135 protein-coding genes, 1 tRNA gene and 4 pseudogenes (2 of these 140 running past the window's edge) are annotated in these 107,370 nt (G+C 60.8%); 59 read left to right on the forward strand and 81 right to left on the reverse strand.

The features are described from left to right. The 3 genes in view from KW568_RS17445 to KW568_RS17455 are tightly spaced (at most 17 nt apart) and all read left to right on the forward strand, a layout consistent with a single transcriptional unit that may run on beyond the window. Positions 1-511 carry the 3' portion of a sensor domain-containing diguanylate cyclase gene (locus tag KW568_RS17445; RefSeq protein WP_004575407.1) on the forward strand. 353 nt of this gene lie to the left of the window's left edge, so 511 of the gene's 864 nt are visible here — the last part of the coding sequence; the start codon falls outside the window, past its left edge; its stop codon occupies positions 509-511. A 17-nt stretch (positions 512-528) separates the two neighbouring features. Beyond that, positions 529-1,881, forward strand: coding sequence for a chromate efflux transporter (chrA, locus tag KW568_RS17450; protein ID WP_003250794.1), 1,353 nt, complete (start codon positions 529-531; stop codon positions 1,879-1,881). 11 nt (positions 1,882-1,892) lie between these two features. After that, a complete protein-coding gene (locus KW568_RS17455) occupies positions 1,893-2,561 on the forward strand; it encodes a bifunctional 2-polyprenyl-6-hydroxyphenol methylase/3-demethylubiquinol 3-O-methyltransferase UbiG (RefSeq protein ID WP_004575406.1) in 669 nt (222 codons plus the stop codon). Between the two features lie 68 nt (positions 2,562-2,629). Here the strand turns inward: KW568_RS17455 and quiC are convergent, their stop codons facing one another. Continuing rightward, entirely contained in the window at positions 2,630-4,537 is a 1,908-nt protein-coding gene (quiC, locus tag KW568_RS17460; RefSeq protein ID WP_004575405.1) for a 3-dehydroshikimate dehydratase QuiC, read from the reverse strand. Between the two features lie 289 nt (positions 4,538-4,826). Here quiC and KW568_RS17465 point away from each other — a divergent pair, with 289 nt between their 5' ends. Continuing rightward, complete coding sequence (locus KW568_RS17465; protein ID WP_003250787.1) at positions 4,827-6,200, forward strand: MFS transporter; 1,374 nt, start codon at positions 4,827-4,829, stop codon at positions 6,198-6,200. A 113-nt stretch (positions 6,201-6,313) separates the two neighbouring features. Here the strand turns inward: KW568_RS17465 and KW568_RS17470 are convergent, their stop codons facing one another. The 5 genes from KW568_RS17470 to KW568_RS17490 form a co-directional block, all read right to left on the reverse strand. Next, positions 6,314-7,726: a DOPA decarboxylase gene (locus tag KW568_RS17470; protein ID WP_003250785.1), complete on the reverse strand. Its 1,413-nt coding sequence runs from the start codon at positions 7,724-7,726 to the stop codon at positions 6,314-6,316. A gap of 149 nt (positions 7,727-7,875) precedes the next feature. Next, positions 7,876-8,820: a LysR family transcriptional regulator gene (locus tag KW568_RS17475; protein ID WP_003250783.1), complete on the reverse strand. Its 945-nt coding sequence runs from the start codon at positions 8,818-8,820 to the stop codon at positions 7,876-7,878. Between the two features lie 137 nt (positions 8,821-8,957). After that, positions 8,958-9,671 carry a YebC/PmpR family DNA-binding transcriptional regulator gene (locus KW568_RS17480; protein ID WP_004575404.1) on the reverse strand — a complete coding sequence of 238 codons (714 nt, stop codon included), beginning with the start codon at positions 9,669-9,671 and terminating at the stop codon, positions 8,958-8,960. Positions 9,672-9,768: 97 nt separating this feature from the next. Further along, complete coding sequence (locus KW568_RS17485) at positions 9,769-11,160, reverse strand: FAD-dependent oxidoreductase (RefSeq protein WP_004575403.1); 1,392 nt, start codon at positions 11,158-11,160, stop codon at positions 9,769-9,771. A gap of 14 nt (positions 11,161-11,174) precedes the next feature. Beyond that, positions 11,175-12,491, reverse strand: coding sequence for an MFS transporter (locus KW568_RS17490; protein ID WP_004575402.1), 1,317 nt, complete (start codon positions 12,489-12,491; stop codon positions 11,175-11,177). Positions 12,492-12,734: 243 nt separating this feature from the next. Between KW568_RS17490 and KW568_RS17495 the strand changes: the two genes are divergently transcribed. Together KW568_RS17495 and KW568_RS17500 are read left to right on the forward strand one after the other, a co-directional pair. Next, positions 12,735-13,604 (forward strand): LysR substrate-binding domain-containing protein, encoded by an 870-nt coding sequence (locus KW568_RS17495; RefSeq protein WP_003250776.1) that lies wholly within the window; start codon positions 12,735-12,737, stop codon positions 13,602-13,604. A gap of 56 nt (positions 13,605-13,660) precedes the next feature. Further along, the gene (locus tag KW568_RS17500) at positions 13,661-14,032 is read left to right on the forward strand and encodes a DUF2784 domain-containing protein (protein WP_003250774.1); all 372 of its coding nucleotides are present in this window, start codon (positions 13,661-13,663) and stop codon (positions 14,030-14,032) included. Here KW568_RS17500 and tam read toward each other — a convergent pair. Next, positions 14,022-14,798 (reverse strand): trans-aconitate 2-methyltransferase, encoded by a 777-nt coding sequence (gene tam, locus KW568_RS17505; protein WP_003250773.1) that lies wholly within the window; start codon positions 14,796-14,798, stop codon positions 14,022-14,024. The genes KW568_RS17500 and tam overlap by 11 nt on opposite strands. A 114-nt stretch (positions 14,799-14,912) precedes the next feature. Between tam and KW568_RS17510 the strand changes: the two genes are divergently transcribed. Next, positions 14,913-15,092 (forward strand): hypothetical protein, encoded by a 180-nt coding sequence (locus tag KW568_RS17510; protein WP_004575401.1) that lies wholly within the window; start codon positions 14,913-14,915, stop codon positions 15,090-15,092. Between the two features lie 3 nt (positions 15,093-15,095). Here the strand turns inward: KW568_RS17510 and KW568_RS17515 are convergent, their stop codons facing one another. Then, complete coding sequence (locus KW568_RS17515; RefSeq protein WP_004575400.1) at positions 15,096-16,508, reverse strand: amino acid permease; 1,413 nt, start codon at positions 16,506-16,508, stop codon at positions 15,096-15,098. Positions 16,509-16,833: 325 nt separating this feature from the next. On the opposite strand from KW568_RS17515, the gene KW568_RS17520 reads away from it, so the two are divergent. Then, complete coding sequence (locus KW568_RS17520; protein WP_003250769.1) at positions 16,834-18,258, forward strand: PLP-dependent aminotransferase family protein; 1,425 nt, start codon at positions 16,834-16,836, stop codon at positions 18,256-18,258. Positions 18,259-19,030: 772 nt separating this feature from the next. Continuing rightward, positions 19,031-19,306 carry a hypothetical protein gene (locus KW568_RS17525; protein ID WP_004575399.1) on the forward strand — a complete coding sequence of 92 codons (276 nt, stop codon included), beginning with the start codon at positions 19,031-19,033 and terminating at the stop codon, positions 19,304-19,306. Between the two features lie 8 nt (positions 19,307-19,314). On the opposite strand, the pseudogene KW568_RS17530 reads toward KW568_RS17525, so the two are convergent. Further along, positions 19,315-19,557 (reverse strand): annotated as a pseudogene (locus KW568_RS17530) (Zn-dependent hydrolase); the annotation flags it as partial. A 93-nt stretch (positions 19,558-19,650) separates the two neighbouring features. Here KW568_RS17530 and KW568_RS17535 point away from each other — a divergent pair. Beyond that, positions 19,651-20,205: a WYL domain-containing protein gene (locus KW568_RS17535; RefSeq protein WP_004575397.1), complete on the forward strand. Its 555-nt coding sequence runs from the start codon at positions 19,651-19,653 to the stop codon at positions 20,203-20,205. Between the two features lie 11 nt (positions 20,206-20,216). Here the strand turns inward: KW568_RS17535 and KW568_RS17540 are convergent, their stop codons facing one another. From KW568_RS17540 to KW568_RS17555, 4 genes are all read right to left on the reverse strand, one after another. Next, the gene (locus tag KW568_RS17540) at positions 20,217-20,993 is read right to left on the reverse strand and encodes an SDR family oxidoreductase (RefSeq protein WP_004575396.1); all 777 of its coding nucleotides are present in this window, start codon (positions 20,991-20,993) and stop codon (positions 20,217-20,219) included. Between the two features lie 166 nt (positions 20,994-21,159). Beyond that, a complete protein-coding gene (locus KW568_RS17545; protein ID WP_003250758.1) occupies positions 21,160-22,086 on the reverse strand; it encodes a LysR family transcriptional regulator in 927 nt (308 codons plus the stop codon). Positions 22,087-22,212: 126 nt separating this feature from the next. Beyond that, positions 22,213-22,935, reverse strand: coding sequence for a hypothetical protein (locus KW568_RS17550; RefSeq protein WP_004575395.1), 723 nt, complete (start codon positions 22,933-22,935; stop codon positions 22,213-22,215). A 79-nt stretch (positions 22,936-23,014) separates the two neighbouring features. Continuing rightward, positions 23,015-23,317, reverse strand: a complete 303-nt coding sequence (locus tag KW568_RS17555) for a DUF3077 domain-containing protein (RefSeq protein ID WP_003250754.1) — start codon at positions 23,315-23,317, stop codon at positions 23,015-23,017. 198 nt (positions 23,318-23,515) lie between these two features. Here KW568_RS17555 and KW568_RS17560 point away from each other — a divergent pair, with 198 nt between their 5' ends. Beyond that, positions 23,516-24,139, forward strand: a complete 624-nt coding sequence (locus KW568_RS17560) for a glutathione S-transferase family protein (protein ID WP_003250753.1) — start codon at positions 23,516-23,518, stop codon at positions 24,137-24,139. Positions 24,140-24,192: 53 nt separating this feature from the next. Here KW568_RS17560 and KW568_RS17565 read toward each other — a convergent pair whose 3' ends face one another. After that, entirely contained in the window at positions 24,193-25,362 is a 1,170-nt protein-coding gene (locus KW568_RS17565; RefSeq protein ID WP_004575394.1) for an MFS transporter, read from the reverse strand. Between the two features lie 94 nt (positions 25,363-25,456). Here KW568_RS17565 and KW568_RS17570 point away from each other — a divergent pair, with 94 nt between their 5' ends. Together KW568_RS17570 and KW568_RS17575 are read left to right on the forward strand one after the other, a co-directional pair. Continuing rightward, entirely contained in the window at positions 25,457-26,356 is a 900-nt protein-coding gene (locus KW568_RS17570) for a LysR substrate-binding domain-containing protein (RefSeq protein ID WP_004575393.1), read from the forward strand. Positions 26,357-26,515: 159 nt separating this feature from the next. Then, positions 26,516-27,511, forward strand: a complete 996-nt coding sequence (locus KW568_RS17575; protein ID WP_004575392.1) for a D-2-hydroxyacid dehydrogenase family protein — start codon at positions 26,516-26,518, stop codon at positions 27,509-27,511. A 7-nt stretch (positions 27,512-27,518) separates the two neighbouring features. Here KW568_RS17575 and KW568_RS17580 read toward each other — a convergent pair whose 3' ends face one another. Next, positions 27,519-28,004 carry a hypothetical protein gene (locus tag KW568_RS17580; RefSeq protein WP_004575391.1) on the reverse strand — a complete coding sequence of 162 codons (486 nt, stop codon included), beginning with the start codon at positions 28,002-28,004 and terminating at the stop codon, positions 27,519-27,521. Positions 28,005-28,146: 142 nt separating this feature from the next. Here KW568_RS17580 and KW568_RS17585 point away from each other — a divergent pair, with 142 nt between their 5' ends. Beyond that, a complete protein-coding gene (locus KW568_RS17585; RefSeq protein ID WP_004575390.1) occupies positions 28,147-29,142 on the forward strand; it encodes a 5'-nucleotidase in 996 nt (331 codons plus the stop codon). Between the two features lie 114 nt (positions 29,143-29,256). Here KW568_RS17585 and KW568_RS17590 read toward each other — a convergent pair whose 3' ends face one another. Further along, positions 29,257-29,415, reverse strand: a complete 159-nt coding sequence (locus KW568_RS17590; RefSeq protein WP_004575389.1) for a hypothetical protein — start codon at positions 29,413-29,415, stop codon at positions 29,257-29,259. Between the two features lie 223 nt (positions 29,416-29,638). On the opposite strand from KW568_RS17590, the gene KW568_RS17595 reads away from it, so the two are divergent. Both KW568_RS17595 and KW568_RS17600 read left to right on the forward strand, forming a co-directional pair. Next, positions 29,639-30,916: a bifunctional O-acetylhomoserine aminocarboxypropyltransferase/cysteine synthase gene (locus KW568_RS17595; protein ID WP_004575388.1), complete on the forward strand. Its 1,278-nt coding sequence runs from the start codon at positions 29,639-29,641 to the stop codon at positions 30,914-30,916. A gap of 64 nt (positions 30,917-30,980) precedes the next feature. After that, positions 30,981-31,745: a hypothetical protein gene (locus KW568_RS17600; RefSeq protein WP_003250736.1), complete on the forward strand. Its 765-nt coding sequence runs from the start codon at positions 30,981-30,983 to the stop codon at positions 31,743-31,745. A gap of 81 nt (positions 31,746-31,826) precedes the next feature. Here KW568_RS17600 and KW568_RS17605 read toward each other — a convergent pair whose 3' ends face one another. Next, on the reverse strand, positions 31,827-32,312 hold the full coding sequence (locus tag KW568_RS17605; RefSeq protein WP_004575387.1) for an anti-virulence regulator CigR family protein: 486 nt from the start codon (positions 32,310-32,312) through the stop codon (positions 31,827-31,829). A gap of 146 nt (positions 32,313-32,458) precedes the next feature. On the opposite strand from KW568_RS17605, the gene KW568_RS17610 reads away from it, so the two are divergent. Further along, entirely contained in the window at positions 32,459-33,622 is a 1,164-nt protein-coding gene (locus KW568_RS17610; RefSeq protein ID WP_004575386.1) for an AAA family ATPase, read from the forward strand. Positions 33,623-33,650: 28 nt separating this feature from the next. Here KW568_RS17610 and KW568_RS17615 read toward each other — a convergent pair whose 3' ends face one another. Continuing rightward, the gene (locus KW568_RS17615) at positions 33,651-34,307 is read right to left on the reverse strand and encodes an HD domain-containing protein (RefSeq protein WP_004575385.1); all 657 of its coding nucleotides are present in this window, start codon (positions 34,305-34,307) and stop codon (positions 33,651-33,653) included. Positions 34,308-34,559: 252 nt separating this feature from the next. On the opposite strand from KW568_RS17615, the gene KW568_RS17620 reads away from it, so the two are divergent. Then, positions 34,560-36,971 (forward strand): TonB-dependent siderophore receptor, encoded by a 2,412-nt coding sequence (locus tag KW568_RS17620; RefSeq protein WP_004575384.1) that lies wholly within the window; start codon positions 34,560-34,562, stop codon positions 36,969-36,971. Positions 36,972-37,010: 39 nt separating this feature from the next. On the opposite strand, the gene glsB is transcribed toward KW568_RS17620, so the two are convergent. Further along, positions 37,011-37,919 carry a glutaminase B gene (glsB, locus tag KW568_RS17625; RefSeq protein WP_004575383.1) on the reverse strand — a complete coding sequence of 303 codons (909 nt, stop codon included), beginning with the start codon at positions 37,917-37,919 and terminating at the stop codon, positions 37,011-37,013. Positions 37,920-38,310: 391 nt separating this feature from the next. On the opposite strand from glsB, the gene KW568_RS17630 reads away from it, so the two are divergent. From KW568_RS17630 to KW568_RS17640, 3 genes are all read left to right on the forward strand, one after another. Further along, the gene (locus tag KW568_RS17630) at positions 38,311-39,660 is read left to right on the forward strand and encodes an aromatic acid/H+ symport family MFS transporter (protein WP_003250723.1); all 1,350 of its coding nucleotides are present in this window, start codon (positions 38,311-38,313) and stop codon (positions 39,658-39,660) included. A 21-nt stretch (positions 39,661-39,681) separates the two neighbouring features. Then, positions 39,682-40,944, forward strand: coding sequence for a gallate dioxygenase (locus KW568_RS17635; protein ID WP_004575382.1), 1,263 nt, complete (start codon positions 39,682-39,684; stop codon positions 40,942-40,944). Positions 40,945-41,075: 131 nt separating this feature from the next. Further along, entirely contained in the window at positions 41,076-42,323 is a 1,248-nt protein-coding gene (locus KW568_RS17640) for an OprD family porin (RefSeq protein ID WP_004575381.1), read from the forward strand. Between the two features lie 14 nt (positions 42,324-42,337). Here the strand turns inward: KW568_RS17640 and KW568_RS17645 are convergent, their stop codons facing one another. Further along, the gene (locus KW568_RS17645; protein ID WP_004575380.1) at positions 42,338-43,531 is read right to left on the reverse strand and encodes a LysR family transcriptional regulator; all 1,194 of its coding nucleotides are present in this window, start codon (positions 43,529-43,531) and stop codon (positions 42,338-42,340) included. Between the two features lie 117 nt (positions 43,532-43,648). Between KW568_RS17645 and galB the strand changes: the two genes are divergently transcribed. From galB to KW568_RS17660, 3 genes are read left to right on the forward strand one after another with little or no spacing between them, the layout of a single operon-like run. Next, positions 43,649-44,425 carry a 4-oxalmesaconate hydratase gene (gene galB, locus KW568_RS17650; protein ID WP_103518093.1) on the forward strand — a complete coding sequence of 259 codons (777 nt, stop codon included), beginning with the start codon at positions 43,649-43,651 and terminating at the stop codon, positions 44,423-44,425. Then, positions 44,422-45,138 carry a 4-carboxy-4-hydroxy-2-oxoadipate aldolase/oxaloacetate decarboxylase gene (locus KW568_RS17655; RefSeq protein ID WP_004575378.1) on the forward strand — a complete coding sequence of 239 codons (717 nt, stop codon included), beginning with the start codon at positions 44,422-44,424 and terminating at the stop codon, positions 45,136-45,138. Before galB ends, KW568_RS17655 begins: the two co-directional genes overlap by 4 nt. Before the next feature lie 2 nt (positions 45,139-45,140). Then, positions 45,141-46,226: a 4-oxalomesaconate tautomerase gene (locus tag KW568_RS17660; protein ID WP_004575377.1), complete on the forward strand. Its 1,086-nt coding sequence runs from the start codon at positions 45,141-45,143 to the stop codon at positions 46,224-46,226. A 23-nt stretch (positions 46,227-46,249) separates the two neighbouring features. Here KW568_RS17660 and KW568_RS17665 read toward each other — a convergent pair whose 3' ends face one another. The 4 genes from KW568_RS17665 to KW568_RS17680 form a co-directional block, all read right to left on the reverse strand. Next, positions 46,250-46,708: a DUF3429 domain-containing protein gene (locus KW568_RS17665; RefSeq protein WP_004575376.1), complete on the reverse strand. Its 459-nt coding sequence runs from the start codon at positions 46,706-46,708 to the stop codon at positions 46,250-46,252. Positions 46,709-46,743: 35 nt separating this feature from the next. Then, positions 46,744-47,304: a GTP cyclohydrolase I FolE gene (folE, locus tag KW568_RS17670; protein WP_004575375.1), complete on the reverse strand. Its 561-nt coding sequence runs from the start codon at positions 47,302-47,304 to the stop codon at positions 46,744-46,746. After that, entirely contained in the window at positions 47,289-47,702 is a 414-nt protein-coding gene (locus KW568_RS17675) for a thiol-disulfide oxidoreductase DCC family protein (protein ID WP_012052868.1), read from the reverse strand. Before KW568_RS17675 ends, folE begins: the two co-directional genes overlap by 16 nt. A 148-nt stretch (positions 47,703-47,850) precedes the next feature. Further along, complete coding sequence (locus tag KW568_RS17680) at positions 47,851-48,567, reverse strand: hypothetical protein (RefSeq protein WP_004575373.1); 717 nt, start codon at positions 48,565-48,567, stop codon at positions 47,851-47,853. Between the two features lie 176 nt (positions 48,568-48,743). On the opposite strand from KW568_RS17680, the gene KW568_RS17685 reads away from it, so the two are divergent. The 3 genes from KW568_RS17685 (at position 48,744) to KW568_RS17695 (ending at position 50,095) form a co-directional block, all read left to right on the forward strand. Further along, on the forward strand, positions 48,744-48,962 hold the full coding sequence (locus KW568_RS17685) for a hypothetical protein (RefSeq protein ID WP_004575372.1): 219 nt from the start codon (positions 48,744-48,746) through the stop codon (positions 48,960-48,962). Positions 48,963-49,437: 475 nt separating this feature from the next. Next, positions 49,438-49,680 (forward strand): hypothetical protein, encoded by a 243-nt coding sequence (locus KW568_RS17690; RefSeq protein ID WP_004575371.1) that lies wholly within the window; start codon positions 49,438-49,440, stop codon positions 49,678-49,680. Positions 49,681-49,831: 151 nt separating this feature from the next. Then, a complete protein-coding gene (locus tag KW568_RS17695) occupies positions 49,832-50,095 on the forward strand; it encodes a DUF3077 domain-containing protein (protein ID WP_003250694.1) in 264 nt (87 codons plus the stop codon). Positions 50,096-50,155: 60 nt separating this feature from the next. Here the strand turns inward: KW568_RS17695 and KW568_RS17700 are convergent, their stop codons facing one another. From KW568_RS17700 to KW568_RS17715, 4 genes and pseudogenes are all read right to left on the reverse strand, one after another. Further along, positions 50,156-50,710, reverse strand: coding sequence for a GNAT family N-acetyltransferase (locus KW568_RS17700; protein WP_080634906.1), 555 nt, complete (start codon positions 50,708-50,710; stop codon positions 50,156-50,158). Positions 50,711-50,777: 67 nt separating this feature from the next. Further along, a pseudogene (locus tag KW568_RS17705) lies at positions 50,778-51,122 on the reverse strand (HNH endonuclease); the annotation flags it as partial. Positions 51,123-51,235: 113 nt separating this feature from the next. Then, positions 51,236-51,952, reverse strand: coding sequence for an SDR family oxidoreductase (locus KW568_RS17710; protein WP_004574252.1), 717 nt, complete (start codon positions 51,950-51,952; stop codon positions 51,236-51,238). Between the two features lie 45 nt (positions 51,953-51,997). Then, positions 51,998-52,483 (reverse strand): DUF2165 domain-containing protein, encoded by a 486-nt coding sequence (locus tag KW568_RS17715; protein ID WP_003250687.1) that lies wholly within the window; start codon positions 52,481-52,483, stop codon positions 51,998-52,000. A gap of 367 nt (positions 52,484-52,850) precedes the next feature. Between KW568_RS17715 and KW568_RS17720 the strand changes: the two genes are divergently transcribed. Beyond that, on the forward strand, positions 52,851-53,888 hold the full coding sequence (locus tag KW568_RS17720) for a sensor domain-containing diguanylate cyclase (RefSeq protein ID WP_003250683.1): 1,038 nt from the start codon (positions 52,851-52,853) through the stop codon (positions 53,886-53,888). Positions 53,889-54,481: 593 nt separating this feature from the next. On the opposite strand, the gene KW568_RS17725 is transcribed toward KW568_RS17720, so the two are convergent. From KW568_RS17725 to KW568_RS17735, 3 genes are all read right to left on the reverse strand, one after another. Beyond that, positions 54,482-54,781 carry a hypothetical protein gene (locus KW568_RS17725; protein WP_259536542.1) on the reverse strand — a complete coding sequence of 100 codons (300 nt, stop codon included), beginning with the start codon at positions 54,779-54,781 and terminating at the stop codon, positions 54,482-54,484. Further along, a complete protein-coding gene (locus tag KW568_RS17730) occupies positions 54,778-55,071 on the reverse strand; it encodes a hypothetical protein (protein WP_012052974.1) in 294 nt (97 codons plus the stop codon). The genes KW568_RS17725 and KW568_RS17730 overlap by 4 nt, the downstream gene beginning before the upstream one ends. A 73-nt stretch (positions 55,072-55,144) precedes the next feature. Further along, on the reverse strand, positions 55,145-55,369 hold the full coding sequence (locus KW568_RS17735) for a hypothetical protein (protein ID WP_259536543.1): 225 nt from the start codon (positions 55,367-55,369) through the stop codon (positions 55,145-55,147). Positions 55,370-55,684: 315 nt separating this feature from the next. Between KW568_RS17735 and ghoS the strand changes: the two genes are divergently transcribed. The 3 genes from ghoS to KW568_RS17750 all read left to right on the forward strand — a co-directional run bounded on the left by ghoS (position 55,685) and on the right by KW568_RS17750 (position 57,608). Continuing rightward, complete coding sequence (ghoS, locus tag KW568_RS17740) at positions 55,685-55,972, forward strand: type V toxin-antitoxin system endoribonuclease antitoxin GhoS (RefSeq protein ID WP_259536544.1); 288 nt, start codon at positions 55,685-55,687, stop codon at positions 55,970-55,972. A 277-nt stretch (positions 55,973-56,249) separates the two neighbouring features. Beyond that, entirely contained in the window at positions 56,250-56,831 is a 582-nt protein-coding gene (locus tag KW568_RS17745) for a hypothetical protein (RefSeq protein ID WP_259536545.1), read from the forward strand. A gap of 237 nt (positions 56,832-57,068) precedes the next feature. Further along, complete coding sequence (locus tag KW568_RS17750; RefSeq protein ID WP_259536546.1) at positions 57,069-57,608, forward strand: YkgJ family cysteine cluster protein; 540 nt, start codon at positions 57,069-57,071, stop codon at positions 57,606-57,608. A 340-nt stretch (positions 57,609-57,948) separates the two neighbouring features. Here the strand turns inward: KW568_RS17750 and KW568_RS17755 are convergent, their stop codons facing one another. From KW568_RS17755 to KW568_RS17790, 8 genes are all read right to left on the reverse strand, one after another. Continuing rightward, positions 57,949-58,311, reverse strand: a complete 363-nt coding sequence (locus KW568_RS17755) for a hypothetical protein (protein WP_409077977.1) — start codon at positions 58,309-58,311, stop codon at positions 57,949-57,951. Further along, positions 58,308-58,739, reverse strand: a complete 432-nt coding sequence (locus KW568_RS17760) for a lysozyme (protein WP_259536547.1) — start codon at positions 58,737-58,739, stop codon at positions 58,308-58,310. Before KW568_RS17760 ends, KW568_RS17755 begins: the two co-directional genes overlap by 4 nt. A gap of 73 nt (positions 58,740-58,812) precedes the next feature. Next, on the reverse strand, positions 58,813-59,124 hold the full coding sequence (locus KW568_RS17765; protein WP_259536548.1) for a hypothetical protein: 312 nt from the start codon (positions 59,122-59,124) through the stop codon (positions 58,813-58,815). Then, complete coding sequence (locus KW568_RS17770; protein WP_259536549.1) at positions 59,121-60,944, reverse strand: hypothetical protein; 1,824 nt, start codon at positions 60,942-60,944, stop codon at positions 59,121-59,123. Before KW568_RS17770 ends, KW568_RS17765 begins: the two co-directional genes overlap by 4 nt. Before the next feature lie 56 nt (positions 60,945-61,000). After that, positions 61,001-64,054 (reverse strand): host specificity factor TipJ family phage tail protein, encoded by a 3,054-nt coding sequence (locus tag KW568_RS17775; protein WP_259536550.1) that lies wholly within the window; start codon positions 64,052-64,054, stop codon positions 61,001-61,003. Continuing rightward, positions 64,023-64,427 carry a hypothetical protein gene (locus KW568_RS17780; RefSeq protein WP_259536551.1) on the reverse strand — a complete coding sequence of 135 codons (405 nt, stop codon included), beginning with the start codon at positions 64,425-64,427 and terminating at the stop codon, positions 64,023-64,025. Before KW568_RS17780 ends, KW568_RS17775 begins: the two co-directional genes overlap by 32 nt. A gap of 2 nt (positions 64,428-64,429) precedes the next feature. Next, the gene (locus tag KW568_RS17785) at positions 64,430-64,909 is read right to left on the reverse strand and encodes a DUF1833 family protein (RefSeq protein WP_100773992.1); all 480 of its coding nucleotides are present in this window, start codon (positions 64,907-64,909) and stop codon (positions 64,430-64,432) included. Next, positions 64,906-65,358, reverse strand: a complete 453-nt coding sequence (locus KW568_RS17790) for a transposase (protein WP_100773993.1) — start codon at positions 65,356-65,358, stop codon at positions 64,906-64,908. Before KW568_RS17790 ends, KW568_RS17785 begins: the two co-directional genes overlap by 4 nt. Before the next feature lie 108 nt (positions 65,359-65,466). On the opposite strand from KW568_RS17790, the gene KW568_RS17795 reads away from it, so the two are divergent. Continuing rightward, positions 65,467-65,721: a hypothetical protein gene (locus KW568_RS17795; RefSeq protein ID WP_259536552.1), complete on the forward strand. Its 255-nt coding sequence runs from the start codon at positions 65,467-65,469 to the stop codon at positions 65,719-65,721. On the opposite strand, the gene KW568_RS17800 is transcribed toward KW568_RS17795, so the two are convergent. The 37 genes and pseudogenes from KW568_RS17800 to KW568_RS17975 form a co-directional block, all read right to left on the reverse strand. Then, positions 65,718-65,909 (reverse strand): hypothetical protein, encoded by a 192-nt coding sequence (locus KW568_RS17800; RefSeq protein WP_259536553.1) that lies wholly within the window; start codon positions 65,907-65,909, stop codon positions 65,718-65,720. The two genes, KW568_RS17795 and KW568_RS17800, sit on opposite strands and share 4 nt — an antisense overlap. Before the next feature lie 30 nt (positions 65,910-65,939). Further along, positions 65,940-69,734 carry a tape measure protein gene (locus KW568_RS17805; protein WP_259536554.1) on the reverse strand — a complete coding sequence of 1,265 codons (3,795 nt, stop codon included), beginning with the start codon at positions 69,732-69,734 and terminating at the stop codon, positions 65,940-65,942. Positions 69,735-69,791: 57 nt separating this feature from the next. After that, positions 69,792-70,178, reverse strand: a complete 387-nt coding sequence (locus tag KW568_RS17810) for a hypothetical protein (RefSeq protein ID WP_054830724.1) — start codon at positions 70,176-70,178, stop codon at positions 69,792-69,794. Between the two features lie 55 nt (positions 70,179-70,233). Then, the gene (locus KW568_RS17815) at positions 70,234-70,518 is read right to left on the reverse strand and encodes a hypothetical protein (protein ID WP_054830723.1); all 285 of its coding nucleotides are present in this window, start codon (positions 70,516-70,518) and stop codon (positions 70,234-70,236) included. A 417-nt stretch (positions 70,519-70,935) separates the two neighbouring features. Next, on the reverse strand, positions 70,936-71,259 hold the full coding sequence (locus tag KW568_RS17820; RefSeq protein WP_060489611.1) for a hypothetical protein: 324 nt from the start codon (positions 71,257-71,259) through the stop codon (positions 70,936-70,938). Between the two features lie 14 nt (positions 71,260-71,273). Beyond that, positions 71,274-71,483 carry a hypothetical protein gene (locus tag KW568_RS17825; protein ID WP_082423981.1) on the reverse strand — a complete coding sequence of 70 codons (210 nt, stop codon included), beginning with the start codon at positions 71,481-71,483 and terminating at the stop codon, positions 71,274-71,276. 308 nt (positions 71,484-71,791) lie between these two features. Then, positions 71,792-72,046 carry an Ig-like domain-containing protein gene (locus KW568_RS17830; RefSeq protein ID WP_259536555.1) on the reverse strand — a complete coding sequence of 85 codons (255 nt, stop codon included), beginning with the start codon at positions 72,044-72,046 and terminating at the stop codon, positions 71,792-71,794. A gap of 16 nt (positions 72,047-72,062) precedes the next feature. Continuing rightward, a pseudogene (locus tag KW568_RS30975) lies at positions 72,063-72,452 on the reverse strand (hypothetical protein); the annotation flags it as partial. Positions 72,453-72,491: 39 nt separating this feature from the next. After that, the gene (locus tag KW568_RS17835; RefSeq protein WP_098090762.1) at positions 72,492-73,097 is read right to left on the reverse strand and encodes a hypothetical protein; all 606 of its coding nucleotides are present in this window, start codon (positions 73,095-73,097) and stop codon (positions 72,492-72,494) included. A 49-nt stretch (positions 73,098-73,146) separates the two neighbouring features. Then, positions 73,147-74,094 carry a major capsid protein gene (locus KW568_RS17840; protein ID WP_098090765.1) on the reverse strand — a complete coding sequence of 316 codons (948 nt, stop codon included), beginning with the start codon at positions 74,092-74,094 and terminating at the stop codon, positions 73,147-73,149. 10 nt (positions 74,095-74,104) lie between these two features. Then, complete coding sequence (locus KW568_RS17845; protein WP_259536556.1) at positions 74,105-74,824, reverse strand: hypothetical protein; 720 nt, start codon at positions 74,822-74,824, stop codon at positions 74,105-74,107. A gap of 116 nt (positions 74,825-74,940) precedes the next feature. Further along, a complete protein-coding gene (locus KW568_RS17850) occupies positions 74,941-75,120 on the reverse strand; it encodes a hypothetical protein (RefSeq protein WP_259536557.1) in 180 nt (59 codons plus the stop codon). 53 nt (positions 75,121-75,173) lie between these two features. Beyond that, the gene (locus tag KW568_RS17855; RefSeq protein WP_259536558.1) at positions 75,174-76,217 is read right to left on the reverse strand and encodes a phage minor head protein; all 1,044 of its coding nucleotides are present in this window, start codon (positions 76,215-76,217) and stop codon (positions 75,174-75,176) included. Further along, complete coding sequence (locus tag KW568_RS17860; RefSeq protein WP_259536559.1) at positions 76,218-77,636, reverse strand: DUF4055 domain-containing protein; 1,419 nt, start codon at positions 77,634-77,636, stop codon at positions 76,218-76,220. Positions 77,637-77,644: 8 nt separating this feature from the next. Next, positions 77,645-79,132, reverse strand: a complete 1,488-nt coding sequence (locus tag KW568_RS17865) for a terminase (RefSeq protein ID WP_259536560.1) — start codon at positions 79,130-79,132, stop codon at positions 77,645-77,647. A 2-nt stretch (positions 79,133-79,134) separates the two neighbouring features. Further along, positions 79,135-79,734, reverse strand: coding sequence for a hypothetical protein (locus KW568_RS17870; protein WP_259536561.1), 600 nt, complete (start codon positions 79,732-79,734; stop codon positions 79,135-79,137). A 9-nt stretch (positions 79,735-79,743) separates the two neighbouring features. Further along, positions 79,744-80,178 (reverse strand): proteasome subunit beta, encoded by a 435-nt coding sequence (locus KW568_RS17875; protein ID WP_259536562.1) that lies wholly within the window; start codon positions 80,176-80,178, stop codon positions 79,744-79,746. Continuing rightward, on the reverse strand, positions 80,175-80,414 hold the full coding sequence (locus KW568_RS17880) for a hypothetical protein (protein WP_096010278.1): 240 nt from the start codon (positions 80,412-80,414) through the stop codon (positions 80,175-80,177). The genes KW568_RS17875 and KW568_RS17880 overlap by 4 nt, the downstream gene beginning before the upstream one ends. A 46-nt stretch (positions 80,415-80,460) precedes the next feature. Further along, the gene (locus tag KW568_RS17885; RefSeq protein WP_259536563.1) at positions 80,461-80,691 is read right to left on the reverse strand and encodes a hypothetical protein; all 231 of its coding nucleotides are present in this window, start codon (positions 80,689-80,691) and stop codon (positions 80,461-80,463) included. A gap of 57 nt (positions 80,692-80,748) precedes the next feature. Next, positions 80,749-81,081, reverse strand: a complete 333-nt coding sequence (locus tag KW568_RS17890) for a phage holin, lambda family (protein WP_054830717.1) — start codon at positions 81,079-81,081, stop codon at positions 80,749-80,751. A 93-nt stretch (positions 81,082-81,174) separates the two neighbouring features. Next, positions 81,175-81,251: transfer RNA gene (locus tag KW568_RS17895), tRNA-Gly, on the reverse strand. Positions 81,252-81,802: 551 nt separating this feature from the next. After that, the gene (locus tag KW568_RS17900; RefSeq protein ID WP_259536564.1) at positions 81,803-82,492 is read right to left on the reverse strand and encodes a hypothetical protein; all 690 of its coding nucleotides are present in this window, start codon (positions 82,490-82,492) and stop codon (positions 81,803-81,805) included. Next, positions 82,489-82,611 (reverse strand): hypothetical protein, encoded by a 123-nt coding sequence (locus tag KW568_RS17905; protein WP_259536565.1) that lies wholly within the window; start codon positions 82,609-82,611, stop codon positions 82,489-82,491. The genes KW568_RS17900 and KW568_RS17905 overlap by 4 nt, the downstream gene beginning before the upstream one ends. Further along, positions 82,608-83,213: a recombination protein NinG gene (locus tag KW568_RS17910; RefSeq protein ID WP_259536566.1), complete on the reverse strand. Its 606-nt coding sequence runs from the start codon at positions 83,211-83,213 to the stop codon at positions 82,608-82,610. Before KW568_RS17910 ends, KW568_RS17905 begins: the two co-directional genes overlap by 4 nt. After that, complete coding sequence (locus KW568_RS17915) at positions 83,213-83,461, reverse strand: hypothetical protein (protein ID WP_039615284.1); 249 nt, start codon at positions 83,459-83,461, stop codon at positions 83,213-83,215. Before KW568_RS17915 ends, KW568_RS17910 begins: the two co-directional genes overlap by 1 nt. Next, positions 83,458-83,928: a hypothetical protein gene (locus KW568_RS17920; protein WP_259536567.1), complete on the reverse strand. Its 471-nt coding sequence runs from the start codon at positions 83,926-83,928 to the stop codon at positions 83,458-83,460. Before KW568_RS17920 ends, KW568_RS17915 begins: the two co-directional genes overlap by 4 nt. Next, complete coding sequence (locus KW568_RS17925; RefSeq protein WP_259536568.1) at positions 83,925-84,146, reverse strand: hypothetical protein; 222 nt, start codon at positions 84,144-84,146, stop codon at positions 83,925-83,927. Before KW568_RS17925 ends, KW568_RS17920 begins: the two co-directional genes overlap by 4 nt. Further along, entirely contained in the window at positions 84,143-84,445 is a 303-nt protein-coding gene (locus tag KW568_RS17930; protein WP_259536569.1) for a hypothetical protein, read from the reverse strand. Before KW568_RS17930 ends, KW568_RS17925 begins: the two co-directional genes overlap by 4 nt. Then, the gene (locus KW568_RS17935; protein WP_259536570.1) at positions 84,445-84,687 is read right to left on the reverse strand and encodes a hypothetical protein; all 243 of its coding nucleotides are present in this window, start codon (positions 84,685-84,687) and stop codon (positions 84,445-84,447) included. Before KW568_RS17935 ends, KW568_RS17930 begins: the two co-directional genes overlap by 1 nt. Further along, the gene (locus tag KW568_RS17940; RefSeq protein WP_259536571.1) at positions 84,687-85,055 is read right to left on the reverse strand and encodes a hypothetical protein; all 369 of its coding nucleotides are present in this window, start codon (positions 85,053-85,055) and stop codon (positions 84,687-84,689) included. The genes KW568_RS17935 and KW568_RS17940 overlap by 1 nt, the downstream gene beginning before the upstream one ends. After that, a complete protein-coding gene (locus KW568_RS17945) occupies positions 85,055-85,249 on the reverse strand; it encodes a hypothetical protein (protein WP_028699424.1) in 195 nt (64 codons plus the stop codon). Before KW568_RS17945 ends, KW568_RS17940 begins: the two co-directional genes overlap by 1 nt. After that, positions 85,249-86,010 carry a replication protein P gene (locus KW568_RS17950; protein WP_259536572.1) on the reverse strand — a complete coding sequence of 254 codons (762 nt, stop codon included), beginning with the start codon at positions 86,008-86,010 and terminating at the stop codon, positions 85,249-85,251. Before KW568_RS17950 ends, KW568_RS17945 begins: the two co-directional genes overlap by 1 nt. Continuing rightward, positions 86,007-86,786 (reverse strand): Pyocin large subunit-like protein, encoded by a 780-nt coding sequence (locus tag KW568_RS17955; protein ID WP_259536573.1) that lies wholly within the window; start codon positions 86,784-86,786, stop codon positions 86,007-86,009. The genes KW568_RS17950 and KW568_RS17955 overlap by 4 nt, the downstream gene beginning before the upstream one ends. After that, complete coding sequence (locus KW568_RS17960; protein WP_409077978.1) at positions 86,786-87,607, reverse strand: Rha family transcriptional regulator; 822 nt, start codon at positions 87,605-87,607, stop codon at positions 86,786-86,788. The genes KW568_RS17955 and KW568_RS17960 overlap by 1 nt, the downstream gene beginning before the upstream one ends. 92 nt (positions 87,608-87,699) lie before the next feature. Continuing rightward, positions 87,700-87,879 carry a hypothetical protein gene (locus tag KW568_RS17965; RefSeq protein ID WP_084850610.1) on the reverse strand — a complete coding sequence of 60 codons (180 nt, stop codon included), beginning with the start codon at positions 87,877-87,879 and terminating at the stop codon, positions 87,700-87,702. An 18-nt stretch (positions 87,880-87,897) separates the two neighbouring features. After that, entirely contained in the window at positions 87,898-88,086 is a 189-nt protein-coding gene (locus KW568_RS17970; RefSeq protein WP_004573832.1) for a hypothetical protein, read from the reverse strand. A 30-nt stretch (positions 88,087-88,116) separates the two neighbouring features. Next, the gene (locus KW568_RS17975) at positions 88,117-88,332 is read right to left on the reverse strand and encodes a helix-turn-helix transcriptional regulator (protein WP_004573831.1); all 216 of its coding nucleotides are present in this window, start codon (positions 88,330-88,332) and stop codon (positions 88,117-88,119) included. Positions 88,333-88,435: 103 nt separating this feature from the next. Between KW568_RS17975 and KW568_RS17980 the strand changes: the two genes are divergently transcribed. Genes KW568_RS17980 through KW568_RS17990 form a run of 3 tightly spaced genes read left to right on the forward strand, consistent with a single transcriptional unit; the run spans position 88,436 to position 92,113 of the window. Next, positions 88,436-89,242 carry an XRE family transcriptional regulator gene (locus tag KW568_RS17980; protein WP_259536575.1) on the forward strand — a complete coding sequence of 269 codons (807 nt, stop codon included), beginning with the start codon at positions 88,436-88,438 and terminating at the stop codon, positions 89,240-89,242. Positions 89,243-89,278: 36 nt separating this feature from the next. Beyond that, entirely contained in the window at positions 89,279-91,096 is a 1,818-nt protein-coding gene (locus KW568_RS17985; RefSeq protein WP_259536576.1) for an ATP-dependent endonuclease, read from the forward strand. Continuing rightward, a complete protein-coding gene (locus tag KW568_RS17990) occupies positions 91,097-92,113 on the forward strand; it encodes a DNA cytosine methyltransferase (protein ID WP_082423985.1) in 1,017 nt (338 codons plus the stop codon). A 42-nt stretch (positions 92,114-92,155) separates the two neighbouring features. Here KW568_RS17990 and KW568_RS17995 read toward each other — a convergent pair. The 4 genes and pseudogenes from KW568_RS17995 to KW568_RS18010 form a co-directional block, all read right to left on the reverse strand. Then, positions 92,156-92,377: pseudogene (locus KW568_RS17995) on the reverse strand (DUF1654 domain-containing protein); the annotation flags it as partial. Positions 92,378-92,423: 46 nt separating this feature from the next. After that, positions 92,424-93,956, reverse strand: a complete 1,533-nt coding sequence (locus KW568_RS18000) for an IS66-like element ISPpu13 family transposase (RefSeq protein WP_029885958.1) — start codon at positions 93,954-93,956, stop codon at positions 92,424-92,426. An 18-nt stretch (positions 93,957-93,974) separates the two neighbouring features. Next, positions 93,975-94,334, reverse strand: coding sequence for an IS66 family insertion sequence element accessory protein TnpB (gene tnpB, locus KW568_RS18005; protein WP_010954006.1), 360 nt, complete (start codon positions 94,332-94,334; stop codon positions 93,975-93,977). 44 nt (positions 94,335-94,378) lie between these two features. Next, on the reverse strand, positions 94,379-94,531 hold the full coding sequence (locus KW568_RS18010; RefSeq protein ID WP_310796052.1) for a hypothetical protein: 153 nt from the start codon (positions 94,529-94,531) through the stop codon (positions 94,379-94,381). Between the two features lie 735 nt (positions 94,532-95,266). On the opposite strand from KW568_RS18010, the gene KW568_RS18015 reads away from it, so the two are divergent. From KW568_RS18015 to KW568_RS18085, 16 genes are all read left to right on the forward strand, one after another. Beyond that, positions 95,267-95,431: a hypothetical protein gene (locus KW568_RS18015; protein ID WP_259536577.1), complete on the forward strand. Its 165-nt coding sequence runs from the start codon at positions 95,267-95,269 to the stop codon at positions 95,429-95,431. 187 nt (positions 95,432-95,618) lie between these two features. After that, on the forward strand, positions 95,619-95,981 hold the full coding sequence (locus KW568_RS18020) for a hypothetical protein (RefSeq protein WP_259536578.1): 363 nt from the start codon (positions 95,619-95,621) through the stop codon (positions 95,979-95,981). Further along, the gene (locus tag KW568_RS31175; protein WP_409077979.1) at positions 95,978-96,211 is read left to right on the forward strand and encodes a DUF551 domain-containing protein; all 234 of its coding nucleotides are present in this window, start codon (positions 95,978-95,980) and stop codon (positions 96,209-96,211) included. The genes KW568_RS18020 and KW568_RS31175 overlap by 4 nt, the downstream gene beginning before the upstream one ends. Positions 96,212-96,231: 20 nt before the next feature. Continuing rightward, positions 96,232-96,555 (forward strand): hypothetical protein, encoded by a 324-nt coding sequence (locus KW568_RS18025; RefSeq protein WP_259536579.1) that lies wholly within the window; start codon positions 96,232-96,234, stop codon positions 96,553-96,555. Next, positions 96,552-96,788, forward strand: coding sequence for a hypothetical protein (locus KW568_RS18030; RefSeq protein ID WP_259536580.1), 237 nt, complete (start codon positions 96,552-96,554; stop codon positions 96,786-96,788). Before KW568_RS18025 ends, KW568_RS18030 begins: the two co-directional genes overlap by 4 nt. Beyond that, entirely contained in the window at positions 96,785-97,006 is a 222-nt protein-coding gene (locus KW568_RS18035; protein WP_196172363.1) for a hypothetical protein, read from the forward strand. The genes KW568_RS18030 and KW568_RS18035 overlap by 4 nt, the downstream gene beginning before the upstream one ends. After that, the gene (locus tag KW568_RS18040; RefSeq protein ID WP_259536581.1) at positions 97,003-97,269 is read left to right on the forward strand and encodes a hypothetical protein; all 267 of its coding nucleotides are present in this window, start codon (positions 97,003-97,005) and stop codon (positions 97,267-97,269) included. Before KW568_RS18035 ends, KW568_RS18040 begins: the two co-directional genes overlap by 4 nt. A 122-nt stretch (positions 97,270-97,391) precedes the next feature. Then, on the forward strand, positions 97,392-97,697 hold the full coding sequence (locus KW568_RS18045) for a hypothetical protein (RefSeq protein WP_028697931.1): 306 nt from the start codon (positions 97,392-97,394) through the stop codon (positions 97,695-97,697). 187 nt (positions 97,698-97,884) lie between these two features. Next, entirely contained in the window at positions 97,885-99,009 is a 1,125-nt protein-coding gene (locus tag KW568_RS18050) for a hypothetical protein (protein WP_259536582.1), read from the forward strand. 7 nt (positions 99,010-99,016) lie between these two features. Beyond that, positions 99,017-99,961 (forward strand): recombinase RecT, encoded by a 945-nt coding sequence (locus KW568_RS18055; protein WP_103444655.1) that lies wholly within the window; start codon positions 99,017-99,019, stop codon positions 99,959-99,961. Beyond that, a complete protein-coding gene (locus KW568_RS18060) occupies positions 99,948-100,577 on the forward strand; it encodes a lambda exonuclease family protein (RefSeq protein WP_103444656.1) in 630 nt (209 codons plus the stop codon). Before KW568_RS18055 ends, KW568_RS18060 begins: the two co-directional genes overlap by 14 nt. After that, a complete protein-coding gene (locus KW568_RS18065; protein ID WP_259536583.1) occupies positions 100,574-101,086 on the forward strand; it encodes a hypothetical protein in 513 nt (170 codons plus the stop codon). The genes KW568_RS18060 and KW568_RS18065 overlap by 4 nt, the downstream gene beginning before the upstream one ends. A 249-nt stretch (positions 101,087-101,335) precedes the next feature. Next, positions 101,336-101,887 (forward strand): hypothetical protein, encoded by a 552-nt coding sequence (locus KW568_RS18070; protein WP_029885840.1) that lies wholly within the window; start codon positions 101,336-101,338, stop codon positions 101,885-101,887. A gap of 365 nt (positions 101,888-102,252) precedes the next feature. Beyond that, positions 102,253-102,678, forward strand: coding sequence for a hypothetical protein (locus tag KW568_RS18075; protein ID WP_060489023.1), 426 nt, complete (start codon positions 102,253-102,255; stop codon positions 102,676-102,678). A gap of 83 nt (positions 102,679-102,761) precedes the next feature. Then, a complete protein-coding gene (locus KW568_RS18080; protein ID WP_016711325.1) occupies positions 102,762-103,112 on the forward strand; it encodes a hypothetical protein in 351 nt (116 codons plus the stop codon). Positions 103,113-103,130: 18 nt separating this feature from the next. After that, the gene (locus KW568_RS18085) at positions 103,131-104,054 is read left to right on the forward strand and encodes a DNA cytosine methyltransferase (protein WP_121757583.1); all 924 of its coding nucleotides are present in this window, start codon (positions 103,131-103,133) and stop codon (positions 104,052-104,054) included. Between the two features lie 47 nt (positions 104,055-104,101). Here KW568_RS18085 and KW568_RS18090 read toward each other — a convergent pair whose 3' ends face one another. Continuing rightward, positions 104,102-104,401 (reverse strand): hypothetical protein, encoded by a 300-nt coding sequence (locus KW568_RS18090; RefSeq protein WP_049274152.1) that lies wholly within the window; start codon positions 104,399-104,401, stop codon positions 104,102-104,104. 181 nt (positions 104,402-104,582) lie between these two features. Here KW568_RS18090 and KW568_RS18095 point away from each other — a divergent pair, with 181 nt between their 5' ends. The 8 genes in view from KW568_RS18095 to KW568_RS18130 are tightly spaced (at most 56 nt apart) and all read left to right on the forward strand, a layout consistent with a single transcriptional unit that may run on beyond the window. Further along, the gene (locus tag KW568_RS18095) at positions 104,583-105,107 is read left to right on the forward strand and encodes a hypothetical protein (RefSeq protein WP_259536584.1); all 525 of its coding nucleotides are present in this window, start codon (positions 104,583-104,585) and stop codon (positions 105,105-105,107) included. Then, the gene (locus KW568_RS18100; RefSeq protein ID WP_259536585.1) at positions 105,104-105,370 is read left to right on the forward strand and encodes a hypothetical protein; all 267 of its coding nucleotides are present in this window, start codon (positions 105,104-105,106) and stop codon (positions 105,368-105,370) included. Before KW568_RS18095 ends, KW568_RS18100 begins: the two co-directional genes overlap by 4 nt. Continuing rightward, entirely contained in the window at positions 105,367-105,579 is a 213-nt protein-coding gene (locus KW568_RS18105) for a hypothetical protein (protein WP_232858632.1), read from the forward strand. Before KW568_RS18100 ends, KW568_RS18105 begins: the two co-directional genes overlap by 4 nt. Continuing rightward, on the forward strand, positions 105,576-105,971 hold the full coding sequence (locus KW568_RS18110; RefSeq protein ID WP_232858773.1) for a phage protein NinX family protein: 396 nt from the start codon (positions 105,576-105,578) through the stop codon (positions 105,969-105,971). The genes KW568_RS18105 and KW568_RS18110 overlap by 4 nt, the downstream gene beginning before the upstream one ends. 46 nt (positions 105,972-106,017) lie before the next feature. Then, the gene (locus KW568_RS18115) at positions 106,018-106,341 is read left to right on the forward strand and encodes a hypothetical protein (RefSeq protein WP_232858630.1); all 324 of its coding nucleotides are present in this window, start codon (positions 106,018-106,020) and stop codon (positions 106,339-106,341) included. Positions 106,342-106,397: 56 nt separating this feature from the next. Beyond that, positions 106,398-106,721 (forward strand): hypothetical protein, encoded by a 324-nt coding sequence (locus tag KW568_RS18120; RefSeq protein WP_201212938.1) that lies wholly within the window; start codon positions 106,398-106,400, stop codon positions 106,719-106,721. A 37-nt stretch (positions 106,722-106,758) separates the two neighbouring features. After that, entirely contained in the window at positions 106,759-107,160 is a 402-nt protein-coding gene (locus KW568_RS18125; RefSeq protein WP_232858629.1) for a hypothetical protein, read from the forward strand. Then, on the forward strand, positions 107,082-107,370 hold the 5' end (the start) of the coding sequence (locus KW568_RS18130; RefSeq protein WP_259538915.1) for a tyrosine-type recombinase/integrase. Its footprint extends 839 nt past the window's final position; the window shows 289 of its 1,128 coding nt (coding positions 1-289); its start codon is at positions 107,082-107,084; the stop codon falls past the right edge of the window. Before KW568_RS18125 ends, KW568_RS18130 begins: the two co-directional genes overlap by 79 nt.

The following is a 107,370-nucleotide window of genomic DNA, read 5'->3' on the forward strand; positions in this document are numbered from 1 at the left end:
CAAGGCCGAAGACGAACTGCGCTTCCTCGCCCATCATGACCCTCTGACCCGGCTGGCCAACCGCGCCATGTTCAATGAACGGCTGGACACTGCCCTGGCCGCGGCCCGGCGTCACAACCGCAGGCTGGCCTTGCTGTTCCTCGATATCAATGACTTCAAGCAGATCAACGACAACCACGGCCACAGCGTGGGTGACCGGGTCCTGTGCACACTGGCCCGCCGCCTGGAAAGCTGCGTAGGGGCGGCTGGCACGGTAGCGCGGATGGGCGGTGACGAATTCACCGTGCTATTGCCCGATTGCCCGTCGCCGGAGGCCATTGCCACGCACGTACAGCACATTCTCGCGGTCATGGCCGAACCGCTCGACGCCGAGTTTGCTGGCATCGATGCACCGTCCTGCAGTATTGGCGTGGCCCGCTTTCCCGAAGACGGCAACGATGCCGACATGTTACTGCGCCATGCTGACGGGCACATGTACCGAATCAAGCGCCAACGCGCTGCGACTGGCTGAAAGCAAGGGCACACCGCATGGCTGAACACCTGCAAGCAACTGCCGGGCAAACACCCGCCTCTGTCGGCCTGGGCCAGGCATTGCTGTTCTGGCTGAAGCTGGGTTTCGTCAGTTTCGGCGGCCCGGCCGGGCAGATTGCGATCATGCATCAGGAGCTGGTGGAGCGGCGCCGCTGGATCAGTGAACGGCGTTTCCTGCATGCCCTCAACTACTGCATGTTGCTGCCCGGGCCCGAGGCCCAGCAACTGGCCACCTACATCGGCTGGCTGATGCACCGCACCTGGGGCGGGGTGATGGCCGGCGCTCTGTTCGTGCTCCCGTCGCTGTTCATCCTGATCGGCCTGTCGTGGGTGTACCTGACCTGGAGCGAAGTACCGGTGGTCGCCGGGATTTTCGAAGGGATCAAGCCGGCCGTGACCGCCATCGTCGTGCATGCCGCCCACCGCATTGGCACGCGGGCGCTGAAGAACGGCTGGTTATGGGCCATTGCCGCGGCCTCGTTCGTGGCCATTTTCGCGCTTGACGTCCCCTTCCCGCTGATCGTGCTGGCGGCCGCACTGCTGGGTTATGTCGGTGGCCGGCTGCTGCCGGCACAGTTCGCGCCCGGTGGTGGCCACAGCGCAGCCAGGGCCCGCCAGCGCCCGGCGCTGATTGACGACGATACCCCGATACCCGCGCACGCCCGCTTCAGCTGGGGCCGCCTGGTGACCTTGCTGCTGGCAGTTGCAGCGCTTTGGCTTCTGCCCATGGGCCTGCTGATGGCGGCCTTTGGCTGGCACGGCACACTGACGCAAATGGGCTGGTTCTTCACCAAGGCGGCGCTGCTGACTTTCGGCGGTGCCTATGCGGTGCTGCCCTATGTCTATCAAGGGGCTGTCGGCCACTATGGCTGGCTGTCGCCCACGCAGATGATCGATGGCCTGGCGCTGGGCGAGACCACGCCCGGGCCGCTGATCATGGTGGTGGCCTTTGTCGGTTTCGTCGGCGGCTACCTGCAGCCGATGTTCGGCGCCCACCAGGCGTTCCTCGCGGGCGCAGTGGCAGCGAGCCTGGTGACCTGGTTCACCTTCCTGCCCTCGTTCCTGTTCATCCTCGCCGGAGGCCCGCTGGTGGAGTCGACCCACAACGAACTGAAGTTCACCGCCCCACTGACCGGGATCACTGCGGCGGTGGTGGGGGTAATCCTCAACCTTGCGCTGTTCTTCGGCTACCACGTGCTGTGGCCGGCCGGGTTCGATGGCGCGTTCCACTGGTCCTCGGCGGTGATAGCGCTCGCGGCGGCTGTGGCGCTGTTCCGCTACAAGCGCGGGGTGATACACGTGTTGATCGGCTGCGCCGTTGCCGGGCTTGCCCTTCACCTTTTCCGCTGATGGAGCCGATCATGCGCAACCCTGAAGACGCCTTGCTCGACAGTTGGCACCAGAACGCCCAGGCCTGGATCGACGCCGTACGCCATGGCGCCATCGAAAGCCGTCGCCAGGTCACTGACCAGGCCATCCTGCTGGCCATCCTCGGCCGCCAGCCCGAACGGGTGCTCGACCTGGGCTGCGGTGAGGGCTGGCTGCTGCGCGCGCTGGCCGGCCGGGGTATCGAGGCCGTGGGCGTCGACGGCGACAGTACCCTGGTGGATGCAGCGCAGGCTGCGGGCGCGGGTGAGGTGCACCTGGCCAGCTATGCGCAGCTGGCTGAGGCGAAGGTGCATGTTGGCAAGGACTATGACGTGATCTGCGCCAACTTCGCGCTGTTGCATCAGGACATCATTGAACTGTTGTCGGCCATGCGTACTTTGCTGGTGCCAGGCGGTGCACTGGTGATCCAGACCCTGCACCCGTGGAGCGTGGCCGGCGGGGCTTATCAGGATGGCTGGCGAGAGGAGTCTTTTGCCGGGTTTGCCGGGGATTGGCAACCGATGCCTTGGTATTTCCGCACCCTGGCCAGCTGGCTGAATGCGCTGGACATGGCGGGGTTGCGACTGGTCAGTCTGCAGGAACCGCAGCACCCGCAGAGCGCGGTGCCGCAGTCGTTGTTGATGGTGGCTGAGCGTCACTGAATCGGGCCGTAACGATCCTGTGGAAGCAGGGTTCACCCCGCTCCCACAAGACAGGCCGGTGCAGGCGACTACAGCACCGGCTTGCGCGCCGCGCCGCTTCGGGCCTTGGCCATGGCTGCCAGGCGAACCGCAACGTTGGCAGCGCCGTAACCGGCGTACCCCGCCTTGCGCTGGATGATCTCGAAGAAGAAACGCTCCTCGAACGGCTCGGTATAGACGTGGAACAGCTCGCCACCTTGAGCGTCACGGTCGTACAGCACGTTGTAGTACGCCAGTTCGCTGAGGAACTCGTCGTCGAAATCGAAACGCGCCGCCAGGTCGTCGTAGTAGTTCAGCGGGATTTCCAGCAGCGGTACCCCTGCCAGCTTGGCCCGCGCCACTTCGCGGAAGATGTCGTCACAATCGAAAGCGATGTGATGCACACCCGAACCACGGTAGCTTGACAGCGCATGGGCGATGGCGGTGTTGCGGTTTTCCGAGATGTTCAGCGGCAGGCGCAAGGTGCCGCACTGGCTGCGCAGGGCGCGGCTCTTGACCAGGCCATACGGGTCGGGCAGCACCACTTCGTCGTCGGCGGCGAAGTCGAACAAGCTCTTGTAGAACAGCACCCAGCTGTCCAGCGACTCGGCCGGCAAGGCCAGGGCCATGTGGTCGATGCGGCGCAAGCCGCCGGTCGCGGCTGCGTTGTTGTCCAGGCTGAAGTCGGTGTCGTACAGGGTGTGGCCGGCAGTGCCCTGCTCTACCAGGTACAGCAAGCTGCCATCGGGCGCACGCACCGCCGGCACTTCGCATTCGTTGGGGCCGACCAGGCCGCGGAACGGCTGGCCACGGAAGGCGGTGGCCCGCTTCAGGGCCGCTTGCTGGTCCTTGACCCGCAGCGCAGTGGCGCACAGCGACGGGCCATGGGCCTCGAAGAAGTTGTGGCCAAAGGAATACGGTTCGGCGTTCAGCACAATGTTGATATCACCCTGGCGCAGCAGTTGCACTTCTTTGCTGCGGTGCTTGCCGGCTTCGGCAAAGCCCAGGCGCTTCAGCCAGTTGCCCAGGCGCGCGCCGACGGCTTCGTCGACCGCGAACTCCAGGAACTCCACGCCGTCATAAGCGCTGGCCGGCGGCGGGGAGAACAGCACGCCAGGTTCGATCGGCGTGTTTTCCTGCTCCAGGCGCAAGCGGGTCTGCTCTTCGAGGTACAGCAGCGAACGCAAGCCGTCGGCGGCATTCTGCCGGGTCGGTGCGGCGCGGAAGCCGTCGTTGAAGATTTCCAGCGACAGCGGGCCACGGTAACCCGTGGCGAGGATCGGCGCGAGGAAACCGGCCATGTCCATTTCGCCCTGCCCCGGGAAGCAGCGAAAGTGGCGGCTCCACTCCAGCACATCCATGGCCAGGATCGGCGCATCGGCCATTTGCACGAAGAAAATCTTGTCGCCGGGGATGTCGCGGATCGCGCTGGGGTCACCTTTGAGCGACAAGGTGTGGAAGCTGTCGAGGATCACCCCGAGTGCCGGGTGGTCGGCCTGGCGCACCAGGTTCCACACTTGCTGGTAAGTGTTGACGTGGCGGCCCCAGGCCAGCGCTTCGTAACCAATGCGCAGGCCACGCTTGCCGGCATGTTCGCCCAGCAGGCGCAGGTCGTCGACCAACAGTTGCTCGTCACCCAGGGCATCGGCCTGGACGTTGCTGCACACCAGCACCAGGTCGGTACCCAGCTCCTGCATCAGGTCGAACTTGCGTTCGGCGCGGTCGAGGTTTTTCTGCAGGCGGTCACGGCGGCAGCCTTCAAAGTCGCGGAAAGGCTGGAACAAGGTGATGGCAATGCCCAGGTCGGCGCACATCTGGCGCACCTGGCGCGGGCTGCCAGCGTAATAGAGCAGATCGTTCTCGAAGATCTCGACGCCGTCAAAACCGGCGGCGGCGATGGCTTCGAGCTTTTCCGGCAGAGTGCCGCTCAAGGACACGGTAGCGATCGAACGCTGCATGGCGGGAGTTCCTTGTTGTTGGAAGAATACGGTGCCATTCGGGCAAACAACCCCTGTTACAGTTTATGGCACGATCGATTATTCGCAGGTAAAGTCGTCGCTTCAATCTCTTTGTACGGAATGGTTAGTTTTGCGTTCGATTATCGCACAAAACCCGTTTTAGCGAATTGCTAGACCGCGGGCCCGTGGTCAACATGGACCACAGACGCAGGCACACCGACCGTTGCCTCCTGCCTTGGCATAACCTCTGGCGGAACCTGCGCAAACAACAATAACAACGGAGACAACGATGGCTCACTCCAGCTCGCAAGCAAAGAAAGCGACCGCCAGTGGATGGATAGGCTCGGCACTCGAGTACTACGACTTCTTCATCTACGCCCAGGCCGCTGCGCTGATTTTCCCGCAGATTTTCTTCCCTAACACCGACCCGAAAATGGCCATTATTGCCTCGTTGGCCACCTATGGCGTGGGCTACCTGGCACGCCCGATCGGCGCCTTCGTACTGGGCCACTGGGGTGACACCCGCGGTCGCAAGAACGTACTGCTGCTGTGCATGTTCCTGATGGGCCTGTCGACCATGGCTGTCGGCCTGCTACCCACCTACCACGACATCGGCTACCTCGCACCGGCCTTGCTGGTGGTGTTGCGCCTGATCCAGGGCTTTGCCGTGGCCGGGGAAATTTCCGGTGCCAGCTCGATGATCATGGAGCACGCGCCGTTTGGCCGAAGAGGCTACTACGCCAGCTTCACCCTGCAAGGTGTGCAAGCGGGCCAGGTACTGGCGGCGGCGGTATTCCTGCCACTGGCGTACTTCATGCCCAGCGAAGCCTTTACCGAGTGGGGCTGGCGCATTCCGTTCCTGATGAGCGCCATCGTGCTGATTGCCGGCTTCATCATCCGTAAGGAAGTGCACGAAACCCCGGCGTTCGTTCAAGAAGAGAAACAGGACAAGGTTGTCAAGTCGCCCATCAGCGAAGCCTTCCGCCACAGCTGGAAGCACATGGTGCTGGTAATGTTCATGGCCCTGATGAACGTGATCCCGGTCGTGGCCACCATCTTCGGCGCGGCCTACGCGGTGCAGCCGGCGTATGGCATCGGCTTCGACAAGAGCGTGTACCTGTGGATTCCGGTGGTCGGCAACATCGTTGCGGTGCTGGTGATCCCGTTCGTGGGCAACCTGTCTGACAAGATCGGCCGTCGCCCGACCATGATCGCTGGCTGCCTGGGCTCTGGCCTGCTGGCCTTCGTCTACCTGTATGCGATCAGCATCCAGAACGTGCCAATGGCGTTCGCCGCCTCGATCGTCATGTGGGGCATGGTCTACCAGGGTTACAACGCGGTGTTCCCAAGCTTCTACCCAGAGCTGTTCCACACCCGCTACCGCGTTACGGCCATGGCCATCGCGCAGAACATCGGCACCATGCTGACCGCCATGCTGCCCGCGCTGTTCGCAATGGTTGCCCCACCTGGCTCGGACAACATTCCGCTGGTAGTCGGTGGGCTGGCCTTCTTCATCACCGGCGTGTGCGCCCTGGCGGCCTATATTGCCCCGGAAACCCACCGCCTGGCGATGGACGACCTGGGCAACCCAGACGCCAAGCCGATGGAAAAGGCTGCCTATGAAGCCAGCCGTAAAGGTAGCTTTCAGGCGGTGAGCCACTGATAGATTGCAGGGGCTGCCTTGCAGCCCCTTCGCGGGCAAGCCCGCTCACACAGGTACCGTACAGGCTTCAGCCCTGATGCGATCCTTTGAGAGCGGGCTTGCCCGCGAAGGCTTCAGCCCTTGATCACGTCCTGCAGACGTGCCCACAGCCGCTGCACATCCCCCCGCTCGGTCGGCAGCGCACCAATCGAAACCCGCACCATCCACCGCCCGTCCAGTGTAGCCGGCGTCACATAAGCATCGCCGGATGCATTCAACCGCTCGGCCCAACCCTTGGTATGCGCATCCAGCGCCTCCCCTTCAAGCCCCGCCGGTCGATGGCGAATGCACAAGGTCTGCAGCTGTACTGGCGCCAGCACTTCCCACTCCGCCGCCGCCTCGACCTGCCCCGCCAGCCACTGGGCATTATCCAGGTCACGCCGCAGCCGCGCCTGCAATGCATCGACACCCTCGCTGCGCAACATGAACCACAGCTTCAACGCACGGAACCGACGGCCCAGCGGAATGCCCCAGTCGCGCAGGTTCTTCACCTCGCCATCCACCGCCGACTGCAGGTAGCTGGGATTGGTGCTCATCACCCGGATCAGGTGCTGCGGATCGCGCACGTAGTAGATCGAGCAATCGAAGGCCACACCCAGCCATTTGTGCGCGTTGACCACCACCGAATCGGCCAGCTCGATGCCGTCCCACATCCAGCGGCACTCGGGCAGGATCATCGCCGAGCCGGCCATGGCCGAATCAACGTGCAACCACAGCCCATTGGCCTGGGCGATTTCGCCCACCGCGCGCAGCGGGTCGAGGGCAGTGGTCGTCGTGGTGCCGGTGGTGGCAACCACGGCGCAGGGCTGGTTGCCGGCAGCCAGGTCCTGTTCGATCGCCGCCTGCAGTGCTTCTGGGCGAAGGGCGTAGCGGTCGTCGGTGGGGATCAGGCGGATATTGTCGCGGCCAAAACCTGCCAGCAGTGCAGCCTTGTCCACCGAGCTGTGGGCGTGGGCGCTGACATACACGATCAAAGGCTTGGGCTCGGCCTGCAGGCCACCACGTACCAAGGCGTAGTCAGTGGCGCGTTCACGGGCACTGATCAGCGCCACCAGGGTGCTGGTCGAGGCAGTGTCCTGGATCACCCCACTCCACTGGCCAGACAGGCCAAGCAACTGGCGCAGCCAGTCGAGGGTGGTTTCTTCCAGTTCGCTCAGGGCCGGGCTGGATTGCCAGGACAGGCCCAGCACGCCCAGACCGGTACTGAGGAAGTCCCCCAGCACCGAGGACAGGGTGCCATTGGAAGGGAAATAGCCATAGAAATCCGGGTGCTGCCAATGGGACAGGCCGGGCATGACCAGGTTATTGACGTCGTCGAGAATGGCCGCGAAAGGTTCGCCTTGTTGAGGGGCAGTTGCGGGCAAGGCGGCCTTGAGATAGCCAGGTTCGACCTGGGCCATGACCGGGCGTTCGCCCACGGTCTGGCGGTAGTCGGCAATCAGGTCGATCAGTTGGTGGCCGTACTGGCGGAATTGTTCGGGGGTCACGCTAGCTCTCCTGGAGTTATCCATTGCCTGTGCTGGCCCTTTCGCGGGTAAACCCGCGCCTACAGCCGCGAAGAAGCCGCACAATCAACACAATGCCCCAGTCTAGGCACCTATCCCCAACCGAATAACCCCCGCTTCACGCATAGCTGCTATGGCAAACCCGCATGCCCACCCTGCACCCCGAACTGCGACTGACGCCACAGCTCGAACACCCGGTTGCGCAACCAGCGGTGCTCGGCCGAAGCCTGCAGGCGCTGGTGCCACACCACCCAATAGCGCTGGCTGTGGTCAATGAAGCCCAGTGGCCGCCAGGCCAGGTGATGTAAACGGCACAACTGCCGGGCAATATGCTCGGGGACCGTGGCCACTGCCTGACTGTTGGCAATCACTTGTACCGTGGCGCAGAAGAACGGCACTTCCAGGCTGACCCGCCGCTGCAGGCCCTGTGCACGCAAGTGCCGGTCGATGAAGCTGTCCTTGTCGCCACCGCCCGAAATGCGCACATGCTTGTACGCCAGGTAGTCGGCCTGGCTGAGCGCGGCCTGCGCGGCCAACGGATGATCCTGGCGCATCAGGCATACCGCGCGGTCCTCACCCAACAGCCGTCCGTGCAGGTTGGGCGGCGACTCGTCGAACAAGGTGGTCGCCAGGTCGATTTCTCCGCTGGCCAGCAAGGCGTATTGGCCGGCCTGCCAGGTGCGGTACTCCAGCGACACACCTGGCGCTTCGCGCTCCAGCGCCGCCACCAGCAGCGGCAGCATGTGCTCGGCCACATAGTCCGAAGCGGCCAGGCAGAACCGCCGCTCGCAACGCGCCGGGTCGAAGATGGCGGGCTGGCGCAGCGCGTGCAGTTCTTCGAGCACCTGGCGCAAAGGCTCGACCAGGGCTTCGGCGTGTTCGCTAAGCACGTAACCACGCCCTTGGCGCACCAGCAATGGATCATCGAAGGCTTCGCGCAGGTGGGCCAACTGGCGGCTCAGGGCCGATTGGCTGACACCCAGGCGCTCGGCTGCGTGGCTGAGGTTTTTAAGCTGCAACAGGTGGTCGAGGGTACGCAGGTGGGCGAGGCTGAGGGAGGCGAAGGTGGGGTTCATGCAGGCTCCCTGCGGTGGAATTCAAAAGCCTATTCGCGGGCAAGCCCGCTCTCACAGGGTTCTCACATCGTTCAGCATCGTGAAAAACCTGTGGGAGCGGGCTTGCCCGCGAACAGGCCGCAACGCGGCCCCGACGATTACTCGGTCAGGCCAACATAGACGTTCTGCACGTCATCGTGCTCGTCGATCGCCTCGAGGAACGCTTCGACCTCGGCCAACGCTTCAGCACTCAGGCTGGCCGCGCTTACCGGGTTTTTAGGGGTGTAGCCGATTTTTGCCGCAGTCACGGTGAAACCATGCTCTGGCAGGGCCTTCTGCACCGCGTCCAGGTCGGTGGTGTCGGTGATGAACAGGGTCGAGCCCTCTTCTTCACCTTCCTCGAAGTCCTGGGCACCGGCTTCGATCGCGGCCATTTCCGGATCAGCGTCAGCGCTCGCAGGCGTGGCTTCGATCAGGCCTACATGGTTGAAGTCCCACGCTACCGAACCGCTGGCACCCAGCTGGCCCTTGCGGAACAGCACGCGGATCTGCGCGACGGTGCGGTTGATGTTGTCGGTCAGGCACTCGACGATCAGCGGTACCTGGTGCGGTGCGAAACCTTCATAGCTCACCGCATGGTATTGCACGGCATCACCGTCCAGGCCAGCGCCCTTACGGATTGCCCGATCCAGGGTCTCGCGGGTCATCGAAGCTTTCTTGGCTTGCACGATGGCCAGGCGCAGGCGCGGGTTCATGTCGGGATCGGCACCCGACTTGGCCGCGATCTGGATTTCCTTGGACAGCTTGCCCATGATCTTGCCTTTGGCATTGGCCGCTGTTTCTCTATGTTTGGCTTTCCACTGTGCGCCCATGTCGACTCTCTTGTTTCAGCGGCCGGTTCAGGAAGCGACCGGCCAAAAGTGGGTGCATTTTATACGCCCTCGAGCATGGGATCGACAAGAAATCTCATCAGCCTTTATCGGCCTTGCCCGCCGCCGCGGCAAACCGCGCCAACCGCACGTCCAGCCTTCGCGGGCGCACACCACGATCTTCGGCCTGCTCCTTGCGGCGGATGGCATTGCGCACCATCAGCGAGCCCAGGTAGCGGATCGGCTCGGGCGGGAACAACCCCAGCGGCCCTTTGACCAGCGGCGACCGGGTCCACGGGTTGTCCAGCCCCAGCGCCAGCGACGAAAGAATCTGCCCGCCCATGTGGCACGGGCCAACACCGCTGCCGGAGTAACCAAAGCCATAGAACACGTTGCCCTGCCCGTCCAACCGACCAAAGAACGGCAGGCCGGTTACCGAGCGATCCGACGGCCCGTTCCAGCTGGCCGCCAGTGGCACCTCGGCCAAGGCCGGGAAAAAGCCGCCAAGGCTTTCGCGCAGCAACCGCCGATACGGCGACGGCTGGTCGAACACCGGCAACATGCGCCCGCCATAGGAAAACGTGTTGCCGCCCTTGCCGAGCATCAGCCGGCCATCGGAGGTGTTGTGGTAGTAGTGCACGAAAATACGCGAGTCGAGCACGCTGATGCCGCTGTCCAGGCCGATCTGGCGCAGCAGCTCGGGGCACGGTTCGGTAATGACCATGTCGCTGGAAACGATCGCCACACTGCGCTCGAACTGCGGGAAGACGCGCGCCATCCAGGCATTGAGGCCCAGCACGACACGGTCGGCGCGCAGCGTGCCGTGGGCCGTGCGTACCTGCACCGGGGCGCCGTGTTCCAGGCCGGTCATGGCGGTGCCTTCGTAGAGGCGCACGCCGCGCTGCAAGGCCACGCGGCGCAGGCCGCGCACCAGTTTGCCAGGCTGCACGGTGGCGGCGGCCGGCGAGAACCAGCCCTCCAGGTGCCGTCCCGAACCGGCCAGGCGCTGCACCTGCTCCAGCGGCAAGCGGCGGAACGAGTTGATGCCCTTGTGCTCCAACGCGGCGATCACCGCGTCGGTGGCACCGACCTGCGCTGCGTTGGTGGCCGTGTACAGCGTGCCGTCCAGGCGGTAGTCGCAGTCGATGCCATTGGCCGCGCAGAACACACCGATGTCTGCGATGCTGCGCTCCGACTCGCGCACCAGCCGCACCGCCTCCGCCGCCCCGAACAGGCGTTCGAGGGTGAAGTACTTGGCCGACCAGGACAACGCACACCCCCCATTGCGGCCGCTGGCACCGGCACCACAGATGTCGGCCTCGATCAGCACCACATCCAGGGCCGGCACCGCTTCCTTGAGCATCAGTGCCGTCCACAGGCCGGTGTAGCCGCCACCGACAATGCACACATCGCAACGGGTATCGCCTTGCAGCGGCGGGCATACCGCCTCCCGCGCCGAATCCAGGGCCTGTTGCAGCCAGAAGGGTCTCATTCGCTCGCTTTCCTTTAAGTACGCAGTGGCTTGATTGCCATGCTGGTGTTCGGTGCCACGTCGGTGCATTGCGCGCTGCTGGCCGGGCGGCTGTTCCAGTGCGGCAGCAACACCAGCGCCGAGAACAGCGCACAGCCCGCGAACACGATGAACACCGTGACGCCGTCGAAGTAACCCGGCAGCAGCCCACCCAGCACCGCGCCCACCGAGCCACAGCCGTTGACGAAACCTGCTGCGGTGGCGCCGGCCTTGGCGGTGCCGAAGTCGATGGCTGCAGCGCCGCTGATCATCGAGTCCGGCCCGTACAGGGTCAGGCCCATGACGAACAGCAGCGCCACCACCAGCAGCACGCTGCCGGTGTGCATGGCCGCCATGAACGCCGCCAGTGTCACGGTCAGCAGCACCAGGCTGATCACGCAGGCCGGCATGCGCCGGGCGCCAAACAGTTTGTCGGAGGCCAGGCCGATCATGATCGGGCCAAGCAGCCCGGCCAGTTCGAAAGCAGTCGGGATGATTGCCGCGCCCACTTTGCCCACCGAGGGCATCTGCTCGAAGACGATTACAGGGCCCCACAGCAAGATGGCGTAGCGCGCCGGCTTCAGCAGGAAGTACGCCAGGCCCAGGGTCAACACCGTGCGGTTGCGCAAGATTTCCCGCAGGGGTGCCCACACGCTGCACAGGTTGTTGGCCGGGGCCATGCTTTGCGGCTCGGGCTCAACCGCCGGCAAGCCGACGTCCTCGGGTTTGTTGCGCTGCAGGAAGAAGAACAGCACCGCCACCAGCGCCACCACGACCGCGCTGGAGAAGAACGCCGCATGCCAGGTGCCCACCAGGGTGTAGGCCCACCAGCCCGCGAACGGCGACGCCACCAGGCCGCCGAAGGCATAGCAGGAACTCCACAGGCCCAGCACCCGCCCGCGCTGCGAAGCCGGGAAGAAGCTGCCGATGTTCTTGCACAAGCCGGCCCAGCCGGTGGATTGCGCCAGGCCCTGTACCAGCATGCAGGTGGCGAAGATCGGGAAGGTTGCGTAACTGCCCATCACCACTGCCGCCGCCGCAGAAATCAGCAACCCGCCCAGCACGACCACGCGCGGGCCGAAGCGGTCGGCAAGCATGCCCCAGGTGAATTGGCCCACGGCATAGGCGGCCAGGTAGATGGCGTCCAGGTTGGCCATGGCGGCCTTGTCGAGCATGAAGCCTGGGTCTTCGGCGATGCCCAGTTTGGCCACCGAGAAGGCTTTGCGGGTGAAGTAGAAGGCGGCGTAAGCCAGCCAGGTGATGGCGAAAATCTGGATGCGCCAGCGTTTGAACGCGGCTAGGGATTGGTTCATGTAAGTCTGACCTCTTGCTCAAGTGTGCCGGCAGAATGTGAAGAAACGCCTGTCTTGTTCTTGTGTTACGCACAGCGATGACGAGGCTGTCATCGGGTCAGGTGGCGCCGTGTGAGCGCCATGGCCCTGGCGGCATTCGTGGTGCCAGCGTCGGGCTGAAATCCATGGAAACAGTTGCTGTAAGATAAATAAAATCGATTTATCGTATTACACACATAAGCCCAGCTTGTTACTGAGGTCGTCATGTCGGTTTCCCACGCTCAACTCAAGGCTTTCCACGCGGTGGCCGTACACGGCAGCTTTACCCGCGCCGCTGAAAGGCTGTTTCTTACCCAGCCTGCGGTGTCCGATCAGGTGCGCAAACTGGAGGAGCGCTTCGGCGTATTGCTGTTCCACCGCAACAAACGCTCGGTGCAGCTCACCGACCTTGGCGAGCGGCTGCTGGGCATCAGCCAACGCCTGTTCGCCTGCGAGGCCGAGGCACAAGAGCTGCTGCACGACTCGCGTGCGCTGCACACCGGCAGCCTGGTGCTGGCAGTGGATGCGCCGGTGCACGTGCTGCCGCAGATCGCCCGCTTCTGCCAGCGTTATCCGGGTATCCAGGTGAAGATCGAAACCGGCAATACCGACGAATCGCTGGCGCGGCTGTTCAGCTATCAGGCCGACCTGGCCCTGCTGGGGCGGGATGTCGACGATGAGCGCCTGCATTGCCTGCCGCTGCGTCGTGACCCGATGGTGGCGTTCGTTTCCCACCACCACCCATGGGCCAGCCGTGGCTCGATCAGCCTGGCCGACCTGGACGACACACCACTGGTGCTGCGCGAGCCCGGCTCGGTGACGCGGCAGACGCTGGAGGAAGAGATGCAACGTGCCGGCCTGCGGATACGCGCAGCGATCCAGGTGGAAGGCCGGGAAGCGGCGCGTGAAGCGGTGGTGGTAGGGATTGGTGTGGGCGTGGTGTCGGCGGCGGAGTTCGGTGCCGATGCGCGGGTGTGTGCGTTGCCGATCGTCGATTGCCAGCGGCATTTGACCGAGACCCTGGTGTGCCTGAGCGAGCAGCGTACGCGCCGGGTGGTGGCGACTTTCCTGCAGATGGTCGAGGAAGGGGTGTAGGCCAGATCAGGCAACCCAACTATGCTGGGATAACCCCAATCCCCGGCCCCCACCCCATGCTCTACCGCCTTGCCGCCGACACCCTGGTGCTGCTGCACCTGGCCTTCATCCTGCTGGTGCTGTTCGGCGGGCTGCTGGTGCTGCGCTGGCGCCCTGCCCTGTTGCTGCACTTGCCGGCCCTGGCCTGGGGCCTGGCGGTGGAGTGCCTGCACCTGGGCTGCCCGCTGACCACCTGGGAAAACCGCATGCGCAATGCCGCCGGTGACGCAGGTTACCAGGGCAGCTTCGTCGAGCACTACGTCTGGCCACTGATCTACCCCGCCGGCCTGACCCCGCAGATCCAGCTGCTGCTGGGCACCCTCGTGCTGGCGCTGAACCTCGGCATCTACAGCTACGTGGCCTGGCGCTGGCGCCGCCCTAGCGGGTAGCGATCACGAACAACCGCGGGAAGGGCAACAGGACCTTGCCATCAGAGGCCGGCGGATAATCGCGCTGCATGGCCTGCAGGTACATCTGCAGGAAGTCGGCCTGCTCCTGCTCATCAAGCCTGGCCAGATAAGGCCGCAACGCCGAGCCCTTGAACCATTCCACTACCGCTTCGGCGCCCCCCATCAACGGGTGATGATAGGTGGTGCGCCACACATCCACCCGTGCGCACAGCGGGCTGAGCAAGTCGTAGTAGAACGCCGCGTTGTGCCGTGGCGGCAGCTGCAAGTCGGCGAACTTCGCCGCCCAGGGGCCTTGGCTTGCGATCTCGCGCAACTGCCGGTGGGCCGGCTCGTCGAGGTTGTCCGGGGTCTGCACGGCCAGGCTGGCGCCTTCGCTGAGCTGGCGCACCAGGTGCGGATACAGCAAGGCGTGGTCAGGTACCCATTGCAGCGAGGCATTGGCCAGGATCAGGTCCTGCGGCTCGGGGGCAGCCCAGCCGGCAATGTCGGCAATGACCGTGCGCACACGCGGGATGCACAGCCGCTTGCGCTCACGGGCCTTGTCGATCATGTCCGGGTCGCTGTCCAGCGCCGTCACCTGAGCATCGGGGTAACGTTGCAGCAGCACTTCGGTCGAGTTACCGGGGCCGCACCCCAGGTCGGTGGCGTGGCGCACCGGCCGTGGCGGGATGGCGGCAATCAGGTCGCGTACGGCGCGTGTGCGTTCGTCTTCGAACAGGGAATACTGGTTGGCAGACCAGGCCATGTGCGGCTCCTTTGGGCGGGCAGTGTGCCTAGCATATGCCATCTGTCGCCCGGCGGGACGGTTGCGAACGGATTACCCCGGAACTGATCACCTCTGCTTGAAGTCAGTCCTTGCATGCGCACGCCCGTGAAGACCTACATCGCCCTCGCCATCCTGGCCCTGATCGCTGCGGCCGCCCTGCTCGGTTCACCGTGGATGAACCAGCGTTTCCACATGCCTGCAGAAAAAGCCCAGGCCCAACAACGCGAAACGGCCGGGTCCCCAAGGGAGCCGGCCGTTTCCAGACGCGAGTGACGCTTAGTGCTGCTTGCTACCAGAGCGGATCTGGTGCACCACACCCATCGCCACCACGACCGCCGCAGCGATACCGGTGGAAATGACCAGAATCTGGTAGTCAGGCATGAAGGCCATGGTGACCAGGGCAGCCACGATGAACGCGATCACCAGGTAGGTCAGCCACGGGAACAGCCACATCTTCAGGCGTACTTCCTTGCCCTCGGCAATCAGCTTGCGGCGCATGCGCAGCTGCGAGAAGGCGATGACCAGATACACCAGCAGGGCGATCATGCCGGTGGTGTTCATCAGGGTGTCCAGCACGTCTTTCGGGCGCAGGGTCTCGCTGAAGTTGATCAATGCACACACTACGGCCACGGCGCACGAGCCCATGATCGCGTACACCGGTACACCGGTACCGGCGCGGGTGATCTTGAAGAACGACGGCGCATCGCCACGCTGGGCCAGGGAGAACAGCATGCGCGAAGCGGTGTAGTGGCCCGAGATCAGGCAGCTGCTCACCGAAGTCAGCACCACGAAGTTCATCAGCAGCTCGGCATACGGCACGCCCAGCAGTTCCAGGGTACGGCGATAGGCGCCATAGCCAGAAACACCCAGGTGCGGGTCGTTCCACGGTACCAGGCAGACGATCAGGAAGATCGAGCCGACGTAGAACAGGCACACACGCCAGACCACCGAGTTGGTCGCCTTGACGATCTGCGCAGCCGGGTCTTTGGCTTCGGAAGCGGCGATGGTGACGATTTCGGCGCCGAGGAAGGCGAACATCACCCCGAGCAAGGCACCGATCACAGTGGTGATGCCATTGGGCATGAAGCCTTCGGCGGTGAGGTGGCTGATGCCACGCACTTCACCGAACTGCCAGATGTTCATCACGGCAGCGGTACACACGATCAGGAAGCAGACGATCGCAATCACCTTGATCAAGGCGAACCAGAACTCGAACTCACCGTAGTGCTTGACGTTGAAGAAGTTGACGGTGATCAGCAACAGGGTCGTGGCCAGCACGAACACGTTGACGCTGACGTCGGGGAAGAAACCATGCAGGATCTTGCCCGCCACATAAGCTTCCCAGGCCATGAGAATGACCCAGTACCACCAGTACAGCCAGCCGATGGTGAAACCGGCCCAACGGCCAATGGCGCGGTCGGCGTAGGTTGAGAACGAGCCGGTGTCAGGCGAGGAAGTCGCCATTTCACCCAGCATGCGCATGATCAGCACCACCAGGATGCCGCCTGCCAGGTAGGCCAGGACAGCGGCTGGGCCGGCACTGTGGATTACGCTGCCGGAACCGACGAACAAGGCGCCGCCAATAACCCCGGCGATCGACATCATCGTCAGGTGGCGCGACTTCAGCGAGGCACTGAGCTTGCTCTCGTGCCCGCTTTTCGCGGTGGTGGTTGTGGATGTTGCGTCCATCAGTTGTGTACCCCGTGCTTCTTTTTATCCAAGGAAAACTGTGAAACCCCGATGGCTGGCGATTTCACCTGTACATCAGTGCTAATGCGGGCAGGATGGTGTGAACTTACACACGCAGGCCTTCCATGGCGGCCTGCTGACGCGCCCCAGGGCGACTGCCTGAGGCGAACTGAACATGCTTTATGTGGCGATATCCGACACCTAATGTAAAAATGTCCGACGCAGAGAGCCATGCACAGTGGCATGAATCTCGCACTGCACTGTATAGGTCGCCCATGCAGTACACCCTGCAGACGCCAGGCGATACGCACCCTGAAGGCCCCGAATGTTCGAATTACATCCAGACTCCTCTACCCCGCTGGTCAACCAGATCATCGATGGGCTGCGCGAGCTGATCGACAACCAAACCCTCAAGCCAGGCGCCAAGGTCCCGTCGATCCGCGCCTTTGCCGCCAGCTATTCGGTGAGTACCTTCACCGTGGTCGAGGCCTACGACCGCCTGGTCGCCCAGGGGCTGCTGGTGAGCCGTGGCAATGCGGGGTTCTTCGTCAACCGTGCGGCGGGCGAACTGCTGGAGCAGCACAACACCGAGGCCGACACCAGTCGACCAACGTTCAACTCCGAGTGGTACCTGCAGCAGATTTTCGAAATCCGCCAGTTGCCGTACAAACCGGGGTGCGGCTGGCTGCCCAACGACTGGATGTACGAAGACGGCCTGCGCCGCGGCCTGCGCCAGGTGGCCGGCAGCCCGCTGGAGTTGTCGGGGTACGGCGACCCCATGGGCCTGATGGAGCTGCGTGCGCTGACCGCCCAGAACCTGCAACAAGAGCTGTCGATCGTCGCCAACCCAGCACAGCTGATGCTCACCCACGGCGCCAGCCAGGCCCTGGACCTGGCCGCACGCACACTGGTACGCCCGGGCGATGTGGTGCTGGTGGACGACCCCGGCTACCCGAACCTCATGAGCATTCTGCGTACCCAGGGCGCGACCTTGGTCGGCGTGCCGCGAACCCCGGCCGGCTACGACCTGAATCAGCTGGAACAGTTGCTGACACACCACCGTCCGACCGCGTTTTTCACCCAGCCACACCTGCACAGCCCGACCTGCTCGCGCACCCCGCTGCCGCAGTTGCACCGCTTGCTGCAACTGGCCAGCCAGCACGGCTTCCGCCTGGTGGAGAACAACCTGTACGCCGACATGGTTGCCGAGCCGCAACCGTGCCTGGCCAGCCTCGATCACCTGCAGCAGGTGGTGTACGTGGGCAGCTACTCGAAGAGCATCTCGCCCAACGTGCGGGTCGGCTACATGCTGGCCAATCCTGAGCTGATGCAGAAACTGCTGCACCTGAAAATGCGTTCGGGCCTGACCACTTCGCAGGTGATGGAGCGCGTGGTGTACGCCGCGATCATCGACGGCCGCTGGCGTAAGCACCTCAAGCGCCTGCGCCAGCGGCTGGCCGAGGCGCACCAGGAAGTTGGCCGGCATCTGCATCGATTAGGCTTCGAACTGTTTACCGAATCGGATGAAGGCATGTACATCTGGACCCGCCACCCGGCCATTCCCGACAGTGCCGCGTTGCTGGATGATGCGCTGGAGAAAGGCATCATGCTCGGCCCAGGGCAGTTGTTCATGGTCGACGCCAAGGCGACCGGGTGGATGCGCTTCAACGTGGCGTTCAGTACGGACCCGGCGATGTGGGAGTTGTTGGAGAAGGTCTTCGTCAAGCATGTGCGCCGGGGTGGGATGTAGTTCGCCACGACATCCGCACCGCCTGTGAGATCAAGCGCCGCCCGCGCGCCACGACATCTCACAGGCATTGAAGATGTTGTGGCCTGCACTTATTGGCTCCATCACCCCCTTCGCGCTTGCTCCTCTCGCCCCAAATATTCCTGGCGCGTTAGAGCCTGTGACTACAAGGAGCAGGTGCAGGAAAGTGACTGGGGCAGGGAGCAGGTTTGAACTGTGTGATCAAAGAAGTTAAGAAGAAGTGTTGTGCCTCATGAGCCACCGAATTATAAAGACTGCATCTACTGCATCCCGCCAGAGTCAGGCCTACCGCCACTGTAGGTGGTTTTCAATTCTCCCTATCCCGGCGTGAGAATTATAGGGGCTTACAGCTGACGCCCCTACAACCTGGACAAAGCCGGGGGCCCAATCGAACGAATGGATTGGAGAGAGGCCCGGATCACAGCAGGCGGCGTCGAGTTAGTCAAATTACAAACAAGTCGACTTCCGCCTTCAGACGCGAACAAAGTGATGATAGATAGGCTCGAAAAAAATCCACAGAGCAAACTACAAGCAACCGACATCGACAAGCGATTTTTCATACATGAAATAAGGGAGCTTGAGCACCTCCGCGCCCTTGGCATTGCTGATAAAATTCTACCAACTGATGGCGGCGAGACTTGGAACAATATTCACGCAGCCACTTTGGAAGACTATCAGCCTGAATCAGACGCCGAGCTATTATATACAGCGGAAGCGCTAGAAACAGAGGTAATTCAGCTTGAGCGGGAAAACCATGGATATCATTCACGATGTAATTAAAAACGAATCTCCTACGGATGTAATTTTATTTTTCACCAGAGGCACTGGCATCTCCCACCCGCAACTAGACAGGTTGTACACCCAGAACAATTGGATTCACTTAGGTGACTGCATTGGCCTCATCGAACTGATCAGAAAAATGACGATCGACGGCTTGATTGAGCAAAAAGCCGGTGGATATGTGAAAGGTCCAAAATGGACTGCACCAAAATTCATGCTCGAAAATAAGTACACTTTCAATCAAAGTTGACAGCACACCAGCGGGCGTTGGCCGACGTACCCGGTGCGGTGCAGTTCGTCGGCGACACTGACGCCATCGGCATCGCGAATGGCCAGCGCCTCGGCCAGCGCGAGGCTGCCGGTGAACACCGCCGAGCCGAACAGGGCCGGGATGAAGCGCGCGCCCTCCTCGTTGGTCCATACGGCAATGTCCAGTGGCTTGCGGGTTTGGATGTCCAGGTCGCTCAGGCGCCGCACCACTTGACCGAGGCCTGATGCCACAACTTGGATCCCATCTTGTGACGAGGTATGCTAGGCAATAGCTAAACGCCACTACCCAGGCAGGCTTGATGCCTGCCTTCAAGGATGAGCCCTTTGCCCAGCCACCCGACCCGCCACACCATCGCCCGCCAGTGGCAACTGCTCAAGTTACTGCCCAGCCGCCACCCAGGCATGAGCTCCACCCAGTTGCAGGCTGCCCTGACAACCGTGGGCCATTCCACCAGCAAACGCACCGTCGAGCGCGACCTGGTGGAGCTCGCCGCACTGTTCCCGCTACAGTGCAACAGTAAAGGCATGCCTTATGGCTGGTACTGGCAACCGGGCTTGAGCCTGGGCGAAGCGCAGCAGCTGCAACCCGACGCACTTACCCCCCCGACACACGTTGTACTGTATGCCTGGGTCGATGACGCGCTGGCCCGCCGCCTGGAACAGTCACCCCTGTCCGTCGATATGCAACTGACGCCGCAGGCTGGCGGCGGCGCCGCGCTGGTGGCCACCGTCGACGACAACCGCGCGCTGATGGGCTGGCTGCTGTCCCAGGCGGGTTCGATCCGCATCCAGGCGCCGCAGGCGCTACGTGCGGCCATGATTGAACAATTGCGCCAGAGCCTGGCGCTGCATGAGGGCGAAGGCGGCTGCAAGCAATAGCGCCAACGGCGTCAGTAGGTTCCCGGATACGCCCCGCCATCAATCAGCAGGTTCTGCCCGGTGATGTACCCGGCATGCGCACTGCACAGAAATGCGCAATACGCGCCAAACTCCGCGGCTTCGCCAAAACGCGACGCCGGAATGGCCTTGCGCCGCGCCTGGGCAGTGACGTCCACATCACCACCCGCAGCCTTCAAGGTCTTTTGCAGGCGCGCCGTGTCGAACGCCCCAGGCAACAGGTTGTTGAGTGTCACATTGCGGCCCGCCAGGCGCTGCTGCCGGGCCAGGCCGGCAATGAATCCGGTCAGGCCACTGCGGGCACCGTTGGATAAACCCAGCATGTCGATCGGTGCCTTCACCGCGCCGGAGGTGATGTTCACCACCCGGCCAAAACCACGTTCGGCCATACCATCGACCACCGCCTTGATCAGCTCGATGGGCGTGAGCATGTTGGCATCCAGCGCCTTCAGCCAGTCATCACGCCCCCAATCACGGAAGTCCCCCGGTGGCGGGCCACCGGCGTTGTTGACCAGAATGTCGACCTGCGGGCAGGCCGCCAACAGCGCCAGGCGCACCTTGGGATCGGCCACATCACCTGCCACGGTATGGACCTCGATGCCCGGGCAGACCCTGCGCAACTCGCTGGCGGTCTGCTCCAGGGTGGCCTGGGTACGGGCATTGATGACCAGGTTGACGCCTTCTTTGCCCAGCGCTTCGGCGCAGCCTTTGCCAAGGCCTTGGCTGGCCGCGCAGACGATGGCCCAGCGGCCGGTGATGCCTAGATCCATTGGTTTGCTCCTAGATGCAATCAGGGTTACAGGGTGACTGACAGGCACTGCCGGGGCAATCTAGAGCACAGGACAGGGCCACCGATAATGAAAAGAACTGATCCACCGATAACCGCCGCTTATCCCTACCAGCGCTTCGACAACGGGCTGGAAATAGAGGGTAGCGTCACACTTCACCCGCCGTCAGTTCCTCCACCAGCAATCGTGCCGCAGGCGATAACGGCGCCGCGACCCGGTGCACGATGCCGAACGGCTCGCTCAGCGCCCGTAGCGGCACCGCCAGCGACACCAGCAACCCGCGCTGCTCGGCAAAGGCCGCCACTGCACGGGGAATGACCGCCACCAATGTCGGGTCATCTTCAAGCAGCATGAAGGTGGCGAAGGTGGAGAAGGTCTCCAGCGGATAACGCGACACCGCCACCCCAGCCTCGCTCAACTCGCGTTCCAGCGCTTGGCGCATGGGCATGTTGGCCGGATAAACCACCCAGCGATAATGGCTAAGGTCGCTGATCTTGAGTGCCGCCGCCCCGGCCAGCGGATGCTGCGGATGCGCGACCACCGCCAGCGGCTCCTGGGCCAGTTCGACAAAGCCATATTCCGCCGCGTTGCGGCCCAGCCCTGGTCGGCAGATGGCCAGGTCCAGGCGCCCTTCGTCCAGCTGGGCGAGCAGGTTGGCGCTGGTATTCTCGGCAATTTCCACTGCCAGTTGCGGCTGTTTGCGGCGCAAGCGCCCGAGGGCGCTGACCAGTGTGGGCATCGCCCCCATGATACTGCCCACCGCCAGCCGCCCGCCCTGGCCTTGGACGATGCCCAACACCTCTTCGCGCAGATGCCCCAGGTCGCTGTGGATCAGCCGCGCGTAGCGCACCACGCAGCGGCCCACCTCGTTGGCAACCAGGCCGCTGGGCATTCGCTGGAACAACGGTACGCCCAGCACCTCCTCGACCTCGCGCAGGGCCTTGGTGGCGCCGGGCTGGGAAATGGCCATGGCTTCAGCTGCCTTGTGCAGCGAGCCACAGCGGTCCAGCTCAATCAGCAAGCGCAACTGGCGCAGGCGCAGGCGAGAAAAAATGGCGTCCAGAGAAGGAATCATCAGGCAGGCTCGGCAGGGGTTTCGTCATGCCGAGCACTATAGAGGGTCGTCTGCGGGGGCGTGTTGCGTTTTCAGCAAATGACCCTTGATCGCAGAACGCATGCACGCATTTTTCTGCAGGCTGTTTTACCGCGGAACACGACGCGCCAGGCAGGCATAGGCCAAGCCCAGTACGCTGGCCGCCAGTATGCCAAGCAGCATCATCAGCTCACGGCTGTAACGGGCCACCATGGCCGGAAAACCGATGACTTCGCGGTACACTTGCACATTGGCCTCACCATTGGCATGGCTGATACTGACCCCGCCATGGCGGATCTGCGAGTAGTCGGCATCGAAATACACCCACACCTTGCAGGTGCCACCTGGCTCGATGGCCGGGATATCAACCTGGGCGGTGGGGGTTTCCAGCAGCGTGTCGTTGCCGGCAGCATCGCGCACCTGCACCAGGCCTTTGGCTGGCAGGCGGATTTTTACCTGCCGGACCTGCGCATTACCGCTGTTGTGCAGTTCGATCAGCAGGCCGGCACGGTGGTCGACCAGCCCGGCCTCGAAAGGCTTGGCGAACAGCTGGGCATAAGGGGCCTGCGCCATTTCGATGAGCCGCTCGACCTGATCATGGCCCAGCTGGCCTTGAACGATACCGTTGATTTGCCCCTGCAACTGCTCGTACTTCAGCTGTTCGCTGGCCTTGCTGATCCGCTCGCTGAACTGGCTGGGGTAAGTGAGGTAGGCATAGGTCAGTGACGCCTCAAGGCGCGGATTGCCCCTGAGCAACGCATAGGCGGCCAACAGGACCACCAGGCCGATCAGCACGGCGACGAGAAGCTTCCCCACCTTGTCCCAGCTCAATGCATGCTTCCTTCTGTCGTGTTGCAGACGATTAAAACCGCCCAAGGGTGCCAAGTTCGCGCCCCCCAGGCAAGCCTGGCTAGGCTTCGCCCCCGCCTTCGCGCGCCTGACGTATCTGCAGCAGCTGGCCGTCGATCAGTGACTTGGCCATCCCGGCCAGGTAGTACGTGGCCTTCATCATCACCTGGCGGTCGTCAGGCCTGTCGATGGCCTTGCGGGTAATCTCGGTGATGCAGCCCATGATGCCCGAAGCTTCCATCAGTGCGGTGCGTATTGGCAGTTGCGGTTTCATTTGCACCAGTTCGGCATCGCTGTTGCCAAAGCGGCTCGCGGCTTGCACGACATAGGGCTTGCTGCTGTTTTTCGGCGTTTCGCTGTCCATGTCCATTCCTCAAGGTTAGGCGCTTGCCGAGGCTAGGCCGCTGCCTACCCCATTACAATGACAAAGGGGTGGAAAGGGTCACTTTAGGAAATGGACTACAAGAACCCTGCACAGGGAGCGCCGAGCCCCCGCTCAGCCCCCTTGACCCGCCCCTGGCAGTGGCGGACGATCAACCTCCCCCACACAAGGACGAACACCATGCTGCGGATACTGGGAAGAGCCTCTTCCATCAATGTGCGAAAAGTCCTGTGGGCCTGCGCCGAATTCGAGATCGCGTTCGAGCGCGAAGACTGGGGTTCTGGCTTCAAGGCCACGGACAGCACCGAGTTTCTCGCGCTGAACCCCAACGCCATGGTTCCGGTGATCCAGGACGGCGACTTCACCTTGTGGGAATCCAATAGCATCATCCGCTACCTGGCCAGCCGCTACGGCGCCACCGCGTTCTATCCCGGCGAGGCCCAGGCGCGGGCGCGGATCGACCAGTGGATCGACTGGCAGGCCTCGGACCTCAACCGCTCTTGGAGCTACGCGTTCATGTCGCTGGTCAGGCATTCGCCCGCTCACCAGGACCCGCAAGCACTGGCTGCCGGTTGTGCCGAGTGGTCACGCTACATGCGCATCCTCGACCGCCAGCTGGCCGGCACCGGTGCCTATGTGGCCGGCAGCCAGTTCACCCTGGCCGACATCCCGATCGGCCTGTCGGTCAACCGTTGGTTCGAAACGCCGTTCGAGCACCCGCACCTGCCCGCGGTGCGCGATTATTACGAGCGCCTGAGCGAGCGCCCTGCCTATCACCTGCATGGCCGAAACGGTACCCCGTAGTACCCGCAAGGAAGTGTATCGAGGGGCGCAAGGCGCCCCAAGGTTCCGGCCTGTTACACCGCAACCTGCCGCCCGGCTAGCCCCCCTCGCCCACGCCAGGCAAACAGCAGCACCAGCCCCAGCGTCGCCATCGCAGCCCCCGCCAGGGAAATCGCCGGGTAGCCCAGCCCCGCGTTGATCACCGCGCCTCCCAGCGCCGCACCGATCGCATTGCCCAGGTTGAACGCGCCAATGTTCACCGCCGAGGCCAGGTTGGGCGCATCCTTGGCCGCTTCCATGACCCGCATTTGCAGCGGCGGCACCAGGGCAAAGCTGGCCGCCCCCCAAACCAGGATCGCCAGGGCCGTCGGCAGCGGCCAGTCCAGTACCAGCGGAAACACCAGCAGCACGGCAATCAGCCCAGCCAGTGACAGGATCAGGGTGCGATCGATCGAGCGGTCCGCCGCCTTGCCGCCCCACACGTTGCCCAAGGTCAGGCCGACACCGAACAGCACCAGCATGGCCGTCACGAAAGGGGTGGACGCCGCCGCTTCATGCTGCAGGATCGGCGCAATGTAGGTGAACACCGTGAACATGGCGCTGGAACCCACCACGGTCAGCAACAAGGCCGCCAGTACCGGCCTGCGGCCCAGCACACGGATCTCGGCCATGGCACCCTCGCCCTTGGGCGACGCAACATTGGGCAATGCGTACCAGAGCGTGGTCATCGCCACCAGGCCAAGCCCGGCAATACCCCAGAACGCCGTGCGCCAACCCAGCATTTCACCCAACCAGGTCGCTAACGGCACGCCGCCGATGGTGGCCAGGGTCAACCCCATGAACATTGCAGCCACGGCCCCGGCGCGCTTCGCCGGCGGCACCACACTGGCCGCGACGATCGAGCCGATGCCAAAGAAGGCGCCGTGGTTGAGTGAAGTGACCACGCGGGCCACCAGCAGGCTGGCGTAGTCGCTGGCCAGGGCCGACATCAGGTTACCCAAGGTGAAAATGGCCATCAGCCCGATCAGCAGGTAACGGCGCGGGATCTTCACCGTGGCCAGGGTCATCAGCGGCGCGCCGATCAGCACGCCGATGGCATAGGCACTGACCAGCAGCCCGGCAGCAGGGATGGAAACGCCAAGGTCGGTAGCGATACTGGGCAACATACCCATGGGGGCGAACTCTGTAACGCCGATGCCGAAGGCACCGATGGCGAGTGCGACAAGCGGTGGATTGATACGCATGGCAAGCTCCTTATCTATGCCGTAAATGCTACGATCCGTTCCAAACGCGCACTAGACTGCATTTTTGCGAACCACCTTTGCTTGAGAGGCACAAATGGACTTCAGTGGCAGATCCGGCGAGATGGAGATTTTTGCCAAGGTGGCGCAAGCGGGCAGCCTGTCTGCCGCCGCCCGAGCGCTAGGCCTGACGCCCTCGGCGGTCAGCCGCATTCTCGCCCGCACCGAACAGCGCCTGGGTACCCGCCTGCTGCTGCGCACGACCCGGGCGCTCACCCTCACCCCCGAGGGAGAGGCCTACCTGCGCGGCGCACGGCGGGTGCTGGCGGACATGCTGGAAGTGGAAGAAGCCATCACTGACCAAGGCGTGCCACGCGGGCGCTTGCGGGTCAGCGCTGCGCTGGGCCATGCCCGGTTGACCGTAGTGCCGCTGCTGGCGGCCTTCAGCGCACGCTACCCGCAAGTGCTGGTTGACCTGACCCTCAGCGACGAGGTGGCCGACATTCTCGGCGGCCAGGCCGACGTCGCGCTGCGCTTCGGTCACCTGCCGGACAGCTCGTTGAGCGCTCGAGCCATTGGCGAGACCGGCCAGGTAGTGGTGGCCTCGCCCGATTACCTGCAACGCCACGGTACCCCGCTTGAACCTGAAGACCTGGCCCGGCACAACTGCCTGCGCTTCAACTTCCGCCGCGCGATGCCCGACTGGCCGTTTCACCGCGACGGGCATACGTTCTCACTGAAGGTTAAAGGGAATATCGAATGCAGCAGCGGCGAAGCGCTGGCACAGCTGGCCAGGCTGGGCGCCGGCGTGGCGCGTATCGGCACCTTTACCGTGGCCGATGACCTGGCCAACGGGCAACTGGTGCCGTTGCTGGAGGCTTACAACCCGGGTGATCGGGAACCGATTCATGCGGTGTTCGTCGGCGGCCCGGCGATGCCGGCGCGGGTGCGGGTGTTTGTGGACTTTCTGGTGGAGCAGCTATCTGGCGGCCTGTAGAGCCGGCCTCGGGTCGCGACAGGGCCGCCAACGCATGGCGGTTGCATCACTGGGCGGCAAAGCCGGTGCTGATGTGCAGCGACTGCAGCCTGACCTGACACCGATACCCCCCGTTAGGTTATCTTCGACGCTTCCCTGTACCGCCCGGGCCAGACCACCATGCGCATTGTCATTCCCGACGACTACCAAGATGTAATCCGTACCCTCGATTGCTTCGGCAAGCTGAGCGGGCATGCTGTCAGCGTCCTTCATGAGCTCCCGCCTGCCACGCTGGAACAACTTGCCGCACGTTTTGCCGATGCCGACGCCCTGGTACTCACCCGCGAACGCACACGCATCGACGCTGCCTTGCTCGACCGCCTGCCCAACCTCAAGCTGATCAGCCAGACCGGCAAGGTGTCCAGCCACCTCGACCTGGCTGCCTGCACCGCGCGCGGCATTGCCGTGACCGAGGGACGCGGATCGCCGGTAGCGCCTGCCGAACTGGCCTGGGCGCTGATCCTCAATGCCCGCCGGCAACTGGTGCCGGCCATTGATGCCTTCCGCCAAGGCCAATGGCAGGTCAACCTGGGCCAGGCGCTGGCCGGGCAGACGCTGGGCATCTGGGGCTATGGCAAGATCGGCCAGCGCCTGGCGCGTTATGCGCAGGCTTTCGACATGCCCGTGCTGGTGTGGGGCAGCGACAGCAGCCGCGCCGCAGCCAAAGCCCATGGCCACACTGCTGCCGCCTCGCGTGAGGCGTTTTTTGCCGAGGCGGATATTGTCAGCCTGAACCTGCGCCTTTCGGATCAGACACGCCATGGAGTGACCTTCGACGACCTGTCCCACATGAAGCCCGACGCCTTGCTGGTGAACGTCAGCCGCGCGGAACTGATTGCACCAGGCGCATTACTGCAGGCATTGGATGCCGGGCGGCCGGGCTACGCGGCGGTGGATGTTTATGAGGAGGAGCCGTTACTCGACCCGGCCCATCCACTGCTGCGCCACCCACGTGTACTCAGTACGCCCCACCTGGGGTATGTGGAGAAGAACGGCTACGAGCTGTACTTCGGTGACGCCTTCGACAATGTGCTGGCGTTTTTCGACGGGGTGCCGAAGAACGTCGCCAACCCGCAAGCTTTGGCACTTCAACGCTTGAACCCAGTGCGGCCTTGAGGTTGCACTACCCAAGCAGGTGCAGCCCCAGCGTAAACACAGCCACGGCCAAGGCGACCAACGACACCCCATGACGTTCCAGGTACGCGGGCCAACCGGCTGCTGACTGCGCCACGCATTGACATTGGCGCTCAGCCAGGCCGGTCAAGCGCGTCTCCACACTGTCCACACGGTCTGCCTGGGTGCTCGCTGCCAGCGCGAGCTTCTTCAGCGCCGTTGTCACCGTGATGGACAGCCCCTCCCGAGCCTGATTGCTGGCGGCCAGTTGCTGCTGGCACTGCTCAAGGTGCTTGCGAATCGCCCCTTCCTTCTGCACACGGGCCAGGGTAGTTGCCACGAGCTTTTTGTTCAGCGCCTCGATACTGGCCTGCAGTGCGTCATGCCCGGGGGCCTGCTGGGCCGACGCGTCTGCCTCATGGTGGGGCTCGTGCATCGTGTTCCCATTCGCCTCGGCAAGCGGAGTCAGGGTGCCGTGTTCATGTAGCTGGTTCATCAATCACTGTCCGGATACTGCGGTAAGGGGCGAGAAGCTATCAAAATGACATTACCGGATCCACTGATCAGTCGCGCAATTGACGGCTTTCGTCAGAACGTGCGCGTACACTTGCCTTCATGCCACTCGCAGGAGCCGCTTCATGCCCTACCCCATTGAAGAAAAACTGGTCATCGGCGTTGCCTCGAGTGCGCTGTTCGACCTCTCCGTCTCCGATGACATCTACCAGACACAAGGTGTCGAGGCTTACCGCCAACACCAGGAGCAGAACCTGGACGAGCCGTTCCCCAGGGGGGTGGCGCTCCCGTTCATTCGCCGCTTCCTGAGCATCAACAAGGCGTTCCCCGACCAGTTGCCGGTGGAAGTGGTGCTGCTCTCGCGCAACTCGCCGGAAACCGGCCTGCGGGTGTTCCGCTCCATCAGCCACTATCAGTTGGACATCACCCGCGCGGCATTCATGTCGGGCCGCTCGCCCTACGAATACATCCCGGCGTTCAATGCCTCGTTGTTCCTCAGCGCCAACGAGGAAGATGTGCAAAAGGCCATCGACGCCAACTACCCTGCCGGGCGTGTACTGCCTACGCGCATCTACGATGATGAAATCGATACTGAGCTGCGGGTGGCCTTCGACTTCGATGGCGTGATTGCCGACGACGAGGCAGAGAGTGTTTACAAGCGCAACGACAACCTGGACGACTTTCAGGAACACGAACGCATGCACAAGGGCACCCCGCATTCGCCGGGGCCACTGGCAGACCTTTACCGCAAACTATCGCGGATACGCATGCTGGAGGACCGCAAGCTGGCCGAGGACCCGACGTACCAGCGGATTCTGCGCATTGCCATCGTCACGGCGCGCAACGCGCCTTCGCATGAGCGAGTAGTGACGACCTTGAAGGATTGGGGCGTATCCCCGGATGAGTGCTTTTTTCTAGGCGGTATGGATAAACCCAGGGTGTTGTCGATATTGAAGCCGCATGTGTTTTTCGACGACCAGCGCACGCACCTGCAATCGCCAGCGGGGAACCTGCCGATGGTGCATGTACCGTTTGGGGTGGCGAACAGAGTGCGCTCGCCTCAGGAACCCGACGTGAAGCAGGATCAACTGCCGATCAGCGCATCATCCTGCATGCCCTAAAGCGCAAACACCGGCGCTGTGCCACGCGCGGTTCGGGCGACCAAGGTGCGTGCGCCCGTGCCGGGTACGCGCTTGCAACCCGGCCGAAAAGGCGCGGTCCGTCGCGGGGTCAGCTTAGCGCGGGCCGCCACCCTGATGGCCACCAAAACCACCGCCGTGGCCACCCCCACCATGACCACCGCCACCACCCGGCGGCATGAACATCCAGCAACCCGACAAGGCGGATACCAGCGCCGCCACCAAGGCTGCGCGCAAAAGGTTTTTCGACTTCATTGAAACGCTCCACAAGGCTAGATCTGCTGCCTGCCTTAGCGGATCGGGCAGCGACACGATTCTAGAGCTGCGGTGTGATGGCACAGGGAAACTTTGCATATCTTTACTGTCGACCCAGTGGCCGCAAACGCCGCGCAGGGACCACCAGAATGATCCTCCTTGACCCATGCCCACTCGCCGCCGCATGCTCGAACGCTTCCACCCACGCTCAAGGAACGATTGCATGAAGCTGGAAACGCTTGCCATCCATGCGGGCTTCAGCCCCGACCCGACCACCAAGGCGGTGGCCGTACCCATCTACCAAACCACCTCCTTCGCCTTCGACGACACCCAACACGGCGCCGACCTGTTTGACCTGAAGGTTGCCGGCAACATCTATTCGCGCATCATGAACCCCACCAACGACGTGCTCGAGCAGCGCATGGCCGCCCTGGAAGGCGGGGTTGGCGCGCTGGCCGTCGCCTCGGGTATGGCGGCTATCACCTACGCCATCCAGACCGTCGCCGAAGCCGGCGACAATATCGTCTCGGTGGCCAAGCTGTACGGCGGCACCTACAACCTGCTGGCGCACACCCTGCCACGCATGGGAATCCACACCCGCTTCGCGGCCCATGACGATATCGCCGCCCTCGAAGCGCTGATCGACGCGCGTACCAAAGCGGTATTCTGCGAGTCCATCGGCAATCCCGCCGGCAATATCGTTGATATCGCTGCGCTGGCCGAGGCCGCCCACCGCCACGGGGTGCCGCTGATCGTCGACAATACCGTGGCCACCCCGGTGCTGTGCCGGCCGTTCGAGCACGGCGCCGATATCGTCGTGCACTCGCTGACCAAGTACATCGGCGGTCACGGCACCAGCATCGGCGGCATCGTCATCGACTCCGGCAAATTCCCCTGGGCCGAAAACAAGGAACGCTTCGCCCTGCTCAACACCCCTGACCCGTCCTACCACGGCGTCACCTACACCGAAGCTTTCGGGCCTGCCGCCTTCATCGGCCGCTGCCGTGTGGTGCCCTTGCGCAACACCGGCGCCGCGCTGTCGCCGTTCAACGCCTTCCTGATCCTGCAAGGCCTGGAAACCCTGGCCCTGCGCATGGAGCGCCATACCGAGAACGCGCTCAAGGTCGCCCATTACCTGCAAGCCCACGAGCAAGTGGCCTGGGTGAAGTTCGCCGGGCTGCCCGACCACCCCGAACATGAACTGGCCCAGCGCTACACCGGCGGCAAGCCAGCGTCGATCCTGTCGTTCGGTATCAAGGGCGGCCAGGCGGCTGGCGCGCGCTTCATCGACGCATTGCAGTTGGTGGTACGCCTGGTGAACATCGGCGACGCCAAGTCACTGGCCTGCCACCCCGCGTCCACTACTCACCGTCAGCTCAACGACGAGGAACTGGAGAAGGCCGGCGTGCCACGGGACATGGTGCGCCTGTCGATCGGCATCGAACACAGTGACGACATCATCGCCGACCTGGCCCAGGCCTTGGAGGCCAGCCGCGGCTGATTCCTCCGCGCCCTACCCAATGTCGAAGGCGGGCGCACCTTCATCAAGCGTGGATGCACCCGCAATGACCCTGTTTTACCTGAAACTCACCATCACCCCCCTGCTGATGTGGGCCATCTCCCTCGCCTCCCGGCGCTGGGGCGGCCTGCTAGGCGGATTGCTGTCCGGCCTGCCGATCACCTCGGCGCTGGTGATGACCTTCCTGTGCCTGGAACAGGGCACGGCCTTCGCCCTGGGCGCATTGCCCGGCGCACTGGGCGGCCTGGCGGCGGTGCAGGCCACCTACACCGTCTACCTGCTGGCCACGCGCACACTCGGCATCGCCGTGGCCGTACTGCTGGCGTTGCTGTTCTATGGCCTGGCCGCCTATGCCTTTACCCACTGGGGCAGCCTGTACCTGTCGATTGCAGTGGCGTTGGTGCTGATCGGCGTGCTGATCCGCGCCAGCGGCCGCGAGCCCAAACCTGATACCTTGGCCCGCCCCCGGCACCGGCACTGGGAAATCCCGTTGCGCATGGTATCTGCCACTTCCCTGCTGATGATCACCACCAGCCTGGCCAGTTGGCTGGGCCCGGCGACCAGCGGGATGCTGGCGCCGATTCCGGTGATTGCCTGGCCACTGGTGGTGTTCGCCCATGTGCAGGGCGGGCGAGCCGGGATGGCGGCAATGGTGCGAGGGAATGCGATCGGCGCGGTGGGGGTGATTGCGTTCTATCTGGTATTGGCGGGGCTGCTGGAAACGTGGGGCGTTGGCGTGACCATCGGGCTGGCCATGCTGTGCGCTGTGGTGCTGACCCTTGGGCTGGCCGCGGTGTTGCGGCGGCGTTGATAGGCCGTTGGGCTGCTGCGCAGCCCATCGCAGGCACGCCAGCGCCTGCAGGGACCGAGCGGACTGCTCGCACCTGCGGCCTTAGTCGAACGCCCCGTTCAACACCTCATAGATGATCCCGGTCGCCACGGCGACCAGAATCAGGTCTGCGCCCGCTTGCATCCACTCATACCCGTCGTAGTGAGGCAGCTGCCCCAACAGACGGCCATCCAGTTTCTTGGCGATACCAGGTGGCAGGGGCTTGCCGCGGGCCAGGTTCTTCTGAATGCCTGGAGGCAACGCCGGACCCGGGCTCCAGTAGTTGCGGTGGCCACCGAGGATGCCCAGTACATCGCCACGGTCGATGGACGGGCCGCCGTGCCAGTCATTGCCGCCGGCGCTCTGCTTGTGGCCGCCCGAATTGCCCTGGCCCTGGCCCTGACCCTGGGCGTGCGGCGCCTGACCCTTGCCGTGCCCCTGACCTTGGCCCTGGCCTTTGCCATTACCCGGGTCGGCGAGCACCGGGCCAGAGGCCAAGGCCACCGCCAATGAGGTGACAATGGCTGTCATGATTGTTGATCTGGCCATGTGAGCATCCTTTGCGCGAGAGGTTGCCCCACACTATAGACGGTGCGCACGCCTGCTTCACTTGCAACAGCCTCAGCAGGGGTGGCTGACAAGGCAGGCACGCTTCGGCCACAATCGGTCGCCTGGTCCACGCTGGGAAGCACTGCATGCTCACTACCCTCGCCATCGGCAACTACCGCTCGATCAACCACCTGGTGCTGCCGCTGAGCCAACTCAACCTGGTGACCGGTGCCAACGGCAGCGGCAAATCCAACCTGTACAAGGCGCTGCGCCTGCTGGCCGAAACCGCACAGGGCGGTGTGGTCGAAGCCCTCGCCCGTGAAGGCGGGCTGGATTCGACCTGGTGGGCCGGCCCAGAAACCAGCGCACGAATGCGGCGCGGCGAAGTGCCCATCCAAGGCCAGCATCCGAGCGAAGCCAGGCGCCTGCGCCTGGGCTTTGCCACCGAAGACCTCGGTTTTGCCATCACCCTCGGCCTGCCAATTCCCCTGCCGTATCCGAGCGCGTTCATGCTCGACCCTGAAATAAAGTGCGAGGCCATCTGGGGCGCTGGCGCCTATCGCCCCTCTTCCTTGCTGGTCGAGCGCAAGAATGCCCTGGTGCGGGCCCGCGAGGGCAACCGCTGGGCAGTGCTCGATCAGCATGCTGACAGCGGCGAGAGCTTTTTCAACATCGTCGGCCGGCCACGCCAGGCACCGGAAATCGGTGACCTGCGCGCGTTCATCAACAGCTGGCGGTTTTACGATCACTTCCGGATTGACCGTGATGCGCCTTGCCGTCAACCCCAACTGGGCACTCGCTCGCCGGTACTGCATCACGACGGGCGCAACCTTGCCTCAGCGTTGCAGACCATTATCGAAATTGGCGATGTGGAGGATCTGGTGGAAGCGCTGAATGACGCGTTTCCCGGCAGCCGTCTGGAGGTCAATGCGCCACCTGGTGGGCTGTTCAGTGTACGGCTGCACCAGCACGGTCTTTTGCGCCCGCTCGAGGGTGCTGAATTGTCGGACGGCACCCTGCGTTATCTTCTGCTGATGGCCGCCCTGCTCACACCACGGCCGCCATCGCTGATGGTCTTGAACGAACCGGAAACCAGTCTGCACGCGGACCTGCTTCCGGCCTTGGCGCGGCTGATCATTCGTGCATCACGCCGTAGCCAGGTTTGGGTGGTATCGCACAGTGCGCCATTAATCAACGCGCTGGCAGCCTGTGACGGGTGCAATGTGCTAGAGCTGGAAAAAATACAAGGGCAAACCCAGCTGCGGGGGGTTGGGTTGCTGGATGAGCCGCTGTGGCGCTGGGCTGACTGAATTCAAGGACGGTATGAGCCCGGCATGACTAACCGGCCCCGGTAATCTCGTCCATGAACTGGGTAAGAAAGGTTTCAAGCCGGGTATGACGCTCGGCAGCAAGGCGAGCCCCTTCTTGGGTCTTAAAGCCCGAAGCGAGCTTGAGCAGTTTGGTCTGGAAGTGCTCGATGGCATACGCCCCGTCCTGGTACGCCCTCTGCTGCGCGAAAGGATTCTCGACGTCATAGAGCGCCGACCCCATTCGCCCGGCGACGTAAAAACACCGGGCAATACCCACCGCGCCGATGGCGTCAAGCCGGTCACTGTCCTGAAGGATGCAGGCCTCACGTGTCAGCGGTTCGAACCCCGCCGAGTAACTGTGCGTTTTGATCGCATGCACTACCTGCTCAACACGCCCACTCGGCCAGCCCATCTCAGCAAGGACTGATGCAGCCTTGTTCGCCGATAACGTCGAGGCCTGCCCACGTAACGGCGAATGCTTTTCCACCGCCACACAGTCGTGCAGCACCGTCGCCGCAAGCAAGATTTCAAGGTCGCCACCCTCTACCCGCTGAATCCGGTGCGCATTGACCCACACGCGATGAATATGGGCCAAGTCGTGGGAGCCATCACGCTGGTCGGGCGGCAGATACTTCAGCAAGTCAGTGGCAAGAGACTGATAAGGGGCAAACGCTTCGCGGGTCATCTTCGGTAGGTTCCATTTCCGGTGAATGCGCGGGTTCACGGGCGCCGCCCGACACTGCCTGGGCAAGTACCGAGAGCCTGCATGTCGGTTTCAAAGCCTGTACAGCACTGGCAGGAGCAGCCTTGTGTTGCGATGGGGATATTACTGCCAAAGTAGATCCTCAGCCCTATCAGCACCTTGCTACTAAGTATTTCCGTCAACAACACGTTTGTTACTGGGAGCACTTGTATTCGATCAGCAAGGAGTCAATGGATGTCCGCTCGCTTTTCCTCCCCCGCCACCCGTATTCGCCAAACCGCGCTAGCGGTCAGCTTCGCGGGCTCGCTGCTGGGCACTGCACATGCCTGGGCCGAGCCTGTGGGTTACAGCATCCCGGCAGGGTCATTGGCTCACGCACTCGACCAGTTTGCCGACGCCAGCGGTGCAGTCATCAGTTTCAGCCATGAAGCAGTCGCAGGCTTACACAGCAAAGGGCTGCACGGCAATTACGCGCTGCATCAGGCGTTGGCAGAACTGCTGCAAGGCAGTGGCTTGCAGGTGCAGGCAGCGGGCGACAAGCGCTTCATGCTGGTCAGCGCTGAACAGGATGGCGCCATGGAGCTTGCGGCAACCACCGTCTCCAGCATGGCCCTGGGTGCCACCACCGAAGGCACCGGCAGCTACACCACCGGCTCGGTCAATACCGCAACCGGGCTGCGGTTGTCTGCACGCGAGACACCCCAATCGGTCAGCGTGGTCACCCGCCAGCAGATTGAAGACCAGAACCTGAACGATGTTGCCCAGGTGCTTGAACAGACACCAGGCGTGGTCGTTGACAGCATGGGGCCCGCCGGAAGCGACGCCAACCATATCTACGTGCGCGGCTTCGAGGTCGGCAGCATCCAGGTGGACGGCATCAACCGCCCCGATACCTTTGGCTTCAGGGACGACCTCTCTGACATGGTGTCGTATGACCGGGTAGAGGTAGTGCGCGGTGCCACGGGCCTGATGTCCGGCACTGGCGACCCGGGCGCCACCGTCAACCTGATCCGCAAGAAGCCGACCCTGGAAACACAACGCAAGCTGACCTTGAAAGCGGGCTCGTGGGACAACTACCGCACCGAGCTGGACGTTTCTGGCAAATTGACGCAAAGCGGCAATGTCCGCGGGCGCTTTGTCGCCTCCAATACCGACAGCCAGAGCTACGTCGACCGCCAATCGCTGGAGCGGCAGGTGGCCTATGGGGTGCTGGAGTGGGACATCACCGACAGCACGATGCTGACAGCAGGTGCGGAATATCAGGAGATGGACAACGACGGGGCAGGCAACCACGGCTTCCCGATGTTCAATTCAGATGGCAGTCACTTCAGCCCCTCCCGCGCGTTCAATTCGGCTTCGGACTGGAGCTATCACAAGCGTCGCACCAAGACGGTATTCACTACGCTGGAGCATCAACTGGACAACGGCTGGCAATTGAAACTGAATGCCGAACACAGCCGTCGCAGCTATGACGACGCCTTCGCCACCGCTGCCAGCGGCACCGTCAAGCCCGATGGCAGTGGCATCAGCACCTGGACGGGGCGTTGGGCCGGCGAGCCCCGGCAGACCTCATTCGACCTGTCGGCGTCGGGCCCGTTCGCGCTGTTGTCACGCGAGCACCAGGCCTACCTCGGGGCCAGTCACTACCGCGCCTACTACCGCAACGACGGTTACCCACTGTGGGCGATCCAGACCATCGACAACATTTACACCTGGGACGGTTCGCTGGCGATACCAGACGCCATCCATGCCAAGTCCTCGGAAGACGCGCTGGATGAAACCCAGGACGGCCTGGTGGCTTCGGTACGCTGGAGCCTGGCCGATGACCTGTCGCTGATTACCGGGGCGCGGCTGATCGACTGGAAACGCGACGAAACCTCTACCACCCTGTCGTCCGGCGCGACAAGCCGCACCTCGCGTAGCGAAACCGGGGTCGTCACGCCCTACCTTGGCCTGGTGTATGACCTCAACGAGCACTGGTCGGCCTATGCCAGTTACACCACCATTTTCAAACCGCAGAGCAACAAGGATATCAACGGGACCTACCTGGACCCGTTGGAAGGCGTTAACTACGAGCTCGGTCTGAAGAGTGAGTTCTGGGACCAGCGCCTGACCGCGGCTTTCAGCGTTTTCGAGGTGCACCAGGACAACCTGGCGGTAGCCGACGGAAGCAACCTGGCGCCAGACGGCAACCAGGCCTACCGTGCCGAATCGGGTACAAAGACACGTGGTTTCGAGATGGAAATGGCGGGCGAGATTTTGCCTGATTGGCAGGTCTCGGCCAGCTACACCTATGCGGTGAGCAAGGATTCGGATGGCGACCGCCTGAACACTGAAATACCGCGAGACACCTTGAAACTGTTCACCAGCTACCGCCTGCCGACCCTGCCACAGTTGAAGGTAGGGGGTGGTGTGCGCTGGCAGGGTACCGAGTATTACAAGAGCGCCGGGCCCAACAACGAAACGTTCACCCAGCACCCCTACAGCGTGGTCGACCTGATGGCTCAATATGCCTTCACGCCGCAGACCAGCGTTTCACTGAACCTCAACAACGTGTTGGACAAAACCTACTACACGGCGATTGGCGCGCGCGGCTGGTATGGCAGCCCACGCAGCGCCACGGCCACGTTGGTGTACGCGTTCTGACCCGCCAAGGCGACGCCTGATGGCCCCTGAGTTCGCAGATCAGAACACCGACCATCCGATCCGCGAACTGAGCAGCTCAAGCGCCGCCATCCCGGCCAGGGAGTTGCCCGCCGCATTCAGCTCTGGCGACCACACGCATACGGTAAATTGCCCCGGTACGATCGCCACGATCCCGCCACCCACACCACTCTTGCCAGGCAAACCCACCCTGAAGGCGAAATTCCCCGCCTCGTCATACAGCCCGCTGGTGGCCATGATCGAGTTCACTTGTTGGGTCTGGCGCCGCGTCAGGATCTGCTCACCGCTGTGCTTGCAGAACCCATCATTGGCCAGGAAGCAGAATGCCCGCGCCAGGTCCAGGCAGTTCATTTGCAGTGCGCAGTAACTGAAGTAACTGCGCAGCACCGTCTCGACCTCGTTATGGAAGTTGCCAAATGACTGCATCAGGTACGCCATGGCAGCGTTGCGCGCGCGAAACTGATATTCCGAATCAGCGACCCGGGTATTGATCGAGATGTGAGGGTTGCCTGAAAGCCGTCGGACAAAATCGCGCATCGACAACGTGGGGGCAGCGAAGCGCGACTGATTGATATCGCAGATCACCAATGCCCCTGCATTGATGAACGGGTTACGCGGCCGCCCGCGCTCGAACTCCAGCTGCACCAGCGAGTTGAACGGCTGACCCGAAGGCTCATGCCCCAACCGCTCCCAAATGGCTTCCCCCGAATGGCCAATGGCCTGAACCAGGCTGAACACCTTGGAAATGCTCTGCACCGAGAATGGCACCCGCGCGTCGCCTGCGCAGTGATAACTGCCATCGTTGCCATAGACAGCGATGCCCAGCTGGTTCGCCGGCACGTCCGCCAGCGCGGGAATGTAGTCAGCGACTTTGCCCTTGCCGATCAAGGGACGTACTTCTTCGAGAATCTCGTTCAACAGCGTTTGCATGGAAGGCCCTGTATCAATCCCCAGACGACGGCGAGGGGCAGTCTTCTTGACGAAGACTGAGCGGGAGAGATCACACATTCAGAAACAAATCACCGTCAGCGTCTTCATCACCCGGAAGCCTGACGACGCCAGCAGCGCATCAGGTCTTTTACAGGGCAACAGCTTGCTGCCGAGCGGCACAGCTTGACGCGACATTAGCGCCACGAAGTCTGCGATAAAAAAATTGGATATCTCATTAAAGAAATCCCGCAGGCGCTGCCCTGGACCATGGGATTACAGTCCGCCCCACGCCGTCGTCCGGCGGGGTGGTTGCTGCTGGGCCATTACGCGTTCGAAGCCTTACCGGAACCCGGCGCAATTCACACCAATACAAGAACAAAGGTGACCACGCATGCTTAAGCCTCCTGTCGATGCCCCTATCGATGTCAAAGACTGGATCGATAACCGCCCCATTGCTGCCTACCAGTGGCTGATTCTGTCGCTGTGCTTCCTGATCGTGCTGTTCGATGGCTTCGATGTCGCCGTCATGGGTTTCATCGCGCCTTCGCTGATGCAGGACTGGGGCCTGTCGCGCGCCGCCTTTGGCCCGGTGATGAGTGCCGGCATGGTCGGCCTTGCCATCGGCGCACTGACCGCCGGCCCGTATGCCGACCGGTTGGGCCGCAAGAAAGTGCTGCTGATCGCGGTCAGCGGTTTCAGCCTGCTGAGCCTGGCCTGCGCCTTCGCCCGCAACCCCTATGAACTGGCTGTGTTACGGCTGCTGACCGGCATTGCCCTGGGTGCGGCCATGCCCAACTGCACCACCCTGCTCGCCGAATACCTGCCCACACGCAACCGCTCGCTGATGATCACCATCATGTTCACCGGCTTCAACATGGGCTCGGGCCTAGGCGGCTTTCTGTCCGCCTGGCTGATCCCTCATCACGGCTGGAAGTCGGTACTGCTGGCCGGCGGCCTGCTGCCATTGGCTTTGCTGCCCCTGCTGTGGTGGCTGCTGCCAGAGTCCGCCCGCTTCCTGGCTGCACGCCAGGCACCGGCCAGCCAGATTGCGGCAGCCTTGGCCAAGCTCGGCGGCCGCTTCGCTGCCGGCACCCGCTTCATCGTCAGTGAGCCAACCACGCAGCACAAGGCACCGGCCCGGCAGCTGTTCAGCGAGCGCTACCGGTTGGGCACCCTGGCCCTGTGGCTGACCTATTTCATGGGCCTGCTGGTGATCTACCTGACCATGGGCTGGTTGCCGACGCTGCTGCGTGATGGCGGGCTGTCCATCGAGCGCGCCGCCACCATCACGGGCCTGTTCCAGATCGGCGGCGCAGTGGGCGCAATCGTGGTCGGCTGGATCATGGACCGACGCAACCCCAACCGGGTCATCGCCATCGCCTACGCCCTCGGCGGCCTGTGCATCGTCTCACTGGGCGCCCTGAGCCTGGAGTCGAGCCTGCTGGTGGTGGGCGTGGCGGCTGCCGGGTTCTGCATGAGCGGCGCGCAGACCGGCCTGAACGCCTTCGCCCCTGGCTACTACCCGACCGAGTTCCGCGCCACAGGTGTAAGCTGGATGCTCGGTATCGGGCGCTTCGGGGCCATTTTCGGCTCCCTCATCGGTGGTGCCGTGCTCAGCCTGGGGCTGGGCCTGCCGCTGCTGTTCACCCTCCTCGGCCTGCCGGCATTCGCCGCCGCCCTGGCGATCCTGGCCAACGGCCACGCCCGGCTGCGCGCGACCCCCGCAGTAACCGCGCCGTAACCTGTAACAGAGGACTTTCGCATGGCTCGTATCATTGGTGGCCTGGCCGTCTCCCACACCCCAACCATCGGCTTCGCAGTCGACCACGACAAACAGGAAGAAGCCGCCTGGGCGCCGATCTTCGAAAGCTTCGAGCCGATCCGCACATGGCTGCAGCAGCGCCAGCCGGACGTACTCTTCTATATCTTCAACGACCACATCACCTCGTTCTTCTTTGACCATTACAGCGCCTTCACCCTGGGCGTAGACGAGCAGTATGGCGTGGCCGATGAAGGGGGCAATCCGCGGGACCTGCCGCCAGTGGGCGGCCACGCAGCGCTGTCGCGGCACATCGGCCAGAGCCTGATGGCCGATGAGTTCGACATGAGCTTTTTCCGCGACAAGCCGCTGGACCACGGCTTCTTCTCGCCCATGTCGGCGCTGCTGCCCTGCGATGAAAGCTGGCCCGTACAGATCGTGCCGCTGCAGGTCGGCGTACTGCAGCTGCCGATCCCCACGGCCCGGCGCTGCTACAAACTGGGCCAGGCATTGCGCCGCGCCATCGAGAGCTACCCCGAAGACCTCAAGGTGGCGATCGTCGCCACCGGCGGGGTGTCACACCAGGTGCATGGCGAGCGTTGCGGCTTCAACAACCCGGAATGGGACGCGCAGTTCCTTGACCTGCTGGTGAACGACCCACAGCGCCTTACCGAGATGACACTGGCTGAGTACGCCACGCTCGGCGGCATGGAAGGTGCCGAGGTGATCACCTGGCTGATCATGCGTGGCGCGTTGTCTGCCAACGTTGAGCGCAAGCACCAAAGCTACTACCTGCCGTCGATGACCGGCATTGCCACCCTGCTGCTGGAAAACCGCGACCAGGCACTGCCGGCACCGGTCAACGAACGCCACCGCCAGCACATGCAGCATCAGCTGGCAGGGGCTGAGCAGCTTGAGGGCACCTATCCCTACACCTTGGAGCGCAGTGCCAAAGGCTACCGCCTGAACAAGTTCTTGCATCGCATGATCGAGCCGCAGTGGCGCCAGCGCTTCCTGAGCGAACCCGAAGCGCTGTACCGCGAGGCAGGCCTGAGCGAAGAGGAAAGCGACCTGCTGCGCCGCCGCGACTGGCGTGGGCTGATCCACTACGGGGTGATCTTCTTCGTACTGGAGAAGCTGGGCGCCGTACTGGGTGTGTCCAACCTGGACATTTACGCCGCCATGCGCGGGCAGAGCATCGAAGACTTCATGAAGACCCGTAACCAGCAGGTTCGCTACTCGGTGGCCGGCAAAGCACCCAACTGACCGATGCAACCCGCTTGATCGTGTGACGGCGCGTCCCGCGCCGCCACCCCCACCGCTCCCTGATTCAACCTGCCCAGCGCCGATGCGCCGCTGGCAGGCAGCGCTTTGCCCATCCCTGGAGAATAAAAATAATGAAATGCCGCACCCTTTACCCGCTCGTCCCCACATTCGCACTGGCAGCCAGCCTGCCACTGCAAGCCCTGGCCGAAGGCTTCGTCGACGATGCCAAGGCAAGCCTGACGTTGCGTAACTTCTACATGAACCGCGACTACACGGGCACGGCAAGCCAAGGCAAAGCCGAGGAATGGACGCAAAGTTTCATCCTTGACTTCAAGTCCGGCTACACCCCCGGCGTGGTCGGTTTCGGCGTTGACGTGCTGGGCCTTTACAGCATCAAACTTGATGGCGGCAAGGGCACCGCCGGCACGCAGTTGCTGCCTGTTCATGACGACGGGCGCCCGGCGGACGACTTTGGCCGCACGGCGCTGGCGGGCAAGATGCGGGTGTCCAAGACGGAACTCAAAGTCGGTGAGTGGTCGCCTACACTGCCCATCCTGCGCGCCGATGACGGCCGCTCGCTGCCACAAACCTTGCAGGGCGCGCAGGTCACCTCCAACGAGCTGGCCGGCCTAAGCCTGTATGGCGGCCAGTTCCGCCAGAACAGCCCGCGCAACGACGCCAGCATGCAGGACATGAGCCTGTTCACGCGCACTGCCTTCACCTCGGACCGCTTCAACTTCGCCGGCGGCGAATACCGCTTCAACCAGGAGCGCACCCTGGTCGGCGCCTGGTATGCCCAGCTGGAAGACATCTACCAGCAGCGCTACTTCCAGGTGCAGCATCAACAGCCGCTGGGTAACTGGGTACTGGGCGCCAACCTGGGCTACTTCTGGGGCAAGGACGACGGTGGCGCCAAGGCCGGCGAACTGGACAACCGCACCGCTTCGGGCCTGTTCTCGGCGAAGCTGGGTGGCAACACGTTCTACGTCGGTTTGCAGAAGGTCATGGGCGATGATGAATGGTTCCGGGTCAACGGCACCAGCGGCGGCACGCTGGCCAACGACGCCTTCGGCTCCAGCTACGAAAGCGCCCGCGAGCGCTCCTGGCAGGTGCGCCACGACTTCAACTTCGTGGTGCTTGGCATACCCGGCCTGACCCTGATGAACCGCTATATCCACGGTGACAACGTGCACAACGCCAGCACCCAGGACGGCACTGAGTGGGGCCGCGAAAGCGAGCTGGCCTATGTGATCCAGTCTGGGCCGTTGAAGGCCCTGAACCTCAAGTGGCGCAACTCCAGCCAGCGCCGGGACTGGGGCAGCACCAACAGTTTCGATGAGAACAGGCTGATCGTCAGCTACCCGCTGAGCCTGCTTTGAGGCCCCTCCCGAGCTTATGCCTGCTCGGTGATAACCTGGCGGATACAGGCCATCAGCGCGACTGCCGCCGGTGACTGCAGGCAGCCACTGCGCTGCATGAGGCCGATGGCGCGGGCAGTGCCGGGCAGTGCCAGCGGCAGGCGTTGCAGTTCGCCGCTGGCAATCTCGTAAGCCAACTGGTGCGCAGACACCGCCGCCAGCATGTCCGAACGCACCAGCAGGCCACGGATAACCGCCAGATCAGCGCTTTCCACCACCGGCCACGGCGCTGTCAGGCCCGCGGCGGCGCAGCAGTTGTCGAGCAGCTGGCGGGCCGGCGAACCGGCCCGCGGCAACACCCAGCGCGCCTGGTGCACGTCCTTGAGCGTCAGGTGTGTGTGCAACAGCGGGTGCCCTCGACGGGCCAGCACCACCATTTCCTCGTTGATGAGCGGCTCGCCCACCAGATCGCTGGCATAGTCGTGAGGCCGCAAGGCGCCCAAGACGAAATCCACATCCCCTACCCGCAGCTCGGTTGCCAGCAGGTCGAACGGGCTTTCGTTGGTCACCACCCGAACCTGTGGGTGCTGGGCCGTGAAGCGCAAAATAGCATCCGGCAGAATGCGTGAGCGCCCCAGCGGCAGCGCGCCGACATGCACCACCCCGCGCAGGGTGCCTTGCATCGCGCTCAGGTCACTGTCCAGCAGGCGCAACTCGTTCAGCGCCCGGCGGATGGGGAACAGAATGTCCCGGCTGGCCACAGTGGGCTGCAGGCCGCGCGACGTGCGCACGAACAAGGGCTGTCCACACCCGCCTTCGAGCACCTTCAAGGCCGCACTGACCGCCGGCTGGCTAAGGCCGAAGTGCCGCGCCACGGTTTGCATGTGCCGTGTTTCACAGAGTTTCACGAACACCTGCAGGCGCCGCGCCTGAAACAGGTAGAGGGGCTCGCCCTGCGCGGTGCCCAGCAAACTCGGCACGCCGTCCAGTTCCGCCAGCACGCGCTGTGCGCGCGGCAGCAGGCACTCGCCATAGTCGGTCAGGCGCATGCCATTGGCATGGCGCTCGAACAGGGGCACGGCAAAGCGCGCCTCCAGCTCGGCGATGGCGCGGGTGACCACGGACTGAGCACGGAACAACACTTCCGTCGCCCGCGAAACGCTGCCCAGCTCGGCTACCCGGATGAACGCGCGGACTTGCATCAGGTTGGGCAGTTCGACATCGATCATAAGGGCTCCCGGCGCTCGGCTCGTGACTGCGGCGACTATGCCTCTACCCCGCTTGCCCGGCAATAAATAAAACGCATAGCCGCTGCAAATGAACGCATTAGTGCCCTGCACAGGCCAATGACATCCTGCGCCCACCCCCACTGCAGGAGCCAACGAACCATGAATACCCCACAAAAATCCGCCCTGGTGGTCAGCGCACATTCGGCCGACTTTGTCTGGCGTGCCGGTGGCGCCATTGCGCTGCACGCTGAGCAAGGCTATGCCATGCACGTGGTCTGCCTGTCTTTCGGTGAGCGTGGTGAGTCTGCCAAGCTGTGGCGCAAGGGTGAGATGACCGAAGCCAAGGTCAAGGACGCTCGCCGTGAAGAGGCCATGGCGGCGGCCGAAATCCTCGGTGCCAGCGTGGAGTTCTTCGACATCGGCGACTACCCGATGCGCGCCGACAAGGACACCCTGTTCCGCCTGGCCGATGTGTATCGCCGGGTACAACCGGAGTTCGTACTCAGCCACTCCCTCAAAGACCCTTACAACTACGACCACCCGCTGGCCATGCACCTGGCCCAGGAAGCCCGCATTATCGCGCAGGCTGAAGGCTACAAGCCGGGCGAGAAGATCGTTGGCGCACCGCCGGTGTACGCCTTTGAGCCGCACCAGCCCGAGCAGTGCGAATGGCGCCCGGACACGTTCCTGGACATTACCTCGGTGTGGGACAAAAAGTATGCCGCCATCCAGTGCATGGCCGGCCAGGAACACCTGTGGGAGTACTACACCCGTGTAGCCCTGCAGCGCGGCGTGCAAGCCAAGCGTAACGTGGGCATCACCAGCGCACGCAACATCGTCTACGCCGAAGGCCTGCAGAGCGTGTTCCCACGCGTGACGGAGAACCTGGCATGAGCGGGCTGATCGGCAAGACCGGCATCGTCGTGCGTAATATCCCACGCGTTGAGCCACACATCATCAATGCCCTGGGCCGGCTGGGTGTCGCCACGGTGCATGAGGCCCAAGGTCGCAAGGGGCTGCTCAATACTGCCGTGCGCCCTATCCAGCAAGGTGTGGCGGTGGCCGGCAACGCGGTAACCGTGCTGGTGGCCCCAGGCGACAACTGGATGTTCCATGTTGCCGTGGAGCAGTGCCGCCCAGGCGACGTACTGGTGGTGGCGCCCAGCTCGCCGTGCAGCGATGGCTATTTCGGCGACCTGCTGGCGACCTCGCTCCAGGCCCGCGGCGTGCGCGGCCTGGTGATCGATGCGGGCGTGCGCGACAGCCAGACACTGCGCGACATGGGCTTTGCCGTGTGGTCCCGCGCCATCAATGCCCAAGGCACAGTGAAGGAAGTGCTGGGTTCGGTGAACCTGCCGCTGCTGTGTGCCGGGCAGCTCGTCCATGCCGGTGACATCGTGGTGGCCGATGACGACGGCGTTGTGGTGGTGCGCCATGGCGAAGCCCAGGCGGTACTCGAAGCCGCCACCCAGCGCGCCGACCTGGAAGAACGCAAACGCCTGCGCCTGGCCGCCGGCGAGCTTGGCCTGGACATCTACGAGATGCGCCCGCGCCTGGCGGCGAAGGGCCTGCGTTATGTCGACCACCTCACCGACCTGGAAGGCTGAACATGGGCCAGACCCGCATACCCTGCCTGCTGATGCGCGGCGGCACCTCCAAGGGCGCCTATTTTCTGCATGACGACCTGCCCGCCCCTGGCCCGCTGCGCGACCGGGTGCTGCTGGCGGTGATGGGCTCGCCCGATGCCCGGCAGATTGACGGCATCGGCGGCGCCGACTCGCTCACCAGCAAAGTCGCCATCATCCGCGCTTCGCCGCGCGATGACGCCGACGTGGACTACCTGTTCGCTCAGGTGGTCGTGGACGAGGCGCGGGTGGACTATGGGCAAAACTGCGGCAACATTCTGGCCGGCGTAGGGCCGTTCGCCCTCGAGCGCGGCCTGGTGGCCGCCAGCGGCGCGAGCACACCGGTGCGCATCTTCATGGAAAACACCGGGCAGATCGCCGTCGCCCAGGTGCCAACCGCCGATGGCCAGGTGGAGTATGAAGGCGATACCCGTATTGATGGGGTGCCGGGCCGTGGGGCGGCGCTGGTGGTCACGTTTGCCGACGTGGCCGGCGCCAGCTGCGGAGCCCTGTTGCCCACCGGCAACAGCCGCGACTGTGTCGAGGGTGTGGAAGTCACCTGCATCGACAACGGCATGCCGGTGGTACTGCTGCGTGCCGAGGACCTTGGCGTGACCGGCTACGAGCCGTGCGAAACGCTGGAGGCCGACAGCGCCCTGAAAACACGCCTGGAAGCCATCCGCCTGCAACTGGGCCCACGCATGAACCTGGGTGATGTCAGCCAGCGCAATGTGCCAAAAATGTGCCTGCTGTCGGCACCGCGCAACGGCGGCACGGTCAATACGCGCTCGTTCATCCCGCACCGCTGCCATGCGTCCATCGGGGTGTTTGGTGCGGTGAGTGTTGCTACGGCCTGCTTGATTGAAGGGTCGGTTGCACAGGGCCTTGCCAGCACGTCCGGCGGTGATCGTCAGCGTTTGGCGGTGGAGCATCCGAGCGGGGAATTTACGGTGGAAATCACCCTGGAACATGGCGTGATCAAGGGGTGCGGGTTGGTGAGGACGGCGCGTTTGCTGTTTGACGGGGTTGTGTGCATTGGTCGGGATATCTGGGGTGGGCCGCAGAAGTGACTCATCAATGGTTGCTTGGGGTTTCAAAAATGAATGGACACCGCAAGTGCACTGACCAGCAAACAGAGGCTCGCTACAGCAGTGAGATGCACGCGCATCGGCAGATACCACCCCGGCATCGCTTGCGCCAGTTTGCGATCCTGCCAAAGATGGCCGACAAAACCAAAGGTCAACACCAGACACCCCAATGGCACAGGCAGCAACGTGCCAACCCAACCGATCAAGGCCGGTATAACGCTCCACACCAGTCGCTCTTGACGCTGCTTTGCGGGCAAACCCTGCAACGTCATGGCAAACCCCCAGTGCAGGGCACCGACGAAGCTCAATATCACCGCGCCATAGCCAACCATCATCATCGAGAAAAACGCTCGATGTTCAGCCGAAAAGAGGATGAGCGCCGTCAAACCAAGAAACGGCAGCAGGCCGCCGTAACCCAGGACAGCGAAGCGGCTTGGAGATAACGCAGTAGCATCGGTATTCATCTGGGCGCCCCTTCGCGACGGTTCAGGACCGGACGTCAACTGTGTCGTCCAATGAGGTTAAGGAATTCGTGCCGCGTAGAGGGGTCGTCGCGAAATTCACCTAACATCACGGATGTCATCATCACCGAGTTCTGCTTCTCTACACCGCGCATCATCATGCACATATGCTTGGCTTCGATCACGACCGCTACCCCTGCGGCATCCGTGACTTCCTGCACGGCATACGCAATTTGCCGCGTGAGGTTTTCCTGTATCTGTAAACGACGGGCGAACATATCCACCACGCGTGCAACCTTGGAAAGCCCTAACACGCGCCCTGTTGGCAGGTACGCGACATGCGCCTTGCCAATAAACGGCAACATGTGGTGTTCGCACAATGAGTAGAGCTCAATGTCACGCACCACAATCATTTCATCGTTTTCACTCTCGAACAGAGCACCGTTCACGACCTCGTGAAGATCCTGGGCATACCCGTTGCACAAGTACTGCATCGCTTTTGCCGCACGCTGGGGTGTGTCCAGAAGCCCTTCGCGCTGCGGGTTTTCACCAATACCGACCAGGATTTCATGGTAGTGCTCGGCTAACGAATGTGACATTTGGACTCCTCACCGCTACAACGGTGCCCGCCATCGGGATGTGGTAGCCAGGCCAAGTGTGGCCTCAATCGACAGAACAGCCTGTAAAGCACCGAAAACAGGGGACGTAGCGGACGCCAAGCCAGTGGCGCGACCCACAGGCCCACATCCGCAGCACGCCAACTCCACAAGGTGGCGTCCAAGCCTGTAACCCAGTGCCCGCTCGCGAACCTTCCATGCAGGCATGACCTCAGTTGCTCAACCGTCAAGCCCAACGCCCCTGCATCGAAATCATCAGCACTGATGTCAACCAGGATGAGCTTTCCCCCGGTCGATTGCCTGCGCAGGAAGGCGATCTCCCGAGCGCACAACGGGCAGGCGCCGTCAAAGTACAGGGTGAAGGGCCACTCGCAATACATGTACAACCTCTCATGCTTGTACAGGTTTTTGTATAAGTTAGCTGAAACCAGGAAATTCGCAATGGGGGGCTGGGAGATGTTCGCCGGTGGGTTTGTATTGCCGGTGAGATCGAGCGCCGCCAAACCTCCCATGGCCGACACCTTCCACTCAAGGCCGCATGAGCGGCTCGATCCCGATCCATTTCTTAACGGGGTGATAGCAGAGCTTCAGCGGCGGAATCTGCACCTTGCGGTCCTGCACATCCAGTGCCCCCAGATGAATCGTCCACTTGGAATCTGCCTCGAACTTGTCCGTCTGAAAGATCACGTAAGCCGAGCCATAGCGCTTGTTGTTGGTCATCCTGGGAATCATCCGGTGCACTTCATCGCTGTTGATGTCATATGGCGATGGCCGGGCGGTCTTCTCATTCACCAACGGAAAGTCGTAGGTCTCGTTGATGCCCAAGTACACCTCGGGCCGCGCATTCAGGCGCGAGCCGTCTTCAAAGGTGATGTAAGCCTGACGGCTGTCATACAGCACCGGTATCGGCGGCTCGCCACGCTTGGCATCGGTCGACGGGCGTTGGCGGTCTTTGTTGTAGGCGATCATTTGCACAAAGAATTCCTGCCGCGAGTACTTCTCGCCCGGGTACTGCACGTACAGGCTTTGCTCATAGCGCTTTTCGCCCCATAGGGCGGCGTGGTCGTAGAGGTAGGTTTCCAGGTAGAGGGTGGTCTCCCCCTGCGGGCCTGGCACTTTGAACTGGAACTCGGATTCGCAAAGGTCCGCGTAGGCGGCGCGTTCGCGTTTCCAGGGGAGGCAGGCGGTCAATGAAGCGGCTGCCAGCAGCAGCATGAGAGAGAGTGTGCGTTGCAGGTTATTCATGACCGGCCCTGGTCCAGATGCGAATGGATCAGTTTCGAGGGCTGGGTCGCGCAAGTCCATACTGACCCTTTGCCATTATCGCGATACAGACAACACACCTTGCAACCGCTCTGGAAGTGACCACAACGCCGCAACCGGATTTGCTAAGATCGCGGCCTTTCCGCTGGGTGAACTGCATGTTCACCCGAGCCATCTGCAGCCTGCTGGAAGACCCGATGAACAAACTGATCCTGCCTTTCGCCATCTTCGTTAGCGTCATCATCACAGGGAAGATCGCCGAGCATTACGGCCTGGAGGGCAGCTGGAAAGTCGGCCTACTGTGCCTCGTTGCAGCTGCCGTCCAGATCACGGTTACCCGCTTTCAGCGCCACCAGCGGCAGAAAGCCGAGCTTTAAAGGGCGCGGGGCCCTCTGGATGATCACGTTATGGGGACCTTTCTTTCACCCCATTTTCACAGTGGCTTGGGCAGGATGAAGCTATCCCTACGTGATAGTACTTAGCCCGCCTCGGCGGGCTTTCTTTTGCCCGCATGTTTCCTGTCGACGTTTTGGGGAACGGGAGCGGGTCGAAAAATCAGAAATTACCCCTTCCTTGTAGGCCATTTCCCAAAGATACTCCTCGCGCCTGATTTTCGTTGCACATGGAAATAGTCAGCCCTAGTCTCGGCCTGTCGCCACCCATTGGCGGCACGGTTTTGACAGACCGTGGTTCACTGAGAGCATGTGCAATGCCAGTTATGGCAGCTGTGCGTGGGGCACCTTCGTGTGCGCCGGGATTCTCAGTGCCCCCGGTCTGTCAACCCACAAACAGCTGCCACCCTTCCGTTTGACAGCGGTACTGCGGCAGCCCTGTAAGGCACTGAGAGGGTTTATGCTGAAAATAGTACCTGATCCACCCCACAACGTTCTTTCCTTGGAAGACACCCTGATTCAGGCTACGGACTACGCGTTATGCGCGGCGACCGTCGTGCATCAGGCAATGCTGCTGCAGCCCAAGTCCCCCGCGTCGATTTTGATGATGACCTCGATGCATGAACTGGAGACCTTGAGAGCTTTGCTCGAGTCCGCAATAGCCCAAGTGCAGATGCCCAGTGAGCCTCGGACTATGCAATGACGTGTCGCTGATGTACTGCCTGGGCCGGCCTCTTCGCGGATACCCCCTCCCAGGCACTCCCTCAGCCTTAAAGACTGCCGTGCTCCTGTAGGAGCGGGTTCACCCGCGAATAGGCCCGTACAGGCTGAAGCAATCTTGGGGAAACTGAACAATGTCCACAGAAGAAACCAAATTCACCGTCGGCAAAACCACCTTCTACCAAGGTGAAAACCAGACCCATCCCCTCTTCCGCATCGAAGCCGGCATCCCCTGCCAAAGCGCCCGTGAACAGGCGTCCGAGCTGATGGGCTATGCACGGGACATGACTCTGGATGGATTGATGGAAGATAAACCTCAGTTGATCTGGGCTTCGCACTACCTTTGCGCGTTGGCCAAGGCACTGATGGATGATGCTGAACTGGGCATGATGCGCTGAATGACTCATCATTGACTGGGTGCCTTCAAGACCTATGCGACTCCCGGTTTTGAAGGCGACTCAGCGACCTAACCCCTGCCCCTTTCTTGCTAGACGTGATCCAAGATTCAGTTCCATCGATTGCGACATCAAAGCCGAACCCTCACGCAAAGGCTCCGGTGCGCCGACTGCATGAAATCCGCTCGCTTTGTACAAGTGCATCGCCGGGCTATCTGCAATCGTCACACCAAGACGGACACATGCCGCACCGCGATCTTCAGCCCATGTGATAGCCCTCTCAAGCAAGGCACTCCCGGCTCCGAGCCCACGTGCATCAGGCGCAACCCACATCTGGAAAATCTCGACAACGCTTGACTCAACGTCGGATGCCTTGCACCACACCAAGCCACACGCCTCATTATTCCTATGAGCGAAGAAAGCTTGAGCAGTGCTGGAGCTAGCGACCGCTGATACGCGGGCTAGCCAATCATCGTCGTCCCGGACTGATTCACGCTCGTGAGTACTCGCGAACGCCTCATGAGAGTCACGTAGGGCCCGCAGACGTAGATCCCGATAAGATCGCCAATCAGATGCTGCTACAGGGCGAACAAAGAGCATACCACCTCCATTGTGCATTGCTTCAGCGAGCGCTATTGGCGTGTTAGAAGATACTCATATTATTGGATTGAACGCTGTAGCTAGGCTACTGAGGTTCGACGACCCATCGTCCGCGTAACATGCCTTTCAGCTCATCGACACTGAGGGTCATGTCGCGCTTGCGGTGGACTACCGCATGACAGTTGGCACATAACGTTACGAGGTCTGTCTCAGGATTCACAGCCTGTTCTCCACCAAATTTCGAAATAGGTACTACGTGATGAACGTGAATGAAGCCCTTTGCATGTTCGCCGTAAGCCTGCTCGAAATCAAAACCGCATGCTTTGCAGTCAAGCCCGTGAATAGCGATGGCCTTCATCCTAAGATCTTTCCGGCGCTCGTATCGGGTTCCAAAGTAGCTTGTCTTGCTGCCTTCATTAGCCGATTCAAATGTAATCGGATCGTCTTCTGATTGCGGTAGAGCAGTATCCAAGAGGGATGACACCGGGCGAGTGTCGACGGCAGCACAGCCACTAAACTTGAGGGCTGATGGCAGCTTTGGCGTCAGAAGCGCTCATCACCGATAGCCGGCAAGATCAGCTCCCGTACAAACGAAGCCCCGGACAAGCGCAACAGCGCGTCGACCATAGTGACCACATCATGCACCGGTACCTGGCGCCGCTCGCCACGTGCTGCGGCTTGCGCCAATGGCGTGTTCAGGGAGTCGTCGGTATTCAGATAACCCAGTTGAAGCACGGTCACCGCCAGGTTGTCATCCCTGAAACCTTCGCGCAGCGCATCAGCCATGCCGTTGAGGGCGAACTTTGAGGCGCCGAACGCTACCTCCGGGCGCCCACTCTGGCGAAGAGCTGAGGTCGAACCGGTGAGGATCAACTGCGGCCGGGACGCACCAAGCAACTTGGGCACCAGGCGCTTGAGCAAAAGCAGCGTGGCCGTGATGTTCACCTCGACCAGCCTGGTGATCGATTCGTCGCTGTCGTCAAGGAAGGCATAGTGCTCGCTGAAGGCGTGTTCTTCCCAGATGCCAACGTTGTAGATCAGGACATCCAGATCGGCAGGTGCCCGATCCGCGATCTGTGCCACAGCCGCCGTAGGCTTGGCAAGGTCGGCATCGACCCAGTGCAGATCGATGCCCGGGGCAAGGGCCAAGTCTGACGGCTGTTTGCGTGATACGCCGATCAGCGTGTCCCCTGGCTTGCCGAGCCCTTCGAGCAAAGCCCGGCCCAACCCTCTTCCGGCGCCTACGATCATCATCTTCATCTGTTGCTCCTTTTAACTGAAATGCTCCAAGCTTCCCTAGGCCGCTCAACTCCAGCGGACATTCAGTACGACGAAGTGCAGCAGGATCCAGACCATCAACAGCAGATGGGTCAGTTGCAACCCTTCCTGGCGGATCCAGTAGCCGAACCATATCCCGCCCAGCAGCATCGCGAACAGGAACCCGAGCGTTGCGCTCAAGGCCAGGTTCAACCAGGGCCGCGCCACCTCCAAGCCGGCGCCAAGCAGCAGTTCATAGCAGCCAACCCAAGCCGCGAGAACGGCGGCTGCCTGTGTCAGCACGATGATCGACAAGGCCAAGCGATGGATGGCGTGAGAGGTCATCGCTCGCACCAGCAAAGGGAGGCTGATTCCGGGAGGTTGGGTCAGCGGCGCCATCGACATGGTCTCCCCGATCGCCCCGGCTGAGCTGGCAAAGGCCTGCAGGTTGTTGATCAGGCTGATACTCAGCCACAGGCTCAAGCCAATGCAGCAGGTGATCTGGAAAATCAGCAGTGAAGTCGGAGTGTCCATTCCGGGTCCTTTGTGAGTTCGTTTCCGAAAGCAGCGAGAGCGTCCGGACGCCACTCTAAAACCTTGACTTAACTCGAGGTCAATACCGGATTTCCAATAAGGCAGGCAGGGGCGACAACCTCAACCGTTTGTTCAAGCCGTCTGTAGGTCTGAGAAGTTTGTCGAGGTCTTCGGCGACCGACCGAGCCGCGCCGATCAACGCCACAGGTATGACCCACTGGAGGATCCGGGATAGAGCCAACCGGTTTGCTATGCTCTCTACTTCGGCTGGCCTGAAGGCGCCGAGCGTGTGCGGCATTGGCCAAGATGCTTGAGATTTTTCTATCCGCGTTTGTGAAAAAACGAACCAAGGAGTGGAGTAACAGACATGCCAGCTTGTCCCCTACCCGCTGATGAAGCACTTCGTCAGCGCACACTTGATGACATGGACTTGGTCGATACGCCGGCCGAGCATTATCTTGATACCTTGGTACGACTCACCCAAGAACTAGCCCAGGTGGAGACCGTTCTGATCAGCCTAATCGATCAGGATCGGCAGTGGTTCAAGGCTCGAATCGGCATCGAGGTAAGCGAGACGAAGCGCAATGTGTCCTTTTGCGGCTACGCGATTCTCGGTGAAGATACCTTGATGGTTTCCGACGCCAGGTGCGATTCACGCTTCGAGGACAATCCCCTCGTGCTGAACCCACCCTATATCCGGTTCTATGCGGGCCACCCGTTACGTGCCTCAAATGGCAAAGCCATTGGCACCCTGTGCATGTTCGATCCTCGGCCGCGGAAGCTCAGCGAGGCACAACAGGCTCATTTTCGGGACTTAGCCACGCTCACCGAGGGTTATTTGCAACTGCGGAGCCTAGCGCAGGTCAATCGCGCTCTGCGTGTTGAAATGGATCGCGGGCAGCGCAGGGCTTTGCTTGATCCTTTGACACAACTATGGAACCGCGGGGCGTTGGCAGCATTTCAGAACCGAGAGCTTCGTTTGGCTGAGGAGCGAGGTTTACAGCTAGGTGCCGTATACGCAGACCTCGACCGTTTCAAATCCGTCAATGACGAGCATGGCCACGATGCCGGCGATAAAGTGCTCTGCGAGTGCGCCCGCCGACTGCGGGCTACGCTTCGGCCAGATGACCTGCTGGTACGCCAGGGAGGAGAGGAGTTCGTGGCCTTGCTACGGGTTAAAGATAGCCAAGAATTAACGCAGATTGCGGAGCGCTTGCGTCAGTCAATCGGCAGCGCGCCGTTTTTGATGCCCGGCGGCCCTCGGAAGATGACCATGAGCATTGGATGCACCCTGCTCACCCAGGGTGAGCAGATTGATGATGCAATAAAGCGCGCTGACGGCGGTCTCTATGCGGCCAAACATGGGGGGCGTGACCAGGTTGTCTATGTGCCAGCGTTATCCTGAGGACGTTAAGACTCGGTAACATGGAGCGATACTCCCCTATACGAGAGCGCCTCATCTGGACAGGCGCTCGCTAAGCGAACGTTCGATGTTCGAAAGCCGCAATCGTGCGCTTCATGAAACGAATTGAGTTAGCGCCCTGAGCTTCGGCATTGAGGGGGCGCTGAAACTCAGCGGGTCCCGGCGAGCCACGAGATTCACTGATGCCGCTTCGGTGAGGGAGTGTTGATAAAGGCGGCAAACAACGTTTCAGCGACGGACTCGCGTGGGCCGTTGCTGACAATTTTGAAGAGGAGGCAGGCGTAAAATCCTGAGACGTCACGCAAAAGTCACGCACATGAAAAAGGCCATCCCTTTCGGAAATGGCCTAAGTCATTGAAATATATGGTCGGGACGGAGTGATTCGAACACTCGACCCCTTGCACCCCATGCGTGCAGGACACACCTAAAGCCTTACGGATCAAGGCCTTGAGCGGGCGCTCGCTGCAAACGGTGCCGCACTGTGCCATACCCGATTTCACCATCCCCCGAAAATCTCCCCACGGGCTTCGGCCTGCATCCGGCGTTCTGCCGACCGTTTCCCTTCTTTTATATAGCTACTCACAGCTGGCCGTTTTTCCGGAACCCTTGATCACCTGGTACCCGGCCTGGTGGTCAGCCTCGGAATCGCCGAAGAGACCGATAGCCCAGGCCTCTTCGTGCTCCATCAGCGCCCACACCCTGCCCGCCTCGGCAAGCTCGAGCATGTCGACCAGGTTCTCCGAATTAACTTCATGCCGGCGGTAAGCGGCATAGGCCATTTCATCGAGCACAGCGGCGCGGCCGTCTGGATCGGTTATCAAAGAGAACTGGTCGTTCAGCTCATCCAGCCATGCTTTCGGGATCCCGGCCATCATTCTGCCCTGCACCACCAGGACTGCGCGTAGAGCACACCGTCGACCTCCTCCACCCCGTTGATGTTGATGCCGAGCTGAGCCATGCCGTTGACCTTGGCATCATGCAGCCGCGGGATGATGTCAGGCCCTGGCGACGGGTTGAACACCCAGGCCTGGGTCGAAACCCGGCCCAGCGGCTCGCTGTGGTGATCGCCGATGTGGATGTCGGCCCGGATGGGTGTGATCTTGCCGAGCTGATTCGTAGGGATGGCCACGCCATTCACGCGGCGGCGAACGAGGAGGAAGTACATAGGGTACCAATACTGTATGGATAAACAGTATCGTATAGGCGGGATCGGTCGCGGGCAATTGCCGATCAGCGGATCAGTGAAGAGGTGGCAAATCCTTGCCGCGCATCGCGGCAATCACCCGGAGCTGGTAATCGGACACCACCTGGAACAGTGACTCAGCCAGCAGACGCAGGCGCTCGATTTCCTCCGCTGGCGCGCTGCGATCCTGGGCCCGGTGATACTCACGCAGGGCGTCGACAGCCTGCTGAATCAGCGGTTCGCCGGCCTCAACCATGCCAATGAAGGTGCGCTTGTCCATTATCCTGCCCCGACCAGTTTCACTGCAATATTAGCCTCTCGCCGGATACATGATAGAGACACAACGAATTTCGAACCCGTTTTTGACTCCATATTTTTTGAGGTCGATTTATAAATACCAATAAAATCAGGCACTTCAACACATCATGACGCAACAGCATTCCACACCATTCGGGGGATTCATTCCCCCATAATTCCCCCGGGTTGCAGCCCCATGACCGAGAGATATTTCGCCGCTGCCTATATTGAAAAGCCACTATTTCGGCATCATGTATGGTTTAGCCTCAATGGTGGGGCGCAGGCTAGGGAATGAGCGATGCCAAATTTTACTGTTCGGGTTGAGCTGCACGGGGCTGATGAGCATGATTATGAAACGCTCTATGAACACATGAAGGCTAAAGGCTTCAAGAAAACCATCACAGGGGGAGATGGCCGAGTCTGGGATCTGCCACCGGCAGAATACAACCTGATCAAGGAGCTCACACGAAATCAGGTTAGAGACCTAGCGGCGGAAGCTGCCAAAGCTACGCGCAAGAAGGCGGGAGTCTTGGTAACCGAAGGCTCCCGGTGCTGGATCGGGTTAGACGAGCATCGGCCGAAGTAAAGCTATGCCTGCCGCTGATCGAATCAGCGGCGGGCGCTCAAAGCCGCAAACAGCTGGTTCTCAGTAAGTAGCGCTCGCACCTTACCCCTGGTTTCGGTCTTGCGCGGGCTGTCAGCACGCCAAAGCGGCACGGCGCATGCACTGGAACCTCAATGCGGACATAGCGGGTCTCTGGGCCCGCCTAATACAATGGGATTTGGCTACAATCCTCTAACCCCTATACTGCCCATAGCCACTATCAACCGACTAACCGCAACACGCTCCAGGGAGGAAAGTCATGAGTGAATCGCCTAGTGAAATGGATTTAGAACTTTATCGTTTGGTGGAAAACTCCCCCAGGGGGAGCTGCAGAATGTTTACGGCTGATAAATCTGGAGTTCAGGACTACATTCAGCAGCACTTCAAAAACCATGACGATATAAAGAATAAAATTCGTAACGCCATTAACTCCAACTGCTTCATCGAGCTAATCTCTCTTCGCCTCCAAATCATCGATTACTGGCTACGTATATTTCTAGAAAACATCACACCTGAAATCAAAAGGGACAGAGAATTCGGAAGACTAATAAAACAAGCTAAAAATGCTGGACTTCCACAGCAAATCTATAAAAAACTAGAAGACTTCAACAACACCAGAATCGCGGCAATCCATGGTTTTGCCATAGGCACAACTAGCTATGAGCAAATACAGCGCGCGGCCGAAAGCTCCAAAAGCTTGCTGATAGAAACCATCACGTACATTGCGAATAACTCAGGCGAAATAGTTTATAGTCGAGACCATCTGCATGCTAACCCAGGTGCAATGGTCATGGAGGTGGCGGGATTTTGTAGAAATCTTGCAGAAAATTGTGAATATTGACAATCAAGACCACTACTTACTAGCACCATACTTGAACTATTAAGTTTTTAATTTGAAGCCGACCATGCGCACAAGCTCCACTAACAACAAAACAGATCCCCGCAGGCATTACAAAAGAAGAGCAAATAAACCTTCGGACATAACCTTTTAATAAGCCACATTAAAAACCAGAATGGCACCAAATTGAAAACAATAAAAACACGCACAAAACAAACCGCATACTGAATCGAGGAAAGAATGAAGGGTAAGAAGAGGAAGCAAAGCAAGCCAAAGCAGTGCGGACCTTGCAACATGTGCTGCACCGTCTTAAAAATTGACGATAATGAGCTAAAAAAGGAAGCAGACACCCCGTGCAAGCACCTGTCACCTGAAGAAGGATGTTCGATATATGCTGACAGACCCGAGACCTGTAGGAGTTGGTTATGCGCTTGGTTGGCAATACCAGGCCTTCCAAATACCCTCCGCCCAGACAAATGTGGATTTGTTATAAGACCTAGCGACTCTCCTTTCGATTACACCCTTACTGCAAGTAAAAATCATACTCAAGTCCTGACTAGTACGGCAGCACTGGAATTCATAGCAACCTGCATACGTTCAAATTTTGTCATTTCAGTAAATGTGCCGACGAAACCAGGCCACGAAAATGCCAAAACCATGCTGACAGGTTTCGTCAGAGAAGAAGACTTGAGATCTGAGCAAAGTTTGAGAATTAAGGTTCTTTCTGCAATGGTTTCAGGAGCTAATGCCAATACTGATTTGATTGTAAAAATTAGCTAGACTCATCTGCAGTAATCAGCTGCGGCAGCCAGTTGCCGTTGATATCCAATCCGCTGCCTACGCTCTGCCAGAAGAGCGCGTACCTTCAATTCGAAACTGTCGGTCTTTCGCAGGCCGGCAGCTGCCCAGGTTGGTACCGCCACCTCCGGAGCTCGGCACGGCACCTGCACCGGCACCTCAACGCGCACGTACTGGACCTGCGGTTCCACCTTACCTGCACACCCGGCCATCCCCAGCGCCAGCACCAGCCCGCTCCCACAGGCGAAGTCACGGATTACGAGGCGTGCCGCCTGGTAAACACCCATTTCGCTCCTACATGCGTGCGAGTTCAGCAACAGCCTCATAGGCCTAGCTCCTTATCGATGATCGAGGTGGCTGCCACACATTGGTCGCCGCCGGTTCGCTCTTGCTGCAGCCGGTTCGCCGCGGCGTAGTCGATGCCTGCGCTGGACTTGGCCTCGCCCACTGCTCTCTCTGCCCCTGCCTGGCGTGCTCGCGCGGCCAGGGTCAGGTCGCCCAAGGCCTTGCCCTGCTCCTGTGCCAGGCCGGCCAGGTTGTCGCGGGCGACGCTGCACTGGGCGGACTTGTCTTGCTGGTCATCAAGCAACGGCCGGAAGTGACCGGCGGCCGCCCAGACGCCAGCCATCATGCCGATCAGGATCAGCAAGCCAGAGCCGGCAATCCGCGCCGCCCAGCCTTTCACGCCGCCCCCAAGAACAGAGCGCGCTCAGCAGCCCGCCGGCGGACTAGGCCAGCCAGCACCTGCCCGCCAGCCTTGTTCCAGCGCGGGAACTGCTCGGCAGCGGCTGAGTAGTTACCCTCATTGAGCAGCCTGCGGAGCGTGGACGATTCGAGCTTGGCCGCACCCAGGTTGTAGGTGAAGCTCATCAGAGCATCCCACTGGTTTTGGTTCAGCGGCGCGATGACCAAGCGCTGCACTTCCGGCTCGAAGCGCTGCACGTCGTTCAGCAGCATGCGTTCGGCCTGTTCCTTGGTGATCGTCATCCCCGACTTAACGCCACGGGTGGCGCCATAGCCGATGGTCCAGACGCCGACAGAATCCTGATAGGCCTGCAGGCGCAGACCCTCGAACGACTTGATGAGGCTCAAGCCGCGCTGCGATGTTCGCATTAGATTTTCTCCAGGAATAAAAAAAACCGCGCTGAGCGGGCATAGTGATCTGCAATAACTTAGGTACAAGCGGTTAGTCTGGCTTTGGATATCTATCCTTCACCGCTTGAAGCTTTGCCGCCATTTCTGCTGGGAACACTCCGGCCTGGAACAGGGCATCAAGTTGATCGCCAATGGAAGGATATTCACATCTACGGAGGTCGTAATAATTTTCGGAAAGAAATGCTCTTCCGGCTGACGTGTAGCTAACCTCTGCATCTATTTCTCGCACGCCGTCAGGGATTGGGTTGGTTTCAACCATATCTCCATTTTCATCTAGGCCAATGCAAGTGTCCCAATCGCCAATATTTACTAGCGCCCCCTGTGAATCTACATACACCTTCATAGCTGTACCCATCCTGTGTTCCCAGTGCCGGTGTCTTTGTGATAGTTCTTTCCGTTGTCGGATAAAGCCAGCGACCCGGGAGGGGCTGCTACAACCCCCTCTGGATTTCCAACAACGTCGTATATGGCTTTGATTGCTCCAACCCCAAGTCTAGGTGCCCGAAAGGCTCCCACCCCCTGGCTATACGAAAGCGAGATAGTCCCACCTGCCCTGCTCAGCATGGGCGCAGTGCTATCAGGGCCGAATACCAATTGACCAGACCCGTTCACATAGCCCAGGACAACGCCATCTTCAGTCCTCGCCCACTCCAAGAGCCTTTGCGTCGCGATCCCCCGGAACGAAGTAGGCGCGGCTCTGCAGCCTCCATCCCAGTTGATGACGATGGTTGCCTTCCTTTCCGATTGATCATCAACAGGCGTTGTTACGCTGCCGACCGCGACGTGATAGCCCTCAACGGTGGTATACGGCAGAGATCCAGTAACCTTGACGAACGAAGCCATGTTGCCGCCGAGATTGATAATCTCCTTCACATGACATTGCTTAATGCTGGTGGAAATGATTGGAACGTTAGGCACACCGTCGACCAGGTTGTGCATAACGTTATCGAAACCAACCATTGCGGCCTGGCCGCTCAGGTTAACCACCCCTAACGGGGCATAGCTCGCCTCAAGATAGAGACCGTAAAATTTAATCGCGTACCCATCTCGGATGTCGATCATGTATTGATCGCCACCTGAGTATTGGGCAGTAGTGTTGAAAAAGTTGATTACTGATGGCTGTCCGCCCGTTTGCGGAAGGACGATTGCCTCTTTTTCGCAGCCGGTAATGTAAAGGCCATAGGTTGCAAAAGCATTGGCCTCAGATCCAATTTGAAGCCCTTGATAGCAGTCCCAGATCTCAATCCCATAGAGATTGTTGCACCACGAGTTTACGGTAAGAGCCGGACCTGCCCCAACATTACGGATACGAACATTTCGGAACTCGCAGGATTTGTCAGCATCCCCGCTGAGTCCGTCATTTACGATACCCCTGAGCACCAGGCCTCGGGTTGTCGAAGGGTTGCCAACGAGCTCAATATCTCGAAGCCCGATCCTTCGCTTATAGCTTGCCCCCGTTCCAATGGAAGATTGGTAGAGCGGATTGGAGTTGTACGGGTTCTCGATTACCGTTTGCCCCATCTTGCCGTTACCCGAAATCACCTGGCCATCAGCGGTAGGAGCAATCGTTATGCCTGCGTAATAATGGATGCCTTCGCACGTGAAGCTGCGCCCGGAGGCGAGCGCCTTGGCGAATGCCGTGGTTGAGTCGAACGGGGCAGGCTTCGCGCCGAAGTCCTCAACGCTGAGCATTTCGCTCAGCTTGTCCTGCAGGCCTCTAGGCTCAGCCCCTTCATAGCCGGCAGTAATGCCGATCATTGAACCGCCTACGCCGGATGCAAGGGTTTGGCGAAGGACTGCATCGCCGACCGTTACGAACAAGGGTCCGTCAACAGCCCATGAGCCCGTCGTAGTGAATGGCAGGCTAAGCGATGGGCCTGACCTCCAGTACTCACCGTCTTTCGAAAAGACCTGATTCGCTCGCTGGATGGTCAGAGGCGAATCAGTGTCATAGTCGCCGACGTATTCGTAACCAGAAGCCAGAAGGAAATTCTGGAAATCAATCTCCATGCCCCTCAGAGACTTGCGCGCTCGCCCTTTCCGGTCAATCCAGTTGGGATCATCACCGTTAGCAGCCAAGTCGATATTTCCGGCGTTGTCGAACAAGTCGAACGGACTACTAGAGCCATCGGGTTCAACTGGGTTTCCGGTGTTGTATCGCATATTTTCTCCGGGCATGAAAAAGCCCGCACAAGGCGGGCATGCTCGATAATTTCCGGTCAGGCCGGTGGGAATTGGTCGTCGTAGGAGTAAACGCGGGCGTCGTATGGCATGCCCTTCATAGCCGTATTGCCGTTGGCTGGGTCGGAACTGGTGATCAGCACCGGATAGGCCCAGCGGGCAGCCGGGCCAAACAGGATGTGCGGCGGCTCAAGGGGACCGTCGACCACGGGTGTGAAGTCGAGCGCATCCACCCGCACCGTGTACTGATCAACCTGCGTGGCAGTCCACGGCCCGGACAGTGTGCCGTCCAGCTTGCGCACACCGATCCGGTGCTCACCGCCGGCGCTGAAGTCCAGTGGCTCCGATGAGGTCAAGAGTGTTCCCGATCCGGTTACCTCGAATGCCAACAGAATCGCGCTTTGGCACCGCTTGGGCGCGTCATCCGCAACGGCCGCGAAGCTCAAGTAGCCGCTGTTGCTGCCGTCCATCTCGGTTTCCCAGGTGTAGATATCGGTCCTGAACTTCTGGTGTCCACGCCGGCGCATACCAATGCGCCAGGCCCGGGTTCGATCGCTGATTCCAGGCATCTTGATCTTTTCGACCTTGGTGCCAAGGTCACCTGGCCAGCGGCATTCGACCGTTTCCCAGGCCCAGGTGATCCGCGAAAAGAACTCCACATCCACGCCGTCGAAGTCGTTGATCGACGGCATGGCGCCGCTGATCTTCAGCATCTTGGTCATGTTCTGCGGCGAGTAGGTCTGGGTTTTCGGGCCGTAGGTAACGTCGAACGCTGCCCGGGCGCTATCCCGAACCGGGCGCAGTAGGCCCCGGAAGGTCACCAGCTCGCCGAACCCGCACGCCAGAGCGTTGTTGATCATGTCCTTGACGGTGATCGTCGACTCCAGCGTCTCGTCGTAGGTGTCACCCCGGGCTACGCAAATGTTGTGGAACGCCTGCCACTCCAGCAGATCCAGGTCGTCGTCGGTGTATCCGCGCTGCTTCAGTTGGTAGATGCACCACGGCACGATGTCGCGGGTTGGGCCGGTGCCACCCTCCATCAACGGCAGGATGCGGGTTGCCTCCCCACTTACCTGGCTCTCCGACTGCGCGGATAACCGATCACCGCCACGGATGTTGCAGGTCATGACCGTCATGCCGGGGTAGCTGGTCGGCGAGTTCTGCATGCGCCCGCGCAGGTCAGTCCAGGTGGCGTCATCCCGCGCTTCATCGTTGATCCGTCCAGGCCGGTCCACGTACTGCTTGCGAATACGAGCCTCGGCTCGCATGGCGTATGGCAGCGCGATGCGCTCAGTGAAGCCTTGGGCATCAAGCGAACCGCCCACGTTAATGTACTGGAGCTGGGTCCATGCTCCGGCTACGTCCATGTCGCGGTATTCAAAGACGTAGTAGGTCGGAATCTCGTAGATCTGCCCCTCGCGTCCTATGCCGCACAGGCCATTGGCGTAGGTTACGGTCCACTCCAGTTCGATGACCTTCTCGTTGTCCGGGCAGCAGGAGAACGGCCCTCGGTAACCGCCTTGCAGATTCGAGGCGTCCAGCGTTATGAGGCCGTTCACCGTCTGCATGGAATTGAAGCCAGGCCAGTCCTCATCGGCCGATCCAGACGAGGTCAGTCGCTCCACCTCAATCAGGCTCGTGCTGAAGGCCGTGATCCGGTAGCGGAGGCCGCGCGGGCCGATAGTTGCCAGACCTTGGCCCAACGCAAGGCCGACCACCGGCTCGCCACCGTCGTAGTTCAGCGTCATCTCAGCCGGCTGCGCAGGCGTGCCGCCGGTAGTGGCTGTGCCTGTGACACCTACTGGCGCAGAGCCCAACACTACCGAAGCGCCGGACGCCGTGATGGGCATGCCGAAGAACGGAGTCAGTTCTACGAAGCGAATCACGCCTGAGGACTGCTCGGCCTTGATCGGCACGCCAGTCAGTTGCACATTCAGAGCCGAGACCAGACCGGCAATGTCTGTTGTCGCGGAGTTCAGGGCTACTGGGTATGCCGTTCCTGCGTGCGAAATTGTGAAGCCGAGCGGCGTCACGTCAAAATCGTACCGGCTTGGCGCTGCGGACCCTGTCAGCGTAGAAGCTGACCCTGGATCAGCCGGAACTGCTGGCACTGCTGGCGTGAAGCTGTGCACCACGTACATCCCGGCATTTGCTCCAGCCACTTCGATCAGCATACCCGAGCTTGGATTCAGCATTTCCAGCGGACCGCGGATGATGTCACGGTCAGCGCCTCCGTCGACTACCTCATAGCTGTACGGAGCCAAAGCCCGAATAATGATCCCGCTGGACCAGTCCTCCGGGAATTGGCCGGCACCGGCCGGAACGCTGATCGTATCGCCGACGAACTGATACGCGGAAGCCGTGGCCGACCTGGTTAGGTCGGTGGCCATCGTCAGCTCAAGTCCAGCGGAACCACTTGAGCTTGCCCCGACTTCCGGGGCGTTGAACCAGTTGATGTGTGCCGGGTCGCCAGACAGGTCTGCGCCTGGAGGGTAAATGGTGAACGTCGCGTCTGCGCCCAGGGAGATCAGCGGGGTTTCGCCCACCTTCACCTTGGCCAGCGGCACGTCGTACTCGCCTTCGCCGATGTACAGCAGCATTTCCACGCGCTGGTCACGCGGGGCGACATGCGCACGGCGGGGCTGGGTCAGGTACGACGGATAAACCCGCTGATGGCCGGCGATCTGGCGCACTGGCTCTCCCAGCTTGACCTTGTTGCCCTTGGCGCTGGCCTCGGTCAGGGGGTCGCCCTGCTGGGTGCCGGCGCTGGATGGCATGCCGGGCATCTTGGGCATGATGGACTTCAGCACCGCCTTGGCGCCTTTGAACAGCGCGAAAGTGATGGAAAACGGGTCGGTGCCCTTCGGCTCGCGGTAAATTTGGAGCAAGTCGGAGGGCTTGAACTTCACCTTGTGCCACAGGTGTTGCTCGATCACCTCGTCATTCAGCACGGCGCTGATTGGCGGGCTGTCCCTGCGCTCGTAGGACGGGGCCTGGGATTTCAGCCACTCCTCGATGGTCATCCGGCGGTCAGTCTTCCAGGTGCCGAGCGGCGCCGTGTTACTCAGCTTGTTCGGGTAGAACTCGATCACGGTAATAGACCACCTTGGGTTGTGCGGCTTCGAACTCGCCAGTTGTCCGGAGGCAGGCGCCGCCGGGGTTTGTGTCCAGCACCTTCAGCCGGCCTTCGCTTTCCACGACCACACCTACGTGCAGGCACAGCGCACCACGGAACACGGCGGCAATGGCCCCGGGTTCCGGGTCGCACTCCTCCATGCCCTGCCGCAGGTCGTGATAGGCCTCAGTGTTGGCTCTGAGCCTGTCCTTGCCCACAGCGCCCAGGCTGGGCAACAGCGGCAGGCCGAACACCTGGTGGCGCACGGCAATGCACAGCCCCCAGCAATCGAAGGCAATAGGCCCCCGTGCACCCTCGCGATACGGGGCGCGCATGAATTTTTCGATCATGGTCAGATGTACTTCAGGCCGGGTGCCAAAGATGTGGTCAGGACGGTGCGCAGACCGTTGGTGTTGAGGAGGTCAAAGAAGCCTGCGGTGAGCTTGGCAACATCGTCCTCATACTCCCGGCTGAGCAGCGTCATGCGGTAACGCTCTTGCGGGAACGACAGGTCTTCGGCCAGGTAGCGGCGGAAGGTGATGATGAAGCGTTCGTCGGCCGCCTTGGCCTCCTCCACGACCTCCTGCACCTCGCCGGTCACGTTGTCCAGGCCGAGCACCAGGTTCTGGAACGCGCTGTTGTCATTCTTGGGAAGGGCCAGGTCCATGGCCATTGCGATGAAGGTGAGCGTCCGCCCGTCCTCGGTCGTGCACACCCGGTCTTCCCAGCCAGAGCAGTAGAGGTGGGAGACGGTTCCGCCCTCCTCCCGCGCCTCGATGGTGTCTACAAGCTCGCCCCTGCCCGAGGCGTAACACTCCTCGATCAGGCTCATGCTTCAGGCCACTCCCTATTGATCGCCAAGTCGATGATTTCTTTGCCCAGCCAGTACTGCGGGAACTGCTCCCAACCCTCTGGGATTAGAGGCCGCTCCTTCAGCTGGACCACCGCCGAGTATCGCCAGCGAGTGATCTGCGTCAGGTCGGGTCCGGCCGGGATGCTCTTGAAGTGAGCCTGGTAGGTCGTGAATCCAGCCGGCGTCTGCAGCTGGATCTCGAACCACTCCATGCCGTTGTTGATGGTGCGGGCATACCAGGCCTCGAACAGGCCTGCCTCCGCCTGGCTGAAGTTGAAGTTGAACCGCACCTCGGTCGGGACGTAGCGGTGCCGAACCCGGTACCGCGTCCGCCCGGTGACCATCTGCGTCGCCCGCATCGGGTCAACCGTGCTCAGGCCATACCCCTCCTGCAGAGGAAGTGGCAATTCTGCCGGGTATTGAATCATTGCCATTCCTCATGTCATGGCTATTTGCGACCACTCCGTCATATCCTCCAAGCGCCCCAAGGTGTAGGAGCCGGCGGGGCTTGGATCAATACTGAACAGGAAGATCGTATGAGCTATGAAAACCCATCGGATATTGAAAGAGAGCTGCACGAGATGGTCACCAGGCTGAATACCGAGCTGTCATCAGTTCGCTGCCTGGTGACTGGCCTCTGCCAGCACATTAAGGCCAATCAAGGTCAGGAGGCGCTGGACGCTGTGCTTGCCACGGCGCTAGATGAAGTCAAAGAATGCGACCGCGCATACGCCTTGCCGGCTGACAGCGAGACAGCTCGGCGTTTCGCGAACGGGTTCGTGAAGCGCTAAGCCAAAGGAGGGAGTCCTAAGGCCTCCTCGATTCGGGCAAGCCTTCGCTGCAATAGCTTGGCTTGCCTGTCTCTCTCGTCGAGCGCTAGCTTCATGCGCTCCAGTCTCTCGGACCACGAAATCTGTTCGACCATTTGCCCTTCCTGGCTTTCGTCAGGAACGTGCTCGATCACGCTGGTGCCTTCCATCGCTAATTCCTCTTTGATTCATATAAGGGGTTAACCGCCTGAGCGCCTGGCGCCGTAGGCTCCTTCATAGGAGTCAACAACATCGCCGTAGCCAGAGGCGAACTGCCCTGCGACCTCTTGCACAGCCCTGTCGGTCGCCTCTCGGATAATGAAATCGATGTCTCCGTTAGGCATGCGGCGCTGCTCCACCTGTGCGCTGGAGTAGTTGTGAACATTGATGTTTTGCTGGAATCCAGCCGAGCTGCCGGACTGACCCTGCGAGCCACCGGTCATGCGTGCCGAGGTGATCGGCGTGACGTTGCCAGTGCGCAGCGCCTCGACCGCAGAAACGCCACCGAAGCGGCGAATATCAGCCTGGGACCAGACAACTTCGCCCTTGTGCACCACACCGGCCGGCTCATACTTGCCGCCAGGGCCCGTGTAGCCACCCTCGGCAAACCCGCCGCTTATGCCTCGGATCAGCGCATAGGCAGCTACAAGTGCGGTTCCGCCCACGACTGCAGCGGCCCCGAACGAACCAATCGACGCAACCAGGGCTGCGGGCGCCCAGGACGCCAAAGTTTCAATCGCCGCAGATACGTTGGCAGCAAGAGTTGTCGCGATAGTCGAGAGCGCGGACTTCTCAGCGATGCCATCGGCAGCAACCTTGGCAGTAGCCTTGATTCCCTCCGCAGCAACCGTTTTGGTCGTCTCAGCATCGATACCGGCAAGCTTGAGGGCCTGCATGACCAGGAAGCGGGCTGTAATGTCTGCGAAGGCACTGAGCATCGAGTTGGCGATGGTGCCCGCCAGGTTGCCAAAGGCATCCCCCAGGCTTTCCGTGCCCTTGATGATGCCCTGAATGCTGCCGGAGATCGACGAAGTTGTGTCGCCAAGGATCGACTCGGTAGCCGCCCGGGCCTGCTCGTTGTAGTTGGTGGCGATATCGACGTAGTTCTGCCAAGACTCCGACACCCCAGTGAGCCACTCCGACCGCATTGCATCCTGCGCGGCGTAGTAGTTCTGCTGGTCAGCCATGCGCGTGGCCAGGGCTGCTTGCAGGGCCTGGGTCTCGCCCTTGTAAAGGTCAGAGTCCTCAGCGGTTGGGTTCTTGATCTTGTTGTAGTCGTAGGTCAGCTTCTCCAGTTTCCGCTGATAGTCCTGTTGGATTTTCAGGTCATCTTGGAGTCGCTTGCGTGCTCGGTCGCTCTGACCCGCTCCGGCTAACTCGGTCGCCAGGCCCTGGCGCGCAAGGTCGGTCTCGGACTTCAGGCTCTCTGTAAAGGCTCTCAGCTTGGCGTCGTTCTCCAGCCGCTCCTTGATCAGCTCGTTCGCCTTTTCCAGCGCAACGTTCTGCTTCTGCTGCGCCAGGTTCAGCTCGGCCATCGCGAGGATCTGCTTCTGCGAGGCGGTGAGGGTCTTCTTCTCCTTGAGGCTGGCGATCTCGGTTTCGAGCTCGATCAGCTTCTTGGCTTCGGTGCCCAGCGCCTTGCCGCCACTACCTTGAAGTTGAATTTCCTTACTCTGCTGCTGGAGTACCAGCTGAGCCTTAAGCGCCGCCTGCTGTACCTTGTCGTTTTCCTGAATCGCCTCCTTGTATTTTTTCTGGGCGTCTTGGATTGAGCCCAGAACCTCAACCTCCTTGCGCTGCTCCGCAGTCATCTTGAGCTTCGTAGCGTTGTAGGCAGCGATGGCCTTCTCGTTGGCGCCGTACAGGGCAATCTCTTCGCGCATTTTGGCGATGAGCTTCTCTGTTTCTGCCGTCTGGGCCTTGGTTTGGCCAGATGCTCCAGCCTGAGCTGAAGAAAGTGATGCTGTGCCCTTGGCGGTCTTGGCATTGGCGCCGTCAACTTGCTCCAGCACGGTCGCGAGATCTTTTCCGCGCTGCGCACTCTTCTCGTATTCGGCTGCAATGACCGACAAGGCTCTTTCCACGTCGGGCGAGATATTGGCGGTGCTCTTCAGCCACTCGGTAACGCTGTCAAGGTCGCGCTTTCCGTTCTCAACCTCTTTTATCAGTCCACGGAACTGGCCAGAAAGGCCATCGTCAAGCCCCAAAACCTTCTCAGCATCGGCGTACTTCTTGAGCGACTCGGTAGCAGCTTCAACCTTCTCTGCACGCTCGTCGACCCACTCGATCAGCTTGACGCGCTGCTGAGCCTTGCCGAGCTCGTTGAACTTCTCGACCAGCTGGTCAACAGTTAGGCCTTGGGCATCGAGAGCCTTGGTGGCGTCGTCGGAGTTGTCCTTCATAAGGATGTAGCTTGCAGCAAGGGTTCCGACTAAAACTGCCAGCCCCAGCGGGCCTCCCAGGGATGAAAGAATGCCAAGATATGCCGACCTCATCCCCGCTTGGGCCGCGCTTGCAGCAGCCGTGGCCTTGGCCTCGTTCATCCTGGCCTCAGCCAGCGCAATAGATGCTATGGTCTGAGCGGCCGTACCCCTCGCAGCAATAGCCTCACGCTCAGCAAGAATTGTCGCAGTCTGGGCCTTGATCCGATCCTGGTTGGCCGCGTTAAGAGTTGCCTCTGCTTGCGCTATTGCCGCCACCCTGCTTGCTGCGCTTGCCGAAGCAAGGCGAAGCAACTTGGCTGAAAGTAGCGCGGCGCCAGCAGCCCCAACGCCAGCCATCACAGCCCCGGCATACTCCACGGTCTTAGCAACCTCAGAGGATCCAGAAGTCAGGGAGTCAAAGACTTTCGATACATCTACGATACTGCTGGCAATAGCCTGGCTAGCACCGCTGACCTGATCGAGCTTGCCAATCATCTGCGTGAACGAGTTTCCAAATGCGGTCAGGCTGTTGCCGATCGTCACTGCGGTCTTGTTGAACAGAGCGTCTACCGCAGCCTCTTGTTTTTGCAGCGCCTGGACGACAGCTTCAGCGGTAAGAAGACCGGCAGCCCCGAGCGCACGCAACTCGCCCGCCGTCTTCCCCATGCCAGCAGCAATTGCCTGGGCCAGTGCGGGCGCTTGCTCCATCACGCTGTTCAATTCTTCGCCGCGCAGCGTTCCGGATGCGAATGCCTGGCCAAGTTGTACCAGAGCAGCGCTGGATGACGCGGCAGAGGCGCCAGATATTGCGAGGGTTTTGCTGATGGTGCCAACGATTCCGGCCACACCCTCGCCAGTCAGCTTGAGTTCTTTTTGGTTGGTAGCGATTCGCTGATACAACTCGGCCGTGGCGGTCAGAGGCTGATATGCGCTCTGCGCGATCTGGAAAACAGCTGATTGAGCAGTGCTGAGCTCGTTGGCAGTTTCAGTTACCAACCTCATGCGGTTGGTTAGCGATGAGTATGCTTCCGCTGCGTCGTAGATAGACTTTGTCAGCGTGGCGCCGCCGAACATAGCGAGCAGCGGCCCGGCCAGGTCAGCGGCCGTCGACCGCAATGACGACATGCTGCTGTTCAGCCCGTTGACGCCCCCGGCGGCATTCCTGGTAGAAACGGTAACAGAGCCGCCAACTCCATTCAGTGCTGCCGTGGTCCGCAGCGAGGACTGCTGCAGCTCATTCATGGCTCGGGTGGCGGCTGCAAGTCTGGCCTCTGCTGCCGTGGCATTTGCTCCGGTAGTGGACAAGCTCCCGGACGCCCCAGAAAGCGACTGCCCGGCTTTTGAGCCTGCTGTACCCAGACCATTCAATGCTGCCTGGGCTGCCTTAATGCTGGTGGTTGCCGCATTGATGCTGCTGACCGACCCTGAAACGCTGTTGAACACGCTTGCCATAGCCGGGCCAGTGCGCAGGCCGGCCTGGGTGAGAGCATCCAGTGCCACGCGGATAGCATTTACCTGCTGCTCTGCGGTGCGACCGTCTACTTCAACCTCGAGTCGAGATTTCAGGGCCATGCTTTTCTCCGGGCATTAAAAAACCCGCGCATGGCGGGCTTCAAGTATTTTTTGGGTTCAGGTTATTTTCTTTCTGCATGAACTGCAGCTGAACTCCCCTGGCATAACTTCGACTTGGCAGTCACGGCAAACTCTTACCGTATCAGGAGCCTTTTCTTCTCGCGCCGGCCCTTCATCAGTCTGCTCCACGTGGCCATTCACCCAGGCGAGGTCACTTTTCTCCTTCGCCTGCCTGTTGGCGCGCCTAATGGCTTCTCGCATCTGCGGACTTTGCCCAGAAGACGGCCGACGCCTGAGCAGGAAAATAGCCACAAGCAGGCCAGCAACTGCCGAAGCAGCCAGAACATACACGCCATAGACGGCTGCCGCGCCTATGGCGACAACGATCAGCCACGGCGCCAGAATGAAGATGATGATCAGCAGAAGGACGATGATTAGCCGCATTCGAGAAACTCCCTGTAGATATCAGTAATCTACCATTCATCGTAGCGATCAGGCATCAACGCCCTTCCGACGACTTCGTGATAACCATTTTGTTGTCCGGTGCACTGCAGGTGATGATCACGCTGCCGTCTGCCACATAAACCCTGGTCATGGTCATGGCGCTGGTGTTCACGATGTGCACGATATCGCCAGGCGGGACATTCAGCTGTGCGATGGTATTGGCTTGAGCTGCTTGGCATTTCTCGAAGCTCATCGACACGGAGCTAGATTCAGCAGCGGCGCTGGCGACGGCGGGGATGGCCATGATGGCGAGCGCGGCGAAGATACTTCCTTTGTTCATGGGAAACTCCTTGATTGAAGGTGGCAATCTACCACCATCAGCAGGAAGCGCCAAAACCCGGCAGACCTGTCCGCCCATCCAGCGTGGATGGAAACCCAGTAACCGGCCAGCCCGGCACCGTAGTAGCGTTTCGCCTCCTATCATCCGCCCCGGTCCATTGCCGGCAAGCCCATGGACCAGGGCAAAATCGACCAGGAGGTCGCATGAGTCTCAGCGTGACAGTGAACTACCCCATCGTGGATAAAGCCCTTGTCTGCTATCACCGATACGTCAACAAAGAGATCAATTTCGAAGAGCTCCAGAAGCAGATGAGCTACCAGGATGGCGATGCACTTTCGAGATCGCCTTACGTGCGCTTCAAAATAACGCTCTTTGCGTCGGGTAGATATCGCATCAGACCTCTAGGCGGCGACACCATCACAGAAGCGGGCCAGGCTCGACTACAACAGCTTCTGAAATAGCCTTCACGTCAACGCCGAGCTCTACGAGTTTTTTCTCGTAAGCTTGGCGAACCTCTGCCTCAAGCTCTGCATCAAGATGCAGATCCGTTACAGCGGCCACGAGGTTTCCTGCCACACCACCCTTATTCGGCACATTCCAGCGCCCAAAGCCCAGTCCATGGGTGAGTTGCATCGCCACCTTTTCCAGCTCGCGTAACCTATCCAGCTCTGCCTGCTCGCATTCGCCTGGGGTAGACAGCAGCTCGGGCAGCACAGCGGTGAATGATTGGTTTCCAGTCATGGCATGACCTCTTTCTATTCGTCTTCTTCCGCCAGCGCTGCTTCATCCAAAGCGAATATCACCTCGTCCACAAGCCGCCTGGGCAGCGGCAGTGGGTGCACCTCAAGCCAGTCGGTGATCTCGCGGGCTGAAAGCCTCAGCGGCTGCACTGCAGTGGCCCCGACCAGGTAGCGCCGGCCGCGCGCCGCATTTCGGAACGCATTCAGCAGGCTGCCGGTGATCACATCCAGCTCAGGCTCATCTGGTACCGCAATGCGCAGTTTCTGGTAGATCAGGCTCTTCTTTACGCTTGAAGAACCCCAGTCTCGCTCCCACTTGAAGCGGTCGACTGCTTTCCCTTGATCTCTTCCTGCTCCTTTTTGTTGTCGGCCGCGATGGTTGGGTGTCTTCGTCGAACTTCTCCCAGCGCGCCTCACCGCTCTTGCTGGTGTCAGTTTTTTTCAATTTGAGAGCCATGAATCATCCTCACGCCACGCCATAAAAGGGGCCGCCCCGGCCGGCGTTTACCCGGAGCGGCCAAAGGTGATTCGGGTTATGCGGTGACCGTGATGGCCGAGGTGGCGGTCTTGGTCGGGTCCGAAACGCTGGTAGCGGTGATGACTGCCGACCCAACGGCAACGGCGGTGACCAGCCCGGAGGAGTTGACCGTAGCGATCGACGGCGCCGAGCTGCTCCAGGTGACGCTCTGAGCAGCACCCGATGGCAGCGCGGATGCGGTCAGCTGGCGGGTCGCGCCGACGGCAACCGAGGCAGTGGCCGGGGTTACCGCAATGCTGGTTACCGGCACGAACGGAACCCGGGTATCCCCTTTTCACAGCAAAGGCGAATGGGTTGCTGCGCCATGGCGTCAGCAGGGCCAGTGCCAGCTGCACACAGGCTGGCTGGGCGATAGTGCTGGTCTTGTCGATCGAGCCGAAGGTCTTGCTGGTCGATACCGACCCAGCCTTGACGGTCTTCGCCTCAAGCGACCCTTCGGTCTGCTGCTGGTACAGCTTCCCTTGAGACGCGCATTTGGCCAGCCGGGCGCCAGCCTCTTTCACGTCGTTAGGAATGTCATCCATGTCGATGCCGACCAGGTTGAGCGCGATCAGGTAGGCATTCGCCTCAAACACCGCCTCGTCCTTCAGATCTGGAGCTGCCCAGCCAGCCCCGAGGATGCCATCCACGTCGGCCACGGTGATGTAGGTAGCCATCAGGCCTCCGCACGAATGATAGGGGCAGCAGCCCCAGGGTTACTGCTTGTCGAGATCAGCGACCTGCTTCTGCAGCGCCTCTTTCGAAGCGTTGGCTCGGTAGGTGACGCCCGCTTGATCCAGCCTGGCCTTCAGCGCCTCGACCTCGGGGTCAGCGTTTGCCGCCTTCAGGGATTCGATTTGCTTGAGCATTTCGGCGTTCTGCTTCAGCAGCTCTGCCTTCTCGTGCTCCAGGCCTACCACCTTCTGCACTTCGCCGTCGCGCTCACGCTGCAGGCTGGCGATGCCAGCATTGACCGCATCCAGCACCTCGAACAGGCGGCCAGCGGTCTCGCCCAGTTCGCCGTCAGGTCGCTCCAGGCTCTGCGAGGCGAAGGACTCGACGATCACGCCTACCACGGCCAGTTCGGCGACCAGGCGCTCAAAAGCCGCAGGGTCCGGGCCTACAACCACAGCAACACGCTTCAGCGCCTCAACCACGGCAACCTCGACACCCACCGCCTCGTAGGCCTCCACTACCTTCGGCCAGTCGCCAATCACGACAACTTCCTCGACGCCATCTTCGGCGTGCTGGAAGTGCAGCGGGTTGCGGTAGCGCTTGCCCGGGTCGAAGCCGCTCCGTTGGGTTGTATAAATCAGTTCCATCGAATGTCTCCAGGGCAGGCCCTACGGGCCCGCCTATGCAGTGAGCCGGTTACGGCGCGGACAGGTCGATCAGGACGCCAGCGGTAGCCTTGTTGCTGGTGGCGTACTTGTTCCAGTTGGCAGCAGCGCCAACCGCGGCCAGGTTCGGATTCACCCCGCCAGTCGCGTCCTTCCAGCTGTAACCCATGACATCCAGGTTGAAGGTGCCCTCGGCGCGGAAGCCGATCGCCAAGTTCTCCTGGTTGTCGATGTTGTACGAGCGGAAGCCCGGAGCCTGGGACTCGGTCACCTTCACAGCGCCAGACTGCAGGCCGAAGATGGTTTCTGCCGGCATCGAGTCAGCCACCAGCACCGGCTTGCCCATGGTGCCCGGCTGGCCGCCGTAGATGACGACGCCGGCTTCTTCGTAGATCTTCTCAGTGATCGCCTGGTCGACCATGTCGAAGTAGGTCGCCGAGTCCATGGTCCACAGGGCGATACGGCCGAATCGGTCGCCGAACTTGCGCATGCCCTTGGTGAGGGCCTTCTTGCCGTCAGTCGCGAAGCTTGCAGCAGCAACCATGTCCGCATTGGAGCCGATGGAGGCCATCAAGGCGGCCATCGCATACTGCACGTAGCCTTCCAGCACTGCATCAGCGTAGTCCTGGCCGAGCAGCTCGGAGAACTCTTCTGGGGAGCGGGCGCGCCGCTTGAACGCCTCTTCGGTGGTCTCGTACGGGCCGTACTTGAACGGCACCTTCACACCGACCATCTCGGCAGCACCGATCTTCTTGCCGGTCACCGTCGAGGCGGAGTTCACATCGCGGTGCTCCATGGCGCCGCCGATTTTGTAGAACGAGCGCTTACGCAGGTCACCCTCGATCAGTTCGTTGTCGAAGATGATGGCGCCATTCGACGATGCGTTGAACACGTCGATGACATCCTGGATACGCTCCAGGTAGGCGGTCTGGGCCAGATCGTTGTAAATGATCAGGTCCGAGTTAACGGTGGTCGCCATGGGCTACTCCCTATTTTGGCAATTTGAGGAAAGCGTCCTGCCCATGCGCCTGGATGTATTCGCGCTTGGCCACGGGGGACATTTCAGATCGTTTCAGGCCGGCCCCGCCGCCTTTTTGGTGTCCGCCGGCCCCGCCGCCAGATGCCTTGCTGCCAGCGATCAACGGGCCGAAGGCCGGATCGTTAGTGAATTCTGCTTTCAGCTCGTCCAGCGTTGCCGCCGAGAGCTTGCCGGCGGCGTCCAGCACGACAACGGTGGGCTTACCGTCGCGCTGCTCGACGCTCAGTCGGCTTTCGATGTGGGGAAGCAATGCCTTGGCGCTGCCTGGGACAGCCAGGGTGGTCGCGATCTCGGTAGCGGTGCGGCCCACGGTCAGATCCCGGATCTGGCCTTGCAGGGTGGCGCGCTCGCTTTCGAGGGTGCCGGTCAGCTCAGCTTCGCGGCGGCTGTACTTCTCGGACCAGGACTTTTCGAGTTCTTCGACGTTGCCCGACTTGCGCAGTGCTTCTTCGCGCTCCAGGCGCGCCTGCTCTTCGGCGTCCTTGCGGGCCTTGTCGGCCGCCTTCTTCTCGTCGAGCAGTTCCTGCACCTTCGACTTCAGGCCAGATACATCTTCCTGCTGCGGAAGGCCATCGATACCCAGGACAAACTTGCCGTCCTTCTCGACGTACAGGGCCTGGATGGATTCGTCTACGCCTTCGAGGCTGTCCAGTTGGAATTTCAAGGTCATTGCTGTCTCCCAGAGACGTTGGGCAGGCCCTGCCTGCGGATACAAAAAAGCCCCGGCTCAGCCAGGGCTTGGAATCGCGGGCCACGAAATGGCGGTATTGCGTTCTGTGGCGCGTCCTACTTCAGCTTTTGGAGCTGGAGTGCGCACAACTCTTTCAGGTGCGCCTCAAGGATCAGGCGACCCAGCCCTTCCACGCCGTCGAGCGATGAGGCGGCATTGGCAATCGCTGACTCCAATGGGTCAACGGTGAATGCCGGCAGCGGCTGAAGTCGTGCCGATTCGGGTTTCTCTTCCATGCTGGTCCTCTCAGGCCAAAGCAGTGATAGCGGTAGGATGAACATTGGTGGCGTCACATTCCGGCCCTCTCGAACGCCATCGGCTCACGCTCGCGCAGCTGCTGAAGATTCAAAGTTTTGCCGCTGGCATCCGTGAATCGCTCAATAGGCAATTCGCCTTTCTTGAACAGGGCATACCGGGAGGGCCCAAGCACCTCCCTCTGGAAGCCAGCAGACTGGCGCGCCAGCCATTCGGGGTAGCTGGTGTCACTGGCCACAGGCTTCGTGCCGTCAGGCCCCACTGAGGGCCGCGTTGAGCCAGGGATCTTCCGCTCGTACTCAGGCTTGAGCACCGGGATGACGGTGGTTCGGCAGTTCCAGTGGTATGGCGGCCTTGGCCCGTCGAGCGGAATAATCGTCCGGTCAATGCTCATGCAGTACAGCGACGTTCTTGAGTCGAGCGTGGCGATACGGCGCATACCCAGCAGGATGTCGTCGTTCGCCTTCAGCGTTTCGACCCGGGCGGTGCTGGCGATGTGGTTTGTGGCCGTCCTGACCAGAGCCGACGCCTGATCACGCTGCACCTGGTGCAGGCTGTTGAGGCGCCGGGCGATTGCCGGGGTGGTCTCGCCCAGCGCAGAACCGATCTTAATCTCGCTGAGGATGTCGGCGGCCTTCTTGGTGCCGAACTCGTCCAGCGCGCCGCTGATGCTGATCTTCTGGACGCCCTTGCGAGCCTCCAATGCCATCGGATCAAGCTTGGCCGCCGAAGTGACGATCTGCGGAGAAGGCGTGTTGAGCTGAACCCTCGGCTTCACCACCTGCTCAAGCAGGTCGATGTTGTACTTGGCTTCCACGCCGGCGAAGGACTGAAGCTCAAGCTCCATCTGGCCCTTCATCCCCGTGTAGATCCCGGCCAAGTCCTTCTGCAAAACCCGAATCTGCTGCTCGTAGCGCAGGGTGCCGTATGCGCTCAGGCCTTCCGCCACCCTGCTTTTGGCCACTTCGATGGCCTGAGCAATGAATACCGCAATCTCTTCGGCGTTGTGCGCCGCGTAGAGCTGGACGTAGATGGCGTGCCGGGTGGCCTCATCCTCCAGATATCCGTCAGCGCTCATTTACTCCTCCGCCTCGCCCGTGACCCCGCCGCTCACCGGAGCCTCGCTCTCGCGCTCCAGGTCAATCTTCTCGTCAGTGCGGTCAGCCTCAATCACGCCACCCTGACGCAGGTTGGTGCGCAGGTCCGACTTCGCAATCAGGCCCTGCTGCCACAGCTGGACCTGGGCCAGGATGTCCTGCGCGGTCATCGTCTCATCGAAGAACGACTGGTTGAGCCAGAAGACAGTCCCTTCCTCGTCAGGCTCGCCCAGCATGAATCGCTCGGCGTCGAGGATGGCCCGCTTTAGGGCCTCGGACACGTTGCCTGCGATGGTGCCAAGCACGCTGTTGTCCGAGCTGTAGCGGATGCGCACGGCCTCGGCTGTCTCGGCTCCGCCCGCCTTCTGGACGATGCGGGCGCCGATCATCAGCATCTGCTCCTCCTTGTCCTTGAGCAGCGTGCGGGCCAGCTGGCTTTCGGTTGCCTGAACGAGGGTCGCGTTACCGCTCTTGCCGAGGTTGTAACCTCGGGTGGAGCCAATGTGCATGCCGTTCGGATTCAGCTTGGCGAAGTCATCGGCGCTGATGTCGGTGGTGATGAACAGCGTGGGTTGGCTGCTGATGAACCCGCTCTCCTCCACCGTGGCGCTGTTGCCGTAGTGCAGGATGTTCACGTCGGCCAGGTCTTCCAGAGGCGACTTGTCGATGCTGGAGTCGTTGTTCTGGGAGCCGTAGAAGCTGAACAGGATGTGGTCGAAGGGACGGCCATTCTTGTCGAGCGGCTGGACTGCGGTGTAGCTGTTCCCGTCTTTGCTGTAGACCCGCTGCTCGTAACGACCTTCGACCAGCAGTAACACCCGGTACTGGGTGTCGGTGGTGCGCTCCAGGCTGTCCGGGCTGAACGCCGACACGCATTCGAGCAGGCAGACGTAGACCAGGCGCTTCACGCCATCAATCACCTGCTCATCCCAGTCGATGATCGACTCGGCGCCGTAGTGGTGGATCAATGCGCGCCGGCCCTGCATGTCAGCCATCGAGGACACGCCTTCAACGGCCGGAAAGTCCACCAGGAACCCGCCACGGCCAACATCCAGGCACTCCCCTACGGCATCCTTGGAAAGCTGCTCCAGGCTCGTGCCGTCGCCGCTGGCGTTCTCTTTCAGGTAATCGACGCCGGTGGGTAGCTCTAGCTCGGCGGTCTTGCGGAATACGGCGCCCAGCAGGCCGGTGCGCGTGCGCCCGGTGATGTTCAGGAACATCGCCCGCTTCTTGTACTGCTTGTACCGCGCCAGGTTCTCGGGAGACTTGTTCTCCGGGTCCGGCATCGGCAGGTATTCATCGTGCTTGCGCACCTCTCGGGCGCCGGCCACGCAGCGCTTGACCAGCTGCCAGCCGGGCAAGGCCTCCGAGTACTCTGCCCGGGGAATGAAGTTCGGCATGGGTGGCCTCAGAAAGTGAACGTGATGGGTACGTGCTTGACCACGGAGCGCTTGGTCTTGGCCACGGCGAAGTAGCGGAAGGCGTCGGACGGGTGGGATGACCAGTCGTGCAGCGGCTTGTCTTTCCAACAGCCGCGCTTGTCGTCCCATTCCTTGCGGTAGCTCTCCAGGGCGGTGATGCCCTCCTCGCATTTGGCTTCGTCGAAGGCGCAATTCGGGAGGATTTCCCGAGCCTGCTCGATGCCTTCGTCCACGCCGAGCTTCGGCACCACCTGGAAGGTCAGCGAATAGCGCTGGCCGTCGATCTCATAGCCCTCTCGTGCGAGTTCGCGCCGAGTCTTGCCGTCGCTACCAAATTCCCGGTTGTCGATGTCGTGGGGACCCCAGTGCTCGCCATACTCGTAGCCGCGATCCTTCAGCACCTTCATGTAGTGCCGCAGGCCTTCCCCGCTGTTCTGGTAGAAGTCGACGATGTGGTACTCCTCGCCGACGATCCGGACGAACCAGATGGCCGTGGAGTCGCCCACGCCGATATCCCAGAACGTGTGCACCGGTAGGTGGCTGTTGTCGGGAAGCTTGCCGATGCGCTGAGCAGCGTAGAGCTTGGTGAACTGCTTGGCGTAGTACGCGCCCTCAATCGTCTGCTGGAATGCCTCGGCAGGGATCGACGGGTATTCCCGCTTCATGTCGTCGCCGAGGGTCTTCTCCTTGGCGGCGTACCAGGCGCGCTGGCCTGGGTTCGTGACGATGCCGTGCTTGGCGGCCAGGTCGTCGAAGTACTTAGCCAGCCGGTCTGGGATGACAACATCGGTCGGGTCCAGCCAGTAGAGCGGATTGCGCCACCAACTGAAGAAGAAGAACTTCCAGTCCAACAGGCCCAGGGGCACGCCGGCCAGCTGCTGCTTCTCGGCTGACTGGCTGTAATCGAAGAAGTACCCGGCCCGGCCTTCAGCCGTCGATTCGATGGTGACGAAACACTCAGCGGCCACGGCCTCGAAGGCACCGGTGACGATCTCCCGCGCCTTGTGCGGGAACTTGGCGCAGATCTTCCCGAACTCGGAAACGTGCAGGTAGCGCAGCGTGCCGCCCCGGAAGGAGGTAGACACGTACAGCGACCCGCCTTTGCTGAACACCAGCTCGCCCGCCGCATCGTTGCGCGCCGGGTTGGCCGCCTTGATCTCCTTGGGCAGGTGATCGTAGGCGTACTTCACCTTCTCCCGGAACAAGCGCTTTGCGTCGTTCAGGGTGTGAGCGATCAGGGCGCACTTGGCTGCCTCAAACAGAGCGGCATCCAGCTGAACGATGCACACCAGCGTGGTGAAGCCCAGCTGCCGGGCCTTGAGGATGATGTTTCTGGTGTGCATCCCCTGGAAGTAATCGACCTGCTCCTGCGTCATGCGGAAGCGGACCTTCTTGCCCTGCTTGTCCGTGATGAAGTACAGGTTGTTCAGTCGCCAGAACCGATCCCGGAGCAGTTTCATGTGCTCGGGCTTCATGGTCAGGCATCCTTCGATAGTTCATCCATCAGCTGCGACAGCTCGTCGGCGTCTTTCGACTGCTCCTTGTCGTCCAGGCCGAATGCGGTGCGCTCGAGCACCTGCAGGTTCTTCATGGCCGAGGACAGCTGGAAAAGGGTCTTGGCGTTGCTAGGCAGCGCAACAGCGGCGAGCATCGAGCTACGGCGGAAGCCGCTCTGGTCATCAGCAGTGTCACGCTCGATCTCGTCTTCGATCTCTTCGCGATGTTTGATCGTCGTTAGCAGATCATCCATCAGCAGGTTCGCAAGGTTCGTGGCCTTGCGAATGTCACGGCGGTGGCTGCGAACAACCGTCGCGCCCTCTTCTGCCGCCTCCTCGATGATCTCTGCGTCACGCTCAGGGTTCGCGCATTGGTCTTCGCGAACCTCGCCGCGAACCAGCTTATTGCGAACCTCTTTTCGGACCTGCTCGGAAAGGTCCCGCTCCCAACCCAAGGCTTTGGCCTTTTTCCGGATTGCGGTGTCACTCACCCCATGGCGATCTGCGATGGTGCGGATGGAAAGCGCGCCGGCCCGGAAGGCTCGTTCGATCGCCTCCCAGTCTGGCTGCTTGGTGCTCATACTTAATCCTTACTGGTCGCGGGCTATTCGAACCGTCCGGACCTTGCCGCCGGTGTAGATGTCCCGCTTCATCGCGGCGCGCACAGCCTCTTCGGCACTTGCGCCCATGTCCATCGCTGCCAGGGCATAGGCCGAGCCGCTGCCGATCGCGTCAGGGTTGGACGGGTCGAGGTCCTGCCGCCATACGCCGGTCTTGTCGTCATGGCCCACAATCTGCAGCCTGCCGCCATCAACCACGTAGCCCGAGCACTCAACAGGTACCGGCGATGGCGTGCCGAAGTAGGCCGCAATCAGGGCCTTCTCGTCGCACACGGCACCGGACAGGAAGAAGCTGACGCCATCTACGACGGTGAGCTTTTGGCAGTCATCGGAGACGATGGAGCCGCTGCGGGTCTGGCGGGAGTCGTAGGCGATAACGCCGTCCTTGTAGGCGATGGTGGTCATGCACCCTGCTCCAGTCGCTGGCCAGAGATCACCTCACCCAGGCTAAGCCCGTGGCGGGTGCGGATGGACTCGATTCCATCAGCCTGATCCTTTGCCACCATCGCATCAGCAACCAGGTCGGCCTGCTGGCCGTTGGCGAACTCACCGACCAGGGTGGATGAGGCGCTATCTGCATCGGAGGCGTAGCGGGTCACGATGTAGCGGGTAACCGGGCGAACCTGGTATTCGGTCTTCATGGGTTATCTCCGGCCTGCGCACAGGCTGAGTGTGGGGGGAGGTGAATCAGGCGAACGGGTCAGATGGCTTAGCAATCGAGCGCACAAACCACATGAATCCCTGCTGCAGGTTGGTCTTGGCTAAAGCCAGCAGTCGCGGGTCAACACCTTCGATCTGGCCGATCTGCTTGAACAGCTCGCCGGCATCGGCCTCCAGGGCCTTGATCGAGTTCATGCCGTCGATCTCGCTCTGGGTGAGGTCGCGGTAGCCGGTGATCTTCTTGTGCTGGTTGTCCATGGATGACCCTCAGGTTGTCGCGCCACAAATCGGCGCATGGGGAATTTGTGGCGCGGATCAATCCGCCTTGCGGGCCGGCAGTTTGAAGTCAGTGACGCGGTCGGCAATGTTGCGCACCTTCTCGACACCGAGGAAGCCGACCCATCCACCTACGAACGTGGACATGCTCTGCGGCAGGCCGAAGAACTCCAGGCCGCTGATGATCGTCAGGGTAAGACCGCCGCAGATCGCGCCCTCGACCAGCATCTGGCGACGAGTACCACCTCCGTAGGTGATTCGCAGAACAGCCATGGCGCAGGAAAGGCCTGCCGCGTACAGGAGGGGCGAATGCTGGCTCAACCACGCAAGAGCAATCGCCCAGGTGTCTGGTTTGTCTGGCATGTTGGACATACTCGATATCCCCTGAGGGGCGGCAAGAAGAAAAGGCCCGGTGAGGCCCTATTGAGGGACCGGGCAAAGGTGCGGAGCAGCACTTAACGAATATGGAGCGGATACAGGGACTCGAACCCTGAGCCTCCGACTTGGAAGGACGGCGCTCTAACCGATTGAGCTACATCCGCTGATTTGCGTGTCTTCCCACGCCGCCCGCCGAAGACCATCCGGGCGCCAGCACCCTACTGCACTGGTCTCGCCGATCCGGTCACGCGCCACCCACAGCACAGTGAGGGATGGGTGCGCGGGCTGCCGGTGTTTTTCCGTACACCACACTACCGGCTAGCAGTGTCCAGGCTGTCCCGTTAGGGCCTGCCCTGGCTGCAGTTGCGTTTCTTGCTGGAACAAAAATCCCGGCGCTTGGCCGGGACTCTTGAGGCCCTCTTCGGGCAATAAAAAACCCGGCTCAGTGGGCGGGTTTGGGTTTTGGTTGATGCAATTGGCTCATGCTGACCGACCGCGCCGGAAATCCAGGAGTCCAACCTGTAGAAGAATTCCAATTGCACCACGTGTGCCGCCTATCTGCCGAGCCTGGACTACCAGGGAGGGTGAATCCGATCAGGCGGCACACGTGGTGGAACTGAAAAAGCCCAGAGATCATCTGGGCTTTTTTGTGTCACTCCTCAACACGCGCAGGAATGACAGGATGCAAGAATCTTGTTGCACCGTTGCAGAGTTGTCAAGCGGCATCTGCCATCAAAACGCCTTCCTGCTGGAGGATCTTTCCAGACGCCTCCAGCGCCTCTGCCACCATCTCGTCCAGCACCTTCTCGATGGCCTTCTTCCAGCGCCAGTAGGTGGTGCGGTTCAGGCCCTGGCCATCCCAGGTGTTGATGTCGTAGAACTCGGCCGGCAGCACGATCATGTCGGTGGAGCGCTTCACGTACTGCTCGCGGCGCGCCTGGCCGGCGTCCTCGGGCATCTCGGCACCCGCCAGGTGCTTGCCCACGCCAGCGGTGAGGGAATCGAACTCTGCGCGCTCTCGGGCCGCCCGACTGGCCACCTCCTGCCCCGACTGCGCCTGCACACCCTTCACCGGCGGAATGGCCCAGGCCGTTACCGCCTTGTACCGGAACAGGTTAGGCGCCTGCGTGGCGATCAGCGGTACCAGCTTCCCGATCGCATCCACCTTCTTGGCCTTGTGGGTCGAGAACCTGGCCGTCAGCGCATTCCAATGCCGCGGGATCAGCTTACTGTGCAGGCGGGCGTGCACCCAGCAGTCCACCAGCATCGCCGCATCCTTGCCAGTGATCTCCCCCTTCAGCTTCGAGGCCTGCACCTTTGGCTCGAAATCGCCGCCACCTACGCCGCTCATGGTCTCTGCCGCAAGTGCACGGACTACTGCTGCCAAAACGCTTTGGTACTTCATCGGCCCTGCTCCTTCTTGCGGCGATTCGAGATGACCATGCCACGCACAAGCGCGTAGCCGGCGAAGATGACCATGGCCAGGATGAGCAGCTGGCCGCTGTCGATTGGTGTCCAGTTCATGCTGCTGCCCTCCGTAGGTCTTTGAGTTTTTGCCTGTACAGGGCCTTGATGGCCTGCAGGTCTTCGATGGTCAGGCGCTGGGGCTTATGAGGCCCTTCGAGCCAGTCCACCCGGTCGGCGCCGATGCGCTTCACCAACCGGATGCGGTACTCGACAGCGTTCCCCGACAGGTTCCGGTTGCACTTCACGCATTGCCGGTGGACGTTCAGCGGCTCGAACCGCAGCTCCGGGCAGGCGCCAACCGACCGGTAATGGCCGGCGTCCCATCGGCTGCCGGTGATGAGGTCGTGGTCGCTCGGCAGCGAGTCGCAGCTGATGCACGGCAGGCCGGCGTCACGCTCGCGGATGTACGCGTTAAACGCGGTCTGGGCCTCGGCCATGTGCTCGCGGCGGGTCTTCAGCTTCTCCCGGCGCTCCTGCAGGTCCTGCCGGGCCTGCTTGGTGATTGCCCTGGCCGCGACCTTCTGCAGCTTCGGATCTTTGGCCATGGCCTTGGCGCAGGAGATGCTGCACACCTTCTGCGTGGTCATGGTCGGTTTGAAGGGCTTGCCGCAACCTGGCGCTTTGCACTTCTTCGGCTTGATCTCCTTGATTGCAGTCATCAGCGATCCTCCCGTTTCTGCCGCTGGTAGAAGCTCGTGACTACCTCGGCCAGGAACCGGCAGCCCATCTCACTTAGCCCGCTGGCGAAGTCCGCTGCGGCACCGGCGCGCCCGGCGTACTCTTGATCCAGTCGCTGAGCCACTGCGGAACAGAAGGAGCCAATATCCTCGGCATCCATCTCTTTCACGACCTTCTCGGCCGAGAGGAACACAGTGGTTTGCGTTGTGATTCCAAGTCCGTCGCTCATGCCGCCTCCTCGCTGAGCAAGTCGCTGAACACCACACCCTGCGGCGCGAACTCGGCCACGATGCGGTCGGTGTACTGGCAGCCCTGGGCCCGGTCGAACAGCCGGGTCACCGGGAAACCATCCGGCCCGAACATGGCGCACGGCCCCATCAGGCGCAGCTTCACCTCATACGGCAGGTGGATGAATGAATCGGCCCAGCCGGTGCGGAACTCTTCGCAGCCGGCGCGCATGATCGGCACGCCGAAGTGCAGCTTGCAGTACCGGCGCACATCCTCGATGTCGCCCATCTCGGTGCTCTTGGCGATTCGGTCGTACATGGAGAACCACAGGGCGTTCTGGTCCAGGGTGCGATCCTTGCCCGGACGCATGGTGACCACGACGAACTTCTTGTCGCGGAACAGACGGGTGAGCATGGTCACGGCCTCGGAGAGCTTGGCCTGGCTGTTGACGCTGATTTTCTCCGTCATGGCCGCACCCCCGCCTTCTTGCTCACCTTCCCTTCGGCTTCCAGCTGACGCATGGTCTTGCGCAGCGTGTTCAGGTCGTAGGCGTGCATCATGGCCTTGATCCACTTGTTCACTATCGTGACGCAGGCGTAGGACAGGGCGAAAAGCACCAGGGCGACAAGGGCGGTACCGGCGCACGCCATTACCGCGTAACCGAGCCACATGGCAAGAGCGTTCATAGCGCCACCTTCAGACCCTGGGCCTCAATCGCCTTGCGCACGTCGCGGATGTAGGCCGCCTCGTTGAAGCTGCCACCCTCCACATCTTCGAACTCTTCGCGGTAGGCCTCAGCTGCCCGGTTCGGCAGCTCAACTACTACGGCCTCACGACTGGCCTGCCAGCCCTTCTGAAACGACTCCCAGTCGGCCTGGGCCATAGGATCGATGTAGTTGTTGCCCTTCGGAGGCAGGCGGCGGTGATCGCGGGAGTTGGTGCGCTCGAAGGCTTCGCGCATTTCGCGCATCTTGTTGGTGTCCATCAGTGCTTCTCCTGCGCGGTCAAATCCTGGAATACCCACACCACATTCGTGCCGCTCAGGCGTGGCGGCTCGACGTAGCAGACCTGCCGGCCATCGACGAACACCTGCCCGGCATGCGTGCGCACGCGCTCGCGCTCCAGGCCATCCACCAGCGAGCAACCCAGCACGCGCTCCACGCATTCCTCAATCTGCGCTTCGAAGCGGCGGCACGCAGTGCGGTAAGTCTCGGTAGCAATCTGCATCACTTGCACTCCTGCATGGCCTGGCCGATTTCGGCAGCTGCACGAACGATTGCGGTACGGAGCGCTTTGCTGCGGACCTCATGCTCGTCAGCGCCTTCGAACCAGTGATCGTCAGCGTCTTCCATCCATTTGGCCTCTCCAAACGGGCCGACATAGAACCTTTCGCCTCCACCATTGCGCTCGACCTCGAAATTGAGATCCACAAGCAGCTTGAGCGCATCGCTATCGTCTTGGAGCGGTCGCCACAGGCGGTAGGAGTCGCGGCTGCCAATGCGCAGGCAATTACGGGCGGCCTCGTAGCAGAGGACCGGGCGGATTCCAGCAGCCTTCGCCGCCAGCTCCAGCAGTTGTTGATCACACATGCTCATCAGTGCTGCTCCCAAGGCAGGAAAATGGCTGAAATCAGCTCGGGTATCTCCCGGAAATCTCGACGGTTCTGCCAAAGGATCGCGACAGAGAAAATGATCGGAGTGAACGGCAGCAGTGCCAGCAGGTACAGACGAGCAAGCCATGGTCGGCGAAGCATCCATGCCTGAGCACCGCGCGGATTGAACTTGCGCATCACACCCCCTCCCCGGCCGGCTGCCCGGCGCGCTTGATGTTCAACTTGGCCAGCAGGTGTGCACGGCATGCGGCGGCGCTGGTTGGTATCTGCTGGACCTCCAGCAGGCGGACCTGACTTTGGCTTGCGTACTCGTCGGCCAGCTGCGCGGCGCTCTTCTGGCTGTCATGTCCGATACCCATGGCGATGTCGCCCAGAGGCTCGCCGGCCACCAGCATTCGGATCGTGATGTCGTAGGCACGGGCAAACACCTTCTCGGCGCGCTCCACCTCCATCGATCCTAGGTTCTGCGCCTCGCACTGCAGGGCCGCGTGGCGCACCGCTGCGTGCGTCCAAACGCGTGACCCTGCCCTGCTGGGGTGGAAGTTCTCCAGCGCCTCTGCCAGGGCCCTCGAAAGCGGCGGAATGCCCATCTCTTCCGGGGTTGGCTGACACAGCTTGATGAACTTGCCGCTGCTCGGGGCGAAGTCGGTACCCAGCACCCGGCACTTCTGGATGCCGAAGCGGATCTGCTCCAGGGTGTTGATGCCCGCGGCGACGAAGGACTTGATCCAGCTGCGCTTGGCAGCCTTCAGTGCCTCGTCATCCGGCCAGGCCTGCTTCCACGCTGGGAAGATGGCCTGCAGCTCCTTGAACAGGGCGTTGACCACTTCGGTGGTGCCAGGGTCCAGCTGCTTGGCCGGGGTGTGCACCTCGGCAGGCAGTTTGCCGGCCTTGGCCATGATCTGCGTCACGCTGCGCAGTTTCGGTTGTGCGCTCATAGATCACCCAAGTCGTCAGCCCAGGACGTGTCGCTGAAATCCGGGCCGTTGGCCTGACGACGTGGCGGGAACTGGTGGACGTTGCCAGCAGGCGGCAGTTCGTCATCCCAGCGCTTGCCGTTCAGCCAGGTAGCCGGGTGCGGGATGAACTGGCCGCCGTCTTTGGTCCAGTCGACGGACACGCTCCAGGCTGCCAGCGACGTAGCCATACGGTCGAACAGGTCGGCGTCAACCTTGAGCTTCGCCCAAGCCTTCTCAGCGTTGGCTTTGCCCACTTTGCGCGGGAACAGCTTCCAGAAACGATCAAACAGGTCAGAGTCATCGCCAGATGACGAAGTCTTTTGATCTTGTTCTTTATCTTCTCTTCTCTTCTCTTCTCTGGTCCGCGTTTTGTCCGCATCACTAGCGGACAGTTTTCGGACAGAATCGGACTTTCGAGATGCGCGCTTGCGCTCACTGTCGTTGGCGCGGCGCTTTGCGCTGGCCCCGTTGTGCTCGTCAAAGCGAGGCATGACAAGGCTTCCATCCTCATCGATGGCGGCCCATTCAACGTCGATCATGGCCTGCGTGAAACCTGCCCAGCCGATCACCGCATCCATGGCATCAGGGGTGTAGCCATGCAGGACGCCGTCAGCAGAATGGGTGTCGAAGATGCTCCAAGCGACATGCAGTCCGCCAATTACCCGCAGCCTGTCCGCACGCAATGCGGACACCATGCGGAAAACTTTCGGATGGGTCTGAAGATCTACGCGCATTTTTATCCAGTCTCCGGCCATTACTTGCGCCCTACGCCGACGAGGCCGGCGAGCTCAAGGAAGCGATCCACGTACCAATGCGGCTGCGTTTCGCGAGGGGATTGAGGGCTGGTCAGGTTCTTGCCGTAGCGCAGCCCCTTCTCGGTGATCGACCAAAAGTCGACCACCTCCTGTTTGGAGTTCTTGCGCTGAAGCACCTTCAGGTAGCCGGCCTGTTGAAGCGCCTTATTGAATACAGCCGGCGACATGCGAATGCCGTTGTCCTTCAGCAGCGCTGTAGCAGACTTCGTGGGCATGGACGATCCGCCCGTAGCATCCGGGGCATCATCGACCGCGTAGCCCGGCAGGAAATTGGCATCGAGCCCATTGCTCTGGGCGATCTTGGCCAGCATCAGCATTTTGCTGGACGGCGCCGGCTTGAGCAGTCGATCGAAGCACTCGAGGATGGCCAGCTCGCCGACGATCTTTGAGTTGTTCGGTACGAACTGCGCTCTTGCGCTTTCCTCCAGAGCCGTCATCCGATCGAACACCTTGGCCTGCAGCTCGTAGCTGTAGGACATCGCCATCAAGCACGCCTCCCGCTTCGGGAAGCGGTAGCACTTCTGGCGACGATTCATTGAGTCGAGGTAGATGTCGGAAAATCTTCCGGCATCTTTTTTCAGCACCTTAGGCACCTTCTTCATCAGGTCGGCATGGTCAAGAACAGCCTCCCCTTCCTCGCGCTGCGAATTGATGAAGTCGACAAGCTCCAGGCTGGACATGGAAATCGATCGCGCCACGAAATCGTGGTTTGCATTTTGTGGCGCGGGCCGGTTGAGGGCCTGTACACTTTGGGTCTGCATATGCATAATTCCCTTCAGAGTTTTGTGTTGCAGAAAGCCGGGCCGCTATCCCGGCTTTTTTGTGCCCGTAATTCGTGCTTATCAGGGCCTGTTCAGGCCTTGCGCTGGAACGGAAGAACCGTTCCCCTCGCGTTTCGAGGTTTCGTTCGGCTGGCCAGCTCTCGATCAATCAGCTCGGCTGCTAGCGCTTCCGGGGTAATCCCCCGCTTCCGCGCCTCTCGCTCAAGCAACTCCATCGATCCCTGGTCCAGACCGAATTGTTCGGTCGGCATAGGGCCTCCTCGCGGCCTTCAGGCTGCGGTTTGATCGCCGGTATTCTCCGAAGCCAGCGCAGCCAACTGCGCTTCCAGCAGTTCGCGGCACAGCACGGCACGCTGGGTGCGGTGATACGCGGCTAATGCCTGGATCAGGTTGAAAGTGTCCTCATCGACCCGGACCTTGATCTCACGGTCATGCAGGTGCTTGGGGTTGGCGTACATGCGGGGATAGCTCCTTGCAGTTGGAAATGATTAGGCGGCGACTTGCGCAGGCGGAAACGCATCGTCGAGGGCACAACTGGCACCGAGGACGTTCAGCGCTTCCACAATGAGTCGCGCCTCTTGCAGGCCTGGGTTGCGCAGGCCTGATTCGTAGTTGGCCAGGCGGGACTGATTCCAGCCGAGCTGACGGCGCAGCGCTGCCTGGGTAACGCCAGCCCTTTCGCGAATCGTTCGGACTTGGTTCATACGGTCTTCCTCCATTGATGACCGAAGGATAAACACGCATCGTGTTAATTGCAATCACAATAAGTGAAAGCCGGGTATTTCGTTTCGTGATGAAATTCCGCGCATGAACGAATCATTGAGCCAGCGCATCAAGCGCCTGAGAAAAGCGACGGGAATGTCCCAGGCCCAACTGGCAGAGGCCTGTGGCTGGAAATCGCAATCTCGGGTCGGGAATTACGAGGCAGGCACGAGGGAGCCGACCTTGGCAGACATCGCGGCCATGGCATCGGCCTTGGGCGTCGACCAGTCCGAGCTACTGCTTAGCCAGCCTGTCGTCGAGGCTCCTACCACAACAGTTCGAAGCACGGCCGACTTGGTTAAGCTGATGCTTGCCAAAAGTGGTAAGGGCATTCCGGAAGAAGCCCGGCAGCGCTTGATAGCCGCGGCTGAGGATTATTCCTTGTCTGGGGTCATGTCTGATGACATGAAGCGCCCTGGCCTTGTCGGGGACGAGGTCCGGATCGCTCACTACGATATCCGCGCTGCAATGGGTGGCGGCCAACTCCCCCACGACTACCCGGAAATGCTCAAGGACATTCGCGTCAGCCCCAGTCACCTGCGGGAAATCGGCGTCGAGTTCGAGGAGCACTACCACCTGAAGGTGGTCACCGGCTGGGGCCAGTCGATGGAGCCCACCATTAAGCATCGCGACCCGCTGATCGTGAACATCAACGTCCGCGACTTCGTAGGCGATGGGGTGTACCTCTTCGTCTGGGATGACCTGCTCTACATCAAGCGCCTGCAGGTGGCTGATGAGGAGCACTACGAGATGATTTCGGACAACCCGCGGCACAAGGATCGACTGATCCGGCGGGACATGACCTACATCCAGGCGCGGGTGCTACTGGTCTGGAACACACATCTTGTTTAAACCTTACTGACATTTTTTCATTTATAAAAACCACACATGAACATAATCGGGCGTGACGCTTTAGACCAAAAATTTAGACATAAAACTAAAGATTTTGAACCTTTCATTAGCCACATAAGATTTCCGAAATACCGAAATCTTGAACCTGGCCTAAAGCTAGACTTTTTATACCCGATAACAGCTCTCGTTGGTGAGAACGGAACCAACAAAAGCTCAATCATCAGAGCACTTTTCGGCGCCCCTGCGGACAACTCTCCAGGCACATTTTGGTTCTCGACATCGTTAGACCCTATAGAGGAAGAAGGCGGGACCCCCAACTGCCTAATTTACGGCTACCTCAACGAGCATGAGAACCGGATTGTTGAAGTTCTTAAAACACGTTCCAGATACGATAAAACAGTGGCGGGTCAAAACCCTGACTACTGGGAACCTTCGCGCCCGATAGTAAAATATGGCATGGAAAGAATGCCTCCAATTAAGACTGGCGCCCCATTACCTAAAGGGCGATCAAAAACCAGATATAACGCAATAGCCAAAAAAGTCACTTTACTAGATTTCAGAACAGAGCTAAGCGCCTATGATAAATTTTTTTACCACGGCGATTTTCTCAAAACTGAAAAAATAAAAACCAAGCAGGACTTCATTCGACACAAGTCAATTCATCTTCATGCCGCAATTGAAGCAAAATCGGCAAGTTACTTATATTATGGTAGAGATAAAATAGAAGACAAGCTCAATCGCGAACTTAGCAAGGATGAAACCGAACTTGTTTCATACGTTTTGGGGCGATCGTATAAAAAAATTGAAATAGTTGCGCACACGTTTTTTAAGAACCCTGGAAAAACTGTTCGTTTGTCACATTCAGACATTCGGTATTCAGAGGCATTCGCAGGAAGCGGAGAGTTCGCGGTCGTCATGTTAGTGCTTGGCGTACTACAAGCCCCTCCAAACTCTCTAATCCTACTAGACGAACCTGAAGTTTCGCTACATCCTGGCGCGCAGGAACGATTAATGAAGCTGCTTATTAGCGAGGTCACAAAAAATAATCACCAGGTTATTTTATCTACTCACTCACCAGCGATTATTAGGCACCTCCCGCCATCCGCAATCAAAACCCTCAGATTGAACGAAAACACTGGAAAGGTCGCTTTGGTTTCGCAGAGCCTGTCTCCAGACGATGCATTTTACTACATCGGTGAACCTTCAGCGACTAAGCTTACAATTATTGTGGAGGATAAGCTCGCCAAATCGATAGTGGAAAGAGCCCTAAAAAGCTTGGGGCCTCACGTTGAAAAATATGAAGTAATGTATATACCAGGTGGTGCGGAAGCCTTGTGGGCGACCTATGTTCCAATATTTTGCATTGCCGATCGAAAAGATATTCTTTTTCTTCTCGATGGAGACAAACGAAAACCTCCATTACGTAAATCCTCCTCAATACCAGAAGCGGAAAATGAAAGTCTCGGAGAAGAGATTAAAAAGCTAACCGGTTGTAAAATCGACTTCAAGATCGATGGGAACGGAAAAAGCGGCGGAAACAAATCTCAACTTTACTCTATGCAACGCCAATTTATAGATTGGACATCGCAGTATGTTGATTTTTTACCAATGAATACTGCAGAGGAATTCATAGTGGCAAATAGCCCTTCTTTTTCAACGACGCATAAAAACCGTGACGCGAAAGAGATCATACTGGATTACGCAAAAACCCAACTTGACAGAGGCAGCGCAGACCAAATAAAATCTGAGGAAATTTTTACAATTCAATGTATTGAGCTAGCATTAATTCCTTTTAGCAATGCCGATTTCGAAAAAATACGCTCTCGAATCGAGAAATTCAATGATGGCAGATAGATGACCATAAATGTCTTCGATTTTTTTTCGGGCTGCGGAGGCACGAGCTGCGGTTTCCGAAATGCCGGAATGAATGTACGGCTGGGTCTTGATATTGACCCAGACGCCGCGAAAACATATAGGTTCAATTTTCCTGAAGCCGAATTTATTGAAGCAGACATCCGAGCGCTTACTCCAGATGTGCTTTCAAAAATAATGCTTGGCATTGAGGGCAAAGTGCTATTTAGCGGTTGCGCCCCTTGCCAACCGTTCTCCAAACAGAATCGCTTCCAATCGAGCGATGATCCTCGACGCAATCTTCTTTCCGAATTTGGTAGATTTGTAGAGTTCTGGCTCCCTGACTATGTTTTCGTCGAAAACGTTCCCGGAATGCAGAAAGACTGCCTGAAAAGCGAAACTTTTGTTAGCTTCACCAAGCTACTGGACAAGCTTGGATACTCATATGATGCAGCAGTCGTGCAGGCCGCATCCTTTGGCGTACCGCAGACTCGGTCTAGACTAGTATTAGTAGCAGCCAAGCATGAGACTGTAAGTATACCGAGAGCGACTCATGGCGCGGGACTAGCTCCCTTCTCAACTGTGCGCGATTGGATTGAAGATCTGCCGCCTCTCGCAGCTGGAGAGGCTAACCAATCGGACCCTGATCATTGTGCTATGAATCTTTCAGAGATTAATTTGCAGAGGATAGCCCACACCCTGGAGGGTGGCGGAAGAGAAAACTGGCCAGAAGAATTACTTTTAAACTGCCACAGAAATTATTCAGGTCATAGTGATGTATACGGACGTTTAGCCTGGGATAGGCCTGCTTCAGGCCTGACAACAAAATGCCTCAGCTACTCGAATGGCAGATTCGGCCACCCTAATCAAATGAGGGGATTAAGCTTACGTGAGGCTGCATCACTACAGACCTTTCCTAGAAGTTATCGATTCTTCGGCTCCTTGCAATCTCGTGCAAGGCAAGTAGGAAATGCTGTTCCGCCATTGATGGCCGAGAGCATTTCAACCGCTTTTAGCTAAGATTCAGTTGTTGCCCACAATTGCGTGGGCTTTCAACCTCCCTCAGAAAGGCGTCTCTTCCTCCGCTCTCTCCTCCCCCCACCCCCGCTCCACGACCAGGTCTTCACGATCGTCTGCGCTCCCCTCCTCCCACCGAACCGTCACGCTCTCATCGTCGTTGAAGGTCAGGTCCAGCTCCGGCGTCTCGGCCAGCAGCCCCATCACCTCCTCCCACTCCATGTCTCCATCCGTGTCCAGGCGATGGATTGTCACCCAGCGCTGCGACGTAAGCGCTCCATAAACCCCACCTAACCAAAGATGGGCAGCGCACCTAGCTGTGTATGTGAGGTGTGCAATTCCATGGCAGTAGCGCTTCGTAGTCTTCGACTGAGCACGCCTGCGGCAGGCGTTCCAGTGCGTGGCGCAGCCACGCATAGGGTTCTTGGCCGTTGGCTTTGGCCGTTTCTACCAAGCTGTAAAGTTGTGCGCTGGCAGTGGCACCTTTGGGCGTGTCACTGAACAACCAGTTCTTTCTCCCGATGACAAACGGGCGGATCGCACGCTCGGCCGCGTTGTTGTCCATCGGCAAGTAGCCGTGCTCGACGTAGCGTTCCAATTTGCTCCAGTTGCTGGCCAAGTAACCGATGGCCTTGCCCAAGGCATTCTGCGTCGTGACCTGAGGTTGCGTTTTCTCTACCCAGTTTTTCAGCTGAGTCAGCAATGGCAGGCTGCGCTCCATGCGGGCAACCTTACGATCTTCGTCGTCACTGTCCTTCAAGTCGCGCTCGACGCCATAGAGCTTATTGATCAGGTTCAATGCGATGTCAGCGCGTCCTGTTTTGCCCTTGGGCTGTACTTTCTGCGCTTCGACGAACTTGCGGCGCGCGTGCGCCCAGCAGCCCAATCGCTCCAGCCCGTCCTGTGCGGCCAGCGCGTTGTAACCGGCGTAGTCGTCGGTCATGACATAGCCGCGATAGCCGTCCAGCAGGCGCACCGGCACCTCCTGCGCTCGGCTGGTGGCGTAGTCGAAAAGGATCACCGGGCGATCAGGTGGGCCGCCGGTTTGCACCCACATCCAGGATTGGCTGCTGGGCTCACGACCAGGCTCTTTCAACACCTGCACACGTGTTTCATCACAGTGGATGATCCGACTGTTCAACAGGCTTTCGCGCATCAGATTCAGCAGCGGCTGAAAGTGCTCGCTGCATTGAATCACCCAGCGTGCCAGGGTCTGGCGCGGGATATCGATACCGTGACGCCCCAGCACTTTTTCGAAGCGGTGAAGCGGCAAGCCGTCTACGTATTTGGTGGTCAGCAGCATGGCCAGCACACTCGGGCTGGCCATGCTTTTCTCGATCATCTGGGCGGGCTTGTCCGCCGTTACGGGCGCTGACTCGCAGTCCCGGCAGCCGTACACCTTGCGAACATGTTTGATGACGCGAATCTGCATCGGGACGATTTCAAGTTGTTCGCTGACTTCTTCACCGATGGCATGTTTACGGCAGCCACAAGCGCAGGTCAGTTCATGCTCGGGCAGTTCGTGGACAACTTCGATACGCGGCAAATCAGCTGGCAGCGGCTTGCGCTTGCCACGGCGTTTGGTTGGCGCAACGACTTCTTCGTCGTCAGCCTCATCCAAGGGCTCGGCCAGGCTTTCCGCTTCGTCGAAGAGTGGCAACTGTGGTGTCGCCGTATCGCCAGTCTGCTCGGTCTTGCGCCCGAACAAGCGCTGGCGCAACAGCGCAACTTCCTCTTCGAGATGAACGATCTTGCCCTTGTCGGACGCGCGCTCGTGGATCATCTGCTCAAGCAGTTGCTTGAGCAGAACAGGATCGTCAGGGAGGTTTTCGGGCATGGAAATCATGCCGCGGATTATACCGAATCAGGCGACGTATCGAGGCGTCAAAACCTGATGCGGACGGTTGCGCCAGAGGTCGAAGCCATCGAGTAGCCAGTTCAGTTCCTGAACGGTCAGGACAATGGCGACGTCAGTCGGATCAGGTGAAGTTTTGAAACGTTCGGACTCCAGGCGTTTGAGCCAGAGGCAGAAGCCGTTGCGTTCCCAATACAGGATCTTCACGCGGTTGCGCGGCTTGTTGAGGAAGACGAAAAGCACTGGGTCGAACACCGCCACTTTGATATCGAGTTCGACCAATGCGGCCAGGCCATCGATGGATTTTCGAAAGTCGACAGGCTTGGGGTAGAGGTACACTTTTTCGACTTTGGCGTCGGGTCGCATCATGGTCGGCGAGCTCCAGAAAGAAATCGGGAGCACAGCATCGAGGATCAGGTAAGCGCTTTGAATGTGGGGTTCATGGAGCGCTTACGCTGCGACTGCGCGATCGGATGGTTGATCATCGACGACACCCTCAGACCCAGCCGTTCAAGGGCCGTCATCTCCTGGCGCGCTTGTGGGGTCGACTTCTTCTGCTTGGCCATACCTTCCTCCGTTAACTGTATATACATCCAGTATTTGGCGGAGCATACATCACGCCACGTGAAAGGTGAACACGCTTCGCCAAGAAGAATCTCAACACGGGCCTGAAAAAATAAATCACATTTCGTGTTGACACGAAAAACACGATGCGTGATATTTACCTCAACACGCAGTCACTCACCAGAGACTGCGGAGGCCCTCAAGCCTCATCGCTCTTTAACAACCAAGACCGCCGAGCCTGCAGGCATAGCAGGCCACCATCCCCGCAGGGCTCTGGTGCGATCAGGTATGCCGCAATAGAGCGGCATCCAAGCGGCGCGCATGCCTCGACAGATGCAGGAAGCGCGATACCGGGTGAGCGACCGGGGCCTGAGAGAGAACGATTTCACTGGCTGGCCTTGGCGACAGGGCCAGACGGGAAATGAATCCTGACCGGGGTTAGCCGGCCGCTGGACTCCCAAGCGCATAAAGGGATAGCCCTTCCGCATGACGGGCTCAATGGTTGTGCGGTGACAGCCGGAAAGACGGCCCGATGCCCTGCTCCCCATCGCAGGCTGCATCGGAGTGCAAGTTCGCAGGAAGCATCTGCGCGCGGGGACAGAAGTCGCGGGAGTAGCTGCCCAAGACTACCTGGCCGTGGCCTGCCTGATCACCAGGCCGAGAAAGTCCGGCGCAGATAGCGGTTCGACTCCGCTGAGCTTGCACCCCGATGCATCCCGCATCATCAGGAGAACCCCATGAAACACGCAGCAGCTATCGCCCAGCTGGAGATCAGTGCTCAGGCTTGCGAAACCAACGCGCCGATCAACGAGGCTGAGGGCAATCACGAACAAGCTCAGCTTGAGCGTGACAACGCAGCGGCCTACCGGGCGGCAATCGCCCACCTCAAGGCCGACCAGTAACACCCTTTTGCAGGCGAGTCCGAGGGCATCAGCTGGCCAGACTCGACGCATCCCGGGCAGCGCCGGGCGCCTGCACCCTTCCCTTCACTTCGACCGCATTGGCGGGTGCCAGGCTGGCTTTTCACGCCCAGTTTGGTCCCTGGTGCCTGGCACCTGATCCATGCGGTTGGCTACCGAGGTTCACACGATGAGCAAGCACACTCCAGGGCCATGGAGCTACTGGTCCGGCTACAACCCCCTCGACAAACTCGAAGCCCAAGTAACAGCGGACGGAGGCGACATCGTGATCGCCTCCTACAACAGCCTGATCAAGGAAGGCGAAGCAAATGCCTGCTTGATGGCTGCTGCGCCCGACATGTTCGCCGCGCTGGTCTCGCTGACAGAGAACGCACAGCAACGCGTTTTCGAAGACTGGCTTCAGCGTGTCAGCCCAAGCGGCGATGTTGACTTTGTTCAAGCTCAGTGGCTCGACAGCGCCGATTATCTCGAATTCACAGAGGCATGGGCTGAGCAGCTGGACGCCATCGACAAGGCCAGGGTGAAGCCATGAGCGGCTGGATCAAGTGCAGCGACAGGCTGCCTGAGATAGGGACCAGGGTTCTTGCTTGGAACGAACAATACGGTGCCCGTGAGTCGCTTTACCGCGAATACGGCAAGGGCTCGATTGCTCACGCCCACGGATATCCGCCGTACTTCTCGTGGGAAGAGCCGCAAAGCAGCTGGACTTCAAGCTGGAAGCCGACCCACTGGCAGCCCCTCCCTTCCCCACCCACCGAGTAACCCACCACCTGGAGGCGACCATGGCCTACGAAGTAATCGTGGAGGAGTTCGTCCTCCAGTGCGAAATCACCTACTCCAATTCCGTGAAAGGCGATCCGAATAGCTGGGCAAGTCCGGATGACTTCTACGGCTACCGCGAAATTGAGTTTGAAGTCGTCTCGGGCAACACCTATGACGACGAAGGAAATCCAGTTGACCTTGGCAAGAACGGCTGCGCTGCGGCTGCTGAAAAGTACGCCGAGGAAATCGAAGAGATTCTTTGGGAGTACCTGGAAGACAAGGCCGCTGCCGAAGCTGAAGACAGGTATGACGATATTCGCCATAGCAGCTGGGAGGCGGCATGAACAAGAAGACCAGGCAGGATGTGGTGAACATCATAAATTCAAGGTTTGAGGCCATCTGCGCAGGGTACAACGACACGCTGCGCGGCGAATTGGCAATGGCTATTGATCTGGCCGGCCTAACTGGTGCGATTGATATCCCGGATCAGCGCAACTACGTCGAACGCTTGAACCGGATAATCGATAGAGCCCATCAGGCCTGGGCTGACGTCTACCGCAAGCAGGAGGCATCATGACAACTCCAGTTTTCCCGTCGCTGGTTGATGACCAGGTGGCCGAGGTTCAGGAATCCATGGCCCTGCCAGAGGGGCGAATCCTGATGCTGTTCAAAGGTCCGACCCTGTGGGATGCCAAGCAGGCTGCCAAAGAGTCGTTCATCGAAAACCCTGAGGCGTGGCACTGCCGCTCCTACCTCTGCGGAGAGTGGACTGTCGGCTATCAGGTGCGCACATGAGAGACATAGAGCGCACCGTAGAAATCGGCTGGCAGGCTGAGAGCGCCGAACGCCGAGCAAAGAATCGCCAGAGCAGCGCTGAGATGCTCACCGAGCGTGGCATTCAGTTCGAAACCAAGAACATGGGCGCGCACCTGATCGTTTCGCATGAAGGCAAGGTCGCCGACTTCTGGCCCGGCACTGGCAAGTACATCCCGCGCGGCGGCGGCAGGCCTGGGCGAGGAGTCTTCAACCTGCTGAAGCTTCTGGGAATAAAGCCATGACCGGCTACGAGCGCGCCCGCCGTTTCGCCACCTGGCGCGGCAGCTTCATCGCCCTCACCTTCTGCACTGGCTGGCTCCTCCTGAGCGCTCTGGCCGGCAACATCACTTCCTGAGGAAATCAAATGAGCAGCATCACATTCAAGGCGCACGACGTTCAGCTCGAGGCTTTCTGCGGCAACACGATGCTGGTAACGGTTGAGGCCGACTTGACCGCGGTTGTCGAAGACATCCCGGTTGCAGATCGACTGCACGATGTTGATCCGGCCGACATCGTAGAAACAGCCGGCCCAGTCAACCTGCTTAACGCCATGGGCGAACAGCATTTCTCTGCATGGGTTGAAGCCAGCGGTGATTTCTACGAAGCCCTGAATGCCATCGGCATCGAGCGAATTCAGGAATGGATCAGCGACTACACCAGCGGCGAATGATCCCCTGACCCGAATCACGTAGCCGAGCACGGCGGCCCTTCGGGATAACCGTACCCCTTCGGGAGCGTAAGCGGCGAGAGCGCGCAACCATCCACCGCAGCCAGGGCCTGGAGCGTACCTCCGTGCCTGGGTGACCTGGCATTTCCCTATCCCAACTGACGGCGCCGGCCTGGCGCGAGGTTTTCTAATGTCCGCAGAACAGAAACTGATCGCGATCGAAGAGATCAGCGAGGAGAACGCCCCGGCCATCTACGTGGCCGGCGGCCTGAAGCAATTTATCGACCTGGTGAAGGGTGAGATCGAGGGCGAAGTTCCCGATCTGACCACCCGCAAGGGCCGCGAGCGCATCGCCAGCCTGGCCGCCAAGGTTAGCAAGTCGAAGACCGCAGTCGAGAAGCCGGGTCGCGACTACCTGCGCCGTCTCAAGGAAATGCCGAAGGTGGTCGAGGCTGAGCTTCGCGACTTCGTGACCACGATGGACGCGCTGCGGGACGAGACGCGCCGGCCGCTCACCGAGTGGGAGCAGGCAGAAGCCGCCCGTGTCGCCCGGCATGAGCAAGGCATTGCAGCCATCAAAGCGGAAGGCGCCGAACTCGGCCTGCTGACCGCCGAGGACCTTCTGGCCCGGATCGGAAGGGTTGAAGGCGTTGCCCTGGACGACGCCTGGGAGGAATTCACCGCCGAGGCCGGACAGGTGAAAGACCAGGTGCTAGCCGTGCTTCGTGAAGCGCTGGCGGCCCGGCAGAAGCACGACGCAGAGCAGGCCGAGCTGGCCCGGCTGCGCCGCGAAGCTGAAGAGCGCGCCGAGCAGGACCGGATTCGAGCGGCACAAGAGGCCGCTGTCGAGGCCGAGCGCCTGCGCGTGGCCCAGCAGCAGCAAGCAGAACGCGAAGCCGCAGCCCGCCGAGAGCAGGAACTGCTTGACCAGGCCGCTGCGCAAGAACGCGAAGCCGAGAACCAGCGCCTCCAGCTCAAGTTGCAGGCCGAGCAAGCCGAGCGCGCCCGGATCCAGGCTGAAGCCGACCGCGTTGCCGCCGAGCAGCGGATGGAGCAGGAGCGCCAAGACGCCGCACGCCGGCAAGAGGAAGCAGCAGAGCGGGCCAGGCAGGACGAGCGCCGCCGGGCCGATGCAGCCGCCGCCGAGATCGTGCGCCAGCAGGAAGCCCGCGAGCGCGACGAAGCCCACCGCAGAAGCATCAACCGCGCCGCCTTGGAAGCCTTCATGGCCCACGGCATGCCTGAGTCCTGCGCCAAGCAGGCGGTCAAGCTGATCGCCCAGCGCAAGATCCCGAACATCACAATTTCCTACTGAGGTCGCCATGAGCCAAGCAGTAGCCATAATCTCGCAGGACATTTACGCGCAGCGGAACCAGTTCGCCAATGTGCTGACTGACCGCTCGCTGAACTTCGAGCGCGAGGCCGAATTCGCCATCCAGGTGATCACCTCGAGCGAGTACGCCACCAAGGTGGCAATGCAGAACAGGCAGTCGGTGGCCAACGCGATCACCAACATCGCCGCAATCGGCATCAGCCTGAACCCGGCCAAGAAACAGGCCTACCTGGTACCGAGAGACGGCCGCATCTGCTTGGACATCAGCTACATCGGCTTGATGGACCTGGCCATGTCGACCGGCGCAATCCGCTGGGCCCAGGCTGAACTGGTCTACGCCGCAGACGCTTTCAGCCTGAACGGCTTCGACAAGCCTCCGACCCATTCCTACAACCCGTTCGCCAAGGATCGCGGCGAAGTGATCGGCGTGTACGTGGTAGTCAAGACCGCCGACGGCGATTACCTGACCGAAACCATGAGCATCGAGGATGTGAACGCCATCCGTGACCGCTCCAGCGCCTGGAAAGCTTGGGTCAGCAAGAACAAATCCTGCCCGTGGGTCACCGACCCGGGCGAGATGGCTAAGAAGACCGTGGTGAAGCGCGGCTACAAGTACTGGCCCAAGACAGAGCGCCTGGAGCAGGCGATTCACCACCTGAACACGGATGGGGGTGAGGGTCTTGCCAGCCTGGCTGGCTCGGCACCCACCGATCCCGAGATGGTGAACAACTGGATTGCACTGGCACAGAAGGCCGGCAGCCTGGAAGCATTGACCGATGTGTACCAGCAGGCAACCGCAGCCATGAAACAGGCAAAGGATGCGACCGGCCATGCCCGCTTCAAGGCCGAGGTCACCAAGCGCGCCGACGCCATCAAGGCAGAGGCGGCGCCCATCGAAGGCGAATCTGAGGAGGTGTTAGATGGAGCAGCGTAGCGCTGAATGGTTCGCAGCACGCCTTGGCTGCGTCACCGCGAGTCGAGTGAAGGATGTGATGGCCAGCGGCCGGGGCGGCGCACCATCTGCCACCCGGAAAAACTACATGATGGAGCTTCTGTGCGAGCGCCTCACCGGCCAGTCTGGCGGCGCCGACCTTTCCCGCAATGCTGCCGTGCAGCGCGGCGTCGAGCTTGAACCGTTTGCCTGTATGGCCTACGAGGCCGACAAAGGCCTGATGGTTGTCGAAACCGGTCTGGTCATGCACCCGACAATTGCTGGCTTTGGTGCGTCACCGGATGGCCTGGTAGGCGAAGATGGCGTGCTGGAGATCAAGTGCCCGAACACTGCGACCCACATCGCCACCATGCAGTCTGAGCGCCACGACCCGCAGTACGAGTGGCAGATGCTGGCCCAGATGGCCTGCACCGGCAGGGCCTGGGCAGACTTCGTCAGCTACGACGACCGCCTTCCCGAGCAACTCCAGTACGTGTGCCATCGCTTCGAGCGCGACTTCAAGCGCATCCGCGAAATGGAGGCCGAGATCAAGGCGTTTCTGGAAGAGCTCAGCGAGCTGGAGAAGGAGATGCGCGAGCGGATGAAGGAGGCTGCATGAACCAATCAATCGACCTGGAGGCAGCGAAGGCTGCCTTCTTCGCGTCTGGCGGCCAGCTCGTAGTGCTTGAGGGCTTCGAATACGTGCCTTTTCGGCAGCGCAAGCACCCCGAACCAAAGCCAAAGCGGGCCAAGCCAATCAAGCAGGAGCGCGGCAGCGAGCGCAAAAACCGCGCCAAGGCCCGCACAGCTCAGGTAGAAGAGCTCGCCAAGACCATGACCTGTGGCGAGGTCGCAAAGCTCCTGGGCGAAACCAAGACCGCTCTCTGGGGCGTAGCGGCGCGGGGAGGATTCAGGTTCTTCAGCCCGCCGAAGCCGGCCAGACCCGAAAAGGTGAAGGCCGAGCCGAGTCAGGAAGATCGCGACCTCGCCGACAAGATCATAGCCCTGCGTGATTCCGGCATGTCCCGGTGGGGCGTGACACTGGAGCTAGGCATTGGAAACTGCAGATTCGCCCGCATCCTCGCTGCGTTCGACATCGACTTCCCGCTCCAGCGGAATCGGGGGTAGGCCATGATCGCCACCATGTCTCAGCCTGTGCCAGCCGTGAAGTACGCGGCCGCCATGGCCAGATCCACTGGTCAGCCTTGGGGCGTATACCGAGGAAACAAGCGTCTACTGGTGGTTATGCCGTCTGGCTCGACGAAGAAAACGCCCATTGAGGTGTGCCACCCATGAGACGCATCCAGAAGCTCACGCAGCAGCGTCGCCGCCAGCTGCACATACACATCCCGCCCAGCGGAATCATGGAGGCGCCGTATGGCGATGTCACCCAGGGAACGCGACGAGAAGCGCCGCGCCAAAGCCGAACGGTTACAGGAAGAAGACCTGCGCTTGAAGGTTCGACCAGGGACTAAACAGGCCCTGCTGGAGCTGATGGAGTGGGCCGGCATCGAGGAACAGGGCGAGGCGATGACGCTGATGATTCATCACATCGAAGCGCTCGGGCATCACGCATTATTCAGGATTACGCGCCACGAAATCGAAGCTCACCGATCTGTGGCGCGGTCTGAACCGCTGCGGCTGTCAGCCAGGAAACGAACCGGCCAGCACCTGCGAGCGATATGCGGCTGGGCGGACGCCACTTACAGCCAGATGATCGAGGCGCTGATCCACGGCATCCACGCTCTGGGCAGGCTGCACGCAGCGAAGTTTCTCACCCCGCCACGGCATGAAATCAGCATATCGCCCCGCATGGCCATGGCCTTCGACCGGAAGAGCATGCTGATGATTCAGCAGGATCCAGGGGATGAGGTTATCCAGCCTATGGCAATGAGGGGTCTGGCTGGTATGGCCCAAGAACTTTGTTGATGTTTGGCCAGACTAGGTAGGCCTTCCAGTTCTCATTGTCGTTTGAGCAGTAAACCAGGAATTCGCTACTGCTATCCCTGCTGACTCTGTATCTGATGATGCCGCAGCTTTTTACCTTGGCTTGAGCCAACGACGAGGAGATTGCGGTGTTGTATTCCCAGTTCCAATCGCCTGGATACTTGTCCTCTACAGATTCAGCTTGGGCTCCAAACGGAAGCAGCAGCGCTGCCAATACCAGAAACCTCTTCAATCCAGCACCTCCATGGCCCGGCCCCATGCCGGTCACCCGTAATACCCCATCCCAAACCAAATTGCCACCATGCCGCCACCAGCACGGAGGGCGGCGCATGCTCAGGAGATTCCGCATGCAGAACATCCCGCCCCGCCCGACAGCCGACAAGGCAATGATCCTGGAAGCCTGCAAGGTGGTAGCAGAGAAGCTGGACGGCGCCGACGCCGAGACGATCGCCCAGCACTACCGACGCCACATGGATGGCTTCGAACTGGCGAAGGAGCTCGACAAATACGCCTACTGGGACACCACCAGGGATGACATGGAAGCGCTGGATGAAGTCGATGCCCTGGTTGATCAGGCGGAGCGTAAGGCCGTGAAAGCATGGGCTGAAGAGCATAACCCACAACCTCCGCTGCCTATTGGAACTCGCATCACGCAGGGCGTAATCACTGGAATCTACGATTACGAGCCAGCCACCTACCGGGTCAAGGAAGATGGCTGCACCAACGACAGCCGGAGCCTTCTGATCAAGTTCGAGAACGCTGTCGCCGCCTGACCCTCCGGCGCTGCCCGCCAGCGCCTTCCCCTCTCAAACGATGAACGCCTCCCCGGAGAGGGCGGCGCCTGCCTGGAGACACCATGAAGGTTCAGATCAGGACGCTCTACAAGTGCGGCTTCTGTGGCGACATCCACGACGATGAAGATGGAGCCCGGGAGTGCTGCCAGCCAGAAGTGGAGGAGATGTTCGAATGCCCGGTATGCAAGACCATCCATGACGGCGAGGACGAAGCGCGCTTGTGCTGCGAAAGCGACTCGATCAAGTGCCCATCCTGCTACAGGGACCATTCATCCATCACGCTGTCGTTCCAGGCAATCAAGATCGCCGGCCACTGCACCACCTGCAACCCGATGTTCACCATCGACCAGCAGCAGGCCATTCAGGACCTGCATTACCACGAGACCGGGCGCCGCGAGCACCTGTTCGACTGATCCTCGACCGAGACCACTATGACCACAGCAATCGACCTGTTCGCCGGCCTCGGCGGATGGAGCACCGGCGCGCGCGCCGCAGGCGTCCAGGTTCTCTGGGCGGCAAACCACTGGCCAGATGCCGTGAAATGGCATGCAGCCAACCATCCCAACACCGAGCATGTCTGCCAGGATCTGCACCAGGCTCGCTGGGAGCAGGTACCTGCTCACGACATCCTGCTCGCTTCGCCGTGTTGCCAGGGGCACGCCAAGGCCCGCGGGAAGAAATCGGGGAACCCTGAGCATGACGCATCGCGCTCGACGGCCTGGGCGCCGGTAGCGGCCCTTGAGTTCCACCGGCCGCAGGCAGCCATCATCGAGAACGTACCGGAGTTCACCGACTGGGTGCTCTACCCGGCTTGGTTGCAAGCCATCCAGGCGCTGGGGTATCAGGCAGCGCCGCACATCGTGGACTGCGCTGACCTCGGTGTGCCGCAGCACCGGGTGCGCCTGTTCATGGTCCTGACGCGCAGCAAGGCCCCGCTGATGCTGCAGCTGCCGCAGGAACGGCATGTGTCAGCCGCCAGTTTCCTCGACTTCGACGCCGGGCGCTGGTCACAGATCGAGAAGCTAGGCCGGGCCCAGGCCACGCTCGACCGAGTGCGCAACGGGCGCCAACGCTTCGGAGATCGCTTCATCATGCCCTACTACGGCAAGGGCTCCGGCACCACCGGCCGCGACATCAACCGGCCGATCGGCACCATTACCACCCTAGACCGATGGGCTCTGGTCGACGGCGACCGCATGCGGATGCTCAGCGCCAGCGAGGCCCTGGCCGCGATGTCATTCCCAGCTGACACCCTACGGCCGGACAATCACCGGCTGACCATGCACATGGCCGGCAATGCGGTACCACCGCTGGCCGGTCAGCGAGTCATCGAGGCCTTGATGAAGGCCGCATGACCGAAAGAGCACATCTGTACTCCATCCAGCTGTAACCCCTCTCCCAATTATTTCGAGGCGGCGATTCGATCAGCGGCGGGAGGGCCATCAGAGGCAATACGGCGAGCACGACCAACCCCCCAGGCCAGAGCTCGAGTCATCGACTCCCCTGGTCGCGAATCGAAGGCCTCCTCATGGATAGCCATACCGCTAGGGGCATAAACCCCGATGAACATCTGCGTCGTACCTCCCCGCGACAGTCGCACCTGAACATCAATATGCGTTCCATCGCTGAGGGTTTCGTCGTGAGTACGGTGGTGAAGCGTTGGATCAGCCCACCCCCAAAAAACCTCACCGCGAATCCTCATGTCGACCTCCTACGAGTTTAGTTGTATGCCACAGGTGAACTCTCACCATAGCCAAAGCGAGGCGAGACGCAATCTCGGTATCGCAGCTTGAGAACTGAATCGGACCATCGGCCGATTTTCTTGTACCGAACCCAACCACTTGTACAACTCACTGCCGCGATATGGCGGCCAAGGAATCGTCATGCCCGAAAAAATTGAGTTGGACCTCGACGCGATCGAGGCGGCGGCCAAGGCTGCTACCCCGCAAGACTTCGTCAGCGCCCAAGTCGGTGGTGCCGAAGAAGGATGGATGGAATGCCCTGGGTGTGGCGGTGAAGGCTCTGTCGAGCTGACGGCCGACTACCTGAACTACGACGGCGTGGCACTGGGTGTCCAGTTCTACGGGATCGGTGAGCCGCACGTACATGCGGAGGCCCACTATCGCGCGGCCCGGCCCGCAGTGGTGCTGGCCATGGTTGAAGAGATCCGCAACCTGCGCCAGCAGCTGGAGCAGCAGAAGGACATCAGCCGGACCATCACCCTGGCGGGGTGCGAGTACACGGAAGATGACCTCATCGGCACTGCGGTCCGGTGCGTAAGCGGGACCAGCAGGCAGAAGACCCCGCGCTGGGTGCTCATGATGGACGCCTTTGTCTGCGGCTCAGGCGTAGCCCAAGCGCTGTGCCGGCGTTACGGGCTGGACCCAGACGAGGGCCTGCGCAAATGACCCGCCTCGCCCTCTGCCTCCTGCTGCTGGCCACCGGCGCCAGCGCAGAACAACTCAGCGACGACATCGAGGTCGTTCGTGATAACCAGCGCGGCGTCACCTGCTACGCGTTCAAGCGTGGCTATGCCGGCGGCATCAGCTGCATCCCCGACAGCCAACTGCAGGCCGGCAACCAGCGCCAGCTCTCGCCGCACGAAACCCAACCCGAACCTACACCCGCACTGGCGCCTGGGCGCTGGATTGATGAGAGGTATCAGCTGTGAGCAAGATCGTGCATCTCGTTTCGCACCGTGGCTGTTTCGACGACCACGATTGCCAGATCGCGTGCGGCCAGGCCGGCGAGGACATGAATGGATCGGATCGCCCAAACGAAGTCACCTGCAAAAAGTGCCTACGGGTCCATGCATCACGCGAGCGCCATCACGAAAAGTGGCTCGCGAAGCGCCAGGCGGCGCAGCAGGTGGCGCCATGACCGACCTGATCGAAGTGAAGGCGGCAGACCTAGCCGGTGAGGCGCTGGGATGGGCAGTCGGCAAGGCGGAAGGGCTGGACGTGTACCTGGAGCCTCCCGGGTACAACGGCGTGCCCTGGCGGGTGTTCGCCCGGTACCGGGGCCAGGCCATCGAGCACACCAAGCGCTACAACCCATGGGAGGACTGGTCCCTGGCCGGCGCCCTGCAAGACAAGTACGTGCGCTTGGTAGAGCGTAGCGCGGACGGCGAGAGTGTTGCCATCACGTGGCGGCCTGGCTCGTGCCGTGAGGGTGAAGGCTGGGGGGATACGACGCCAGTAGCGGTGTGCCGGTCCATCGTCGAACTCATCCGCGGCGATACCGTCCAGGTGCCGAAGGAGCTGATGCCATGATCCTGCCCCTGATGTACATGGCCTACCTGGTATGGAGAGCGCCTCAATGAGGAAGGTAACCCGCACAGTTGATGACCCGACGGCCAAGTGGGGCTTCCGAGTAATCCCAGCCACCTATGAGGAAGCCGAGAAGATCACCGGCTTCCGCCTGGACCGACGCCACAACTACTCCATCAACCGGGACGGCGAAGTCGAGGTACTGGGCGTGTGTTCCGTGGAGTGTTCAGGTTGCAGCTGCGATTGCTCAAGCTGCAGCTATGGCTACAACGCCCACCCGGCAGCTGGCTGCCGAGAATGCGGCTACACCGGGCGCAGCCGCATGTACTTCGGCTATCCGCCGAGCCCGCCCAGGCTCAAGAAAGCAGCATAACCCCTCCCCCGACAACTCAAGCCCGCCGACATGCGCGGGCATGGAGAGCTATTGCCATGACAAAAGAAGAACTGGCCGGCCTGCCGGCGAAGGTGCGTATTGCCACGGAAGCTGGCAAGGCCGCAGCAGCTGCCTGCACTGATGATGGCGGGAGCGCGAACCTTGACCGGGTAGTGATCCCGGTGCCCGGCCTACGCCCCAATCAACTGCCAGGCCTCCCGGGCTATCTGCAGAAGAAGAGCCGCTACCACCAGCAAGGCATCCATCTGGACACGCCGTGGCCAGGCCAGGGCAATCAGCACAGTGCCGGCGTGCAAGCCATGCATCAATCGCTGAAAGACCAGGGCGTCAATTGCTACGTCTACTACCAGGTCGATTGACCACCAACCTGCCGCCACCGGCGGCGTGGAGACACCCATGGCGAATGCCACAGCAGCAAAGCCCTCAAGCATTCAGCCACGGTTCATCCGGTTCGGCGATGCGCCTGGGTATCTCGGCATGTGCCGGGATGAGTTCAACAAGACGGTCAGGCCGAACGTGCGGGAATTCCCCATCGGAAAACAGGGCGTGGCCTTTGACCGCCAGGAGCTTGATGAGTGGGCGGACGCCTACATCGAAGCCAAGGCGATTGAAAAAGCCACCGGACAGGACAACAATCGGCCCCGCAGCGAGCGCCGAGGAGATGATACATGGCGCGAAAAACGATCACCGGGCTCTACGAGAAGGGCGGTGTCTGGCAAATCGATAAAGTCTACAAAGGGGAGCGAATTCGAGAAAGTACTGGAACTGGTGACCGGGAAGAGGCAGAGCAGTACCTGATCCACAAGCTCGAGCAGCTGCGTCAAAGGAAGGTGTATGGCATTCGGCAGGTCCACACCTGGGAGGAGGCGGCAATGCGCTACCTCCTTGAGGTCAAGGACCAGCCCTCCATTCACCTCACTGCCTTGTGCATGAAGCAGCTTCACCCGTACCTGGGCCACCTGCCGCTGACGCACATCGATGACCAGGCGCTGGAGCCGTTTATCAGGG

Origin of the sequence: Pseudomonas sp. HD6515 (genome assembly GCF_024971855.1) — a bacterium.
Classification (GTDB): Bacteria; Pseudomonadota; Gammaproteobacteria; order Pseudomonadales; family Pseudomonadaceae; genus Aquipseudomonas; species Aquipseudomonas alloputida.

Coding starts and splice junctions, on each gene's coding strand:
- KW568_RS17565 (WP_004575394.1), bottom strand. CDS start 25,362: ATGCGTATCAATCCACCGCTTGTCGCACTCGCCATCGGTGCCTTCGGC.
- KW568_RS17510 (WP_004575401.1), top strand. CDS start 14,913: ATGCGCACGCCCGTGAAGACCTACATCGCCCTCGCCATCCTGGCCCTG.
- KW568_RS17545 (WP_003250758.1), bottom strand. CDS start 22,086: ATGATTCCTTCTCTGGACGCCATTTTTTCTCGCCTGCGCCTGCGCCAG.
- KW568_RS17695 (WP_003250694.1), top strand. CDS start 49,832: ATGTCCACAGAAGAAACCAAATTCACCGTCGGCAAAACCACCTTCTAC.
- KW568_RS17835 (WP_098090762.1), bottom strand. CDS start 73,097: ATGGAACTGATTTATACAACCCAACGGAGCGGCTTCGACCCGGGCAAG.
- KW568_RS18050 (WP_259536582.1), top strand. CDS start 97,885: ATGTCCGCAGAACAGAAACTGATCGCGATCGAAGAGATCAGCGAGGAG.
- KW568_RS17555 (WP_003250754.1), bottom strand. CDS start 23,317: ATGGACAGCGAAACGCCGAAAAACAGCAGCAAGCCCTATGTCGTGCAA.
- KW568_RS17645 (WP_004575380.1), bottom strand. CDS start 43,531: ATGATCGATGTCGAACTGCCCAACCTGATGCAAGTCCGCGCGTTCATC.
- KW568_RS18045 (WP_028697931.1), top strand. CDS start 97,392: ATGAGCAGCATCACATTCAAGGCGCACGACGTTCAGCTCGAGGCTTTC.
- KW568_RS17730 (WP_012052974.1), bottom strand. CDS start 55,071: ATGTACTTCCTCCTCGTTCGCCGCCGCGTGAATGGCGTGGCCATCCCT.
- KW568_RS17860 (WP_259536559.1), bottom strand. CDS start 77,636: ATGCCGAACTTCATTCCCCGGGCAGAGTACTCGGAGGCCTTGCCCGGC.
- KW568_RS17780 (WP_259536551.1), bottom strand. CDS start 64,427: ATGATCGAAAAATTCATGCGCGCCCCGTATCGCGAGGGTGCACGGGGG.
- KW568_RS17785 (WP_100773992.1), bottom strand. CDS start 64,909: ATGAGCCTGATCGAGGAGTGTTACGCCTCGGGCAGGGGCGAGCTTGTA.
- KW568_RS17800 (WP_259536553.1), bottom strand. CDS start 65,909: ATGGAAGGCACCAGCGTGATCGAGCACGTTCCTGACGAAAGCCAGGAA.
- KW568_RS17790 (WP_100773993.1), bottom strand. CDS start 65,358: ATGATTCAATACCCGGCAGAATTGCCACTTCCTCTGCAGGAGGGGTAT.
- KW568_RS17795 (WP_259536552.1), top strand. CDS start 65,467: ATGAGCTATGAAAACCCATCGGATATTGAAAGAGAGCTGCACGAGATG.
- KW568_RS17610 (WP_004575386.1), top strand. CDS start 32,459: ATGCTCACTACCCTCGCCATCGGCAACTACCGCTCGATCAACCACCTG.
- KW568_RS17875 (WP_259536562.1), bottom strand. CDS start 80,178: ATGACCACCATCGCCTACAAGGACGGCGTTATCGCCTACGACTCCCGC.
- KW568_RS17500 (WP_003250774.1), top strand. CDS start 13,661: ATGCTCTACCGCCTTGCCGCCGACACCCTGGTGCTGCTGCACCTGGCC.
- KW568_RS17805 (WP_259536554.1), bottom strand. CDS start 69,734: ATGGCCCTGAAATCTCGACTCGAGGTTGAAGTAGACGGTCGCACCGCA.
- KW568_RS17715 (WP_003250687.1), bottom strand. CDS start 52,483: ATGGACACTCCGACTTCACTGCTGATTTTCCAGATCACCTGCTGCATT.
- KW568_RS17520 (WP_003250769.1), top strand. CDS start 16,834: ATGTTCGAATTACATCCAGACTCCTCTACCCCGCTGGTCAACCAGATC.
- KW568_RS17855 (WP_259536558.1), bottom strand. CDS start 76,217: ATGAGCGCTGACGGATATCTGGAGGATGAGGCCACCCGGCACGCCATC.
- KW568_RS18010 (WP_310796052.1), bottom strand. CDS start 94,531: ATGGCCAAGCAGAAGAAGTCGACCCCACAAGCGCGCCAGGAGATGACG.
- KW568_RS17770 (WP_259536549.1), bottom strand. CDS start 60,944: ATGCGATACAACACCGGAAACCCAGTTGAACCCGATGGCTCTAGTAGT.
- KW568_RS17920 (WP_259536567.1), bottom strand. CDS start 83,928: ATGACGGAGAAAATCAGCGTCAACAGCCAGGCCAAGCTCTCCGAGGCC.
- KW568_RS17870 (WP_259536561.1), bottom strand. CDS start 79,734: ATGAGCACCAAGCAGCCAGACTGGGAGGCGATCGAACGAGCCTTCCGG.
- KW568_RS17880 (WP_096010278.1), bottom strand. CDS start 80,414: ATGAAGACCGAATACCAGGTTCGCCCGGTTACCCGCTACATCGTGACC.
- KW568_RS17515 (WP_004575400.1), bottom strand. CDS start 16,508: ATGGACGCAACATCCACAACCACCACCGCGAAAAGCGGGCACGAGAGC.
- KW568_RS18085 (WP_121757583.1), top strand. CDS start 103,131: ATGACCACAGCAATCGACCTGTTCGCCGGCCTCGGCGGATGGAGCACC.
- KW568_RS17700 (WP_080634906.1), bottom strand. CDS start 50,710: ATGCACAATGGAGGTGGTATGCTCTTTGTTCGCCCTGTAGCAGCATCT.
- KW568_RS18035 (WP_196172363.1), top strand. CDS start 96,785: ATGACAACTCCAGTTTTCCCGTCGCTGGTTGATGACCAGGTGGCCGAG.
- KW568_RS17560 (WP_003250753.1), top strand. CDS start 23,516: ATGCTGCGGATACTGGGAAGAGCCTCTTCCATCAATGTGCGAAAAGTC.
- KW568_RS17925 (WP_259536568.1), bottom strand. CDS start 84,146: ATGAACGCTCTTGCCATGTGGCTCGGTTACGCGGTAATGGCGTGCGCC.
- KW568_RS17710 (WP_004574252.1), bottom strand. CDS start 51,952: ATGAAGATGATGATCGTAGGCGCCGGAAGAGGGTTGGGCCGGGCTTTG.
- tnpB (WP_010954006.1), bottom strand. CDS start 94,334: ATGATGCGACCCGACGCCAAAGTCGAAAAAGTGTACCTCTACCCCAAG.
- KW568_RS17575 (WP_004575392.1), top strand. CDS start 26,516: ATGCGCATTGTCATTCCCGACGACTACCAAGATGTAATCCGTACCCTC.
- KW568_RS17915 (WP_039615284.1), bottom strand. CDS start 83,461: ATGAGCGACGGACTTGGAATCACAACGCAAACCACTGTGTTCCTCTCG.
- KW568_RS17815 (WP_054830723.1), bottom strand. CDS start 70,518: ATGAACAAAGGAAGTATCTTCGCCGCGCTCGCCATCATGGCCATCCCC.
- KW568_RS18110 (WP_232858773.1), top strand. CDS start 105,576: ATGACCGACCTGATCGAAGTGAAGGCGGCAGACCTAGCCGGTGAGGCG.
- KW568_RS18075 (WP_060489023.1), top strand. CDS start 102,253: ATGCAGAACATCCCGCCCCGCCCGACAGCCGACAAGGCAATGATCCTG.
- KW568_RS17685 (WP_004575372.1), top strand. CDS start 48,744: ATGTTCACCCGAGCCATCTGCAGCCTGCTGGAAGACCCGATGAACAAA.
- KW568_RS17630 (WP_003250723.1), top strand. CDS start 38,311: ATGCTTAAGCCTCCTGTCGATGCCCCTATCGATGTCAAAGACTGGATC.
- glsB (WP_004575383.1), bottom strand. CDS start 37,919: ATGCAAACGCTGTTGAACGAGATTCTCGAAGAAGTACGTCCCTTGATC.
- KW568_RS17480 (WP_004575404.1), bottom strand. CDS start 9,671: ATGGGCGCACAGTGGAAAGCCAAACATAGAGAAACAGCGGCCAATGCC.
- KW568_RS18000 (WP_029885958.1), bottom strand. CDS start 93,956: ATGATTTCCATGCCCGAAAACCTCCCTGACGATCCTGTTCTGCTCAAG.
- KW568_RS17605 (WP_004575387.1), bottom strand. CDS start 32,312: ATGGCCAGATCAACAATCATGACAGCCATTGTCACCTCATTGGCGGTG.
- KW568_RS17750 (WP_259536546.1), top strand. CDS start 57,069: ATGAAGGGTAAGAAGAGGAAGCAAAGCAAGCCAAAGCAGTGCGGACCT.
- KW568_RS17590 (WP_004575389.1), bottom strand. CDS start 29,415: ATGAAGTCGAAAAACCTTTTGCGCGCAGCCTTGGTGGCGGCGCTGGTA.
- KW568_RS17635 (WP_004575382.1), top strand. CDS start 39,682: ATGGCTCGTATCATTGGTGGCCTGGCCGTCTCCCACACCCCAACCATC.
- KW568_RS17810 (WP_054830724.1), bottom strand. CDS start 70,178: ATGCGGCTAATCATCGTCCTTCTGCTGATCATCATCTTCATTCTGGCG.
- KW568_RS18125 (WP_232858629.1), top strand. CDS start 106,759: ATGGCGAATGCCACAGCAGCAAAGCCCTCAAGCATTCAGCCACGGTTC.
- KW568_RS17765 (WP_259536548.1), bottom strand. CDS start 59,124: ATGAAGGTGTATGTAGATTCACAGGGGGCGCTAGTAAATATTGGCGAT.
- tam (WP_003250773.1), bottom strand. CDS start 14,798: ATGGCCTGGTCTGCCAACCAGTATTCCCTGTTCGAAGACGAACGCACA.
- KW568_RS17975 (WP_004573831.1), bottom strand. CDS start 88,332: ATGAACCAAGTCCGAACGATTCGCGAAAGGGCTGGCGTTACCCAGGCA.
- KW568_RS18120 (WP_201212938.1), top strand. CDS start 106,398: ATGACAAAAGAAGAACTGGCCGGCCTGCCGGCGAAGGTGCGTATTGCC.
- KW568_RS17490 (WP_004575402.1), bottom strand. CDS start 12,491: ATGAACCAATCCCTAGCCGCGTTCAAACGCTGGCGCATCCAGATTTTC.
- KW568_RS17970 (WP_004573832.1), bottom strand. CDS start 88,086: ATGTACGCCAACCCCAAGCACCTGCATGACCGTGAGATCAAGGTCCGG.
- KW568_RS17890 (WP_054830717.1), bottom strand. CDS start 81,081: ATGTCCAACATGCCAGACAAACCAGACACCTGGGCGATTGCTCTTGCG.
- KW568_RS18065 (WP_259536583.1), top strand. CDS start 100,574: ATGAACCAATCAATCGACCTGGAGGCAGCGAAGGCTGCCTTCTTCGCG.
- KW568_RS17745 (WP_259536545.1), top strand. CDS start 56,250: ATGAGTGAATCGCCTAGTGAAATGGATTTAGAACTTTATCGTTTGGTG.
- ghoS (WP_259536544.1), top strand. CDS start 55,685: ATGCCAAATTTTACTGTTCGGGTTGAGCTGCACGGGGCTGATGAGCAT.
- KW568_RS17985 (WP_259536576.1), top strand. CDS start 89,279: ATGAACATAATCGGGCGTGACGCTTTAGACCAAAAATTTAGACATAAA.
- KW568_RS17850 (WP_259536557.1), bottom strand. CDS start 75,120: ATGGAAGAGAAACCCGAATCGGCACGACTTCAGCCGCTGCCGGCATTC.
- KW568_RS18025 (WP_259536579.1), top strand. CDS start 96,232: ATGGCCTACGAAGTAATCGTGGAGGAGTTCGTCCTCCAGTGCGAAATC.
- quiC (WP_004575405.1), bottom strand. CDS start 4,537: ATGCAGCGTTCGATCGCTACCGTGTCCTTGAGCGGCACTCTGCCGGAA.
- KW568_RS17680 (WP_004575373.1), bottom strand. CDS start 48,567: ATGAATAACCTGCAACGCACACTCTCTCTCATGCTGCTGCTGGCAGCC.
- KW568_RS17660 (WP_004575377.1), top strand. CDS start 45,141: ATGGGCCAGACCCGCATACCCTGCCTGCTGATGCGCGGCGGCACCTCC.
- KW568_RS17595 (WP_004575388.1), top strand. CDS start 29,639: ATGAAGCTGGAAACGCTTGCCATCCATGCGGGCTTCAGCCCCGACCCG.
- KW568_RS17690 (WP_004575371.1), top strand. CDS start 49,438: ATGCTGAAAATAGTACCTGATCCACCCCACAACGTTCTTTCCTTGGAA.
- KW568_RS17980 (WP_259536575.1), top strand. CDS start 88,436: ATGAACGAATCATTGAGCCAGCGCATCAAGCGCCTGAGAAAAGCGACG.
- KW568_RS17910 (WP_259536566.1), bottom strand. CDS start 83,213: ATGACTGCAATCAAGGAGATCAAGCCGAAGAAGTGCAAAGCGCCAGGT.
- KW568_RS17760 (WP_259536547.1), bottom strand. CDS start 58,739: ATGCGAACATCGCAGCGCGGCTTGAGCCTCATCAAGTCGTTCGAGGGT.
- KW568_RS17960 (WP_409077978.1), bottom strand. CDS start 87,607: ATGCAGACCCAAAGTGTACAGGCCCTCAACCGGCCCGCGCCACAAAAT.
- KW568_RS17620 (WP_004575384.1), top strand. CDS start 34,560: ATGTCCGCTCGCTTTTCCTCCCCCGCCACCCGTATTCGCCAAACCGCG.
- KW568_RS17900 (WP_259536564.1), bottom strand. CDS start 82,492: ATGAAGTACCAAAGCGTTTTGGCAGCAGTAGTCCGTGCACTTGCGGCA.
- KW568_RS18080 (WP_016711325.1), top strand. CDS start 102,762: ATGAAGGTTCAGATCAGGACGCTCTACAAGTGCGGCTTCTGTGGCGAC.
- KW568_RS17600 (WP_003250736.1), top strand. CDS start 30,981: ATGACCCTGTTTTACCTGAAACTCACCATCACCCCCCTGCTGATGTGG.
- KW568_RS17965 (WP_084850610.1), bottom strand. CDS start 87,879: ATGCCGACCGAACAATTCGGTCTGGACCAGGGATCGATGGAGTTGCTT.
- folE (WP_004575375.1), bottom strand. CDS start 47,304: ATGTCACATTCGTTAGCCGAGCACTACCATGAAATCCTGGTCGGTATT.
- KW568_RS17585 (WP_004575390.1), top strand. CDS start 28,147: ATGCCCTACCCCATTGAAGAAAAACTGGTCATCGGCGTTGCCTCGAGT.
- KW568_RS17675 (WP_012052868.1), bottom strand. CDS start 47,702: ATGTATTGCGAGTGGCCCTTCACCCTGTACTTTGACGGCGCCTGCCCG.
- KW568_RS18030 (WP_259536580.1), top strand. CDS start 96,552: ATGAACAAGAAGACCAGGCAGGATGTGGTGAACATCATAAATTCAAGG.
- KW568_RS18015 (WP_259536577.1), top strand. CDS start 95,267: ATGAAACACGCAGCAGCTATCGCCCAGCTGGAGATCAGTGCTCAGGCT.
- KW568_RS31175 (WP_409077979.1), top strand. CDS start 95,978: ATGAGCGGCTGGATCAAGTGCAGCGACAGGCTGCCTGAGATAGGGACC.
- KW568_RS17940 (WP_259536571.1), bottom strand. CDS start 85,055: ATGAGCATGTGTGATCAACAACTGCTGGAGCTGGCGGCGAAGGCTGCT.
- KW568_RS17905 (WP_259536565.1), bottom strand. CDS start 82,611: ATGAACTGGACACCAATCGACAGCGGCCAGCTGCTCATCCTGGCCATG.
- KW568_RS17990 (WP_082423985.1), top strand. CDS start 91,097: ATGACCATAAATGTCTTCGATTTTTTTTCGGGCTGCGGAGGCACGAGC.
- KW568_RS17840 (WP_098090765.1), bottom strand. CDS start 74,094: ATGGCGACCACCGTTAACTCGGACCTGATCATTTACAACGATCTGGCC.
- chrA (WP_003250794.1), top strand. CDS start 529: ATGGCTGAACACCTGCAAGCAACTGCCGGGCAAACACCCGCCTCTGTC.
- KW568_RS18095 (WP_259536584.1), top strand. CDS start 104,583: ATGCCCGAAAAAATTGAGTTGGACCTCGACGCGATCGAGGCGGCGGCC.
- galB (WP_103518093.1), top strand. CDS start 43,649: ATGACATCCTGCGCCCACCCCCACTGCAGGAGCCAACGAACCATGAAT.
- KW568_RS17955 (WP_259536573.1), bottom strand. CDS start 86,786: ATGGCCGGAGACTGGATAAAAATGCGCGTAGATCTTCAGACCCATCCG.
- KW568_RS17950 (WP_259536572.1), bottom strand. CDS start 86,010: ATGAGCGCACAACCGAAACTGCGCAGCGTGACGCAGATCATGGCCAAG.
- KW568_RS18055 (WP_103444655.1), top strand. CDS start 99,017: ATGAGCCAAGCAGTAGCCATAATCTCGCAGGACATTTACGCGCAGCGG.
- KW568_RS17475 (WP_003250783.1), bottom strand. CDS start 8,820: ATGAACCCCACCTTCGCCTCCCTCAGCCTCGCCCACCTGCGTACCCTC.
- KW568_RS18115 (WP_232858630.1), top strand. CDS start 106,018: ATGAGGAAGGTAACCCGCACAGTTGATGACCCGACGGCCAAGTGGGGC.
- KW568_RS17640 (WP_004575381.1), top strand. CDS start 41,076: ATGAAATGCCGCACCCTTTACCCGCTCGTCCCCACATTCGCACTGGCA.
- KW568_RS17615 (WP_004575385.1), bottom strand. CDS start 34,307: ATGACCCGCGAAGCGTTTGCCCCTTATCAGTCTCTTGCCACTGACTTG.
- KW568_RS18040 (WP_259536581.1), top strand. CDS start 97,003: ATGAGAGACATAGAGCGCACCGTAGAAATCGGCTGGCAGGCTGAGAGC.
- KW568_RS17865 (WP_259536560.1), bottom strand. CDS start 79,132: ATGAAGCCCGAGCACATGAAACTGCTCCGGGATCGGTTCTGGCGACTG.
- KW568_RS17735 (WP_259536543.1), bottom strand. CDS start 55,369: ATGGACAAGCGCACCTTCATTGGCATGGTTGAGGCCGGCGAACCGCTG.
- KW568_RS17465 (WP_003250787.1), top strand. CDS start 4,827: ATGGCTCACTCCAGCTCGCAAGCAAAGAAAGCGACCGCCAGTGGATGG.
- KW568_RS17580 (WP_004575391.1), bottom strand. CDS start 28,004: ATGAACCAGCTACATGAACACGGCACCCTGACTCCGCTTGCCGAGGCG.
- KW568_RS17570 (WP_004575393.1), top strand. CDS start 25,457: ATGGACTTCAGTGGCAGATCCGGCGAGATGGAGATTTTTGCCAAGGTG.
- KW568_RS17485 (WP_004575403.1), bottom strand. CDS start 11,160: ATGAGACCCTTCTGGCTGCAACAGGCCCTGGATTCGGCGCGGGAGGCG.
- KW568_RS17720 (WP_003250683.1), top strand. CDS start 52,851: ATGCCAGCTTGTCCCCTACCCGCTGATGAAGCACTTCGTCAGCGCACA.
- KW568_RS17455 (WP_004575406.1), top strand. CDS start 1,893: ATGCGCAACCCTGAAGACGCCTTGCTCGACAGTTGGCACCAGAACGCC.
- KW568_RS18060 (WP_103444656.1), top strand. CDS start 99,948: ATGGAGCAGCGTAGCGCTGAATGGTTCGCAGCACGCCTTGGCTGCGTC.
- KW568_RS17935 (WP_259536570.1), bottom strand. CDS start 84,687: ATGCAGATTGCTACCGAGACTTACCGCACTGCGTGCCGCCGCTTCGAA.
- KW568_RS17820 (WP_060489611.1), bottom strand. CDS start 71,259: ATGACTGGAAACCAATCATTCACCGCTGTGCTGCCCGAGCTGCTGTCT.
- KW568_RS18090 (WP_049274152.1), bottom strand. CDS start 104,401: ATGAGGATTCGCGGTGAGGTTTTTTGGGGGTGGGCTGATCCAACGCTT.
- KW568_RS17495 (WP_003250776.1), top strand. CDS start 12,735: ATGTCGGTTTCCCACGCTCAACTCAAGGCTTTCCACGCGGTGGCCGTA.
- KW568_RS17725 (WP_259536542.1), bottom strand. CDS start 54,781: ATGATGGCCGGGATCCCGAAAGCATGGCTGGATGAGCTGAACGACCAG.
- KW568_RS18020 (WP_259536578.1), top strand. CDS start 95,619: ATGAGCAAGCACACTCCAGGGCCATGGAGCTACTGGTCCGGCTACAAC.
- KW568_RS17930 (WP_259536569.1), bottom strand. CDS start 84,445: ATGGACACCAACAAGATGCGCGAAATGCGCGAAGCCTTCGAGCGCACC.
- KW568_RS17665 (WP_004575376.1), bottom strand. CDS start 46,708: ATGAATACCGATGCTACTGCGTTATCTCCAAGCCGCTTCGCTGTCCTG.
- KW568_RS17845 (WP_259536556.1), bottom strand. CDS start 74,824: ATGACCTTGAAATTCCAACTGGACAGCCTCGAAGGCGTAGACGAATCC.
- KW568_RS17655 (WP_004575378.1), top strand. CDS start 44,422: ATGAGCGGGCTGATCGGCAAGACCGGCATCGTCGTGCGTAATATCCCA.
- KW568_RS17525 (WP_004575399.1), top strand. CDS start 19,031: ATGGATATCATTCACGATGTAATTAAAAACGAATCTCCTACGGATGTA.
- KW568_RS17945 (WP_028699424.1), bottom strand. CDS start 85,249: ATGCGCAAGTTCAATCCGCGCGGTGCTCAGGCATGGATGCTTCGCCGA.
- KW568_RS18100 (WP_259536585.1), top strand. CDS start 105,104: ATGACCCGCCTCGCCCTCTGCCTCCTGCTGCTGGCCACCGGCGCCAGC.
- KW568_RS17540 (WP_004575396.1), bottom strand. CDS start 20,993: ATGGATCTAGGCATCACCGGCCGCTGGGCCATCGTCTGCGCGGCCAGC.
- KW568_RS17885 (WP_259536563.1), bottom strand. CDS start 80,691: ATGGACAACCAGCACAAGAAGATCACCGGCTACCGCGACCTCACCCAG.
- KW568_RS18070 (WP_029885840.1), top strand. CDS start 101,336: ATGGCGATGTCACCCAGGGAACGCGACGAGAAGCGCCGCGCCAAAGCC.